Origin of the sequence: Lentzea rhizosphaerae (genome assembly GCF_042649515.1) — a bacterium.
GTDB lineage: Bacteria > Actinomycetota > Actinomycetes > Mycobacteriales > Pseudonocardiaceae > Lentzea > Lentzea aerocolonigenes.
Map to the genome: position 1 here is coordinate 627,678 of NZ_JBHRZI010000011.1, position 115,343 is coordinate 743,020.

Here is a 115,343-nt window from a genome sequence, read left to right on the forward strand (position 1 = left end):
CAACAGAGGACGGTCAGTCGGCTGATCCCGTGATCTCCACGAGCACGCCGTCCGCGACCATCTCCTCGATCGCCTTCGGCAGCAGGTAGGCCGTTCCGCCACCCGGCTGCTCGAACCACGGCACGGCCACGCCGGTCAGCACCTCGAGCGGGCGGCGCAACCGGTACACGCGGTACGGGCGGTTGATCCACGACGGCACCAGGCTGCGTTCCGGGAACGGCGTGCCCGCCACGTAGACGAGGTTGCCGGTCTGGTCGCCGTAGCGGTCGACCTCGGTGCCCGCCGGCAGCTCGAACATCTGCTTGTGGCGGAACAACGTCAGCGGCGGCTCGCCCGCGAGCGGCGAGATCGGGAACTTCCGCTTCGACGGCTCCTCCTGCGCCACGGCGGCGGCGACCGGCGCGGCCACAGGTGCCGGTGCCGGGGTGGGCGCCGGAGGCGGCGGCGGCGGCGCCTGCTGGGCCTGCGGGGCGGGCATCGGCGGGCGCTGCGGCGGGGCCGGGCGGCGCGGCTCCTCGCGGAAGCCGTTGCTCATCGGGCGCTGCGGCGGGGGTGGCGGCGGCTGCGGGGCCCGCGGGATGGTGCGGAAGTTGCCCATCACGAGCCTGCCGACCAGGTACGCCGACGCGTCCTCGACCTTCTCGAACCGCACCGGGTTCTTCGGGCCGTGGTCGTACCAGCACACCTCCCAGCTGTCGCCGTCGAGGTGCAGCGTCCAGGTGCGGTCGGCGGGCTCGCCGATCCGGTACACGCCGTGCGGCACGTTGAGGTCGTCCAGCGCACGGCGGGTGCCCGCCAGCTCGCGGTCCTCCTCCTGCGTGACCTGGCGCGGTTCGGGCTCCGGTTCCGGTTCCGGCTCGGGTTCCGGCTCGTTGAACAGCGCCGCGTCGAACTGGGTCGTCTCCTCGACCGGGGCCGGAGCGGGCACGGGAACCGGGAGCGGCACCGGCGCGGGCTCGGCGACCGGTTCGGGCGCGTGGAACGGTTCGGGCGCGTGGGCCGGCTGCGCCTCGAACGAGGTCGTCGACTCGATCTCGTCCTCTGCCAGGTCCGGCTCGTCCTCCGCGACCCCGACGACCGGGTGTTCCTCGGTGACCTCGGCCGGGCTCTCGAGGGGCTCGTCGAGGACCGGGCTCCACGCCATCGTGTCCTGCATGACGTCGCGCGGACGTTCCTCGGACTGGCCGACCAGGCTGTCCGTGCGCTCCTCCTCGCGGTGGTGCGTGAGGAGCTCGGGCTCGTCGGGCCCTGCGGTGGGGATCTCGGGTTCCTCGGCAACGTCCACGTCGTCGTGTTCGTCCTGGACGGCCGTTTCGTTCGCCTGCTCCGCGACGGGCTCCGGCTCCTCCACCTCGCTCGGGTGCGGGGCGAAGAGGTCCATACCTGCGCCGTAGGTGTCGCGCAGGCGCCTTTCGTCGACGTGGTCGGGCACGCCGTCGGAGTCGAAGACCACCCGATAGGGCGGTCCGTCACCGGTCATCGGCGGCACCGCCACCGCGACCGTGGCGCCGAGGTCCTGCGGCACCTGCTCGGGTTCCGGCTCGATCTGCGGCTGCTCGGTGGTGACCTCGGCGGCCTGCGGTTCGGGCGCGAGCGGCTCGAACTCGTACTCCTCCGGCTGCTCCTCCTCGAACGAGGGCGCCGCGACGAACTGCGTCTCCTCCGCGGCCGTCTGCGACTTGGGCTGCGGTTCCGGCTCGGGTTCGGGCTCCGGCGGCAACGGCACCACGGTTCCGGGAGGTGCGGCGGGAGCACCGAGGTTCGCCGCGGCGGCGAGCCTCGACTCCTCGGAGACCTCCGGCAGGCTGAACCCGGCGGCCCTGGCGCGCTCGACCAGCTCCGGCTCGGGCGGCACGCCGTACTTGCGCAGGTAGTAGGAGACACCTGCGGGCCAGATCCACACGCCGTCGGTCTGGAAGCCGGACGGCACGACCGGCGGGGAGTCCGGGTGCAGCAGGTCCGCGTCGAAGCCGCGACCGGCCACGGCGACCGGCGCGTTCGACAGGTACGTCAGCAGCGGCGCGACCTCGGGCTCCGGCACGGGCGGCCGGTTGACCGACGGACGACCGTTCGGTCCGGCACCGTCGAACACGCGCACCGTGCGGAACACCGGCGTCGGCGGGTTCAGCCTGCGGCGCAGCCAGTCCGGGACGTTCTCGTCGGCACGCGGGAAGAACCGCATCTCGTCGAAGTACGCCTGCTGCGGAGGCGGCGTCTGCCAGCTCGGCTCAGCGCGGTCGAAGTCGAGGTTGTAGCTGGAGGGGTGATCGAGCTGGTAGCGGGCGTTCGTCCAGCTGCCCCTGCCCTCGCGGTGCATGCCGGCGCGCAGCCGCGCGAACAGCGAGGCGACCTCCTGCGGCGGTTGCCACGAGCGCGAGGTGCCGTCCTGCAACCGCAGTTCGGACTCCAGCTCGAAGTACCGGCCGGTGGCGCGGTACTGCGCGATCACACTGCGCCAGTCCTCCGGCGCGGCCCGCATGAGAGTCAGGCCGATCTGCTTAACCAGAGCGTCCTGCTCTGTAGGGTTCAACGGCTTCGGCTCGGACACGCCAACATCTTCCCCTGCAAATCGCCGGATCGCACACGTCCCCCGCCGCTGCGCCGAACGGTGGAGGCCCGACCATAACGCGGTCGACGTGCAAGGTTAAAGCCGATCAAGAACACCCCGTCTCGGCTGGAGGAGCCTCTTGTCACGGTCCGCGCAGGTGACCGGCGGTCTGTTGGCGGCTCTCGGAGGCCTGGCCATCGCGGTCCAGGCGAGGGTCAACGGCTCCCTCGCGCAGTCGCTCGGCAACGGTCTGCTGGCGGCGTTGATCTCCTTCGCGGGCGGGTGGTTCGTGCTGCTCGTGGCCGTCCTGTCGCGACAGTCCGGACGGGACGGGCTGCTGCGGTTGCGGAACGCGCTGCGGCACCGTCGGATCCGGTGGTGGGAGTGCGTCGGTGGGATCAGCGGCGCGGTGCTGGTGGGCTCGCAGGGACTCGCGGTCGCGACGATCGGTGTGGCGGTGTTCACGGTCGCCGTCGTGATCGGACAGGTCGTCAGCAGCATGGTCGTCGACCAGCTGGGGGTCGGCCCCGGGGAGGCGAAACCGTTCACAACCACTCGTGTCGCTGGAGCGGTCGTCGGTGTTATCGCCGTCATGGTCGCCGTGTCGGACCGGTTCACCTCGCCCGGCACGGTGTGGCTCGCGGTGCTGCCGTTGGCCGCGGGCCTGCTGATGGGCTGGCAGCAGGCGGTGAACGGCCTCGTCCGCGAGGCCGCGGCCCACTCGATGACGACGATCCTGGTCAACTTCACCGTCGGCACCACCGCGTTGACGCTGGTCAACCTGGCCGCGCGGGGCGGGGTGCCCGGCGGTTTCCCGTCGCAGTGGTGGCTCTACCTCGGTGGATTGCTCGGCATCGTCGGGGTGGGCGGCGCGATCGTCTCGGTGCGGTTCATCGGCGTGCTGATGGTCGGGTTGTGCGCCGTGTGCGGGCAGCTCGTCGGGGCAGTGCTGCTGGACGGGGTGAGCGGGCGCCTCGCGTTGCCGACGGTGATCGGCGTGGTGCTGACGCTGGTGTCGGTGGGCGTCGCGGCGCTGCCCAGTGGGAAGATGAGGACGTGACTGCGACGCTGCTCAACGGCAACGAAACCCGGAACGCGCTGTTCGAGGACCTCAAGGCGCGGGTCGCCGCGCTGCCGGGCCCCGTGGGTCTGGCCACCGTGCTGGTCGGCGACGACCCCGGCTCGCACTCGTACGTGAAGGGCAAGCACAAGGCGTGCGAGAAGGTCGGCATCGCGTCGATCCGGCGCGACCTGCCGGAGTCGACCACGCAGGAGGAGCTGGAGGCCGTCATCGACGAGCTGAACGCGAACCCCGAGGTCACCGCCTACATCGTGCAGCTGCCCCTGCCCAAGCACCTGGACGCGAACGCGATCCTCGAGCGGATCGACCCGCGCAAGGACGGCGACGGCCTGCACCCGGTCAACCTGGGCAAGCTGGTGCTCGGCGTGGACGCCCCGCTGCCCGCGACGCCGCGCGGCATCGTCGAACTGCTGCGCCGCTACGACGTGCCGCTCGCGGGCGCGAACGTCACCGTGGTCGGCCGCGGCGTCACCGTGGGCCGCCCGATCGGCCTGCTGCTCACCCGTCGCAGCGAGAACGCCACCGTGACGCTGTGCCACACCGGCACCAAGGACCTCGCCGCCGAGGTGCGCCGCGCGGACATCGTGATCGCGGGCGCCGGCAGCGCGGGCCTGATCACCAAGGACATGGTCAAGCCGGGCGCGGCCGTGATCGACGTCGGCATCACCCGCACCGAGGCCGGCCTGGTCGGCGACGTGGCCCCGGACGTCCGCGAGGTCGCCGGCTGGCTCGCCCCGATCCCCGGCGGCGCGGGCCCGATGACCGTCGCGATGCTGCTGACCAACACCGTCGAAGCCGCCGAGCGCGCCCATGCAGCGGTCTGACGCGCAGGCGCTCATGGGCGAGCAGCGCTGGCGGTCCGGCCCCGGCAAGCACCTGCCGTTCGCGCTGGTGCTCGGCGTCAGCGCGCTCGGGTTGGTGCGGATCTTCCAGTACCACTGGCGGCAGGGCGCGGTCCTGCTGGGCGTGTCGTTGCTGGTCGCCGCCGTGCTGCGCATCCTGGTGACCGACGAGCAGGCCGGTCTGATCAAGATCCGCGGCCGCGGCATGGACGCGTTCCTGTACTCCACGCTGGGCGTCGTGGTGATCGCCGTCTCGCTGACGATCACCGGCGGCCCCCTCAGCCGATAGCCCTGGTGACGAGGACCTCGATGAACTCGTCGAGGTCCGTCATCGCCGCCACGTCCGGCAGCGTCAGCCGTTCGTAGATGAACCCCGTCATCCCGAAGTACAGGAGGATGACGGCCATCCGGTCGCCGGGCAGCTCCGACTCCGCGTTGAACGCGATGTTGAAGTCGAGGTTCGCCGCGAACGTCTTCGTGAGCGCGGTCCGCAGCTCCGGCCGCCGCGTGGCTTCGAGCCGCAGCTCCATCATCGCGAGGTAGCTGGCCTTGTCCGCGTCAGCCCGCTTGACGATGTCGTGCATGAACTTCACGGTCAGCGACCTGTCACGCGGCAGGGCCAGCGACTCGGCGATCGACTCCTCGGACGGCGTGAGCCGCTGGGTCACCCGGATCGCCACCTCCGACATCAGGTCTTCGCGACTCGCGAAGTAGTTCGACGCCGTCCCCGCCGGCACCCCCGCCTTCGCGTCGATCGCACGGTAGGTCAACCCCCGCGCGCCTTCCTCTGCCAGGACGTCGATCGCCGCGTCCAGCAGGGCGTTTCGCCTCGCCTCGTTCCGAACCACGCTGCCTCCTTGACAACCACTACACTCATAGTACTACAGTTGTCGTGGTTGAACTACTGAGGGGACGTTCAAGATGCGAAAGCTCGTTTACTACGTGGCAGTGACGCTCGACGGCTTCATCGCGGCAGAGGACGGCTCGTTCGACGGGTTCATCTTCGAAGGCGACCACATGACCGGCATCAACGCCGAGTACCCGGACACGCTGCCCACCCAGTTCCGCGAGGCGCTCGGCCTCCAGGACGCGCCGAACCGCAACTTCGACACGGTGCTGATGGGCCGCCACACCTACCAGGTGCCGGGCGGACTGCCGTCGCCCTACGCCCACCTGCGCCAGTTCGTCGTCTCGACCAAGGTGACCGACACCCCGGACGACGTCGAGGTGATCCGCTCCGACGTGGCCGGACGCGTCGCCGCACTGAAGGAAGAAGACGGCCTGGACATCTGGCTGTGCGGCGGCGGCAAGCTGGCCGCCGAGCTCCTGCCGCTGATCGACAAGATGCTGATCAAGATCCACCCGGTGGTCTTCGGCCGCGGCATCCCGTTGTTCGACGGAAAGGCCGACATCACCAAGTTCCAGCGCACCAACGCGCAGCTGTTCGAGAGCGGAGTTTCGTTCATGACTTACGAACGCCCTTGAGAAAATGATTGACGGGCGCCGCACGCGCCCGCAATACTTGTGCCACACACCAAGCCGAAGGGGAAAGTCATGACGAGCCACGAGATGCGGGACCTGCGCCTCAGCAGCGCCACCGCGTGCGTGCGCCCGTGTGGCCACCCCGACCTGCGCCGACCGTTTTCGCAGGTGAGCTCCTTGTAGTGGCTTTCGCAGGCCACTACGAGGAGCCGCCCGTCGCCGAAAGCGACCAGGGCGGCTCCTTTTATTTGCCGTGCAATTGATTTCGCCCTTGTAGCTCAACGGAAAGAGTGCGGCGCTACGAACGCCGAGATTCAGGTTCGACTCCTGGCAGGGGTACTTCCGGGTGCGAGGGAGACGGCAACCCGCCTCATTTGGGATGAGGAAACACCGCGTTCGACTCGCGGGCATCCGACGGAAAGGCGCCTTTTCGGCGCACCAGGCTCTTCAGCTCAACAGGCAGAGCACCGGGGTGAAGACCCGGAGGACGGGGTTCGACTCCCCGGGGAGCCACGCAGGACGAGGAGGGCTGGCCGAGTGGCAAGGCACCGGATTGCTGATCCGTGGTCCGGGCATCACGCCCGGCGCGCGTTCGACCCGCGCGCCCTCCGTCCCTGCGCCTGGAGGATTGGCCGAGCCCGGTAAGGCATCCGTCTTGAAAACGGTGGTCGGCGCGCGAGCGTCGCGCAGGTTCGAATCCTGCATCCTCCGCCGCACTCCCGTGGTCCAACGGAAACGACACCGGCGTCCGAAGCCGGGGACGCAGGTTCGACTCCTGCCGGGGGTACGTGTCCTCTGAGGTGCTGCCGGCAGCACGCCCGACTGTTACGCGGGAGGACCAGGTTCGAGTCCTGGCAGGGGAACTGAACGTCGTCAGGAATTCCTCCACGGACTCCTGCGACTCCGCAGACTCGCGTTGCTCCACCAGGACTTCATTGCCATTTCCTTGCCAACTACCGGGCGAACACCACCACAGCTTGCCCGCGGAGCAAGACTGTGGTCATGCCAAGTCATTGGAACACACAGGTCACGCGACACACCGCGATCAGCCTGGTACCGAGCCGGCCGAGCTCAGCGGTTCGCCCGATCGAATATTCCATTCGACAACGCCAGTGAGCTGTTGCGGAATTGTTCGTCCGACGTCGCGATCCTCTTCCCGTCGAGCGTTGTGTGTCATATGACGCGGTGAGGAAACTGGTGATCTGGTAGTCGACGCACCGACAGGTCGTGTCGTGGGAGAGGACTGGCTCGTGTCACTGGCGCCGTCAACGCACCGAACCATCGTGACCGTCGACATCGCGGACTTCACCAATGACAGCAGGCAAGCCATCCACATGACCGATGTGCGCGACGGCCTCTACGACGTGCTGAAACGAGCCCTCGCCGGTGTGGGGATCGACTACGAAGAGTGCGAGACCGAAGACCGCGGCGACGGTGCGCTGATCCTCATCCCGGCCACGTTCCCCAAGAGCGAGCTCGCCGACAAACTGCCCGATCGACTGGTCACCGAGATCCGTCGCTTCAACTCGACCAGGGTCCCCGAAGCCAGGATGAAGCTGCGGGTGGCGGTGCACTCCGGTGACATCCGCAAGGACACCCACGGCTGGATCGGCCTTCCCGTCAACCTCGCATTCCGGATCTTGGACGCCCACGACGCCAAACTGGCGTTGCGTCACTCCGACGGCCTGCTGGCCATGATCGCCTCAGACCACTTCTACACCGAAGTGATCATGCAAGATCCCGGCACGGCACCGGAGTCCTACCGCCAGATCGAAGTGTTGATCAAGAGTTTCAAGGGCCACGCCTGGTTGCGGTTGCACGGCGAGAACTCCGACATGAGCCATCATCCGCCGATCGCCGAGCACGACGAGCCCGTGGTGCTGCCGCTCAACCCGGACGAAGAGCTCAAGGACCTGCACAGCTGGTTGATCGAGATCGAGACACCGCACCTGCCGATGCTCATGAGCCGTGCCACCAGATCGGCCGTGCCGACGCAACGGTTCGGCTCCGCGTGGGAGGCCTACCGGCACTTGGAAGATTTCAACGCCGGACCCGACGGCGTTCCACCGGCGATCCTGTTCGTGGAACTCGTGGCCAGGGAGGTCGGAGGCGAGATCGGCGCCCGGCTGACCGAGTGGGTCGAGCAGAACGTGCGCAAGTTGCGCCGCACCAGCGCCCTCGAAGAGCAGCGCGAAACCCGTTTGTCGGTCCAGACGGAACCGCACCTGCACCTGATGTTCGCGATCAAGCTCGACTCGATCGATTCAGGAAAGTGCATCCTCTCGTTCTGGCGCCAGGACGATCCTCTCGACTGGCCGCCACAGAGCGGTGGAGTTCACGAGTTGAGCATCAACGACCTGGAATATCGGATCGACGAGATGATCATTCAGGCGGAGGGAGCGTGGTGCGATCAGGCCGTACCCGTGACCCTGGAATTCCTGATGGCACGCCCACTGCTTCAATTGCCGATCTACAGCTGGCGGAAAGAGCACAGTTCCGGTGATCCACGGCCACTCGTGCTCGACTACACCGTAGTCATAAGATCACTCGAAAGAATGCAGACGAAGCACTGGCATCGCCCCTGGCGCGTCCGTTGGGACTCTATGCTGGAGAACCCGGCCGTGGAGCGAATTCACTCTGTCGGAGCATCACGGTCGGGGGACAATCCGATCGACGTCGTGCTGAGTGATTCCAGATGGATTGGCCTGATAATGGACGAACCACCATCCGCTCGCCCTGAGTCGCGCGCCGCACCGGACCCCCTGACGGCGGCCCTGAGAGCCGGCCTGCCGGTGATCCTGTGGCATCCGAGCGCCACCTCCGAGAACTTGCGACCACTCGTCGACCGCCTGGGCGGCGGACCCGGCGGCGTCCTCGATCTGCCGGAACAGCGCAGGGCAGCCCATCTGTCCGCAGGCGCCGACGACCTCGTGCGGGACCTGGTGGTGCTCTGGGACGACCCGCACCGGACCTTCGTTTTCGATCAACCGTCGTCAAACCCGGCCGGACGTTGAAAGGGACAGGACGGATGAGCGCGAACGAGTCGAGAGTGGACGCCCACCAGCCCGGCGAGGCGCCCGACTGGTGGATCTACCGCGGAACCGGCCGTCCCATGTACGACATAGACCTGACCCAGATCCTTCCGCCCCCTCCGCCCTGGCGGGACTACGGAGGGCCGCTGCCCCAGTCGGACGGGCATCCGCCGGAGGACGACGGCGAGGCGGACCGCAGGCTGGGTTCGGAGTTCCACCTGACCGAGCAGCACGTCGACCCGCACGAGCTCGACATGGTGAACGCGAGCCTGTACCTCCGCCGGCCGCTGCTGCTGACCGGGAAGCCGGGCGTCGGCAAGTCCGCTCTCGCGTACCGCATCGCTCGAGAACTGAGGCTCGGCCGAGTGCTCAAATGGTCGATTTCCACACATACGACTCTGACGTCTGGCTTGTACCGCTACGACGCCATCGGCCGGTTGCAGGCGGCCGCGACAGGTCAGCAGCGATCCGGCCCGGTGGAGGACTCCCCGATCGGAGATTTCATTCGACTGGGCCCACTGGGAACGGCTTTCCTTCCACGAAAACTGCCGCGCGTTCTCCTGATCGACGAACTGGACAAGAGCGAGTCGGACCTCCCCAACAATCTTCTGAGCATCTTCGAGGACGGGGAGTTCGTCATCGACGAGCTGGCTCGCATCCGCCATTCCACGCGCGAGATGACGGTGCACACCGCGGATCCGAACGAGACCGCGACCGTGACGGACGGCCGGGTCAGGTGCCACGCTTTCCCGATCGTCATCATGACGAGCAACGGCGAACGCGAATTCCCGCCCGCGTTTCTTCGTCGCGCTCTGCAGCTTGAAATCAAAGATCCCAACGTCGAACAACTGGCCGCGATGGTGGCCAATCACCTTTTGGATCCAGACGGCCTGCATCGCGATGCCCTCGTGCGAGAGTTCATGGAGAAAAGTCGCGCAGAAGGCGGCATTCCCGCGGATCGGCTGCTCGATGCCGTCTATCTGGCGACCTCGGGCGCCTACAAGCCGGACGGCGTCGCCTGGCCGCGTCTGATCGACTCGCTGTGGCATCGACTGACGACGGGTAGATGATCATGGGTAGGCCCAGCGGCGCTCCTGATCCGCCCGGAAGTCGGCGAAGGACCCACACCGCCGAGACGGCGCAGCCCGACAACGCCGAACTCGTGATCGACGACCTCGACTGGGCCGAGCTGGGAGACATCGTCTGGCTGGCCTCCGCCGTCCGGTCCGCCGGCCCGGAACGTACAGCGCCAGAGGAAGCCGGGCCCGAGCACGCCGAGTCCGCAGACGTTCGGCAACCGCCCGCTGACGTCGTCGAGCCCGACCTGGGACCGGATGCACCCGATCGGGAAGCTCCCCCGGTCGAGACACCGGAGCCGGCAGTCTCGACACCGCCCGACGAACCAGCACGTGCGGATTTCACGACGGTGCCGGAGTTCCTTTCCCCGTCCGGCAACGGGGATCACACCGACAGCGCCCCGTTGATCGACTCGCTCGAGTGCTTCCGGGCTTTGCGGCCGCTCAAACGCGAGGTGCGCTCGTGGCGCGACGACGCGATGGTCCTGGACGAGCAGACGACGGCGGACCAGGTGGCACAGACGGGTCGATGGTGGCCGGTGACTCGGCCTCGAACGGAACGATGGCTCGACCTGACGCTCGTGGTCGACCAAAGCCCGCTGATGACGCTGTGGCAGTCGCAGATCGCCGCGTTCACCGAGATGCTGAGCCGGCTCGGGGCGTTCCGCACGATCCAGATCCGCCTCCTCGAAGTCGTCGTGACCCCCGACGGTTCGGCGGTCCCGAGGCTGCGGGGCGGCACAGCCGAGACACCGGCACGGGATCCCGCCGAAATCGTGGACTCCTCCGGCAGGCGGGTCGTCCTGCTGCTGACCGACGGTGTGGGCGACACCTGGAGGCCGGACGTCCTGCTGCCGATGCTGGCGAAATGGGGTCGCACGATGCCGGTGAGCGTCGTGCATCTGCTGCCGCAATGGCTGTGGGAACGAGGCCGGGTGCGAACCCACCGGGTCGAGCTCAACGCGCACGGGCCGATGAAGCCCAACAGCCGCTGGACCTTCGACCTGCCAGACGCCTGGCTCGAGCCGGACCCCACCTCGCTGACCCGCCCCGGCACCGTGCCGATCCCGGTGATCGAGATGCGGCCTCGGTGGCTGCGCTGGTGGAGCAGCCTGATCACGGGCCAGAGCCGCGGTCCGGTCTCCGGCACGGTGCTGCTGGCCGCTCCTGACGCACCGGCCTCCGAGACGGTGCCCCTGCCGGCGCAGGACCACGTCCGCCAATTCCGGAGCCAGGCCTCGCCGCCCGCGCTGCGGCTGGCCACCCTGCTCGCGGCCGTTCCCGCCCACTTGGACGTTGCCCAATTAATTCGGCAACGATTCGTACCGGAAGCAAAAAACCACCACCTGGCAGAGCTCTTCAGCGGGCTGTTGTACGCTGCCGGTCCGGAGAACCACGAGTCCATTCGGGACAACAGAGCCTTTGCCTTCCCAGAGACAGCTCGTGAACTGCTACTCAGTGGCGCGCGGAGGTCTGAGACCGCCGGCGTTGTTCAGGCTGCAGCCGCCGAGTTCTCGGACCGTCTCCCTGTCCTGGCACGCCTACGGGATGCCATCGCAGACCCTCATAACACACCGGACCCCGAACCGACCAGCACGAACTCAGCAGATGTGGAGCTTGAGCGCGCGGTCATGAAGGCACTCTCCGGCCCATACTTGTCCCGTGCGGACCGACTGAATAAGGTCGGTCCGCACGGGCGTTCAGGTTTGGCGGCGTCTGAATCAGTCAAGGGGTCCCTGACCAGGACAGCAAGCGAGGAGATACCCGAAGTGGCCGAGCAGACCCGCGATTCCGCGGCGACTTCAGCAATGGATGTCCACCCGACTCGGCCAAGCGATGCTACCCTTTCCGACTTGTCCGGTGACTCTCTTTCCTATCACACCTCGCCCGTTCCCCGCACGTTCCACAAACGACAGAAGGATGAACCTCCACCCGTTTGGGGGAATGTGCCGCCGCGAAATCCCAACTTCACCGGAAGGAGGGAACTTCTCGAGCAACTGGGTAAACGCCTGACCGCAGGCGGCACCACCGCGGTACTGCCCTCTGCGCTGCACGGCATGGGCGGTATCGGCAAAACCCAGATGGCGACCGAATACATCTACCGCCATTCCCAGGACTATGACCTCATCTGGTGGGTCGAAGCCGCCCGTGTGACCCAGATCCGCGCCAGTCTGACGGATTTGGCCAGGCAATTGGGCCTGCCAGGAGCGTCCGAGTCGAACACGGCAGTGCCCGCTGTCCGCGAGGCGCTACGTCTCGGCAGGCCGTTTCGGCGGTGGCTGCTCGTCTTCGACGCGGCGGAGAGCCCCGAGGAAGTGCTGCCGTTCATCCCCACGAACGGTCCCGGCGAAGTGCTCATCACTTCACGCAACCCGGACTGGGCCGGCGTGGCCAGGCCTCTCGAGCTGGCGGTGTTCGAGCGCGACGAGAGCATCGAGCTGCTGGGCAAGCGCGGCCCGGACATCGACGTCGACGACGCGAACCGACTGGCTGAGAAGCTCGGTGACCTTCCACTGGCGGTCGAGCAGGCAGCCGCCTGGCGAGCGATGACCGGCATGCCGGTGGCCGAGTACCTGCGCCTGTTCGACGAGTCCGTGGCCGAAATCCTCGACACGTCCGCACCACCGGCCTACGAGGTCTCCGTCGCCGCAGCGTGGAACGTCTCGTTCGACGAGCTGAAGACCCGCAACCCAGCGGCCCACCAGATCCTGCACATCTGCGCCTTCTTCTCGCCAGAACCCATCTCCCGTGACCTGTTCACCGGTGTCAGCCGCGGCGTCTCGATCTCCCCGGAACTCGACGCCGCACTACGCGACCCGATCAAGCTCGCAAAGGCCATCCGCGACATCAACCGCTACGGCCTGGCGAAGATCGACCACGGCAACAACACCATCCAGCTCCACCGACTGGTCCAGTTGGTGCTGCGCAACCGCGTGATGGCTCCGCAGGTGCAAGCTCAGATGAAGCACGGCGCGCACCAACTGCTCTCCGGCCGCGACCCGAACGATCCCGAGTCGGCCCGCCACTGGCCCCGCTACCGCGAACTGCTCCCCCACGCCTACGCAGCCGACATCGTCGACTGCGAAGACGGCTGGGTCCGGCAGCTCGCGATCAACCTCATGCGTTACCTCTTCGCCTGGGGCGACCACGAGGAAGCCGCCAGGTTCGCCGAATACGCGCTGGAGAAGTTCGAGCGGCAACTGGGGCCGACCGACCCGCAAACCCTCGACGTCGCCCAACGGTTCGGCCTGTACCTGTGGGGCCTGGGCCGGTACGAGGAAGCCTCCAGGATCAACCAGCTCACCCTGCAGCGCCGCATCCAGGTGTCCGGAGAGGACAGCGAGGAAACGCTAGCCCTCCAGACCAACATCGTCATCGACCTGCGCGCCAAAGGTGACTTCGCCCAAGCGTCCAAGCTGAGCGAAGAGATCTACCACAAGTCCAAGCGGCTGTTCGGCGAAGACGACCCGGAAGCCCTCAACGCCGCCTACCAGCACGCACTGAGCCTCCGACTCTCCGGGGAGTACAAGGCGGCGGCTGAGCTCGACGAGAGCACCTTGCAGCGACGGACCGAGGTCCTCGGGCCTGACCATCCCAAGACGCTCTATTCCAACGCCGCTCTGATCATCGACCGACGTGAAGCCGGTGAGTACATCCGTGCACGCATCGAACAGGAGAAGCTCAGCGCTCTGTATCAAGCGCGATTCGGCGAGGACAACAACGACACGGTGGCTCAGGCGTTCTACCTGTCGGTCGCGAGGCGCAAAGACGGCGAGCACGGGACCGCGCTGGAACTGTCAACGGCCGCCCTCAGCCGGTTCACCGTTGCTTACGGCGCGGACCACCCCACCACGATGGCGTGCGCACTCGCGCACTCGATCGACCTTCGCCACTCGGGCGACCTGACTGTGGCGAAGACCCTCGGTGAGGAAACGTTCGAACGGTATCGCCGCAGCCTCGGGGAGCAGCATCCGCACACGATCGCCGCGACGGTCGACCTGGCGGTCACGTTGCGATTGCGTGGCGAGGCGGCCGAAGCGCGGGTGTTGGACGAACGAGCGCTGGAGCACTACCGGGCGGGCATCGGCCCGAACCATCCCTACGCGGTCATCGCAACCATCAACCTGGCCAGCGACCTCGCGACCACCGGCGAAACCGCGACAGCGGTGGCTCTCGGGCAGGACGCGGTCGAACGCGCCGAGCGGGTGCTGGGCATCAACCACCCGACGACACTGGCCGCCGCCATCAACCTCGGCCTCGACCTCCGCACGGTGGGACGTGCGGACGAGGCCGAGGCTTACCGCGGTCCGATCCTGGACAGGTACCGCAAGGTCTTGGGCGAGGCACACCCCGGAACCATCGCCGCCATCAAGGGCGCGAGGGCCGACTGCGACATCGACCCCATGCTCATGTAGGAGCCATCGGCCCGAAGACCAGCTGGCCGATCCACGAAGCGAGGCTCTCCGGAGTCGGTACTTGATGCGCGGTGTGCCGGAGCACCCGGTGCACCGCGCGCACGAGTTCTGGGCAGTGCAGCAGGGAGCGCGAAGCCGGGTGCGATCCGGTCGCCGCCAGTGCGAGGCCGAGTCCGACCAGGGATGCCGGTCGATCCGGATCCGCCCGCAGCTCCACGCGGTAGCCCCTCACGGCGTCGACGAACCTTCCGCTGGCGTAAGCGAAGTCCGCCTCGGTCGCATCGGGAACGGTCTGCCACTCCTCGCTCAGGTCAGCGCCCGTAAGGCTCAGCCTGACCAAGACGGCCCGGCTGCGCGGCCACGTCCCGTCCGGAACCGGTGTTGGCGGCAGATCGGTCTGCACGGCCGTGACCGGCGGGCGGGAGCGACCGTTTCGCCATGCCTCCGCGAGATCTCGCACGACTCCGGGATCAGGCCTCAGGTGCCGTATCCGCCAGCCGGCCCGGTGGTCAGCGATCGCCGCGGCGACCAGTGCCGCAACGTCGTCGGGCACCGGATCGTGCTGCCACACCTCGAGAACGTCAGCGGTGCCGGTCAGAAACCGGCGCCCTGCCTCGGTCAGCGTCTCGTCGTCGCGCAGTGCCACCAGGGTGTGCCACGTCTGAGCACGCCAGTAGGCGAACTCGAACATCGCCCGCCGGGCGAGTGCACCGGTTCGTGTCGCGGCGAGGGATCGCCAGAACGCCGTCACGCCGAAGAACGCGTAAACGCCTTGGAGGGCACCGCTGAGGGGCCGCGGGTCGTCCCGCCATGCGACGTAGACGCGTTCTCGCGGATCGGTGTCGTACAAAGGAACCAGGTGCAGGATTCCGCCGAGCACGATGTGCTGGAACTCGTGGACGAGCGTGGCCGCCAGCTCCGCACCGTCCGGCGGGCGCCCGACAACAGCACTGCCGAAAGCCTCGCCCGTCGACGCGCTCAGGCTCCGGAACGGCACACGAGGCTTGGGCACCAACGAGTTCAGCCCGACAGCGAGGGTGCGAGCGAGGTCGGGCACGGCTTTCGTGAGCAACTGCCACGCCTCGTCGAGCAGCCGCCGCCAGGCGTCGACTTCTTCGTCCTCCAACCGCTGGGGTGGCACCGGTTCGTAGAGTCCGCGGTACGGATCGAGGTCGTCGAGCCGCACCGAGAACCGATTCCGTCCCGCGACCGCGCCGCACTCCCGGACGCCCCACCAGCCGGGGCCGTCGAGCTGGGAAGAGTCCGGCAGGTGGACAACCGCAGCCTCGGTCGTCACCGTGCAAGTCCTGCCATCACTGCGCACCTCGGCCACTGAGAACGGCGCAAAGAAAGGCAGTCTGGCGACTCCGAGTGACGGCAGGACCGCGTGGCCGTCCCACATCGGCACGACGATGTCGAAGCTCAGGCCGGCCCTGATCGCAGCGGCCGCCGCGATGGCGTGCAGGTGACCTAGGTGGACCCAGAGCGGACACACGCCGTCGATGCCATCGCGCAGCAAACGGGTCGTGTAGCCCGCCCAACTCCCGGTGTAGGGATGGGAGAGCAACCGTTCGAACGTCTTCGGCGACGTGTGCTCGACCCTGGCGAACAGCTCCGAGACCGCGTCCAGTTTCGGCATCGGCCCGAGCAGTTCTGGCGACTTCTCCGCAGCCTCCATCAACCCGTACAGCAACAGCTTCCGGCGGCTGCGCTCAGCTCGGCACAACCGCCGCACCATCGACGTGTCGCCCTCCAGGCGCGCCAGAGCGTCGAACTCGCTCCAGGGCATCCGGTGGAACGTGGTACCGGGTGTCATGCCATCAGTCGATCCGCTCGCCACCACCGCTGTTGGTCGATCTGCGGATGACCCGCACGAGGCTGGCACGTTCAACCACGTGTCGCACCGAGTCGCGGAGGGTTTCGCCGTCGAGCTCGTGCAACTTGGTAAATGGAACTGTGTCCACGTCGATCAGTTTGGATTCGATGCCAGGTTGACTACCGTACGAACTCATCCGTCGATCCCCTCACGCCGTGACCCGGTCAGAGCAGGCAACTCCATGATGACCCAAGTACGGACTGCTCCGGTAGACCGATGTCCAGACCGCACATTGGTCCGAAACGAGCAAGGCATTAGCGACGCGGCCTCAACAAACCGCCCGTCGGACACTGATTCTGGCAGCTTAACCTTCTGATGCGCCGGAAAGGCGCACGGGATCTCGCCTCCACCTGCGGTCTACCCGAAGCCGATCTGGACGACTTGGAATATCCAGTCGATGACGTGATCACCGCAGCCGAGGCTGCGGTGCGACCTTGCCGCCTCTGTCACCCTGCGCTTCGTGATGCCGCGACAGCTGCTTCAATCACCGATCTACACCTGGTGGAAAGAACACTGTTCCGGAGATCCTCACCCGCTTGCACTCGACTACGCCGTGATCATGAGATCACTCGAACGAATGCAGGCAAAGCACTGGCAGCACCCCTGGCGCACGCGGTGGGACTCTATGCTGGAGAACCCGACCGTTGAGCAAATTCACTCTGTCGGAGCATCACGGCCAGGGGACAATCCGATCAACGCCGTGCTGAGTGATTCCAGATGGATTGGGTTGTGGCAGGGGACCCCCGCCCGACCAGGGCCGCGCCGCACCCGAGGCGCTGAACGCGACACCGGGGACGGCCCGTCGGCGATCTGGTGGTATGCACCGGCACGGTTCGAGCGAGGAGTGAAACGAATGAGCTTCTGAGCATTTGGGCGACAGCGAACGACCGCCGACGAAGTGGCTGCATCTACCACATCCAGCTACTTGACACTGCACCACCGACCCAAACGAGTCGGCGACACGGACATCACCCCATTGATTCGGAAACGATTCGTTCCGGAAACGGGAAACGAGCACCTCGGGGAATTGCTCCCCCAGGGGGTTGTTGTACGCTGCCCGGCGGAAGCGCAAGTCCGTCGGCTCTAGACACAAGTGCCTTTACCTTTCGGAGGCAGCTCGTGACCACTACTCTTCGACGTGCGTTAGCCTGAGATCAGCGGCATTGCCCCGCCTGCGGCCACCGAGTTCTCCAGTCGAGTTCCCTTCCTCGGACGCCTCCGAGTACCTGTAGGCACACCGCACAACGCAGACCGACCATAGTGAATCCAGCTGATGGCGAGCTGGAGCACACAGTCATGAGAGCTTTGTTCGGTCAATATCTTCCCGCAACCAACAACTGTTGAATGCTTCGATGCACGAGCCACCCCACACTGCCCACTGAATCAATCCAGAACAGCGCTACCAAGACTGCGAGTGAGGACATGCACGAATCGGCCAATCACGCCCACGAGTCTGCGACCACCTCCTCTTCGGAGGCCTACTCGACTCGGCCCAGTGATACGGACGTTCCGGATTCGTCCAATGCCTCTTCGGTCCACGTCACTCCGCCCAAACACCAGGGAGTACACATGCGGCGCCAGGACGATCCACCCGCCGTTTGGGGAAGTGTGCCGCCGCGAAATCCCAACTTCACCGGAAGGAGGGAACTTCTCAAGCAACTGGGCGAGCACCTGACCGCAGGCGGCACAACAGCGGTGCTACCCGCAGCCCTGCACGGCATGGGCGGCGTCGGCAAGACCCAGATGGCGACCGAGTACGTCTACCGTCATTCCCAGGACTACGACCTGATCTGGTGGATCGAAGCCGCCCGCCCGACGCAGATCCGGGCCAGCCTCACCGAACTGGCCACACGGCTGGGCCTGCAGGGTGCGTCGGAGTCGAACACCGCGGTTCCTGCGGTCCGTGAGGCGCTGCGCCTCGGCAGGCCGTTCCGACACTGGCTACTCATCTTCGACGCGGCGGAGAGCCCCGAGGAAGTGCTGCCGTTCATCCCCACCAGCGGCCCCGGCGAAGTGCTCATCACCTCGTGCAACCTGGGCTGGGCCGGCGCGGCGACACCAGTCGAACTCGGGGTGTTCGAGCGCGACGAAAGCATCGAACTGCTCGGCAAATTCGGCCCGGACATCGACGTCGACGACGCGAACCAGCTGGCTGAGAAGCTCGGTGACCTTCCGCTGGCGGTCGAGCAGGCGGCCGCCTGGCGAGCGATGACCGGCATGCCGGTGGCCGAGTACCTGCGCCTGTTCGACGAGTCCGTGGCGGAGATCCTCCTCGACACGTCCGCACCACCGGCCTACGAGGTCTCCGTCGCCGCGGCGTGGAACGTCGCCTTCGACGAGCTGAAGACCCGCAACCCAGCAGCCCACCAGATCCTGCACGTCTGCGCCTTCTTCTCGCCAGAACCGATCCCCCGCGACCTGTTCACCGGCGTCAACCGCAACGTCTCGATCTCCCCAGAACTGGACACCGCACTACGCGATCCGATCAAACTGGCAAAAGCAGTCCGCGACATCAACCGCTACGGCCTGGCGAAGATCGACCACGCCAACAACACGATCCAGCTCCACCGACTGGTCCAGTTGGTGCTGCGCAACCGCATGATGGCGCCCCGACTGGAGGCCCAGATGCGCCACGCCGCACACCAGCTGCTCACGAGCCCCGACCCGAACGATCCCGAGTCGGCCCGCCACTGGCCCCGCTACCGCGAACTGCTCCCCCACGCCTACGCAGCCGACATCGTCGACTGCGAAGACGGCTGGGTCCGGCAGCTCGCGATCAACCTCATGCGTTACCTCTTCGCCTGGGGCGACCACGAGGAAGCCGCCAGGTTCGCCGAATACGCGCTGGAGAAGTTCGAGCGGCAACTGGGGCCGACCGACCCGCAAACCCTCGACGTCGCCCAACGGCTCGGCCTGTACCTGTGGGGCCTGGGCCGGTACGAGGAAGCCTCCAGGATCAACCAGCTCACCCTGCAGCGCCGCATCCAGGTGTCCGGAGAGGACAGCGAGGAAACACTCGCCCTCCAGACCAACATCGTCATCGACCTGCGCGCCAAAGGCGACTTCGCCCAAGCGTCCAAGCTGAGCGAAGAGATCTACCACAAGTCCAAGCGACTCTTCGGCGAAGACGACCTGGAAACTCTCAACGCCGCCTACCAGCACGCACTGAGCCTCCGACTGTCCGGGGAGTACCAGGCAGCAGCCAACCTCGACGAGAGCACCTTGCAGCGACGGATCGAGGTACTGGGCCCCGACCATCCCAGGACTCTCAGCACCAACGCCGCCCTCGTCGTCGACCGCAGGGAGGCCGGCGAGTACATGCGAGCCCGGATCGACCAAGAGCAGGTTACCGAGATCTACCGGATGCGGTTCGGCGAAGACCAGGTCGACACCGTGGTCATGGAGTTCCTGCTATCTGTCGCGAGGCGCAAGGACGGCGATCACGCGTCCGCACTGGAACTGTCGACCGCAGCCCATGCACGACTCGCATCGGCGTACGGCGCCGACCACCCCACCACCACGGCCTGCGCACTGGCGCACTCAATCGACCTGCGCCACTCGGGCGACCTGACTGTGGCGAAGACCCTCGGTGAGCAAACGTTCGAACGGTATCGCCGCAGCCTCGGAGAGCAGCACCCGCACACGATCGCCGCGACGGTCGACCTCGCGATCACGTTGCGGTTGCGCGGTCAGGCAACCGATGCACGCGTGCTGGACGAACAAGCACTGGAGCAACTCCGCACCAACATCGGCCGCAACCATCCCTATGCGGTCACCGCGACCATCAATCTGGCCAGCGACCTGGCGGCCATTGGTGACACCGAGATGGCGGTGGCACTGGGTCAGGACGCGGTCGAACGCGCCGAGCGAGTGCTGGGCCCGAACCACCCGACCACGCTGGCAGCCGCGATCAACCTAGGCCTCGACCTGCGCGCGGCAGGACGGACCGAGGAAGCCAAGCCCTACAGCGGCCCGATCCTGGACAGGTACCGGAAGGTCCTCGGCCAGGCGCACCCCGGAACCATCGCCGCCATCAAGGGCGTGCGCGCGGACTGCGACATCGACCCGATACTCATGTAGAAGCCATCGGCCTGGAGCGACCTGGCCGATCCACGACGCCAAGCTCTCCGGCGTCGGCACCTGCGGCGCGGTGTACCGGGGCACCCGGTACACCGCGCACACCAGTTCCGCGTGGTGGTCCCGCGCTCGTCAACTCAATCTGCGTTCGGATTGAGCGAAGTCGGCTCGAGCCGGCGCCCGCACCAACGGACTTGCCACTTTCCACCACTATCCGGGACACACATTGCAGCCGAACGAAAAACGTGAGGGTCGCGGCTGATCACCAAGTCGCCTGAGCGCCACAGGGCGTTCAGGAAACCCCTTCAATAAATGATTCCCAAGCCTCCTTGGAAATCCTCAGAACAGGCTGACCGTCACGTCGGTCCTTGCTGTCGCGCACCAGAACGTCGCAAGTGTCGAGGTTGACCTCGACACAGCTCCCCGAAGCGTTGGAGTAGCTGCTCGTGAGCCATCCACGCCGCGCACGGGGCGACGCCGAGTCCTTCTGGCCGATCAATCCAGCTCCTTGATGCGCTGATGCAGCAGTTCCAACGACTGCTGTGCGCTCAAGGTGTTTTTGAGCGCGTCCTGGTAGGTGAGCATGATGTCACGTACCTGACCGCTCTCGGTGATGACACCCCTGGTGGTGACGGTTTCTTGCCAGCCGACGGTGGGCAACCTGGGGTTGGGGAATTCGATCAGATGCACAGTCGCAGCTCCGAACAACCCGCAAGCCGTGGCCGTGAAGGGAATTACCCGGACCTCAAGCCTGTCCTCACGCTCTTCGATGTTTCGAGCCAGGTGCATCAGTTGATCACGAAGTACTGCAGGCCCGCCAATTTGCTGCCGGAGAGCAGCCTCGCTGATTATGGCGATCATCTTCAGCGGGTTTTCGTCAACAAATCTCTCCTGCCGCCGAAGGCGCACTTGAATGCGCTGATCGACTTCCACCTTTCGAATGGTGGCGTCAGGAGTCATGATGGCCCTGGCGTAGTCCTCCGTCTGCAGCATGCCCGGGATGAGGAGGCTCTCGTAGCACCGAACGGTCTCCGCGCCGGCTTCCAGGCCGATCAGTCGCTGGAGATCGCTGTCCAGCAGCGTTCCGTACCGCGTCCACCAGCCGCGCTCCTTGGCGGCCATGCGGAGTTCGAGCAGCTCCTGCCGTTCCTCCTCGTCGAACTCGAGCAGCTCCATGAGCTTGATGAGGCTCTCTTCGGAAAGGACCTTGCGCTCGTTCTCGACGGCGGACCAGTAGTTGCGCGAGAAGCCCAACGCCTGGGTGATGGTCTTGACCTCCACACCCAGCTGGTCGCGCTGCTGCCGCAGCCGGAGCGCGAGCTCCCACGCTGCGACGACGGGTGATGCCAACACAGCCTCCCCCTTCGGCGGCGTCTGATCGGACAAACTCACAGGTATATCACGCGGTTGACCGAACCTGCTTTGAACTGGATGCATTTCAGGTTACAGTAACCAGACCATCACAAGGTTCCGTAGCGCCAGGGTGACGCCTCCCTTCCATGCCTGCTCGAGTCGAACCGTGCGCAACGGGGTTTGCCTGTCGACGGAACGACGCTGCCGCAGCACGCCCGAGGCCGCAGGGGGAGGAACGATGACGAGCAGTCCCACACCCGAGCCGTTCGGGCCGAACGCGCGCAACGAACTGCTGGTCGACGTCGGCGACGAACCCCTCACGCTCACCACGGCGCATTGCACGGTCGTGGCAGCGGACATCGAGGGATTCGGGCAGCACAACCGCAACAACATCAACCAAGTACGGATCCGGCACGGCATGTACAAGGCGATGCGAACCGCCTTTGACGCCGCCGGCATCCCCTGGGCATCGTGCCGTCACGAGGACAGAGGAGACGGCGTGCTCGTGCTCGTCCCTGCCGATGTGCGCAAGACGTTGCTCGCCGACCACCTCCCGAACGCGCTCGTCGAGGCGTTGACGCGGCACAACCGAATACACCCGCCGCGTGAACGGATACGGCTGCGGCTCGCCCTGAACGCGGGTGAGATCAACTACGACCAGTACGGCGTGACCGGATCCGCGATCAACCACACGTTCCGGCTCCTCGACGCCGATGTCACCAGGAGCGCGCTGAAGAACTCGTCGGCAGTCCTGGCGGTCATCGGCTCGGCGTGGTTCTTCGACGAGGTCATCCGGCACAGCGAGCTCAGCCACGCCAAGGCGTACAGGCCGATGGAGGTGTCGAACAAGGAGACCACTGCTCAGGCCTGGGTCCGGCTGCTCCGGCCACCCGTCATGCGCCGTCTGCACGCCCCACCGAAGCTGTGAGGTCAGCGGAAGTCGCGCGACTTGGACGGAATCCGCAGATCGAGGTGCTGCAACCGGTCCGCCATCACGCTCACGACACCCTCGGCCGACTCCACCACGCCCCGCACCAGCATCGCCCCGCTGCTGCGCGCCACCCTCCGGTACCGCGCCCACAACCCCGGCGAGCACACGACGTTCACCATCCCGGTCTCGTCCTCGATGTTGAGGAACGTGACCCCGCCCGCCGTCGCCGGGCGCTGCCGGTGTGTCACGGCGCCGCCGATCAGCACGCGCGTTCCCGGTTCGACTGAGGCCAGGGCGGTCACCGGCAGCGCTCCCATCGAGTCCAAAGTGGACCGCACGAACTGGGTCGGGAAGCTGTCCGGGGACAGGCCCGTGGCCCAGACGTCTGCCACCGCCAGTTCCACGTCGTCCATGCCGGGTAACGTTGGCGCGTCGACGCCGACTGTGGTGCCCGGTAGGCGGTCGGGGCGGATGGCGGCGATCGCGCCGGCTGCCCACAACGCCTCGCGGCGCTCCAGGCCGAAGCACGAGAACGCGCCTGCGGTGGCCAGTGCCTCCACCTGGGCGGTGGTGAGTTGGACGCGGGTGCCGAAGTCCTCCATGTCGCGGAACGGTTGTGCGGCAACGATTCGTTCGGCGTCTGCTTCGCCGATGCCGCGTACGGCGGACAGGCCGATGCGGACGGCGTTCTGAGCGCCCAACGGTTCCAGGCCCGCCCAGGGAAGTGACTTGTTCACGCACGGGCCGTGGACCGTCACGCCGTGGCGGCGGGCGTCGATCACCAGCGACTGCGGGGAGTAGAAGCCCATCGGCTGGGCTCGGAGCAGGGCCGCGCAGAAGGCTGCCGGGTGGTAGAGCTTGAACCACGCGCTCACGAACACCAGGTGCGCGAACGACAGGGCGTGCGACTCCGGGAAGCCGAAGTTGGCGAACGCCAGCAGTTTCGCGTAGATGCGACCGGCGAGCTCCTCGTCGATGCCGTTCACGGCACAGCCCTCGTAGAAGCGGTCGCGCAGCCGTTCCATGCGGGTGGTGGAGCGTTTGGCGCCCATCGCGCGGCGCAGTTCGTCGGCCTCGGCGGCGGTGAAGCCGGCCACGTCCACCGCGATCTGCATGAGCTGTTCCTGGAACAACGGCACGCCGTAGGTCTTCTTCAAGGCGTTCTCCAGCAACGGGTGGTCGTAGTCCCACTTCTCGACCTTGTTGCGGCGCCTGATGTACGGGTGCACCGAGCCGCCCTGGATCGGGCCGGGCCTGATCAGGGCCACCTCCACGACGAGGTCGTAGAACTCGCGCGGTTTCAGGCGCGGCAGCGTCGCCATCTGCGCGCGGCTCTCCACCTGGAAGACGCCGACCGAGTCGGCTTTCTGCAGCATCTCGTAGACACGTTGATCCTTGAGATCGATACGACCCATGTCGACGTCAACGCCTTCGTGGTCGCGCACGAGGTCGATGGTGTAGTGCAGCGCGGAGAGCATGCCGAGGCCGAGCAGGTCGAACTTCACCAGGCCGATGGACGCGCAGTCGTCCTTGTCCCACTGCAGGACCGTGCGCTTGTCCATGCGCGCCTTCTCCACCGGGCACACCTCGCTGACGGGGCGGTGGCAGATCACCATGCCGCCGGAGTGGATGCCGAGGTGGCGCGGGAAGTTCTCCAGCTGGGCGGAGAGCTCCAGCACGTCGCGAGGGATGTCGCAGTCGTCGATGGTGACGCTGAGCGGGCCCCACCTGTCTATCTGCTTGCTCCACGCGTCCTGCTGGCCCGGCGAGTGGCCGAGCGCGCGGGCCATGTCGCGCACCGCGGAACGGGCGCGGTAGGTGATGACGTTCGCGACCTGGGCGGCGTGCCGGCGACCGTACTTCCGGTAAACGTGCTGGATGACCTCCTCGCGCCGGTCGGACTCGATGTCGACGTCGATGTCGGGAGGGCCGTCGCGGGCGGGGGCGAGGAAGCGTTCGAAGAGCAGGTCGAAGCGGACGGCGTCGACGTTGGTGATGCCGAGCGCGAAGCACACCGCGGAGTTGGCGGCGCTGCCCCTGCCCTGGCAGAGGATGTCGTTCTCCTTGCAGAAGTTCACGATGTCGTGCACGACGAGGAAGTAGCCGGGGAAGCCGAGCTGTTCGATGATCTTCAGCTCGTGCTCGATCTGCCGGAACGCCTTCTCGTCGCCGTCTGGGTACCGCCGGTGCGCGCCCTCGTAGGTGAGCTTGCGCAGCCAGGTGTTCTCGGTGTGGCCGGGCGGCACGTCGAACGGCGGCAGCTTCGGCGCGACCAGCCTCAGGTCGAACGCCAGCTGCATGCCGAGCAACGCGGCGTTGTGCACGGCGCCGGGAAAGCGGCGGAACCGGTGGAACATCTCCTCGCCGCTGCGCAGGAACGCGGCGGGTGACGGCGGCAGCCATCCGGCCATGTCGTCGAGGCTGCTCCGCGCGCGCACGGCAGCCATCGCAGCGGCGAGCCTGCCACGGCTCGGCGTCGCGTAGTGCACGGCGTTCGTTGCCACGACGGGAAGTTTGAGCTTCTGCGCCATCGCGTTGAGGATGTCGTTGCGCCTGCTGTCCTCGGGCAGCCCGTGATCGGTCAGCTCGACGTGGACGCGTCCCTTGCCGAACAGCTCGGTGAGTCTGACGATCTCCTGGAACGCCGCCTCCGGCCCTTCCCTGACGAGTGCCCTGCGGACGGTTCCCTTGCGGCAGCCCGTCAACACCACGACCTCGCCCTTGGTGTCGGCCACGATCTGCTCGACGTCGTAGACCGGTTTGCCCTTCTCCGCGTTGTCGTCGAGGTGTCCGGTGGTCAGCGTGCGGCACAGGGCGTGGTAGCCCTCCTGTTGGCGCGCAAGGAGAAGCAGGTGATCACCCTCGGGATCCGGTTCACCGTTGGCCGGTTTGCCGAGCCCGATGCTGAGCTCGGCGCCGAACACCGTGTGCATCCCGAGCTCCTTGGCGGCCTCGGCGAACCGCACCACGCCGTACATGCCGTCGTGGTCGGTGATCGCGATGGCGTCGAGCTTGAGCCGTTGCGCCTCCTCGACGAGCTCCTCGGGGTGGCTCGCACCGTCGAGCCAGCTGAAGTTGGAGTGGCAGTGCAGTTCCGCGTACGGCACGCGTCTGCGGGTGGTCGCGGCCTCGTCCACGCGCAGCTCGAAACCCGGCGGCGCGGTGTACCTGTCGCGGTGCCGTGACCACGCGGGACTGTCGCCGCCGTCGGGTTTCTGCTCGGCGGGCTTGCCGGAGAGGGCCCGTTCCAGCTCCCTCCAGCGGACCGGCGGGTTATTCCAGCCCATCCGGTGCCTTGCGCGGCAACGGGATCAGGGTCTCCAGCAGATCCCAGTACTCGTCCTGCATCAGTCGTACACCCCTTCCAGAAACCACCTCTGGTCCCTGCGGATCAGCAGGAACGCCTGGTCGTTCGTCTGCACCTGGATGCGCGCGGCCCGGTGCGGGTCCGGCGCCCACCACCGCTCGTCGACCGGCCACGGCCCGGCCCACGCGGTCACCTCCTGCGTTCTTCCTCTCACGGCAAGCTTCTTGGGCTGTGCGGTGAGCTCGAGACGCCCGGTCACGCCGACCTCGTTGCCGTCGGCGTCCCTCAGGTCGGCAGGGTCGTCGGCGAGCGTCGCGGGCGCTCTGGGGAGCCGGCCTGGCCACGGGTGGTCCGGGTTGTGCGTCGGTGTCCGCTCGTCGCCCCACGGCACGAGCCTGACCTGTTCCTTCGGTCCCCTGCCGCCGTCGAGCACCGGTGTGAGCACGCCATCGGGGCCGAGCAGACCCTGGACGTGCAGCAGGGCCCGCACCGCGCGTTCGTCGTCGTGGCCCCACAAGCCGAGCTGCAACGCGGTGCCGTTGACGACCTCGACCGGTTCGAGGGTGAGCGTCCTGATGCCGGAGGTGAGGCGTTCGCGGGTGAGCCAGCCGTCGAGCTGCCAGCGCACGCGGTCCGCGATTCCCCGTGGTGTCAACGGTTCCGCGGCCCGCCAGACCCGGTGCAGCTCCTCGTCGTTCTCGGTGCGGGCGTGGATGCCGAGCCGCGTGCACGCGAGGCTTCTGGCGGCGAGGTTCTCGTGCAGCCGTTCCGAGAGGATCTTCGCGGCGAACGCGGCCGCGTCGATGCGCTCGACCGGGTCGTCGAAGGTCTCCGTGACGGCCAGTTCGGGGGCGGGCCTGCGCTTGTCGAGCGGACGTTCGGCAAGCCCGCGCGCCAGGCGGTGCTGACGCGTCGCCGGTCCACCGAACCTCGACGCCACCGCGTTCTCAGGCACGTCCGCGAACGCGCCGAGCGTCTTCAGGCCGAGCCTGCGCAGCAGATCGACCAGCTCCGGCGCGTCGAGCTCGTGCACACCCAACGGCCTGAGGAACTCCGCGGTCCGGTCCGGTGGCACGATCACGTTGCGGTGCGCGGCTTTCGTGGCGGCGAAGAGGCTGTCGGCCAGACCCACCTGCGCCTCGACGTTCGTGCGCGCGGCGATGTGGTCGACGATGCGTTCCGCGGCCCGTTCGGCGGAGGAGAAGTAGTTGACCGGCCCCCGCGCGGGCACGGCGACCAGACCGGGCTCGACGACCTCGATGCCGGGCGCGAGCTCCTCCACGGCCTCCGCGACGGGCTCGAAGAACCTGGCATCGCGCTGCGGGTCGTGCTCGAAGACGACGAGCTCTGGGCACGTCGACTCGGCCATGCGTTTGCGCATGGCCCGGCGGACGCCCTCGGCGCGCGCGACGGCCGAGGTGGCCACGATCTCGTTGCCGTCGACGACCGCCACCGGCACGTGCTGACCGGTGCCGGACGCGGTGCAGGCGGCGACGACGGGCCAGTCCGGACACCAGACCGCGAGCAGGCGTGCGTCCTTCACGCGGGCTGCTCCTGGGTTGTAGCCCGCCTGGCGGCCAGCTCGTCGACCCGGTCCGGACCGGCATCAGCCGGCTCGTCGGACCTGGCAGGTTCGCCGGCCACCAGCGGGAGCTCGATCTCTTCTTCCCCGAACGTCAGCAGCACGTGCTGCGGCCTGCCCGCAGAACCGCGGCCACCGCTGCGCACGCTGATCTGCTGGTGCCGCAACGTTTCCGCGCCGTCGTCGAGGGAGTTCCAGCGCACGGACTCCGCGGTCAGCTCCACGTCGGCGGAAGGCCAGGAGCCGAAGGCGATGAGCACGGCGCGGCGTTGGCGGGCACGGGCCGTGAGGCGTCGTGCGAGCGAAGGAGGCAGCGGGCACGCGACAGCCACCAGGTCGATGCCGTCCAGCAGGGCCGCGATCACCGGACCGGGATCGGAGCCGGGGCGAGGAACGAGTGCCAGCCGCTGCACCGAGACCCCGAGCTCGGCTGCGGCCAGCACCCCCACCTGCGGCAGGCCGACCACGGCGGCCCAACAGCCGTCCGCGGTCGCGCCCGCGAGCAGGGCCAGCAGCAGCGATGTCGATCCGCCCACCGACACCGTGCTGCCCGCCCGCAAGCCGCCCCACGGCAGCAGGCCTGCCAGTTCCCCGCGAACCGGCAGCACCCGCCCCGTGGTGTGGTCGGTGGTGGTGCTGGTCAGCTCGCTGGCCGGGTTCACCCCGAGCGCGGCCAACGACGCCGTTGCCGACCTGGACACTCCACCCACCTCCCGTGCGGACCGTGCGCACCCCTGTGCACGGTCGCCGCGGGAAGTTCGGCGACTTGCTTATTCGAACTCTTGTTCGAACGAACGGGATGATCGTAGCGCGCGAGCGCACCCCTGTGTCAATCCCAGAGCGTCACCCTTTTGGTGGACATGCCGACGCAGGCGCCCGAGGTCCTCTACGGTGACCGAGTCACCGGGAAGTCGAGGGGAATCGCCAGGTGAACTGGGGTGTGAAGGCCGGGATCATCGCCGGTGTCCTGATCGTCGGCAGCCTCGCCACAGGCGCCTTCTACTACTACGACGTGCGCAAGGACCAGGGTGAGCCGTTGCGGTCACCCGATCTGCCCAAGGCCTGCCAGGCCGTCTCCCCGCAGACCATCGAACAGGACCCCGGTGACCAGGGCGGGAAGTGACTGTTCGGCATTCGCGCGCAGGCGATGACCTACCTCCCCGGCGGTTACGGGAAGCGGGTCGACGGCATCGGGGACGAGGCCGAGGTCGTCGTGTCACCGAACGGTCCCGAGCGCCTCATCGTCGAGTACCTGGTCCGCAAGGGCGACACCGTCGTGAACGACCTACTGAGGAAACTGTGAACCAACCACCACCACAGGGCTGGCACCAACAGATGCCACCGCAACAGGGCTGGCCACAACCACAGCCGGGATGGGGCCCTCCACAGCCGCCGAAGAAGAACAAGGCTCCACTGATCGTCGGGATCATCGCCGGCGTCGTGGTGCTCGTCACCGCGGGCGTCGCAGGGTTCCTCTACCTCGGCGCAAACTCCGACAGCGGCAGCCCCAAGCGCGGCGGCACGATGCCGGAGGCGTGCGCCAACGTGCCTGCGGCCGCGCTGGCCAAGGCCCGCACCACGAACGGCAATCCCGCCATGTCGAAACAGCGGAAGGTCCCGGACGGCACGCAGACGTCGTGCGCGTGGGACCAGACCAACGGCGAGGACGGCTCGGGGCTGCGCAACACCGACGCGTACGTCGTCGTGGGCGACGCCGCCGCAGAGTACGAGCGGCGCGTGTCGCAGTCGAAGCAGAACAACCAGGGCACGATCAACGAACGGCGGCTCGACGGGCTCGGCGACGAGGCAACGGTCGTGCTGGTGGACGGCAAGTCCGCGTTCCTGCAGCTCGACGTCATCGTGCGCAAGGGCGACACCGTCGTCGAGGTCGAGTACACCGGCTGGGACTCCGGCGTCTTCGGGAACAAGCGGCCGGACGTCACGGAGTTCGAGGCCGCCGCGCGGGGCGTCGCGGAAGCACTGCTCGCCGACGCGTGACTTTCAAGCGATGAAGGGAACCTTCATCAACCTCACGTTGATGAAGGTTCCCTTCATCGTGATCAGTGGGCGAAGTGGCGGGTGCCGGTGAGGTAGAGGGTGACGCCGTGCTCCTCGGCCTTCGCGATCACCTCGGGGTCGCGCACCGAGCCGCCGGGCTGCACGACCGCGCGCACACCGGCCTCCAGCAGCACTTCGAGGCCGTCCGGGAACGGGAAGAAGGCGTCCGAGGCGGCAACCGCGCCCTTGGCCCGCTCACCGGCGCGCTTCACCGCGAGATGCGACGAGTCGACCCGGTTGACCTGGCCCATGCCCACGCCGACGGTCGCGCCGTCGTCCGCCAGCAGGATCGCGTTCGACTTCACGGCACGGATGGCGCGCCACGCGAACTCCAGATCCGCCAACGTCTTCTCGTCCGCGGGCTTGCCGCACGCGAGCGTCCAGTTCGCGGGCGAGTCACCGGAGGCGTCGATGGCGTCGCGCTGCTGCAGCAGCAGGCCGCCGGACACCGGACGCATCTCCGCGCCACCGCGGGAAGGAGCCTCGGCCACGAGGATGCGCACGTTCTTCTTGCGCTGCAACACCTCCACCGCACCGTCCGCATAGGACGGAGCGATGATCACCTCGGTGAAGATCTCCGAGACGAACTCGGCCATCTCCACGGTGACCTCGCGGTTGGCCGCGATGATGCCGCCGAACGCGCTGACCGGGTCGCACTCGTGCGCCTTGCGGTGCGCGTCCGCGATGCTCACGTCGGACACCGCGATGCCGCACGGGTTCGCGTGCTTGATGATCGCGACGCACGGACGCTCGTGGTCCCACGCGGCACGCCACGCGGCGTCACCGTCGAGGTAGTTGTTGTACGACATCTCCTTGCCGTGCAACTGCTTCGCCGACGCGAGGCCCACACGGCCGTCGCCCTGCGTGTAGATCGCGGCGTGCTGGTGCGGGTTCTCGCCGTAGCGCAGCACGTTCGAGCGGTTCCACGTCGCGCCGACCCAGCCGGGGAAGCCGCTGCCCTCGTCGTCCGGCGCCAGCACGTTGCCGATCCAGGACGCGACGGCCACGTCGTAGGTCGCGGTGTGGCGGAAGGCCGCAGCCGCGAGCTGCTGGCGGTCGGCCAGGGTGAAGCCGCCCTCACGGACGTTCTCCAGCACCCACCCGTAGCGGGACGGGTCGACGACGACCGCGACGTTCGCGTGGTTCTTCGCCGACGCGCGGACCATCGCGGGGCCACCGATGTCGATCTGCTCGACGCAGTCGTCGGGGGAAGCACCCGACGCGACGGTCTGCGTGAACGGGTACAGGTTCACGACCAGCAGGTCGAACGGCGCGATGTCCATGTCGCGCAACTGCTGGACGTGCGAGTCCTTGCGCAGGTCCGCGAGCAGACCGGCGTGCACGCGCGGGTGCAGCGTCTTGACGCGACCGTCGAGGCACTCGGGGAACCCGGTGACCTGCTCGACCGGCGTCACGGGGACGCCCGCGTCGGCGAGCACCTTGGCGGTGCCGCCGGTCGACACGATCTCGACTCCGGCCGCGTGCAGGCCGGTGGCCAGTTCCAGCAGGCCGGCCTTGTCGGAGACCCCGATCAGGGCCCGGCGAACCGGTCGCCTCTCGGCAGGAGTGCTCACGGAATGCTCACCTTTCGTCCGTTCACGGTGCAGCCCTCACGGGCCAGTCGGCCGACCGTCTCGACGAGCAGCCGGCGTTCGACGACCTTGATGCGTTCGTGCAGGGTCTCCTCGGTGTCGTCGGGTTCGACGACGACGGCCTCCTGCGCGAGGATCGGCCCGGTGTCTACGCCCGCGTCGACCAGGTGCACGGTCGATCCGGTGACGCGCACGCCGTAGTCCAGGGCGTCGCGCACGCCGTGCGCGCCGGGGAAGGCCGGCAGCAGCGCGGGGTGGGTGTTGATCATCCGGCCGCCGAAGCGGGCGAGGAACCGCGGGCCGATGATCTTCATGAACCCGGCGGACACCACCAGGTCCGGTTCGTGCGACGCGACGGCCTCGGTCAGGGCGGCGTCCCAGGCCGCGCGGTCGGCGTGGTCGCGCAGCTTCACGGCGAAGTGCGGCACGCCCGCGCGTTCGGCGCGCTTGAGGCCCTCGATGTTCTCGCGGTCGGCGCCGACCGCGACCACCTCGATCGGGAGGTCGGTGGCGTCCAGCAACGCCTGCATGAGGGTTCCGGAACCGGAGACGAGTACGACGACGCGCGCCGGTGCGGGAAGGCGGAGTTCGGTGCTCAGCGTCTACTCCTGGCGTGGGGTTGCAGCAGCTCAGGGGCAGCCTATGACGTCACCGTTCCGGCTTGCCGTCCAGGTCCTCCTCGGGCTCCATGCCGAGCATCTCGTCGAACTCCGCCTCGAGGTCCTCCTCTTCTTCGAGGTCCTCTTCAACGGGCGGTTCGGCGTCGTCTTCCTCTTCGTCCGCAACGTCTTCTTCGTCGTCGTACTCGTCGTCTTCGTAGTAGTCGTCGTCTTCGAGGTCCTCCTCGACCTCGAACTCGTCCTCGTCCACCACTTCGAGCTGCTCGAACTGCTCGGTCAGCTCGTCGTCCTCGAAGACGACGTCCTCGTCGACCGCTTCCTCTTCGTGACCCGGTTCGACGAACTCGGCGTCGTCAGCTGCCGCCGGCTTCACCCTCGCCCCGGCCAGCCAGGCGACGAGCACGCCCGGCACCAGCACCCACAACGCCACGAGCAGCGCGAGCAGGCCCGCCGGCACCGTCACGGGATCGAACGCACCGGATGCCAGCCGTCCACCGGCCGTGGCGGCGAGCACGAGGCTGCCCACGGCGGCGGTGATCGCGGCCACCAGCACCGCGCGGAACCGCGAGGCCGGCCGGTCGGAGACGTTGCGGCAGGCCCAGCCGACGAACACGCCGATCGCCGCCGCACCCACCAGCACCACGGGACTCCACACCGCCGCGGTCTCCGGCATCGCCGCCAGCAGCGGCACCGGAGGCACCGGGCCACCGACGAACCGCATCGGCGAGACCTCGACCCCGCCCAGTGAGAACCCGGCGCCGACGACGTAGGAGAACCCGGCGATGATCGCGTTCGGGAGATAGCCGACGCACAGCAGGAACACCCCGAGCCCGACCCCGAGCGACGGCCCCGCCTCCGCGAAGAGCCCGCTCGTCGTGGGCCACGAGGCCGCAAGCCCTGCCGCCACCGCCAGCGCACCCACACTGACCAGCGCGAACAACGCCATGAACCCGGCGCGCAGACCGTGCAGCGCCACCGGGTCGAGCTTGTCGAACACCATCTCGACCAGGCCGCAGCGGCGGGCGACGCCGATCGTGGCGGCGAGACCGGACACGGCAGCACAGCCGAAGAACGCGACGGCGGGCGTGGCGCGCACGACGCCCTCACCCATCAGCAGCGCGATCGAACCGCCGACGACCGCGTGGGCGCCGGAGATGCTCAGCACCACACCACGTGCCTGAAGCGGTTCGTAGAGCCCGAGACGGTCGGCCGTGCCCGCGGCGGTGCGGCCGACGAGCAGCATCAGCAACGCGGTCGGCAGCAGCGGCAACACCCCGAGCTGACCGGCGTCGAAGCGCAGCGGCACGTGGTGCGCGGCCAGCCAGGCGGGCGCGGCGGCGCTGAGCACGCCGGCCGTGGAGAACTCGGCGTACGTGGCCGTCGCGGAGACCAGGGCGAGGAGCGCGGCCACCGCCGCGTAGCCGACGACCACCGACCCGACCGCAGCTGCGACCAGCACGCGCATGCGTTCGGACCGCGAGAACTCCGGCGGACGCACGGTGGTGACCTCGCGGGTCACGTCGCGTTGCAGCACGGGCACTTCTCCACTGTGTCAGGCCGGCTGGGCCGTTCGATGCAGGCACGCCGCACATGCGAAAAGGCGTCTGCAAGTACTACCAACCGCGAGTTGGTAGTACTTGCAGACGCCCCAAGAAACTCTTACTGCTGCGGTCCGCCGAAGCCACCGGGCGGCGTGCCCGGCGAGCCGAACTGGCCCGGCTGCGGCATGAAGCTGGTCTGCTGCGGCGGCTGACCCGGCTGCGCGGGCTGCTGCGGCTGCTGACCGAACTGCTGCTGCTGGCCGAACTGCGGCTGCTGCGGGGCCTGCTGCTGGTGCTGGTGCTGCTGCTGGCCCTGCTGCGGGAACGCGCCGGACTGCGGGTTCCAGCCACCCGGCTGACCCTGACCGGGCTGACCGGCGTACGGGTTCGCGGGCTTCGGCTCGAACTTCACGATGCCCTCGGCGAGCAGGAAGGCGAGCACGATCGCCGCCGTCTCCAGCAGCGCGACGATGAGCAGCACGATGTCGAGGCCCTGCACGGACGGCGACTTGATGATGCCCTGCAGCTGCAGCATCGTCTGCACGGCCGCCAGGATCGCGCCGACCGGCACGAAGCCCTTGGGGATGCTCGGCAGCACCGAGAGCCCCGCCAGCATGCCCGCGGCGAGCAGGTACGTGACGTTGCCGCTGACGTCGTCCGCGAACGCGACGAGGTACGCGACGAGCCCGAGGCCCGCCGCGACCAGCGGGAGGATCAGGCCGAGGTTGATGTTGTTGGCGCCGGGGGCGCCAGGGGCCTGATGAGGTGCCTGGTGCTGTGCCGGACCCGGCGGCTGCTGTTGGGGTGCGCCGTAAGGCACGGACATGTTGAGGTCTCCTCCTCCAGCCGAGTGAATCTCAAACGCTAGCCGACTCGCACGCTGAGACGATGACCGGATCAAACCGGTTCCGCCATCCGAGCGACTTCGAACCTACTCCGCCCTTTAACGCACGCGGGGACCTTTCGTACTCTCGAAAGGTACGAAAGGTCCCCGCGTGCGCTTCAGCTCTCAGAGAGCCTGCATGATCTCGCGCATCAGAGCGGCGGTCTCGGACGGCGTCTTGCCGACCTTGACGCCGGCGGCCTCGAGGGCCTCCTTCTTCGCCTGAGCGGTGCCCGCCGAGCCGGAGACGATGGCGCCGGCGTGGCCCATGGTCTTGCCCTCGGGGGCGGTGAAGCCCGCGACGTAGCCGACGACCGGCTTGGTCACGTTCTCCTTGATGTAAGCCGCGGCGCGCTCCTCGGCGTCGCCGCCGATCTCACCGATCATCACGATCGCGACGGTCTCGTCGTCGGCCTGGAAGGCTTCGAGGGCGTCGATGTGCGTGGTGCCGATGATCGGGTCGCCACCGATGCCGATCGCGGTGGAGAAACCGAAGTCCCGCAGCTCGTGCATCATCTGGTAGGTCAGGGTGCCGGACTTCGACACCAGACCGATCTTGCCGCTGCCCGCGATGTTCGCGGGGATGATGCCGGCGTTCGACTTGCCGGGGCTGATGATGCCGGGGCAGTTCGGGCCGATGATGCGGGTCTTGTTGCCGGTCGCGACGGCGTGCGCCCAGAAGTAGGCGGTGTCGTGCACCGGGATGCCCTCGGTGATGACGACGGCCAGCTCGATCTCGGCGTCGATCGCCTCGAGCACGGCGGCCTTGGAGAAGGCCGGCGGCACGAAGATCACGGTCACGTTCGCGCCGGTGGCCTCCATGGCCTCCTTGACGGTGCCGAAGACCGGGAGCACGGTGCCGTCGAAGTCGACCTTCTCGCCGGCCTTGCGCGGGTTCACGCCACCGACGATGTTCGTGCCGGACGCGAGCATGCGCTTGGTGTGCTTGGTGCCCTCGGCACCGGTCATGCCCTGGACGATGACCTTGCTGTTCTCGTTGAGGAAGATAGCCATCGTTCTCAGACCCCCGCAGCCGCGAGCTCGGCGGCCTTCGCGGCCGCGTTGTCCATCGTGTCGACAACGGTCACCAGCGGGTGGTTGGCCTCCGCGAGGATCGCGCGGCCCTCCTCCACGTTGTTGCCGTCGAGGCGGACGACGAGCGGCTTGGTGGCCCCGTCGCCGAGGATCTCCAGCGCCTTCACGATGCCGTTGGCCACGGCGTCGCACGCGGTGATGCCACCGAAGACGTTGACGAACACCGAACGCACGGCCTCGTCGCCGAGGATGACGTCCAGGCCGTTCGCCATGACCTCGGCGGACGCGCCGCCGCCGATGTCGAGGAAGTTCGCGGGCTTCACGCCGTACTGCTCACCGGCGTACGCCACGACGTCCAGAGTGGACATCACGAGACCGGCGCCGTTGCCGATGATGCCGACCTCGCCGTCGAGCTTGACGTAGTTGAGGCCCTTCTCCTTGGCCTTCGCCTCGAGAGGGTTCTCCGCCGCCTTGTCGACCAGCTCGGCGTGCGCCGGGTGGCGGAAGTCGGCGTTCTCGTCGAGCGTGACCTTGCCGTCGAGCGCGACGATCTTGTCCTGCGGGTCGCGGACCAGCGGGTTGACCTCGACGAGCGTGGCGTCCTCCGCGACGAAGGTCTCCCACAGCTTGACGATGACGTCGATGACCTGGTCCTTGACCTCGGCCGGGAAGTTCGCCGCGTCGGCGATCTCCTTGGCCTTGGCCGCGTCGACACCCTTGATGGCGTCGATGTGGATCTTCGCGAGGGCCTCGGGCTTGGTGGCCGCGACCTCCTCGATGTCCATGCCGCCCTCAACGCTCGCCATGGCGAGGAAGGTGCGGTTGGCACGGTCGAGGAGGAAGGAGAAGTAGTACTCCTCCGCGATGTCGGAGGCAGGCGTCACCAGCACGCGGTGAACGATGTGCCCCTTGATGTCCAGGCCGAGGATGGCGGTCGCCTTCTCCTCGGTCTCCTCGGCGGTGGAAGCGAGCTTCACACCACCGGCCTTGCCGCGGCCGCCGGTCTTGACCTGGGCCTTGACGACGACGGGCTGGCCGAACTTCGCGGCGATGGCCTTGGCGTCGGCGGGGTTGGTGGCCACATCGCCCGGCAGTACCGGGACGCCGTGGGCGGCGAAGAGGTCCTTCGCCTGGTACTCGTACAGGTCCACTCGGGTCTCCTGCGACGTCGGTGTCGGAACACCGCGCCTGGGTGGTCCTCAAGGGGCCAAGCGAACCCACTTGACGCGGCTGGGCCCAGACACTATCGAGCTGCGGCTACCGCTCGCACGCCACACCTGGTGAGGTCGGTCTCAACGGCGGTGAGGTCGATCACGCGTGCGCGCGCGTATAGAGGACAAGGCGTGCGCAGGACCACTTTCACCGCGTTGCGCGGGCTCCCATCAAGCCGGCGGCCACCAGCAGCGCCGCGCACGACGCGAGCGCGAGCCACGTGCCGGGGCCCGTCACCGCGCCCACGACCTTGTCTCCGGTGAGAGGCAACTCCAGTGCCCGGATGCCGACCAGCAGCACAGCACCCGCGAGCACCGCGGCACCGCGGGCGGGCCTCGACCGGAACGCGACCACCAGCCCGACGACCAGCCACACGAGAGAAGAGATGAGAGCCGCCGAGATGACCGGGTCGTTGCCGGGGACCAGCGTCGGGGCCGTGTAGTTGTTGCCGCGCACGGTCGGCAACGCGAACGCGCCCACCGCGAACAGCCCGGCCAGCAGCACCGCGCCGAGCTCGGCCATCGGCAGCTGCTCGCGCCTGGCGGGCAGAACGGCGTTCTCCCGCTCGACGGCACCGGCGAGACCCGCGCAGATGAGGGCGAGGATCCCGAACGGCGCGACGAGGATCATCAGCCAGAAGCCCGCGCCCGGCTGCGCGATTCCGGCCTGGCTCGCGGACACCACCGGCTGGGTCGCGCCCGCGGCGGCGAACTGCATCGCGAGGTAGCCGAACATCAGCGCGGGGCGCACCACGTCGGCGATCGACGGCACGAACAGGGCCAGTCCCAGCAGCAGGAACGCGATGGCGCCCGGCCACAGGAGGTTCGCGGACGCCAGCTCCGGCGCCGGGCCTCCGGTGGCGAGGACGAGCTGCGGTGCGAGCGCGCCGCCGATCATGGCGAGGGCGGCGAGCACCGCGAAGACACCCGCCGTGACGTGCATGCGCCGGACCGACGGCAGCGTGAGGTCCCGCGTCTCGTCGCGCTTGCCGCGCACCAGCCGCCAGAGCCGGGCCAGCAGAGGCACCGCGGGCAGCAGCAACGCGGCCGACAGCGTGATCAGCGGCCCCACGGCCAGACCGAGACCGGGCGCCGTGGCCCCGGCCACCAGCGGCGGCAGCGACACGGCCACCAGAGCGAGCGTCACGCCGTACACCCCGCCCTCGCGGGTGTCCGGGTCGGGCGAGCTGGCCGCGAGCGCCGTGGCCAGCGGTGCGGCGAGGGCGATCAGCAGACCGCCCGTCAGCCCGATCACCGGCAGGTCCCACGGGCCGCGGTCGAGCTGGAACGGGTCGGCCGAGGTGAACGGCTTGCCGAGGAGCCCGACCGTCGCCCAGAAAGCGATGATCACGTGCACCGCCACGAGCCCGGGCGGCTCCGACTCGTCCGCGGGCATCCCGGCCCTGCCTGCCGCCAGCACGCCGCCCGCGATCACCAGCACGTGCCCGGCGATCAGCAGCCACAGCCCCGCGGACGGGGTGACCGCGATCAGCGTGGCGGGCCGGAAGAGCTCCGGTCGCGCCACCGCCATCGCGTCGGCCGCGATCTGCAGGTCGCTCACCAGGCGGCCGACGGCGAAGACTCCCACCGCGGCGATCAGCCCCGCCGCCACGAACGGCCTGCCGCGGAACAGCAGGGCACCCGCGACGACCGGCGGCAACAGCGCCAGCAGGGCGAGCAGCGGCCACGACGTGTAGGCGGGTTGCGCGCCGTCGACCACGCCGAGCAGCGGGCCCGCCGCGGTGAGGAGGGAGCCTGCCGCGAGCAGGGCCCACGAGGTGCGCAGCCTGGCGGCGGCCGGGGTCTGGTTCTCGAGCTCGGTTCGAGTCATCGCGGGCGAACCTAGCAAGTCAGGCGTTGGGTTCCGTGTTACTGGCTGCAACCAAGTGAGACGAAATTCGTTCGCATGTGGAAAACATCCGCCGGGTACTCCTAGCCGGTGAGTTCATCACCTACCGTCGCTCATATGAGCGACAACGGCCGGTCGTGGATCACGCGTCTGACTGACGCCGTGCTCGACCGTGCCGGCTGGGGAGTTCACACGGCGCGCGATGTCGCCGAAGAGGTGAAGGTCGCGTTGCGCGCCATGGCCACGCCCGGCGGGATGCGTGGAGTCGCGATGGAAGCGGCCTGGCTGACGGCCCACGCGGTGCTCTACCCGTGGGGTGCGATCACCGAGCAGCTCCGCACGGACGGCCACTTCCGGCACTACCGCACCGACGGCCTGCCACCGCGCCAGCGCGGGCTGGTGGTTTCGGCGATGGACGCGGCGGGCACCCCGATCGTGTTGGTGCACGGCATCGGGGACAACCGCTCCGCCTTCGCGGTGCTGTCGGGGGCACTGCGAAGGCGGGGCTTCGGGGTGGTGCACGCCATCAACTACAGCGTGCTGACGGCGTTGACCGGGGACGTCCGCCGCTCGGCCGCGTTGCTGGGTGCGCACATCGAGCGGATCTGCGAGCAGACCGGCGCGGACCAGGTGCACGTCGTCGGCCACTCGCTCGGCGGCCTCATCGCCAGGTATTACGTGCAGCGGCTGCACGGCGACGCGCGCGTCCGCACTCTCGTGACCCTGGGGACCCCGCACAGCGGCACGCTCGCCGCCTACGTCCTGCCGACTCCGCTCACCAAGCAGCTGCGACCGGGCTCCGATCTGCTCGAGGAGCTCGCCGAACCGTGCCGGCCGTGCCGCACCCGGTTCGTCGTGGTCTGGTCGGAGATGGATCAGATCATCGTCCCTCAGCGCAACGCCCGGCTGGAGCACTCTTCATTGCTCGTCGAGGAGCACCAGATACGTGATTCAGGTCACCTTTCTTTGCCGGTTGACACGAGGACCCTTCACGTAGTTGTGACAGCCATCACCCGATCGGACGACTCAACCGGTCACCCCATCGCCGCTGGCGGCGAGGCGTGTCGCCCGCCTGGCGTGACCGACGGTCACAGTTGACAGTTGAAACCTCCTGGTTGCCGCCTGTTCGGAGGACATAACGAACTGGGGTTTGCCCTCTGAGGCTCCCCGCCGTTACTGTCCCCCGGTCCGTTGTCACGGTCTGATCACAGAAGGACACCGAGTCAGAACCCCGAAATCTGGCTCACCGGGAATCCCCCGCCCGGCAGTCCACCGATCAGGCTCCCCGAAGGCGGAAGGGCAAGCTTTGAGTCACCACCGCTCCCCCGGCGGCCATGAACGCAGTGCTGCGCTTGACGAGGCGGTCGACCGCGCCTCCACGCGCACCGTCAGCTCCCACCGGCTCCCCCCGCCACCGTCGGCGCTCCGTGGACGCATCGTCGTCGCCGCCGTCGCAGTAGGCGCTTTCGCCGCCGCAGGCGCAGGCCAGACCCTGCAGGCCGCCGCGGACGACAGCAACGACGTCCAGCTCGCGAACCACACCGACGGTTCCGCCGCGTTCACCGGCCAGGGAGGCGACACCGCCCCCGCCCCGCAGATCCTCGCCGTCTCGAAGACGACCTCCGAAGGCTCCGCCGAGGCCGCGAAGCTCCTGCGCAGCCAGCAGCTCACCACCCAGCGCGAGGCCCAAGAGGCCGAGAAGAAGCGCCCGAAGTTCGTCCGCCCCGCCGCCGGCGAGTTCACCTCCGGCTACGGCGGCCGCTGGGGCACCATGCACCTCGGCATCGACATCGCCGGCCCCATCGGCACCCCGATCCTCTCCGCCGCCGACGGCGTCGTGATCGAGGCCGGCCCCGCGTCCGGGTTCGGACTCTGGGTCCGGGTGCAGCACGAGGACGGCACGATCACCGTCTACGGGCACGTCGACTCGTTCAACGTCCGCGAGGGCCAGGCGGTCAAGGCCGGCCAGCAGATCGCCCGGATGGGCAACCGCGGGTTCTCGACCGGTCCCCACCTGCACTTCGAGGTGTGGAACCCCGGCGGCCAGAAGGTCAACCCGCTCACGTGGCTCAACGCTCGTGGTGTGACGGTCTGATTTTGGGTTGGCCTGATCTGGGGTTTGTTCGCCCTGGTTTGGGTTCTGGGTCGTGAGTGCGGCCTCCGGTTCTGGGTTGCGGGTTCCTGGTCAGGCGTTGCTCTGGTTCGGAGTTGCCGGGTCCCGGTTGGGCGTTGCTCCGGTTCGGGGTTGTCGGGTTTCGGCTTTGCAGGACCGGTTCGGGACGGTTCCGGGTGAGTCTTTGGTTCGACGGTTTCTGAACTACGGCTCAGTAGCTTTCTCGCGGGTTGATGTTGGTGGACCACCTCCGGGTGTGGGTGTGGGCGGTTCAGGGGCCTCAGAGGCCTCTTGGGGCTCAGGAGCCTCTTCTGTTGGCCGGGCTTGAGGACGGCTCTAGCGATCCGGGTCTTCGCGGTCGCCTTCTTGGAGTCGGACCTCGCGCGGTGGTCTTCTCACGGATGGCCTCTTCCACCGGCGGCGTTCCCGCGGCGGCGTTCCCACGATGGGCTTCCCACGATGGCCTTCTCGCGGTCGCCCAGTTCGCAGTCGCCCAGTTCGCGATGTCCCGCTAGCGGTCAGGTGCTCTGGCGTCGCTGTGGGGATGGCGGATGAAGTAGGTCGTCGCTACCCGCCAGACCGAGCACATGTGCCTGCGCCATCTCGGGCCGCACGCCTTGCAGGCTCCGGAGTCGGTTTGCCTGTGGTCCTGGAGCAGGGTGCGCCAGGCTGCCACCAGGCGGTGGGTTTCCGGGGATTCCAGCTGGGCGAGGGATGCGAACACGCGTTCGTGCAGGACGGCTGCCAGTACGTGGTCCATTTGAGCCTCTTCCGCTGGGGTGGTGGTCACCATGCGGTCGATGATGCTCTGGGGGTCTGACAATTTTTGACGGGTGGGGGCTGACCTGCGGGGGTCGGCTCGGCTGATCGCCCGTTTGGGTCGGTTGACCTGCGGTGGGGTGCTGGGTCGATGGTGGATCGGCGGCGGATCCGTGGGGGACCGGTGGCGGATCGGTGGTGGCGAGACAGTGCGGCCGGACCGCTCTCCCGTTCGGTCCGGCCGCACCTCGCCGCGAAGTTAGGCCCCCGCCGTCCCTTCGCTCCCCTATCTGTCTGCAGGCTGCTCCCCTTGCCTTGGACCGCCCCGAACGTTCCTCGGCTGTGCTGCTTGCGACACCCACATAGACGTACGAGGTGGCTGCTCGTTGCGCCGGATTTTGGAGAAATTGTGGAGTTTCTGTGTGGTTTGGGTTTTGACTGGTCAGGGTGGGTGCGCGCCGGTTGGGTGGGGCGTCCCCCTGGTGCGTTGGCGGGTGCCGGTTTCGTGTCCGTAGGTGGGCACGTTGAGTCCGTACCCAGCTGCTGGTTTCTGGGAGCTCTGCCCCAGACCCCGCCAATCTGATCAAAGACCAGTCCAGCGCCGTCGGCAGGCTGATGGCACGCCTGTTGCGTTGGGCGGCTTGCTGTTGCGTAGGTGGATTGCGTAGGCGTGCGTTGTTTGCCAAAGACTGCTCGGCCGTCGCGTTGCCTGGCCTTCGGCCTTGGCGGTGGTGGCTTGCCTCGGCTTCGCGCTGGGGTGTGTGGCGTGCGGGTTAGAGCTTGGTCATGGGGACGCTGCCTATCAGCATCAGGCGGACTGTGCCTGAGCCGCCGAAGTCGATCGTGGCTGTCGCCCTCAGGCCCGCGCCGTCCACTGCCACCACTCGGCCCAGGCCGTACTTGTCGTGGGTTACTCGGTCGCCCACTTCCAGTTTCATGGCCGGGGCGTCCTTCCAGCCCGTCTTGGACGGGGCTGGGCGGGTCAGGCCTCGGGAGGCTATGCCGCCTGAGGCTGAGCGGCCCCACGTCGTGGCGGCGGCTGGGGCTGAGCGGGAAGGTTCTACTCGGCGCCAGTCGAGCAGGTCTTGGGGGATTTCGCCCAGGAAGCGGGAGGCCGGGTTTGCTGAGGGCTGGCCCCAGGCTGAGCGGACCAGGGCCCTGGAGAGGTAGAGGCGGCGTTGGGCCCTTGTGATGCCCACGTAGGCCAGGCGGCGTTCTTCTGCCAGCTCGGCCGGGTCGCCCAGGGCTCGCATGTGGGGGAAGACGCCGTCTTCCCAGCCCGTGCTGAAGACGACCGGGTATTCGAGGCCCTTGGCCGTGTGGATGGTCATGAGGGTGACCACGCCGTCGGATTCGGCGTCCGGGATCGAGTCGGCGTCTGCCACGAGGGAGACTCGTTCCAGGAAGGCCGGGAGGGACGGGACCGGCTCCGCGCCTTCCGGGAGTTCCAGTTCGGTGAACTCGCGGGCCACGGTGACCAGCTCGTTGAGGTTTTCGATCCTCGTGTGGTCCTGGGGGTCCTCGCTGGCTTCCAGTTCGGAGCGGTAGCCGGTCTTTTCCAGGACCGCTTCGAGGATGTCGGCCACGTCGTCCTCGCGGGCGACCATCTCGCCGAGCTCGTCCATCATTTCCACGAAGCCCGCGATGGCGTTGCGGGAACGCGGGTTCAGCATCGGGACTCGGTCCAGGTCGCGCAGGGCCGCGGCGAAGCTGATGCGTTCGCGCTCCGCGTAGGCCGAGACGCAGGCTTCCGCTCGCTCGCCGATGCCGCGTTTGGGGACGTTGAGGATTCGGCGCAGGGAGACCGTGTCGTCCGGGTTGGCCAGGGTCCTCAGGTACGCGAGGGCGTCGCGGACCTCTCGGCGCTCGTAGAAGCGGACGCCGCCGACGACCCGATAAGGGAGGCCGAGGCGGATGAAGATCTCCTCGAAGACGCGCGACTGGTTGTTCGTGCGGTAGAAGACGGCGATCTCGGAGTTGTTGACCTCGCCGCCGTCGACCAGGCGGTCGATCTCGTTGGCCACGAAGGCGGCCTCGTCGTGTTCGTTGTCGGCGACGTAGCCGACGATCTTCTCGCCCTCGCCGAGGTCGGACCACAGGGTCTTGTCGCGGCGGTTGGGGTTGCGGGAGATCACCGCGTTGGCCGCGGTCAGGATGTTCTGGGTGGAGCGGTAGTTCTGCTCCAGCAGGATCGTGGTGGCGTCCGGGTAGTCGCGCTCGAACTCCACGATGTTGCGGATCGTGGCGCCGCGGAAGGCGTAGATGGACTGGTCCGCGTCGCCGACTACGCAGAGCTCTGCCGGTGGGATCTCGCCGCCCGCCTTGCCGACCAGCTCGCGCACCAGCGTGTACTGCGCGTGGTTCGTGTCCTGGTACTCGTCCACCAGGACGTGGCGGAAGCGGCGGCGGTAGTGCTCGGCCACGTCCGGGAACGTCTGGAGGAGCTCGACGGTCCTCATGATGAGGTCGTCGAAGTCGAGCGAGTTCGACTCGCCCAGGCGCCGTTGGTAGACCGTGTAGACCTCGGCCACGCGGCGTTCCAGGTCGTTCGTGGCCTGGGCCGTGGCGGTCTCGGGGTCGATCAGCTCGTTCTTGAGGTTCGAGATGTGCACGGCCAGGGTGCGGGCCGGGTACTTCTTCGGGTCCAGGTCGAGGTCGCGGGCCACGAGCGTGATGAGCCGGCGCGTGTCGTCGCTGTCGTAGATCGAGAAGTTCGACGACATGCCCAGGGTCTTCGCCTCGCGGCGCATGACTCGGACGCACATCGAGTGGAACGTCGACACCCACATCGAGCGGGCGCGGGCGCCCACCATGTCGGCGACGCGCTCCTTCATCTCCGCGGCGGCCTTGTTCGTGAACGTGATGGCCATGATCTCGCCGGGGTGCACGTCACGTTCCGCGAGCAGGTACGCGATCCGCCTGGTGAGGACACGCGTCTTGCCGGAGCCGGCGCCCGCCACCACGAGCAGGGGTGAGCCGGCGTGCTCAACGGCACGGCGCTGCGCGGGGTTCAGATCGTCGAGCAGATGACCCGCGCGGGAAACGGGGGGACTTGAGGGCAAGTCGAACAAGGCGCTCATCGTCCATCCACGGTACCGGGCGGCACCGACGAATCCGGTACCGCCCGACCACGTGTTCGATCAGGTGCTCAGATCGATGCGGTACGGAACGCCCGCGTGTGCGCTGTCACCCGACGTCTCGGCGTAGACGTCGAGGGTGTCGGTGTGGTGCTCACGGCCCACGGTCTTGATGCGGAGCTTCGGGAACGCCTCACCGGGGACGGCGAGGAAGCCGTCGGTCGTGCAGTGCATGCCCTCTGCACCGGGCTGCCCGGCGACGTCCCAGCACCTCCAGTAGTCACCCTCGTACCCGGTGACCTCGAGCTTGTCCGGCGGGAACGAGATGCGGACGTACAGGTCGCCGACGTCCTTGCCGGATCTGTTGGCGACAGCGATGTCCACCGCTCCCGGCCAACCGCCACGCATGTACCAGTAGCCGGTCGGCAGGACCTTCCACCCCTCGGCCGGCGTCATCTCGACGCTCGCCCATCCACCGTCCGCGTGGGCGGCGGGAACGCTGGATGCCGACAGCAGCAGGGCGGCAGCCAGGCCCAGTACGTGCTTCACGATGACCCCAAACGGTCGCTCTATGAGACGGGTGCACTCTAGGTGGGGTTCCTGTGGCACACTAGATCTATGCGCGCGACCTTCTTCGAGTTTTTCTACGGGACCCGGACTCCGGCTCCCGTGGTCGTCTAGCGCTGAAAAGCCACCACGAAGCCCCGGAGTCCTCGGACACCGGGGCTTCGTTGCTTCCGGGCCAGGACTCGAAGAGTCGAGAGGTCACCACCATGGACACCACCACCGAGCCGGACATCAACGAGCTGCGCCAGGAGATCGACCACCTGGACGCGGAGATACTGCGCCTCGTGCAACGCCGCGTCGAGGTATCCAAGATCATCGGCGCGGCCCGCATGGCGGCCGGCGGCACGAAGATCGTGCACAACCGCGAGATCGACGTCCTCAACCGCTACAAGCCGCTCGGCCCCGAGGGCAAGGACCTCGCACTGATCCTGCTGAAGATGGGCCGCGGCCCGCTCGGCAGGTAGGACAAGCGCCGGCCCGGCGTCACAGCACGCCGGGCCAAAAAGGCCTCAGGGCCTTGAGAACGCGAGCGAAGTCCGCGTCCACGAGCTGCGAGTCGTCCGGCACGTAGGCCAGCGGATCTTCGAGCAACGGCTCCGGCAGGTCCAGGAGGCCCTCCACCAGCGCGTGCAGGCACAGCGCCGCGTATCCGCGCAGGTAGCCGCCCTCCTGGGTGAGCACCGCACGCGTGCCGAACGACGCCACCCGGCGTCCGATCTCGCGGTAGCCGTCGGCCGTGAGGTTGTGGCGGCCGTTGGGATCGAACGCCGATCCGTCGAACCCGGACGCGCACACCAGCAGGTCCGGTTCGAACTCGCGCAGCAGCGGGAACGCGATCTCGTCAAGCGCGCGCATGTACGCCGTGTCACCCGCACCCAAAGACAGTTCGATGTTCACGTTCCGCCCGTTGGCGCCCACCTCGGAGGGCGCACCCGTCTGCGGATGGTTCGTGCCCCACGAGCCGTGCCGCATGTGCACAGAGATGGTCAGCACGTCCGGCCGGTCGTAGAACACCTCCTGCGTGCCGTTGCCGTGGTGCACGTCCCAGTCGAGCACCGCGACCCGCAATCCCTGCCGCCGCGCGGTCTCCGCCACCAGCGCCGCGTTGTTCACGAAGCAGTAGCCGTCCGCCATGTCCGGCTGCGCGTGGTGCCCCGGTGGCCGCACGAGCGCGTACGCGAGCTGCGCTCCCGACTCCAACGCCGCCAGCGACGTCCCCGCCGCCGCGCACACCGCACGCCACGTCTCCGGGCCCACGACCGTGTTCACTTCCAGCGCCACACGCGTCGACACGCGCAACGAGTCCAAGTACCCGGCCGTGTGCACGCGCAGAAGCTCGTCAACGGACGCATGCCGTCCCTCGTGCCACTTGAGGTGCGACGCCACCGGCCCGTGCATCAGCGCGTGCCGGAACGTGCGCAGCCGCGCGGCGTTCTCCGGGTGCGGTTCAGCGACGTCGAGCCACGGCCAGGAGCCCGGCAGCTCCCACAATCCCTCGCCGGCGTCGTGCTCGAGGCAGTCGTCGTGCCAGAACATGTCCACCCGAACCGGATATCAGGGCGATCACGGATGGTCCACCGAAAAAATCTGGGGGCACACTGGAGACATGGGCCTCATCGCCGCACTGATCGCCATCGCCGGCCTGCTCGCCGCCTTGGCGCACGACGCATACCTGGGCTTGCTCGGCTCGGCCGCGAACAAGAAGGGCCTCGCCGGAGCACCTGTCTCGCAGTTCGTCCGCAGCCGCTGGAAGACCGCCATCATCACGACCGCCGGCGCGGTGATCGGCCTGCTGATCACCAACGGCGACTCGCTGGGCGCCGACGTGATCGGCGCGCTGATCGCGGGTGGCAGCGGCCTCGCGGCCATCAACGGCGTGCAGAAGACGCACAAGCAGTTGAACAGCGGTCAAGCGCAACTCCCGCCGCGCTAGAAACTCCACACGATCGAGTGTCACTCGTCCTGAACACCCCCTTTGGTTGCTTCGGCACCTCCGGACGGCCCTACCCTGATTGCGTCGCAGAGGGGTGTCGGGATGGACGAACAACCGGGCAAACATCGTGTCGACGACGGTGGCGCCCCGCCGCAGGAGGCGCAGGCGCGACCCGTCGTCGGTGGTGACCGCATCCCGCTGCCCCGGCGCCGCCAGATCGATCCGCTGCAGGACACCGACGGCCTGCGGAAGTTCAACATCGGTCTGGTGCCCGCCTCGGTCACGCCGCCGCGCACCTGGAAGCGCGCGGCCTGGTTCGCGGTCATCTCGTCCGTGCTCGTGCTGGTCGGGCTGAGCGTCGCCGCGGCCAAGCTGGTCGGCGGCGGCGGCGAGGTCGAGACCGTCGGCCTGCCCGGCTACCCGTCGGACGTGCCGTTCATCTCCGGGCTGCCCACCAGCCCGCCGACCCCGTCGAGCCCGTCGGTCACCGGCACGCGCCCGTCGGCCGCCAACACCGGCAGGGGCGCGGCCGTGCCCGGCACCGGCACCGGCGCCAGTGCACCGGGCAGCAGCGTCGCGGGATCCGCGCCGGGAACCGCACCGTCCGGGACCGCACCGCCCGTGATCACGACGGTGCCCGTCAGCCAGGCGCCGGTCGTCGACGGAGGCAAGATCGCCCAGCGGACCGCGAGCTTCTACCAGGAGATGGCGACGAACGCGGACACCGCGCTCGCCATGACCACGGACACCGTGCGCTCGAACGCCGGCGCACTGCTCGAAGGGCGCCTGGCCGACATCTCGCTGATCGAGGTGAAGGAGATCGCGGTCGACCCGAGCAAGGGCCTCACCGTCAGCCTGCTGCAGGTGACGAAGAAGGACGGCTCGGTCAGCACGGAGAAGCGCGAGCTCAGCTTCACGGTCGGCGATCTGCCGTTGATCAACGGTGAACGGTTGAAGCTCGGCGGCTGAAGTGGCTAAAGGTCACGGCCCGAGTTACCGACCGTAAGAAGTAGCACCTTCGAGCGAATCCCGAGCACCGCTGGACGCCACGAACGGCTGAAGTCCGTTCAGATGCTGGCGTCTGAGCGCGATGCCACGGTACGTCTTCTGGTGACCACGGAGAGTACGGAGGACGAGTCCAGTGCAGCGTCCCGCGACGACCGGACGGCGGCACAGCCGCGCCGGATCGATCAGCGTGGCTGAGCTGATCAAGCAGCAGCCGATGCGCATCCCGTCGAGCGAGGAAGCCGCGACCGACGCACTCGTCACATCGCTGCTCGGTCCCACCGAGAACATGACCGCGACGACCGCGGTGATCCCGGCCGTGCCCGGTCGCCGCCGCCGCTCGAAGAAGAACCGCCTCGCCAAGGCCGCCGGCCTGCTGACCGGCGCGATCGTGCTGGTCTCGTCCGTCACGGGTGCGGCCGTCCTCGCCGGCAAGCGCCCGGCGAACACCGGCATCCCCGTCTCCGAACGCCCCGTCGCACTGTCCGGCGCGAGCGCACTGCGTCCCGATGTCCTGTCCGCCCAGCTGCCGAACGAGCGCCCGCCACTGCAGACCGCCGCCGACACCCCGATGCCGCAGCCGTCCGCGCTGCTGCTGGAGACAGTGGAACCGACCACCCCTGAGGTCTCGGTCGGCCCTCAGCCGCAGGTGGACGTGGTGAAGCGGTTCTACGAGCTGCTCACGACCAAGCCGAACGCGGCGGCCAAGCTGCTGTCACCGGACCTCGTCGGCAAGAACCCCAAGGAGTTCGTCGAGGCCTGGGGAATGATCAAGACGGTGAACGTCGACCAGACGTCCGTCAGGCCGGACGGATCGGTGCTCGCGGTGGTGTCGATGCAGGAGCTCGACGGGAGCTGGCTGCGCATCGAACAGCTCTTCTGGCTCACCGACACCACCCAGCCGCGGATCATCGGCACCGAGGTCCTTTCGGCGCAACGGAGTTAGGCCGCACCCAACTGGGATCGCCGTTCGCAGTCGAACGGTGACCGCTCGTCGCGGAAACCCAGTTCCGGACGTGAAAATTCCCCCGAAGGGGTTACATCTCGGGTCACGATTCGGTATCCATGTTCCCGCCAGTGCGCAAACGCGAACTTGGAAGGGTGAACGAGCGGTGTCGATTGAGGACCATCGTCGGCGGCTGAACGGTTCGGCGGAGTCGACCGGCCAGCTGTCCGTCGCCGAGCTGATCGCCCGCCGCGAGGCGGAAACCGTGGAGATCCCGGTGATCACCGACGACATCACCCCCGAGGCGTTCGAGCCGACGGTCAAGTTCAAGCCGGTCAAGGCCTCCGGCAGCAAGCTCCGCAAGCAGCCCATGAAGGAGCTGCACATCACCGAGCTGCTGCGTCGTGAGGGCAAGGCCGACGACACGCAGCGCGGCGGGTTCACCGTCGGCAAGCTCGCCGTCGCGGCGAGCGGCGGTGTGGTCCTCTGCGGGTCGATGGCGTTCGCCGCCTCCTCGTGGCTGTCCTCGCCGGACGAGCGGCCGCTCGCCGAGGTGCGGTTCGACGAGCGTGCGCAGGCCCGCGGCGCGAGCGCCGGCACCGAGGGCGTCGTGAAGCTCCCGTCGAACAAGACGCAGCAGTCCGACTCCACCGAGACGCCGGCCGACCCGACGACGGAGCAGACCCAGACGCGCGTCGCCCCGTACGTCCAGACCCAGCAGCCGCAGCGCCCGACGCAGCAGACCCAGCAGCCGACGCAGCAGCCCACCTCCGAGACGACTCCGCCCGCGAGCACGCCGCCGACGTCCACGGAGACCAGCCAGCCGAGCACGCCGCCGTCGAGCGAGACGCCTCCTCCGCCGCCGAGCTCGTCGACCACCACCCCGCCGACCAAGACCAACGGCAACAGCAACGCCAACCCGCCCAGCTCGACCCCGCTGCCCGCGCCGTCCAACCCGGTCGACGTCAGCGTGGACCTCGGCATCCTCGACCCCGTCCTGAACACCGTGGGCGACACCGTCGGCGGCTTCGACTTCTTCGCCCCGGTGAACTGACGAACGACGGGTAGCTCAGCGGCGGCCTGCGACAGGTACCCTGTGCGGGCGATTCCGGACGACCGCTGACTACCGCACGAGGAGCACGAGCGTGGGACCTGCTGCCGCAGCCGCAGTCACGCTGTGGACCGCCGGGGTGGTCTTGTGACGACGTCCGACACTTCGGACGGCCGTCTGATCGCCGACCGCTACCGCTTCCTCGACCGCATCGGCTCCGGCGCGATGGGCATCGTCTGGCGCGCCCACGACGAACGCCTCGGCCGCGAGGTCGCCATCAAGCAGCTGCTGCTGGCGCCCGGCCTGGACGAGGCTGAGCAGGACGAGGCCATCCAGCGCGCCATGCGCGAGGGCCGGATCGCCGCCAAGCTGCACCACCCGAACGCCATCGCCGTGTACGACGTCGTCGAGGAAGACGGCGTCCCGTGCCTGGTCATGGAGTACCTGCCGTCCTACAGCCTCGCGGACGCGCTGGCCGAGGGCGGGCCGATGGACCCGATCGAGGTCGCCCACATCGGTGCCCAGTGCGCGGCGGCTCTGGCAGCGGCGCACGCGGCGGGCATCGTCCACCGCGACATCAAGCCGGGCAACGTGCTGATCGCCGAGAACGGCGTCGTCAAGATCACCGACTTCGGCATCTCCCGCGCCTCCGACGACATCACGGTCACCAAGACCGGCCTGATCGCAGGCACGCCCGCGTACCTCGCGCCGGAGATCGCGCGGGGCCAGGACCCGACGCCGGCCTCCGACGTCTACTCGCTCGGCTCGACGCTGTTCGCCGCCATGGAGGGCGAGCCGCCCTATGGAGTGAGCGAGAACACTCTCGGTGTTCTGCACGCCGTCGCGGCCGGGCGGATCAACCCGCCGACCGTCGACCACCCGCTCGCCGACACGCTGCTGTACCTGCTGAACTTCGAGCCGGTCGACCGGCCGACCATGCCGCAGGCCCGCGAGCTGCTGGCCGCAGTCGCCAACGGCCGGTCGCCGTCGTTCAGCGGTCTGCCGGTGCCCGCGGGACCCGACCCGACGGCGATCGTGGAACCCGACCGGACCCGCGTGGTCCGTCCGGTCGCCAGGGCCACCGCGCCTGCCCGCACCGCGCCGCCGATGGCGCCCGCCGGCAGGCAGCAGGACAACCGGCCGCTGGTGATCGCCGCGATCGTGCTGGCGTTGTTGCTGGTCATCGGTGGTCTGATGGTCGTGATGGGTGTGTTCGACAAAGAGCAGAAGAACCCGTCCGCGCCTCCGACCTCGAGCTCGCAGACGGTGCAGCCGACCTCGTCGACAACCGAGGTGACGACCACCACGCCCGAGGCAACGACAACACGCGAAACGACGTCTAGCACTACGACGACTACAACTACGACCACCACGACGACGACTACGACTACGACGACCACCACGACGACGAAACCTTCGTCCTCGGCGGCGGCCACGACGACCACGACAACCACAGCTGCCCCACAGGGCTAAGCGTCGTTCTGTCGTAGATATCTCGTAAGGTGGGTACCCGCACCGATGGGTGATCTGAACCCGGACGTGTGACGAGCCGTTGAACAGAGAGCAAGTGACCGCACAGCGGGGAGCAACTGTGACCGACGATGGCCGATTGGTCGCTGGTCGCTACCGATTGAGCCAGCGGATCGGTAGTGGCGCCATGGGCGTCGTCTGGACCGCACACGACGAACGTCTGCACCGCACCGTCGCGGTCAAACAACTGCTCTTGCAGCCAGGACTCGCCGAAGCCGACACGGACGAGGCGAAGAGACGTGCCATGCGCGAGGGCCGCATCGCCGCGCGCCTGCAGCACCCGCACGCGGTCGCCGTCTACGACGTGGCCGAGGACGACGGCCAGCCGTGGCTCGTGATGGAGTACCTGCCGTCCAAGAGCCTCTCGGCGGTCCTGTCCGAACGCGGCACGCTTCCGCCGCGCGACGTGGCGTCGATCGGCATGCAGGTCGCCTCCGCGCTGGCCGCCGCGCACAACGCGGGCATCGTGCACCGCGACATCAAGCCCGGCAACGTGCTGCTCGGCGACGACGGCACCGTCAAGATCACCGACTTCGGCATCTCCCGCGCGACCGGTGACGTCACGGTCACCGCGACGGGCATGCTCGCCGGCACCCCGGCCTACCTCGCACCCGAGGTCGCCAAGGGTTACGACCCCGGCTCGCCGTCCGACGTGTTCTCCCTGGGCTCCACGCTGTACGCGGCGATCGAGGGCGAGCCCCCGTTCGGCCTGAGCGAGAACACGATCGCGCTGCTGCACAAGGTCGCGTCCGGCAAGGTCAACCCGCCGCGCAACGCCGGCCCGCTGACCGCGCTGCTGATGCGACTGCTGCGCGCCGAGCCGGAAGACCGCCCCACCATGGCCGAGGCCCGCGACGCGCTCGCCGCCGTCGCGAACGGCCAGGCCGCCGCCGCTTTCACCCCCGCCGTGGTCGCTCCGACGCACCCGCCGTCGTGGCGCGGCGCCCCGGTGCAGCAGCAGCCGCAGCAGCAGGCCGCCACGCGCGCCCTGACGCCCCAGACGCCGCCGCCTCCCGCCGCGACGCGAGTGGACCTGCACACGCCGCCGCGCGCCGTGCCCACGCAGCAGCAGCCGCCGTCGAACCACCGTCCGGCAGCCGCGCCCCAGTACTCGCAGCGCCCGAAGCCGTCACCTCTGTCGTCGGTCGGCAAGAGCAAGAAGTCGACGGTCTACACCGCGCTCGCCATCGTGGCGGCGGCGGTCATCGGAATCATGTTCGCGAGCATGATCTCGAACAACAAGGACAACGGCGGCCGGGACAACAGCGCCGGCGGCAGCACGTCGACCCAGCAGACGTCGGACAGCACGAAGCCGTCGACGCCGCAGAAGTCCTCGGGCAAGGCCGGTCAGTGGACGCAGGCTCCGCAGCCGTCCGACCAGGAGGGCATGCTGCGCGACTACTTCGCCACGGCTCCCAAGTCACCGGCGGACGCGTGGCAGATGACCAACGCGGCGTTCCAGGGCAAGCAGCCGGGTGGCTACTCCGGCTACGAGCAGTTCTGGAAGAGCATCGACAAGGCCGAACTGGTCAGCGCAGAGTACGACGGCAACTTCTTCTGGAAGACCGAAGTCAAGTACACGAAGAAGGACGGCACGACGTCGATCGAGCCGAAGGGCTTTGTCATCCTGTGGCAGAGTCCGAACATGCTCATCCAGACGGAGTCGTCCCTCGGCGCCGCACGTCAGGGCTGATCAGGAGGCCCGTGCGGCCTTCTCCAGAGCTTCGGCCAACGCCACCACGGCGGGATTCCACGCGGCGTCCTCGCGGTAGACGACGTGAATGTGCCGCACCGGTTCGGGATTGCGCACCTTGCGCAGAACGACGCCCGGATGCGCATATCCCAGGCCGAGCCGCGGAATGATCGTGACGCCGAGCCCGGCGGCCACGAATCCCTGCGCCGTCGCGTAGTCGTCGCTTTCCACGGCGACCTGAGGAGAGAACCCTGCGCCCGCGCACGCGTTCGTCACGAGGTTCTTGCACGGTCCGGAAGCGCCGTAGTCGGAGAAGATCCACGGCTCGTCGGCGAGCTCGGCGAGGTCCAGCACGCGCTTGCGGGCCAGCGCGTGACCCCGTGGGAGCACCGCGTAGAACGGGTCCGCCAGCAGGTGCCGCGCGACCATGCCCTCCGGGGCCGGGTCGGTGGGTTCCAGGACGGTGATCGCCACGTCCGCGCGGCCCGCGGCGAGCTCCTCGAACGGGTCGGTGGGCTCGGTCAGCTTCAGGTCGAGCTCGACACCGGAGCGTTCGGCGCGGAAGGTGGCGACCGCGGGCGGCACCAGGGCGGCGCCGGCCGTGGCGAAGTAGCGGACGCGCAGGGTGCCGGCACAACCGTTGCGCAACGCCGTCAGGGCGCTCTCGGCCTCGGCGAGCTGCTCGGCGAGGCGGGAGGCGTGCTCGGTGAGCAGCCGGCCGGCCGCGGTGGGCCGGACACCCCTGCCCACGCGTTCCAGCAGCGGCAGGCCCGCCTGCTTCTCCAGGCCGGCCACCTGCTGTGACACGGCCGACGGGGTGTAGCCGAGGTTCGTCGCGGCCGCGGTGATGGAACCGGTGCTCACGACCGCCCTGAGCACCTGCATGCGTCGCACGTCCAGCATCCCTCAACCTTACAGCTTCGCTTAAAGGTTATGCACAACAATTAAATTGTGTTTACGGGTCTGCGAGCGCATCGTTGACGTGTGAACCAACGCGGAACGTTGATCAGGATGGGTGTGCTCGCCCTGCTGTGGGGATCCAGCTTTCTGTGGATGAAGCTCGCGCTCGGGAGCCTCGCTCCCCTGCAGATCTCGCTCGTGCGGACGTTCTTCGGGGCGCTCGTGCTGGTCGTCGTGCTCGCCACGGCGAGGATGACGCTGCCCCGTGACCGCAAGATCTGGGGACACATGCTCTTCGTGGCCACCTTCGGCAGCGCCGTCCCGTTCACTCTCTTCGCCTTCGGCGGCCAGACCGTCGACTCCGGCGTGTCCGGCGTGCTCAACTCCACGACGCCGCTGTTCGCGCTGGCCATCGGCCTGGTGCTCGGCACGGAGAAGGTCAGCAACCTGGTCCGCATGCTCGGCCTCGGCCTCGGCTTCGCGGGCGTCCTGCTGATCTTCGCGCCGTGGCAGTCGGCCAACAGCATCGCGAGCTGGGGCGCGGTGCTCTGCCTCGTCGGTGCCGCGAGCTACGCCATCGGCTACACCTACGCCGGCCGCCACCTCGTCAACACCGGCGCGACCTCGACGCAGCTCGCCGCCATGCAGCTGACCACCGCGATGGGCCTGCTGCTCCTCGCCACGCCGTTCGGCGGCCTGCAGCCCCTGCACCTGCACTGGATCGGCATCGCGGCCGTGATCATCCTGGGCGTCTTCGGCACCGGCGTCGCGTTCATCCTCAACTACCGCGTCATCGCGGACGAGGGCGCCACCACGGCGACTACTGTCGGTTACCTGCTGCCGGTGGTTTCGGTACTCTTTGGAGCGATCTTCCTCGGAGAGCAGCTCAACGTGAGGGTCGTCGCGGGCATGCTCGTGGTGCTCCTGGGGGTCGCGCTGACCAGGAGGCAGCCCGTCCAGCCAGGTCAGGACGTCTCACCAAACGAGACGCGCGACCTGGTCAAACGCTGAACGGTGAGACGCAGGTCTCCCCCAGAAGGATGGTTCCGAGACGAATCGCGTCCTTATCCCGCCGGTTGGCCGTCTCCTCTTTGTGAGCGGACATGGAGACCAGCCTGGGAAGGACATCGACATGAACAACGAGAACCTGAAGGTCACCACGCGGACGACTTTTCAGCTCCTCGCCCCCGGCGCGGCACCCGCGCCGGTCGAGGCCGAGCTCGTCTACGACCCGGAAGACCCGTACGCGGTCGCCATCGTGTTCCACACGGGCTCCGGCCGCGTCGAGTGGATGTTCGCCCGCGACCTGCTGGCCGACGGTCTGCTGACCCCGTCCGGTGAGGGCGACATCCTGGTCCGCCCCGCGTCAGACGACCCGGAGCGCGTCCTGGTCGAGCTGAACGCGCCGACCGGGTTCGCCATCCTCAGCGCGGTCGCCGAGGACGTGGCGGCGTTCCTGGACAGCTCCTACGACGTCGTCCAGCCGGGCGAGGAGGACCTGTGGATCGACTTCGACCGCGAGCTGCAGAAGCTCGTGTCGACGATCGACTAGTGCGGGCCCGGAGTGGGGTTCGCGGCGGGTTCGGGCAGGAACCGCGCGGAGTGCGCTCCGGGGAGTGGTCTGACGGGCGCGGGGCGAGGTGCCGGCACGCGAAGTCGTGGCCGGGCAGCTCGTCGCCGGAAGACCAACCGAACGCCTCACGTCCACGCCACCTGCGACAGGATTCGAGCAAGAGGGTCTGACGGGCGCGCGGGCGTTGTGGGCGGCTCCGACGAAGCCGCCGACTACTCGGTCGCTTTGGGGTGCGCGCCGGCGTAGTCGACCCACACCGTGCGCCTTTCGACGTCGAGCAGGTACCAGACGCGGTCTCCACCGGTGACTTCGATCTGCCAGCGCGGCATGACCCGCCCACCGCGAGCACCGGTCGCCAAATGACGCCTGAGCGGATGGTGACGCGTCGTGGCCTCGCCTGATGCCGGACCAGGACGATGGCGCATAGTCTCCCAGGCGCCACGCAGGTTGTTCGCCGCCCGGTTCCCCAGCTCCTGCCACCCGCAAACGACGTCGGTGGTGTTGTAGCGGATGTGCCACTCCTCGCCGGTGGTCGGCGGCGCGACCGGGTCGTTCTTCTTCGGGCTCACGCGGTGGCGTCTCCCGGCTCAGGAACCTCCTCGTCGTCGTCCTCGCCGTCATCGCGGGTGAAGGTCTCGACGAGTCGCGGATCAGCCCACACCTCCGCTGTGTGCTTCCACTCCGTGATGAGCTGGACGACCGGTGCCGGAGTACCGAGGGAGTTCGAGGCTTCGAGGATCTCCACGAGCTCGACGATGAAGTGCTCCCTCTCCTCTGGCGGCAGGAACCGCACCCACGGGAACACGGTCGGCGTCAGCTCGGCAATCATTCCGCGCGCCTCCTCGCTGTGTCGGATCAGCGCGACGAAGAGCGACGTGGTGAACGAGACGACCTCGCGCACCTCCTCCGCCCTGCTGGCCGTCGTGAGCACCAGGTCTTCCTCGTCACCACGGCGGTGCACGAGCAGCGTCTGGTTCGGCGCCGCCTGCAGCTTGCGCACCGAATCCGCCGGCTTGTTCGACAGCTCACTGAAGTTGATCTCAGCTGCTAGGGGCATAGTTGTAAAGTACTTTAAAACTCGGGGTGGCTCCAGCGGCTTCACCCGATGGTGGCGTCCTGGGATCTGCGCGTGCTCGCGTCGGTGATTGATTAGTCTCGTGGTGTGACGACCATCGGGGACCGCTACACGCTGCTGGAGCGAATCGGCAGCGGAGCGATGGGGGTGGTCTGGCGCGCGCGGGACGAGGTGCTGGCGCGCGAGGTCGCGGTCAAGCAGCTCATCACCGGCGACCACCAGCGGGCGATGCGGGAGGCGCGGAACGCCGCGCGGCTGCACCACCCGCACGCCGTCGCGGTGTTCGACGTCGTGAGCAACGACGACCATGAGCCGTGGATCGTCATGGAGTACCTGCCGTCGCACAGCCTCTCTGCGCTCATCGCCGAGAGGGGGCCGATGAAGCCGGCCCAGGCGGCGAGCATCGGTGCCAAGGTCGCCTCGGCGCTGGCGGCGGCGCACAGTGCGGGACTGGTCCACCGCGACATCAAGCCCGGCAACGTCCTGATCGGGCACGACGGCACGGTGAAGATCACCGACTTCGGCATCTCCAAGGCCAGCGGTGACGGCACGATGACCGACACCGGCATGATCTCGGGCACCCCGGCCTACCTCGCACCCGAGGTGGCGCGCGGCGAGCAGCCCGACGCGGCGTCGGACGTGTTCTCGCTCGGTGCCACGATCTACTCGGCGATCGAGGGCGAGTCGGTCTTCGGGCCCAGCGACAACAGCTTCGGCCTCATCTACCGGGCCGCCAGCGGGCAGCTCCGCGATCCCAAGAACGCGGGCGAGCTCACCCCGTTGCTCACGCGCCTGCTCTCCGTCGACCCTAAGGACCGGCCGACCGCGCAGGAGGCCGCGGACCTGCTGGCCGCCGAGCCGCAGCCGTCCCAGCCGTTGCAGATCCCCGAACCGCGCAGGCTCAAGCCGCCGAACCGCCGGATCCTGGTGATCCTCTCGGTCGTCGCGGTACTCGCGATCGGTGGTGGCGCGGCCGCTGCGTACTGGGGCGGCACCGACAGCCGGGACGCCCCGACCAGCCAGAGCCTCTTCCCCGCCGAGAAGAAGTCCCGTTCCTTCTCGGCCGACGAAGCCGTCGCCTTCGTCAAGAGGCACTACGACCTGCTGCCGGGCAATCCCGCGGCGGCCTGGCAGAACTTCGACGCGCCGTTCCGGGAGCCTCAGGCCGACTTCCTGAAGCGCTGGAGCGGCTACACCTCGGTCCAGTGCGCGGTGCTGACCGCCGAGGTCCACTCCGAGGGGCCGCGGTGGGTCGTCCCGGTACAACTCGCCCTGGTCACGGACCTCGGCAAGCAGCGGAACATCAAGGTCAACGTCGCGGTCAACGCTGTCAACGACGAGATGAAGATCGACGGCCTCAAAGAAGTTGGATGAGCAGCCAGAAGCTGCCGCCGCCCACGACCACGCCCATCGCCGAACCCGCCAGCACCTGCGCCGTCGTGTGGTCGCCGAGCTCGACCCGCGACCACGCCACCAGCGCGGCGGGCACCGCGAGCAGCAGCCACCACGGTCCGTAGACGACCGTCAGCGTCACGACCGCGGCCCACGCCACCCCGGCGTGCAGCGAGATCTTCCACTTCAGCCCGAACGTGATCGCCATGCTGACGATCAGCGATGCGAACATGCTGCCGGCCAGCGCGAGCATGTTCACAGGCGCGGAGCCCAGGATCATGATCACCGTGCCGGCCGCAAGCGACGCACCGGCCGTGACCAGCGGCACGAGCCGGCCTTCACGGTTCGTGACGTGGTGGCCGTCCCACTTGCCCTTGCGCGCGCCGCGCACGATGACGGCCATCGGGATGACGGACGCCGTCAAGGCGACCACGAACCCCCACAGCAGCGTCTTCCACACGTTCTCCGTTGCTGCGGCGACAGCGAACGGCAGCAGAATCACCCAGACCCACGGCGCCAGCACCTCGGTGGCACCGCGGGCGACCTTTTTGATCAAAGCCCCTCAGACCAGTCTGCGATCCGTGGCCCAGCGGGAGAGCTCGTACCGGTTGGAGAGCTGGGTCTTCCGCAGGACGCTCGACACGTGCGTCTCCACCGTCTTGACGCTGATGAACAGCTCGGACGCGATCTCCTTGTAAGCGTAACCACGGGCGAGCAGCCGCAGGACATCGCGTTCGCGCGGGGTCAGCAGGTCGAGCTCCGGGTCGCTGATCGGCGCGGCACCCGGCCGGTCGGCGAACGCGTCCAGCACGAACCCGGCGAGGCGCGGCGAGAAGACCGCGTCGCCCTCGCTGACCCGCACGACGGCCTTGACCAGCTCCTGGCTGGAGATCGTCTTCGTGACGTAGCCGCGGGCACCGGCGCGGATGACGTTGATGACGTCCTCCGCCGCGTCCGAGACGGACAGCGCGAGGAACGTGACCTCGGGGATCTTGGTGCGGATCTGCCGCAGCACCTCGGCGCCGCCGCCGTCGGGCATGTGCACGTCCAGCAGCACCACGTCCGGCTTGTGGTGCGCGATCCCCGCCACCGCTTCGCCGACGCTGCCGGCCTCGCCGACCACCTCCACCTCGTCGGTGATCGTGTCGAGCTCGGCCCGCACCCCCGCGCGGAACAACGCGTGGTCGTCCACCAGGAACACCCTCACGCTCACGTCCTGGCCTCCGTCTTCCTCGGCATCTCGAGCTGCACCTCGGTCCCCTCTCCCGGAGCCGTGCGCAGTCGCACCTCCCCGCCGTGCCTGGTCATTCTCCCCCGGATGCTCCCCGCGAGGCCATGCCGGTCGTCCGGCACGAGATCGGGGTCGAAGCCCTTGCCGCGGTCGCGCACGAACACAGTGACCTTCTCCGGTTCGACCTCGGCGTAGACGCTGACCTCGGCCACCCCCGCGTGCTTGGCCGCGTTGACCACCGCTTCCTTCGACGCCTGGACCAGCGCGAACATCCCGTCCTCCAGCTCGCAGTCGCCGACCACGACCTGGGAGACGGCGATGGCGAAGTCGTCCTCGACCTCCGCGCACACCTGGGCGATCGCCACGCTGATCGAGTGCGGCTGCTCGCCCACCTCGCGGCCGTAGAGCCAGCTGCGCAGCTCGCGCTCCTGGCTGCGGGCGAGGCGCTTGACCTCCCGCGACGACTCGGACTGCTTCTGGATGAGCGCGAGGGTCTGCAGCACGGAGTCGTGCAGGTGAGCGGCGATCTCGGCGCGTTCCTCCGTCCGGATGCGGGCCCGGCGTTCCGCGTCCAGGTCGCGCACCAGCCGCATCCACAAGGGCACGGTCAGCACCGCCACGCCGGCCAGCGTCGCGACCACGGACAGCACGACGGTCGACAGGTTCTGGACGGAGTCGTTGACGACCAGGAACGCGGCGACCCCCGCCACGACCAGAGCGCCTCCCGCCACCGTCCGCACGATCCCCGTCTTCCCCTGCGCGAACGCCCCGTCCTTCCAGCGGCGCCGCTGTGCCTCGTCAGCCTCGCGCCACACGACAGCGGCGCCCACGAGTGCGATGGCGATCGGACCGGTGATCCAGCCGCTCCACGCCCCGTTGAGCAGCCCGGTGAACACGGCGACGCCGATGCCGAGAGCGGCGAGGCCCACGGCCTGCTGCCACTCCTTGCGGTCCTCGTCGGTCTCGGGTTCCACCACCGTCGACTGCGGGACGAACATCCAGAGCAGTCCGTAGGCGATGATCCCGATCCCGCTGAACGCGGCGGCCACGGCGAAGACCGCGCGCACCCAGAAGACGGGTGCGCCCAGGTGGTCCGCCAGTCCGCTCGCGACGCCCGCGACCACCCGGCCGGTGCGTCGACGGCGCATCGGCTCAATCCGTGCACTCACCATCCGATCGTCACACGTCCCTGCGAGTTGTTCATCAGGGATGACCCCGGTTCCGCGAATCAGGGCTGGTCCCTGATGTGGTTCCAGGCGTGACAGCGCAACCTTGTCGTCGTGAGCGGGACTGAGAAGGCGTTGCAGGGCGTGGCGGACACGCTCAGAGAGTTCTGGGCCCACCGTCCGGTGCGGCCCCGCGCAGGCCGCAAGCTCGGAGGCGTTGCCACCGGGATCGCGCTGCGCTACCAGATCGACCCGGTGATCGTGCGGATCGCGTTCGTCGCGCTCGCGCTGTCCGGCGGGGTCGGCCTGCCGATGTACCTGCTGGGCTGGCTGGTGCTGCCGGAGGAGGGCGACGAGGTCTCGCCGCTGGAGTCGCTGACCAACAAGGGCCACAGCTCGATGTCCCAGGCCCAGACGGTGCTTCTGGGCATCCTGTTGTTCCCCGCGTTCGCGTTCACGGTCGGGAGCGGCGGGTTCCAGGTCTTCGTGACGCTGGCGGCGTCGGTCGCGTGCATCTACCTGCTGCAGAAGAACCGCGGGCACCTGGCGCCGGCCACGCTCGCCGAGCCGCCGCCCGTGACGCCGGTGCCGGGGGCGCCGGCCTGGGACCCGCTGGGGGCCGCACCGTTCGCGTGGGACCTGCCTGAACCGGCTCCGCGGCCGCAGCCTCCCGCACCCCGTCCGCGCAAGCCGCGCATCGGTCTGGCCACGCTGGGCGTGGCGACGCTGGTGGTCGCCGGGTCCGCGATCGCGGGGATCTGGTCGCCGTGGTTCACCGCGCCGCACGTCATCGGCCTGGTGATCGCGGTGCTGGCGGCCGGGTTGCTGATCGGGTCGTTCACCGGCGGTGGCCGGGGCCTGATCTGGCTGCTGGTCCCGCTGTCAGTGGTCGGGTTCGGCATGACCACGATCAGCTTCGACGGTCCCACCGACTTCGGTGACCTCAAGGCGACGCCGAAGACGCTCGCGGAGGTCAAGGACAAGTACGAGATCAGCGTCGGCAGCCTGATGCTGGACCTGCGGGAACTGCCCGACTCCGGTTCGGTGAAGACAACGGTGGAGTCGGACCTCGGCGAAATGGTCGTGCACGTGCCGAAGAACGCCGACGTGACGTTCCGGTGCGAGGCCTCGTCCATCGGCGAGCTCAACTGCCTCGACCGGAGGGCCGACGGCAGCACCGTGCAGGTCGACGGCACCGATCTCGGTGCTGATGGCGAGGGCGGGCTGAAGATCGACCTGGACGTTCTGACGAACGTCGGAGAGGTGAGGGTGCTCCGTGACTGAGCCGGTGATGCGCAGGCGGATCGACCCGCTGGGCCTGGTCTTCGGGATCGGGGGCGGGCTGATGGCGGCCTACGTGCTGAGCAACGGGACGTTCTGGTTCGACTTCCGGTGGGCGCTCGGCGGCACAGCCATCGTCGTCGGCGTAGTCCTCCTGACCAACTCGCTACGCCGCAAGTCCCGCTAGTAGAAAACGATGAACGGCGCTTTTGTCCACCTGAAGTGGACAAAAGCGCCGTTCATCATTTGATCATTCCCACTCGATGGTGCCTGGGGGCTTGGAGGTCACGTCCAGCACCACGCGGTTGACCTCGGCCACCTCGTTGGTGATGCGGGTGGAGATGCGCTCCAGCACCTCGTACGGCAGGCGGGTCCAGTCCGCGGTCATCGCGTCCTCGGACGACACCGGGCGCAGCACGATGGGGTGGCCGTAGGTCCGGCCGTCGCCCTGCACGCCGACGCTGCGGACGTCCGCGAGCAGCACGACCGGGCACTGCCAGATCTGCCGGTCCAGCCCGGCCGCCGTCAGCTCCTCGCGGGCGATGGCGTCGGCCTGGCGCAACGTGTCCAGGCGGTCCTGGGTGACCTCGCCGATGATCCGGATGCCGAGGCCGGGGCCGGGGAACGGCTGGCGCTGCACGATCGTCTCGGGCAGGCCCAGCTCGGTGCCGACGCGGCGCACCTCGTCCTTGAACAGCGCCCGCAGGGGCTCGACCAGCTCGAACTGCAGGTCGTCCGGCAGGCCGCCGACGTTGTGGTGCGACTTGATGTTCGCGGTGCCCGCGCCGCCGCCGGACTCGACCACGTCCGGGTAGAGCGTGCCCTGCACCAGGAAGCGGTAGTCGCCCTCGGCCTTGAGGTCGCGCTCGGCCTGCTCGAACACGCGGATGAACTCGCGGCCGATGATCTTGCGCTTCTCCTCCGGGTCCGTGACGCCGGCCAGGGCGTTCAGGAACCGCTCGCGGGCGTCGACGGTGATGAGGTTGACGCCGGTCGCGGCCACGAAGTCGCGCTCGACCTGGGTGCGCTCACCGGCGCGCAGCAGGCCGTGGTCGACGAAGACGCAGGTGAGGCGGTCGCCGATGGCGCGCTGGACGAGCGCGGCGGCCACGGCGGAGTCGACACCGCCGGACAGCGCGCAGATCGCCTTGCCCTCACCGATCTGCTCGCGGATCCGCGCCACCTGCTCGTCCACGATGGACGACGTGGTCCACTGCGGACGGATGCCGGCGATCTCGTGCAGGAACCGGCGCAGCACCTCCTGGCCGTGCGGCGAGTGGTGCACCTCCGGGTGGTACTGCACACCGGCGAAGCGGCGCTCGGTGTCCTCGAACGCGGCGACCGGGGCGCCCTCGCTGGTCGCGGTGACCGTGAAGCCCTCCGGCGCCTTGGTGACGGCGTCGCCGTGGCTCATCCACACGGGGTGGCTGCCGGGCAGCTCCTCGTGCAGCGAGCCGCCCGCTCCCGTGACGCCGAGCTCGGTGCGGCCGTACTCGCGGGTGCCGGTCTGTTCAACTGCGCCACCGAGTGCGCGCGCCATGGCCTGGAAGCCGTAGCAGATGCCGAAGACCGGGACGCCGGTCTCGAACAGCTTCGGGTCGACCTGCGGCGCGCCTTCCTCGTAGACGCTCGACGGGCCACCGGACAGAACGATGGCCAGCGGGTTCTTGTCGAGGATCTCGCTCACCGTCGCGGTGTGCGGGACCACCTCGGAGTAGACCTGGGCCTCGCGCACGCGGCGGGCGATCAGCTGCGCGTACTGGGCGCCGAAGTCGACGACGAGAACAGGGCGGTTGCTGGTGTCGGACACGCCGCCAAGGATGTCATGCGTGGACGGGGAGCTGCTGACCGGTGGCGGGCTGAACCAGGTGTTCAGGGTGGGTGAGGCGGTCCGCAGGCCGGCCGGTCCGTGGGCCCCTCGGGTGCACGAGTTGTTGCGGCACTTGGCACCGCTGGGGATCGCGCCCGTTCCGCTCGGGCTCGACGACGACCACGAGCTGCTCAGCTACCTGCCCGGTGACGTTGGCCACGTGTTTCCGTCCGACGACGCGTCGTTGATCGAGTCGGCCCGGATGCTGCGCCGGCTGCACGACGCCACGCTCGATCTCGTGGACGTGCGCGACGGGTGGCAGCACCCCGCCAGGGAACCGGTCGAGGTGGTGCTGCACGGCGACTTCGCGCCGTACAACACGACCTATCGAGACGGCCTGCCCATCGGGATCTTCGACTTCGACTCCGCCCATCCGGGACCGCGCTGGTGGGACGTCAGCTGGGCCATCATCCAGTTCGTGTTCGGGCTGCCCCACGAGCGCAAACGGCGTGCGCTGCTGTTCTGCGAGGCCTACGGGTGCGACTACGACGACGAACACGTCCTCACCCGGCTGGACGATGCGATTCGCACGATTCGCGAGCATCCGGCGTTCGTGCGCCAACGCGCGGAACGGCACGATCTCCATTACCGCGGACTCATCGAGTACGTGCAGGCCAACAGGGCTTAACGTGATCCCATGGACGCGTTCACGCCGCAACCCAGGCCGTGCTGGATCGCCGGCCGCCCCGAGCAGGGCGAGCAGGCGTTAGAGGTCTCCCACCCGTTCGACGGCACCGAGGTCGCCTCGGTCGCCGTACCGGGCAGAGACCAGATCGAACGTGCGGTGGCGGCGGCTCACGCGGTGGCGAAGGAGTTCCGGCGAACACCGGCGCACGTGCGGGCCGAGGCGCTGCTGAAGGTGTCGAGGACGCTGGCCGAACGCGCGGAGGAGATCGCCGAGACGATCACCGCGGAGAACGGCAAGCCGCTCAAGTGGGCAGAGATCGAGGTCTCGCGGGCGGTCAACACGTTCCGGTTCGCCGCGGAGGAGGCCCGCAGGTTCACCGGTGGGCTGCAGCGTCTCGACACCGACGCGAACGGCGTCGGGCGGATGGCGATCGTCCGGCACGTGCCGCGCGGGCCGGTGCTCGCCGTGGCGCCGTTCAACTTCCCCCTCAACCTGGTGGCGCACAAGGTCGCGCCGGCGCTCGCGGTGGGTGCGCCGGTGATCGTGAAGCCGGCTTCGGCAACACCTCTGAGTGCGTTGCTGCTCGGCGAGATCCTGGCCGAGACCGACCTGCCGGAGGGCGCGTTCTCGATCCTTCCCGTGCGGGGCAAGGACATGGACGCTCTCGTGAAGGACGAACGGCTGCCGGTCATCTCGTTCACCGGCTCGACGAAGGTCGGCTGGTCGCTGATGGAGGCCGCGCCGCGCAAGCACGTCGTGATGGAGCTCGGTTCCAACGCGGCCGCGATCATCTGTCCCGACTGGACGGACCTGGACCACGCGGCGCAGCGCATCGCGACGTTCGGCAACTACCAGGCCGGGCAGTCGTGCATCGCCGTGCAGCGGGTGATCGTCGACCGCTCGAAGGCGGAGGAGTTCGTGCCGAAGCTGGTGGAGGCGGTCGGCGCGTTGAAGACCGGCGACCCGCACGACCCCGAGGTCGAGGTCGGTCCGCTGGTCGACGAGGACAACGCCCGGCGCGTCGAGGAGTGGGTCCACATGGCCACCGACGCGGGCGCGAAGGTGCTGCTCGGCGGCAAGCGGACGGGCACGACGGTCGAGCCGACCGTGCTGACCGACGTGCCGAGGACCGCGAAGGTGTGGACCGAGGAGATCTTCGGGCCGGTGCTCGTGGTGTCGGTGGCCGACGGTGTCGAGGACGCGTTCGCGCAGGCCAACGACACCAAGTACGGGCTGCAGGCCGGGGTCTTCACCCGTGACGTGCAGGTGGCGTTCGAGGCGGCCGCCGAGCTCGAGGTCGGCGGCGTGATCATCGGGGACGTGCCGTCCTACCGCGCCGACCAGATGCCGTACGGCGGAGTGAAGGGATCGGGCACCGGACGTGAGGGCGTCCGGTCCGCGATGGAGGACTTCACCGAGGAACGCATCACGGTCCTCACCGGCATTCAGCTGTAGCCCAACGCCCGGCGCCGCACGTCGTCGTTGTCCTCGCCGGCGACGTGGCCGTCGGGCCTGATCACGCGCCCGTCCGCGACCGTGAAACCCGGTCCGGCGGCGCGTGACCCGGCGATCAGCTCGCCGCCTTCGGTCGTCAGCGGCGAGTCGGTGTAGGCGAACGGCGTGAAGAGCTTGCCCGAGTCGATGCCTTCACCTGTTTCGAGCGCGCGTTGCCTGCGTTCGCGTTCTTCAGGCGTGCCCGGGACGAGGAACCGCATGGTGTCGCCGGTGATGCGGAGGTTCTCGTCGGCGGCGGCACCGCGTTCGACGTCGTAGGACGCCAGCAGGCCCGGTCCTGCCTCGCCTCGCCGGTCGAAGGCGATCTTCCACGCCGCGTTGTCGGCGTCGCAGATCCCGGAGTTCAGGCCGCGGGCGCCGAACGGGCTCATCACGTGGGCGGCGTCGCCCGCGAGCAGGATCCGGCCTGCTCGCAGGGTTCTCGCGCGGCGCTGGTGGAAGCGGTAGGTGGACTGCCAGACGACCTCGTACGGCTTGTCGCCGACGATCGCGCGGATGTGGTCGTCGGTGAGCTGGACGTCCTCGGCCACCTGCCAGTCGATGCGCCAGACGCCCTTCGGCTGCGGGTGCAGCAGGACCTGGCGGCCGGGGTTCCAGGGCGGGTCGAAGTAGAAGCGGCGTTCGGGCGTCTCGAAGTCCAGGTCGACGCGGACGTCGGCGATGATGAACCTGTCCTCGAACGAGAAGCCGTCGAACGGGATTTCCAGCAGCTGCCTGACCGTGGAGTGCACGCCGTCCGCCGCGATGCAGTGCGTGGCCCTGATTCCGTCCTGAGTGGACACTCCCTCGTCGTCCTGGGTGAGGCCGGTGAGGGTGTGCCCGTGGCGGAGCTCGATGAGCGGTTCGGCGCGGACGCGTTCTTCGAGGAGCTGCTCGACGACGGTCTGCGGGGTGTTCACGAACGGCGGGAAACCCTTGACCTCCGGGAAGGTCAGGGTCAGCACCTCGCGGTCGCGGTGGTAGGTGCGGCCGGTGTACCAGGTGACACCGGCGTCGGCGACGGCCTGGCCGACACCGATGCGTTCCAGGATCTCCAGCACGTCGCGGTGCACGCAGATCGAGCGGCTGCCCTGCTCGTTGCGGTGCTCGGCCTTCTCCAGGACCACGCTCGGGACTCCGGCGCGGGCCAGGAACAGGGCCGCGGTGAGCCCGACGGGTCCGGCGCCGACGACGAGGACCGTCATTGCAGGGCGTCCCAGACGACGCGGTCGCGTTCGGCGGTCCAGATCTCCGGCCAGTCCTTGCCGTCGCACTCGTCCCAGTAGCGCTTCACGTCGAACGGCAGGCAGTGCTCGAAAATCGGCCAGCGCCCGTAGCGGCCCACGAGCGTCCGGTGCGCCAGCTCGAACGCCTGCTTGAGCGTGCCGCCCTCCGCGTGAACCCCGCCGACCGTGCGGCGCAGCTCGTTGAGGAAGTGCCTGCTCTGGTTGATGGCCGCCTCGACCTCGATGCGGTCGCGCGCGACCTTGCCCCGCCCGCCGACCAGCACCTCGGCACCGAGGTCCTCGATCTCGTCCAAAGTGGACGTCGCCCACTCGTCGTGGAACGCGTCACCGGTGTAGAGCGCGGCCTGCGACTCGACCAGGTCGCCCGCGAACAGGATGCGTTGCTGCGGCAGCCACGCCACGATGTCGCCCGCGGTGTGCCCGCGGCCGAGGTGCTGGAGCACGAGGTCGCCGCGCTCGCCGCCTAGCGGGATCGACATCCGGTCGGAGAACGTGAGTGTGGGCCAGGTCAGGCCCGGGATCTCCTCGGGCTTCTCGAACAGCCGCGGCATGCGGCCGAACTCGCTCTCCCAGTCCTGCTGCCCGCGTTCGGCGATCAGCACCCGCGTCATCTCGTGCGCGACGATCTCCTGGGCGTCGAACGCGCTGGCGCCGAGCGTGCGGACGGCGTGGTAGTGGCTGAGCACGAGGTAGCGGATCGGCTTCTTCGTGTGCTCGCGGAGCTGCGCGAGCCACCGGCGCGCGGCCGCGGGTGTGGCGCGCGCTTCGAAGCAGATCAGGAAGTCCTCGGCCTCGATCGCCCCGACGTTGGGGTCGCCTTCGGCGGTCAGGGTGTAGACGCCCTCGGCGAGCTCGACGAAGACCTCGTCCTTGGGGGCGAGGTCCGCGCTGGAGGCAAACGGCTTCTTGGCCATGCCTCCACCGTGTCAGGACGCCTTCACGATCGGCAACCGCAATGCGGCTGGAGCTTGATGGGGAACCGCCGGGTTCTTCGGCTTGGCCGGGTTGATCCGCTTGTAGGGCTGGCCCTGGGCGGGCCGCTGGTCCTGCTCGCCCTTGTTCGGCCACAGCGAGAACGCCCGCTCGGCCTGCGCGGTGATCGTGAGGCTCGGGTTGACGCCGAGGTTCGCACTGATCGCCGCACCGTCCACAACGGACAGTCCGGGGTAGTTGAAGACGCGGTGGTAGGGGTCGATCACGCCGCTGTCCTGGCTGTCGGAGATCGCACAACCGCCGATGAAGTGCGCGGTCAGCGGAATGTTGAACAGCTCACCCCAAGTCCCGCCGGCCATGCCGTCGATGTGCTTGGCCGCCAGCAGGTTCGCCTGGTGCCCCGCGGGGATGAACGCCGGGTTGGGCTCGCCGTGCCCCTGCTTGCTGGTGAGCTTGCCGCGCTTGAGGAACGTGGTGATGGAGTTGTCCAGGCTCTGCATGACCAGCAGGATCACGGTCCGCTCGCTCCACCGGTGCACGCTGAGCAGCCTTGCCAGTCGCATCGGGTGCCTGATCGCCTGCTTGATGAACTGCAGCCACCGCGGGGTGCTCGCCGCGCCGTCCGTGGCGAGGGTCTGCAGCATGCCCATGGCGTTGCTGCCCTTGCCGTACCGGACGGGTTCGATGTGCGTGATCTCGTCGGGGTGGATGGAGCTCGTGATCGCAACACCCTTGGTGAAGTCGTTCTCGGGGTCGACCGTGTACCGCGCCGCGCCGATGATCGACTCGGAGTTGGTGCGGGTGAGCTCACCGAGCTTGTCCGAGATCTTCGGCAACGTGCTCGCCTTGGCCTTGTGGAGGAGTTGCTGCGTGCCCCACGTGCCGGCGGCGACGACGACCTGGTCGGCGGTGAAGGACTTCGTGGCTTTTCCGCCGGTCATCTTGGTGTCGACGGTCCACTTGCCGTCGCGCTCGTGGAGCTTGGTGACCGTGGTCAGCGGGAACACCTGCGCGCCCAGCTTCTCCGCGAGGTAGAGGTAGTTCTTGACCAGCGTGTTCTTGGCGCCGACCCGGCACCCCGACATGCAGCTGCCGCACTCGGTGCAGCCCGTCCGCTGCGGCCCGGCGCCACCGAAGTAGGGATCGTCCGCGGTCTTCCCGGGCTCGCCGAAGAACACCCCGACGGGCGTCGGATGGTAGCTGTCCTCGACCCCCATGTCCTTCGCGACCTTCTGCATGACGACGTCGCTCGGCGTCGTCGTGGGGTTCGTGACCACCCCGAGCATCCGGCTCGCCTGGTCGTAGAACGGCTCCAGCTCCTCCTGCCAGTCGGTGATGTGCGCCCACTGCCGGTCCTCGTAGAAGGGCTTGAGCGGCCGGTACAACGTGTTGGCGTAGACGAGACTGCCACCGCCGACCCCCGCGCCGGCGAGCACCATGACGTTGCGAAGGGTGTGGATGCGCTGGATGCCGAAGCACTTGAGCTGCGGCGCCCACAGGTACTTGCGCAGGTCCCAGCTGGTCTTGGCGAACTCGTCGTCGGCGAACCGCCTGCCGGCCTCGAGCACCGCGACGCGGTAGCCCTTCTCGGTCAGGCGGAGCGCGGCGACGCTGCCGCCGAACCCGGAGCCGACGATGACGACGTCGAAGTTACCGGCGAGTTCACCCATGAACCGGAGAGTAGGCGTTACTTCCGGTAACGCCTAGTCCCCGATCGGTTCAGAGGCGGAAGGAGAACTGACGAAGGCGGTCCACAGGTCGACCGCCTGCTCGAGGTTGAGCGCGGCGACCCGCTCCCGCGGGATCCTGGCGGTGTGCACGAGGCGCTGTGCCAGCCAGTCCGGGACCGGCTCCCGAACCGGAGCCTCCTCGACGACGCCACCCGCGAGGCGGCCGAGCCTGTCGATCACGTCGGCCAGTCTCGCGAGCGTGGAGTCCCCTTCAGCCATCGAGGCGACCCTCGCGGACGCCTCGGCGTAGACCTCGGCATCCGACCGCACGCCCACGCACCAGATTTCGCAGACCTCGACCGCACCATCAGCGGTGATCCGATAGACGATCCGCCAGTGGTTGCGGCCCACGACGAGCTTCCGAAAGCCGGTCAGCTCGCCGCCGAGAGGATGCCCTGCCTCCGGGTTGCCGAGAAGGATCTGGATCTTCTTGAGCACCTTGGGCACCACGTCGGGCCCGAGGCGACGCAGGTCGTCGATGGCCGCGTCGGTGAACAGGACTTCAGCCATCGAGTGAGTCGTCGTCCTCCACCGCTGCCAGCGACTCACGCGTGTGCCCGAAGGCTGTCAGCACGTCGTCGAAGGACGTGCGGCGGCCCGAGTCCACCGCGGAACGAGCCAGCACGAGCGCGAGATCCCTCAGATCTGCCGCCGCTTCGTCGATCTCACGCAGGTGGCTCATCGAGACGACGGCGGCGGCCCTGTGGCCGTGTCGCGTGACGACCACCGGGCCGCTTTGCTCGGCGTCCGCGACCAGACCGGCGACGCCGCGCTTCGCAGCCTCGGTGACAGTCAACTCACGAGCCTCGTGAAGAGCGGTCATGCACAGAACTATACAGAAAATGTGTACAGGCGAGAAAGAGCGCCGGTGGGCGCCCTTTCAAGTCAGAGGACCAGGCCCTCGATGACCCACACCATGAAGGCCACGACCAGCGCTGTGATCACCACGCCACCGCCGATGAGCAAGGCGAGCACCTTCCACCCGATGCCGTTCTCGTCCGCGGGCTCTTCGGGCAGGTCGTCGATCTCCGGTTCCTCGACCGCGTCCACGTCGCTGTCACCGAACAAGGCATTCAATTCCACGGTGACAAGGACGCGCGGGGTGGTGGTCAGGTTGCAAGATCAGCTCTGCGACCACGCGGCGACCGGAAGACTGAGGTAGACGCCCACCTGAGCCAGTCCTGTCGCCTCCTCGATGGCCTCGCACAGGCCGTCGGCGCGGTCCTGGCGGTTCGCGGCACGGCTTTCGAACCACTTGGATCGCACCTCGACCACCACGTCCATCTCGCTGACGTCGAACTCTCCGCGCGACCGGAAGTACAGCTCCACGTCACCGGGCTGAAGATCGCCGTCGTAGGGCTCCTCCTCGCACTCCACCGCCACCGAGACGGCGTGCGGGAGCATTTCGGCGAGCTTCCTCAGCACTTTGCGGGGCATGTCGGGCGCGTAGGTGATCTCGACGAGCGGCACGGTTCCAGCAAAGCAGAAGGGCGCGTCCCCGCAGGAACGCGCCCTTCGAAGCTCACATCAGCCGCGGATCGTCAGGCCGACCTTCTGGAACTCCTTGAGGTCCGAGTAGCCGGTCTTGGCCATGGCCCTCTTCAGCGCGCCGAACAGGTTCGTCACGCCGCGCGGGTCCGCCGACGGGCCGAACAGCAGCTGGCGCAGGTCGAGCTCCTGGTCCACGGCCTCGGCGACGAGGCTGCGCGGGACCGACGGGTGCGCGGACGACGCCGTCCAGTACAGGCCCTGGCCCGGTGCCTCGGTCGCGGCGGCGAGGGGTTCGCCGAGCATCACGGCGTCGGCACCGCAGGCGATGGCCTTCGCCACATCGCCCGAGGTCGTGATGCCGCCGTCGGCGATGACGTGCACGTAGCGGCCGCCGGTCTCGTCGAGGTAGTCGCGGCGGGCGGCCGCGGCGTCGGCGATCGCGGTGGCCATCGGCACGCCGATGCCCAGGACCGAGTCGGTGGTCGTGACGCCCGGCGTGTAGCCGTAACCGACGATCACGCCCGCCGCGCCGGTGCGCATCAGGTGCATCGCGGTGCGGTAGTCGCCGACACCGCCGGCGATCACCGGGATGTCGAGGTCCGCGATGAACGACTTCAGGTTCAGCGGCTCACCACCACGCGTGACGTGCTCGGCCGAGATGATCGTGCCCTGCACGACCAGGATCTCGACGCCCGCGGCCAGCAGGTCCGGCGTGAGCTCCGCAGCGCGCTGCGGGCTGACGCGAACCGCGACGGTGACGCCCGACTCGCGGATCTGCTTGACCGCCTCGGCGATCAGGTCCATCCGCAACGGCGCGGCGTGCAGCTCCTGCAGCACCTTCACGGCCGCGGCCGGGTCGTCGCTGTCCTCGGTCGCCTGGACCAGGCGAAACAGCGCCTCGTCCACGTCGCCGTGACGGGCCCAGAGACCCTCGGCGTTGAGCACGCCGAGACCGCCCAGCTCGCCGACCGCGACCGCCGTGCCCGGCGACACGATCGCGTCGGTCGGGTGGGTGATCAGCGGGATGTCGAAGCGGTAGGCATCGATCTGCCACGTCGTGGAGACGTCCTTCGACGACCTCGTGCGACGGGACGGGATGATCTCGATGTCGTCCAGCTCGTAGGCCCGCCTCGCGGTCCGGCCCATGCCGATCTCGACCAGATCGCGCACCTGTAGTTCCTCTCCCAAGCGGTAGCGGGCCTTCGAACAGCCCGGAGAACCCTAACGGGTGGTGTAGTTCGGCGCTTCGACGGTCATCGTGATGTCGTGCGGGTGGCTTTCCTTCAGACCCGCCGCCGTGATCCGCACGAGCTGCGCGTCCTGCAGTTCGGTGATCGTCCGAGAACCCGTGTAGCCCATCGCCGCCCGCAGGCCGCCGTTGAGCTGGTGCACGACCTGCGACAGCGGGCCGCGGAACGGCGTGCGGCCCTCGATGCCCTCGGGGACGAGCTTGTCCTCGTTGAGCACGTCGTCCTGGAAGTAGCGGTCCTTCGAGTACGACTTGGCGTCGCCGCGGGACTGCATCGCGGCCAGCGAGCCCATGCCGCGGTAGGTCTTGAACTGCTTGCCGTTGACCAGGATCAGGTCGCCGGGCGCCTCCTGGGTGCCCGCGAGCAGCGAACCCAGCATCACGGCGGACGCACCGGCCGCGATGGCCTTCGCGATGTCGCCGGAGTACTGGATGCCGCCGTCACCGATCACCGGCACACCGGCCGGGCGGCAGGCCAGCGAGGCCTCGTAGATCGCGGAGATCTGCGGCACACCGACACCGGCGACGACGCGCGTGGTGCAGATCGAGCCGGGACCGACACCGACCTTCACGCCGTCCGCGCCCGCGTCCACCAGCGCCTGGGCACCGGCACGCGTCGCGATGTTGCCGCCGACAACGTCGACCGAGTCACCGAGCTCCTTCTTGATGCGGGCGACCATCTCGAGCACGCCGCGCGAGTGGCCGTGCGCGGTGTCGACCATCAGCACGTCCACGCCGGCGTCGGCGAGCGTCATCGCGCGCACGAACGAGTCCTCGCCCACACCCACGGCGGCGGCGCAGAGCAGGCGGCCGTCCGGGTCCTTGGTGGCGTTCGGGTACTGCTCGGTCTTCACGAAGTCCTTGACCGTGATCAGGCCCTGGAGCTTGCCGTCACCGTCGACGATCGGCAGCTTCTCGACCTTGTGCCGGCGCAGCAGCCCCAGCGCGGCGTCGGCCGACACGCCGACCTGCGCGGTGACCAGCGGGCCCTTGGTCATGACCTCGCTGACGCGCTTGGTGTGGTCGAGCTCGAACCGCATGTCGCGGTTCGTGATGATGCCCACCAGCTTGTTGCTGGCGTCGGTCACCGGCACACCGGAGATGCGGTAGCGGGCGCACAGCGCGTCGACCTCGGCCAGCGTGGCGTCCGGAGAGCAGGTGACCGGGTCGGTGACCATGCCGGCCTCCGACCGCTTCACCGTCTCGGCCTGGCGCGCCTGGTCCTCGACGGACAGGTTGCGGTGCAGCACGCCGATACCGCCCTGACGCGCCATCGAGATCGCCATCCGACCCTCGGTGACCGTGTCCATGGCGGCGCTGGCCAGCGGAATCTTGAGGGTGATGTTGCGCGAGATCCTGGTGCTCGTGTCGACGGCGCTCGGGACGACGTCCGACTCGGCAGGCAGCAGGAGCACGTCGTCGAAGGTCAGCCCCAGCATGGCGAACTTGCTCGGGACTCCATCAGCGTTGAGCTCGCTGGTCATAGCGGGTGACATGCCTTCCGTCGTGCGGTCTGCCCCACAACCCGCGGGTCAGGTTTCCGCAGGCGGAGGCGGTGCTGCCCATGGTATCTGGACGGCCGTGGGGGTACGGCGGGTACCGTGCGGGGTCGTGCCGCAAGACGCGTTGCCACCAGACCCCTTCGCGGGTGACCCCGAGGACCCCGCGCGAGCCCTGGGCGAGCCCGACCACGACCATCCGCCGATGGACGACGACGAACGAGCAGAGCTGGTCAGCGACCTGAGCGACCTCGCCGTCTACCAGGCCCTGCTCGAACACCGCGGGGTGCGCGGCATCGTCGTGGACTGCGGCGAGTGCCAGGAACCGCACTACCACGACTGGGCCCTGTTACGAGCCTCACTCGAACAGCTGCTCGCCGACGGCAGGATGCGGCCGCACGAGCCCGCGTTCGACCCGGACCCCGGCTCCTACGTCAGCTGGGAGTACTGCCGGGGGTACGCGGACGGCGTGACGGCCACCGAGTCGGCCCGCTGACGCCTCTGAGGGCAGGGCCCCGGCAAAGTCCTCGCTTCGCCCGATCTGCCCGATGAGAGCGCACCCACACACCACGCGCTGTGGATGAAGGGAACCTTCATCCACTTGGGGTGTACGAAGGTTCCCTTCATCCACCACGCGGGCCCAGCCCCTGGCATGAACGGCGCACCTGTCGACCCCATGTGCACAAAAGCGCCGTTCATGGACGACGGCCGAGGAGCCTGCCGGGGCCCTGCCTCCGAGGGGATGAGCAGGCCGGCTCGCGGCGCACCGGGGACGGTGCCCAGCCGGTCACATTCCACCCGACGTGTGAACACCCGAGCGTGTGAACGGCCCCTGACCTCGAAAGATCAGGGGCCGTTCACACTGCGTCTCAGTTGGTGCCGGTCTCTCCGACGGTCTGACCCGTACCGGTCGACCCCGGGTTCTGCGATCCGGGCTCCGGGTTGGGCGGCGGCGGAGGCGGCAGCTCACCGTTCGACGTCGGCGGCGGAGGGGTCTCCGAGGACGTCGACGGGGACGGCTGCGTCGTGGTCGGCTCGGTCGACGGAGTCGAGGACGGCGTCGACGGCTGCGTCGTGGGCTTCGGCGGCTTCGGAGTCTTCGTCGTCGAGGGCGGCGAGGTCGTCGAGGTGTTGGTGTCGAGCTCCTTCTCGAGCTCCTTGTGCTTCTCCTCGAGCTGCGCCTTGCCGTCGGCCGTCGAGACGGAGTCCAGGTGGGCCCCGACCTTGTCGAGCTTCTCGCGAGCCTCGTTGACCTTGCCCTCGCGCAGCGCCAGGCGGGCCGAGTCGAGGTCGCTGCGCACGATGGCCGCGGCTTCGATCGACTTGGCGTGCTCGGCGTAGAGAACTCGGGTGAGCCCCCAGAGCGTGTCGCCGGGCTGGGCGTCGCGGGCCACCAGGCTCACGCCGGTGAAGGCGATGGCCAGGACCGCGGCGGCGCTCGCCAGCGGGATCAGGTAGCGGTGCCTGCTCACCGGCTGCGGGCGGGCAGCCTGGATCGTGGCGATGGCGGTCTCGGTGTCGACGAGCTCGCCGAACGGCGCCGTCTCCACCTCGTTGCGCCACGCCAGCAGCAACGCGTTCAGCTCGTCGTCGACCAAGGAGCCGGCCGCACCCGGTGTCGCGGACCCCAGCGCGTCCAGCAGCCTGTCATCGGCCTGTACAGCCGAAAGATCGTCTGCGACGGGTTCGTGCGGGGTTCTACCGTCCTGTCCGCGCACTTCCTCGTCGTCCTTTCCGTGCTCGTCGGCCACTCAGACCACCTCCTCCGCTGCCAGCGACTTGCGGAGCCGAGCAAGCGCACGGTGTTGCGCCACCCGGACCGCACCCGGCGTCGAACCGACCGCCTCGGCAGTTTCCTCGGCGGAAAGCCCGACCACCACCCTCAACAGCAGGATCTCCCGCTGCTTCTCCGGCAGGACGCGCAGCAGGACTGCCATCCGGTCGGAGAGTTCGCCCTGCATCGCCCGCTGTTCCGGACCAGCTTCGGTCTCCGGCGCGTCGGGAACTTCGGGAACGGGCTCGGAGCGGTTCCTGGCGGCAGACCGATGTGCATCGGCAACCTTGTGCGCCGCGATCCCGTACACGAACGCGAGGAAGGGCCGACCCTGATCGCGGTAGCTGGGCAATGCCGTGAGCACCGCGAGACACACCTCCTGGGCCACATCGTCCGCCGAAGCGAAGCTTCGCTCCTGCCTTCCAACTCTGGCGCGGCAGTACCGCACCACAAGAGGACGAATGGAGGCCAGCAGGCGTTCGATCGCCTGGCGGTCGCCGTCGACGGCCGCGCCCACTTCGGCGTCCAGTCCGTCCCCCAAGTTGGTCATCGCAGACAACAGCCCTGGTGTTACTTGTTGGCGTACCGACATGAAACAGCACGAGTCACTCACAGCGACCCGATGCATCCGCCTCACCGTACCGGTCTTGGCGCCCTCTGTTCATCAGTGGGGTATGGACACCCCGCGTGACCAGCAGACACGCCCTGACGACATCAGCCCGGCGACATTGTCACCGGGCTGGGCTAAATGCGCGACCCGAAGATTCCACCTCAGGCGCAGGTGAGACGCCTCACGTCACCGGCCCCGCTCCCCCACATGCGGCATATGAGGACGCGGGGCCGGTGCGGCGAGTGCGACTACTGGACGAGGCCTCGCCGGAAGCCGTGCGCGACCGCCTGAGCGCGGTCACGGACACCGAGCTTGCGGAAGAGACGACGGGCGTGCGTCTTCACCGTGTCCTCCGACAGGTAGAGCTCGCGGCCGATCTGACCGTTGCTCTTGCCCTGGCTCATGCCGCGCAGCACCTGGAGCTCGCGCTCCGTCAGCTGCACGCCGGGGTCCGAGGGCTGACGCGGCGCGGGCACGGAGGTGCTGGCGAGCGTGTGCGCGAGGGCTGCCACAAGCTCGGGACGCGACGCGTCCCACCTCAGGTAACCGCGGGCACCACCTGCGATGGCGGCGGCGATGCTGCCGGCGTCGTCAGGTGCTCCGAAGACGATGACGTTTGCCTGCGGATTCGCGGAGACGAGCCGACGGGTTGCTTCCACCCCGGTCGGGACGGCGCGCTGGGTTCCCACCAGGACGACGTCGACCGGCTGCCTTGAAAAGCGAGCCAACAACTCGTCACCGTGCGCTACGCAGTCGATGCGGCTAACCCCGGGGACAGCCGACATCACGCGGGTGAGACCCTCCCGCACACTGCGCCGGTCGTCGCAAATAAGGACCGTGGTCACGGGGACTCCTTTCCTGCAGCCGAGTGACGTTCCATCTCCCCTATCGGACGCTCGACGCCCAACCTTGACACGATCCGGTGCTTAATCCGTCAAGAAGTTCTTCTGAGGGTCTGCGTTCGGGGGTTCCCCGGAACGGAGCAGCCCACTCGGCACCCACGGGGAATCAAGAGCGACCTGACGGCTGACGGGACCAGCTCTCCGTAACACGCAGCTCAGAGCCTCCGTCGCCCGGTCGATGGCGACTGCGCCCACCGTGGGGGCATGGCCCACCAGGACAAGAGCGCTCGGCCAGATCAACGGATGAAGCCTCTTCGTGACGCTGTGATTTAGCTCACACTCGACTAGTTCAACACCTCTTGTCAGGCCGTCGGGTGTCCCCCACACGACCAACGAGGTGCCCAGGACCAGTGCCGACTTGAGCTCGTGCCGCAGCGCCTTCCTGCTGGTCGCCACGCCGTACGCCTCCTCGGCGGGGGCGACCGCGGCGTGGGCCCGGCCGGACACGAGCTCAACCTCGGCGGATACCCATCCCCGCCGGACCTCAGCCCTCCACGAACCACCCGTCTCAACACGTGCGAGCAGCCGGCGGGCCTCCTCCGGCCGTCCCGCCCCCAGCGAGTCGGCCGCGAGACCGAGCAGGGCGTCCGCACGGGCACCGTCCGCGTCGATCCCGTCGGAGTCGCCGCCGCCGGTTCCCCCGGCACGGGTGAGGGCGGCACCGTCGAGGCCGCGGGCGAGGTGATGCGCTCCGAGCTGGCGGTGGTGAGAGGCGCGGGTGGACAACGCGAGCGACGCGATCACCGGGTCCGGGTCGTGCCGGAGCGCGTCGAGGACCGTGGCCGCGGCGGCGTAGTGGCCCTGACCGCCCAGGACGACCGCGGCGAGCCAGCGCACCCGTGAGCTGGGCGACGACAGCGCCGGCCAGACGTCGAGATCGGGTGAGTCACCGAAGGCGGCCCGGCGCAGCTCCTCTTCCACCGGGGAAGTCTGTCAGGTGACCGCGGCCTCCACTGCCGCCGCGGCGTCGGCGAGGTCGTCCACGCGTTCGGCCGGCGCCGTCACCACACCCCGCTGCCACCCCGGCCCGCCGACGAACAACCGCACCTGCTGCCGGGTGCGCGGCACCGCGGCGATCACTCCCGGATCGGCGTACCGGGGCAGCTGCGCCCACAGCACCACCGCGGAAGGAGCGGTCCGGCGCACGGCGGCGGCCAGCGCGTCCACCGGCAACGCCGCCCCGAGCTGCCGGACGACCACGCCGCGCTGCGCGAGCTCGGCGGCCAGCGGATAGAGAGGAAGGTTGTGTCTCTCCTCCGGCATGCACGCCAGCAACACGGGCCGATGGTTGCGCCCGAGAGTGACGAGCGGTGTCGCGCGCACGAACGACGCGAGCACGCACTCGTTGAGGAGGTGCTCCACCTCGACCCCGGCACCGGAGAGCTGCCACCGCGCGGCGACGGCCGTCAGCACGGGGCGCACGACCTCGTTCCAGGTCGTGATCACCCCTTCCGAGGCGAGTGCGTCGGCGAGCATGCCCTGCACGGCGATGGAGTCCATCGCGAGCGCCGCGCGCCCGAGTCCGCGCGCCAATCGAGACGCTCCGGGCATTTTCAGCCCGCGGCCACCACCCGATGGTGCGACGGGAACCTCGCCGTGCGTCATCGAAGATTTCGAGTCGAGCGCGAAACGGGCCGCCTCGGCCGATGAGGCGCCACGAAGAAGAGCGCGTTGCATCAATTCCAAACGAGCCACGTCGCGCGGCCCGTATTTCCGGTGCCGCCCGGTCGTGTGACCGCTCGGGCCGAGCCCGTAGCGGCGGTCCCAGGTGCGAAGGGTGGCGGGAGCCACGCCGAGTCGCCTGGCCACCGCGGCCACTGAGAGAAGGGGCTCACTCGTGTGACCACCGGCAGACCAGTGCTCCGGCTGTGTCATCACGGGAGCCATGTTCCGTTCACCTCATCCGGGCGGCAACTCCGGGCGGTGAGTGATCGAACACGCGTGCCGTCACCCATCAGTTGATTTGGGTCTTCAGCCTCTTGAACAAGTTTTGACGCGGTTCTACGGTGGATCATCGTTAAGCCGAATGGAGCAGTCGTCACGGAGGCGGTCTCGATGGCGGACACCCGAAGGCTCCCCGGTCCCAACGCAGATCTCTGGGACTGGCAGATGCGCGGTTCGTGCCGGGGCATGGACAGCGCGTTCTTCTTCCACCCCGACGGTGAACGGGGTCCGGCGAGAGCACGACGGGAAGCCAGGGCCAAGGCCGTTTGCCTCGCCTGCCCGGTGCTCGAGATGTGCCGCAAACACGCACTGGCGGTGCAGGAACCCTACGGAATTTGGGGCGGGCTCTCGGAATCGGAGCGCGACCACATCATCAAGGCCCGCAAGCGCCAATTGGTGATCGTTTAAAAGGAAACGGGCGGCACCGCGGAGGGTGTCGCCCGTTTCGTTCGAGCTCAAAACTCGCGAGTTCGCGTCGGTCGTCCGGTCACCCGCTCACGTCGAAATCGGCGAAGCCCATTTCGGCGTGAGCGAGTCGGCCGGACGACCGACTTCAAGGCGAACTCGCCGCCGTCTGCGAAGCAGCGGCCAAAAACTCAGTGGCCGTGCCCGTGGCCGTGGCCGTGGCCACCGGCAGCGGCGGGCTCGTCCGCCTTCTTCTCGACGACGGCGCTCTCGGTCGTGAGCACCATGCGCGCGATCGAGGCGGCGTTCGCCACCGCGGAGCGGGTGACCTTGACCGGGTCGATGATGCCCTGCTCCAGCAGGTCGCCGTACTCGAGCTTGGCGGCGTTGATGCCGAAGCCCCAGTCGCCCTCGCGGACCTTGTTCACCACGACGGCGCCCTCGAGGCCCGAGTTCGCGGCGATCCAGAACAGCGGCGCGGACAGGGCCTTCGCGACGAGCGCGACACCCGTGGCCTCGTCACCGGTCAGGCCCAGGCCGCCGTCCAGCACCTTGGAGGCGTGGACCAGCGCGGAACCACCGCCGGGCACGATGCCCTCCTCGACCGCGGCCTTGGTAGCGGCGACCGCGTCCTCGATGCGGTGCTTGCGCTCCTTGAGCTCGGTCTCGGTGGCGGCGCCGACCTTGATCACGGCGATGCCGCCGGAGAGCTTCGCGAGGCGCTCCTGGAGCTTCTCGCGGTCCCAGTCGGAGTCCGTGGCCTCGATCTCGCGGCGCAGCTGCTCCGCGCGGCCGGCGATGTCGGCCTTGGTGCCGCCGCCGTCCACGATCGTGGTGTCGTCCTTGGTCACGACGACGCGGCGGGCGGAACCCAGCTGGTCGAGCGTGGTCTCGGACAGCTTCAGGCCGATCTCCGAGGAGATCACCTCGCCGCCGGTGACGACCGCGAGGTCGTCCAGGAACGCCTTGCGGCGGTCGCCGAAGAACGGCGCCTTCACGGCGACGACCTTGAGGGTCTTGCGCACCGCGTTGACCACCAGCGTGGACAGGGCCTCGCCCTCGACGTCCTCAGCGATGATCAGCAGCGGCTTGCCGGACTCCGCGACCTTCTCGAGGATCGGGAGGACGTCGGCCAGGGCCGAGATCTTCTCGCGGTGCAGCAGGATGCGGACGTCTTCGTAGACGGCCTCCTGCGCCTCGAGGTCGGTCGAGAAGTGCGTCGACACGTAACCCTTGTCGAACTGCACACCCTCGGTGATCACGAGCTCGGTCGCGAGCGTGGACGACTCCTCGACGGTGATGACACCGTCCTCGCCGACGCGCTCGATGGCCTCACCGAGCAGCTGGCCGATCGACTCGTCCCGCGAGGAGACGGTGCCGACCTGGGCGATGTTGTCGCGGCCCTTGACCGGGGTGGCCTTGCCCTTGAGCGCGTCCACGACGGCGTCGGAGGCGGCCTGGATGCCACGGCCGAGCGCGGTCGGGTTCGCACCCGCGGCGATGTTGCGCAGGCCTTCCTTGACCAGCGCCTGCGCCAGCACGGTGGCGGTGGTGGTGCCGTCACCCGCGACGTCGTTGGTCTTGGTGGCGACCGACTTGGCGAGCTGCGCGCCGAGGTTCTCGAACGCGTCGTCCAGCTCGATCTCACGGGCGATCGTCACACCGTCGTTGGTGACCGTGGGGCCACCGAACTTCTTGTCGAGCACGACGTGGCGCCCGCGCGGGCCAAGGGTGACCTTGACCGTGTCCGCGAGCTTGTTGACGCCGCGCTCGAGCGCCCGACGAGCGTCCTCGTCGAAGCTGATCTGCTTGGGCATTACCTGAAGCCTCTCTGGGTAGCGAAACGCCCCGGATGCCCCGGATGGGGCGCCGGGGCGTCAGGCATGACAGCCGAGCGTCTTAGTTGACGACGGCCAGCACGTCGCGGGCGGAGAGGATGAGGTACTCCTCGCCGTTGTACTTGACCTCGGTGCCGCCGTACTTCGAGTAGATGACGACGTCGCCGACGGCAACGTCGACCGGAATGCGGTTGCCCTTGTCGTCGATGCGGCCGGGGCCGACCGCGAGGACCTTGCCCTCCTGGGGCTTCTCCTTCGCGGTGTCCGGGATCACGAGGCCGGAGGCGGTGGTCGTCTCGGCCTCGGAGGCCTGAACGACGATCTTGTCCTCGAGCGGCTTGATGTTCACGCTCACCGGGATGACCTCCACGGGTCGTTGGCAGGTTTCGTTGTTACGGCTCCTGCCACCCCGCCGTCGCGGGGGTCGGGGCGGTGCTGGTGCCGTGCAATTGGCACTCTACCCACGAGAGTGCCAACCCTTCAACGAGGGCCCCGAACCGGTCACCCGTCGGGAGCCGTATTCAGGGCATGCCCACCTTGACGCGCCGGACTCTGCTGCTCGCAGGCGTGGCGGGAGTCACAGCGTTCTCGGCCACCGCGTCCGCCAGACCCGCCGACCCTTTCACACTCGGTGTGGCCTCGGGCGACCCGACACCCGACGGGGTGGTGTTGTGGACCCGGCTGGCCGTGGAACCGTTCGCGGAGGACGGCCTGGGAGGCATGCCGGCACGTCCGATCGAGGTGGAGTGGCAGGTCGCGGACGACGAGCGGTTCACCCGGATCGTCCAGCAGGGCTCGACCGTCGCCCGACCGGAGGAGGCGCACAGCCTGCACCTGGAGCTCTCCGGGCTGGAACCGGGCCGCGAGTACTTCTACCGCTTCAAGGCGCTCAACCACCTCTCACGGACGGGACGCACGCGCACGGCTCCTCCTCCGAACACGTTGCAGGCACCGCTGACGATGGCCTTCGCGTCGTGCGCGCAGTACGAGCACGGGTACTTCACGGCGTACCGCAGGCTGGCGGAGGACGACCCGGACCTCGTGCTGCACCTCGGCGACTACACGTACGAGTACGAGGCCGGCATCCACAAGTCGCCGAGCGGCATCGCCCGCCACGTCGACGGCCCGACGACCGTGACGCTCGCGGACTACCGGCGGCGGTACGCCCAGTACAAGGCCGATCCCGACCTGCAGGAGGCGCACGCCGTCGCACCCTGGTCGGTGGTCTGGGACGACCACGAGATCGCCAACAACTGGGCCGGTCTCCAGCCGGACACGCCACAGGCGAACTTCGCCCACCGCAGGGCCGCGGCGTTCCAGGCGTATTACGAGAACATGCCGATCCGCAGGTCACCGAGGCTGTACCGGCGGATCCGGTGGGGGTCGCTCGCCACGTTCCACATGCTCGACACCCGGCAGTACCGGACCGACCAGGCCTGCGGGGACGGGCTCCAGCTGTGCCCGGAACGGCTCGCTCCCGAACGCACGATGCTCGGCGACGACCAGGAAGGCTGGCTGTTCAACGGGTTCCGCGGCTCGCAGGCGCGCTGGGACGTGCTCGGCCAGCAGGTGTTCTTCTCCCAGTACGACTACATCCCCGGTGACGTGGACAAGTTCCTGCTGGACGCGTGGGACGGCTACACCGCCGACCGGGACCGGGTGGTGGCGCGCTTCGCCGACGTGCGGAACCCGGTCGTGCTGACCGGTGACGTGCACGCGGCGTGGGGTGCCGAGGTCAAGGAGCGCTGGGACGACCCGTCGTCGAAAACGCTCGCGACCGAACTGGTGACCACGTCGATCACCGCCGGTGGCGACGGGTCGGAGGAGTACGAGGACACGGCCGCGTGGCTGCGCGAGAACCCGCACGTGAAGTACTTCAACAACCGGCGCGGGTACACGCTGACCAGGTTCACGCCCGATGAGCTGCGCACGGAGTTCCGGGGGCTCGACTACGTGACGCGGCCCGGCTCGCCCGTCCACACCAAGGCGACGTTCGCGATCGAGGACCGCGTCCCCGGCCTCAACCGCGTCAGCTGAGCGCACGCGGGGCCCCTTCGTGCACCAGGAGAGTACGAAAGCTCCCCGCGTGCACTTCCCCAATTCCGCATTACGGAAGCAACGCAGCAACCGCGCAGCGCCGCCGTAGTGCACGCGGGGAGCTTTCGTTCGCACTGAGTGCACGAAAGGGCCCCGCGTGCCGTCCGGATCAGCGGGTCAGAGGATTTGGACGGTGTTGACCGGGAGGCCTGGGGTGGTGGAGAGGTCCATCGGGGACGGCTTGGCGCCCGCGTGAACCAGGTGGGCGCCCAGTGCGGCGATCATGGCGCCGTTGTCGGTGCACAGCCGGGGGCGCGGCACGCGCAGCTCGATGCCTGCCTCGGCGCACCGCTCGGCCGCGAGACCGCTCAGGCGCGAGTTCGCCGCGACGCCGCCGGAGATCACCAGCGTGTCGACGTTCAGGTCCTTCGCGGCGCGGATCGCCTTGGCGGTCAGCACGTCCGCGACGGCCTCCTGGAACGACGCGGCGACGTCGGCGAGCGGAATCTCCTCGCCGGCGCGTTCGGCGCGCTCGACCCAGCGGGCCACCGAGGTCTTCAGGCCGGAGAACGAGAAGTCGTACTTCGCGTCGCGCGGGCCCGTCAGGCCGCGCGGGAACGCGATCGCGCACCCGTTGCCCTGCTTGGCGAGTTTGTCGATGGGCGGGCCGCCGGGGTACGGCAGGTCGAGCAGCCGCGCGACCTTGTCGTAGGCCTCACCGGCCGCGTCGTCCACGGTGGACCCGATCTCGGTGATCGAGTTCGCCAGGCCGCCCTCGACGAGCAGCAGCTGCGAGTGGCCGCCGGAGACCAGCAGCGCGAGGCAGCGCTGCGGCAACGGGCCGTGCTGCAACGTGTCCGCGGCGACGTGGCCAGCCAGGTGGTTCACGCCGTAGAGCGGCTTGTTCAGCGCGGCCGCGTACGCCTTCGCGGCAGCCACGCCGACCAGCAGCGCACCGGCGAGACCCGGTCCGGCCGTGACGGCGATGGAGTGGATCTGGGAGAGCTCGACGCCGGACGCGTCGAGTGCGCGGCGCATGGTCGGGACCATGGCCTCGAGGTGGGCGCGCGAGGCGACCTCGGGCACGACGCCGCCGAAGCGGGCGTGCTCCTCGACGCTCGAGGCGACCTCGTCGGCGAGCAGTTCGAGCGAGCCGTCCGGACCGAGGCGGACGATGCCGACGCCCGTCTCGTCGCACGAGCTCTCGATGCCGAGAATCAAGCGATCAGACACTTTGTGCGGGCCTTCCCATCGTGTACGCGTCGGCACCCGACGGCTGGTAGTAGCGGCGGCGCAGGCCGAGGTGCTCGAAGCCGTGCGCCAGGTACATCGCGATCGCGGGCTCGTTGTCCGTGCGGACTTCCAGGTACACCGGCACGCCGATCTCGTCGACGCGGGCCAGCAGGTTCCGCAGCAGCATCTTGCCGACGCCCCTGCCCTGCCAGTGCCGGATCACGGCGATCGTGTGGATGCTCGCCTCGTGCGGGCTCGCGGCGAGACCGGCGTAACCGATCAGCTCGTCGTCCGCGTACGCGCCCATGTAGTAGTTGCCGTTGCTGAGCTCGCTGTGGAACGCGTTCTCGCTCCACGGGTCCTCGCCGGGGAACAACGCCAGCTCGATCTCGTGGCACTTGGGCACGTCGGCGTGCTGCAGAGGCGCGAGCGTGACGGTGCCGGTGGTCATGCCCTGGTCACCCGCTTGCGCCCGGTGGGCTCCACGGCGTCCGGGCGGCGCAGGTAGAGCGGGGTGAGCGCGGCCGGGCGGGCCTTGGCGAGCACCTCGGCGGCCGCGGCGGCGACCAGGCCCTCCGGGCTCGGGTGCTTCGCTTGGAGGAGCTCCAAGCCGAGGACGTCCTGGTAGATCTCGGCGCCCTCACCCGTGGCCTGCTGCACGCCCAGGGCCGGCAGCTTCTCCGCGAGGTCCTGCGGGCGTTCGACGTGCGGACCGTCCGTGCGGCGACAGGCGGCGTCGTAGGCGGCCCAGTAGACCTCCTTGCGCCGGGCGTCGGTCGCGACGAGCAGCGGGTGGCCGCTGGCGGCGTCCTTGGCGATCGCGTCCGTGGTGGCGACCGGGTAGACCGGGCGGTTGAGCGCCTGGCCGAGCGCGGCGGCCGTGGCAAGACCGACCCGCAGACCGGTGAACGGCCCGGGACCGGCGCCGACGACGATCGCGTCGAGGTCGGCGAAGGTCTTGCCCGCCTCTTCGAGCGAGTCGCTGATGTGCGGGGTGAGCAGCTCGCCGTGCGCCTTGGCGTTGAGCGTCACCCGCTTCGCGAGCAGGCGCGGCGGAGAGTCTGGCGCGAGTTCGACCACACCGGCGGTGACTGCGGGGGTGGCCGTGTCGACGGCGAGCACTAGCACGATTGTCCAGAGTAGTACGTGTGCCGAACCACACTTCCCACGCGTCCTCCAGGGGCTCGTAAGACGCGGTGTCCATGTTCGCTGAACCGAGTTGCGCAGCCACACCCGCGTCGCTGTCTGGGCGACCTCGACGCTCGAAACGTGCGTCTCCGTCGTGGCGGGGCTGCCGGTGGACGGCATCGACGTGCGGGTGGTCGACGAGCAGGGCACGACGTCGGACCTGAACCGGCCGGACGCGATCCCGACGGCTACCTCCGCATCGTCGGGAGGCGCGCCACCGACCTCATCAAGAGCGGCGGCTACAAGATCGGCGCGGGCGAGATCGAGAACGCCCTGCTGGAGCACCCGTCGGTGGCGGAGGTGGCGGTGACCGGCGAACCAGACGACGATCTCGGCGAACGGATCGCGGCCTGGGTGGTTCCAGCGGGCGAAGCGCCGGAACCAGCCGTGCTGAGCGACCACGTGGCGCGGCTGTTGTCACCGCACAAGAGGCCACGGGTGGCGCGTTTTCTGGAAGCCTTGCCGCGCAACGAGATGGGCAAGGTCCTCAAACGAGAACTGTCCTGAGAGGACTGTCGTGAGGGATGGCCGATGGGCTCGTCCGGCCATCCCTCACGACGTCCGTCGATCAGCCAGCCGAGTTGCCGTTGCAGGCGACGTAGGACGGCGCGTGGTCGACCGTGAAGATCTCCAGCGGGCCGTTCCACTGCCACGGCAGCAGGCAGGCGTTGTTGGCGATGCTGATGTCCGAGCCACCGCCGGCGTGGTTGTCGTTGCACGCGGCGTAGCCGGGCGCGTGACCCTCGTGCAGCAGCGAGAACGGGCCGTTCCACTGCCACGGAGCGGCACACACGTTGTCAGCGATGCTGATGCCGTGGCCGGAGCGGTCGTGCCCCTCGCCAGCGGAGGCGGGGGCCGCGGCGACCAGCATGGCGCCACCGATGACAGCAGTCGCGATAAGCGTCTTCTTGATCATGCGAGTGTCATCGGCCGGTCACGCTCTGTCCTTAATGGACATCACCCTATCCGCTGGAGATAGTCACACTGGCAGGGTACGAGCGGTCCAGTCGCCGTGCGGGATCAGCTGAGCTGTGCGAACGTCGTCGATTCCGCGCTCGAGGCGAATGAGCAGATGATCTTCGTTCAGGCGTTCCGCGACACCCTCGCCCCACTCGACGGCCACCACGGCGTCGACGAGGTCCGTGTCCAGATCAAGATCGTCTAGCTCGTCCAGGTGACCCCCGAGCCGGTACGCGTCGACGTGCACCAGCCGCACGCCCCTGCCGCCCTCGGCGGGCTCGTGGACGCGCGCGACGACGAACGTCGGCGACGACACCCTGCCCTGCACGCCGAGGCCGCGCGCCAGTCCGCGCACCAGCGCCGTCTTCCCGGCGCCCAACGGACCCGCGAGCAGCAGCAGGTCGCCTGCCCGCACGACTTCACCCAGCTTGCGACCGAACTCCTCGGTGTCCTCCACCAGGGGCAGTTCGACGGTCTTCACGCTCGCCGCCACCACTTCTTCCGACTCTCTCCGCGATCGGCCGCGCAGCGTTCGACGAGCGCGACCAGGTGGTCGTTGACGAGGTCAGCCTGCTCCATCATCACCATGTGCCCGGCACCGGGGGCCCGGACGAGGGTGGCGTGGGGCATCTCCTCTGCCATCCGCTCGGCGTGCGAGAACGGCGTGAGCTTGTCCGCGTCGCCGCTCAGGATCAGCACCTCGCAGTGCCTGAGGCCCGCCAGCGCCTTGTAGCGGTCGTGCGTGCCGAGGGTCTCCAGGAACTCGGTGAGCACCTTCACCGTGGTCCCGTTGATCATCTTCTCCATCAGGTCCACAAGGGACGGTGCCACCTTGCGGTCGCCGAACGCCAGCGCGCGGATACCGCTCCAGGTCAGGCTTTTCGCGCTCTTGCGCACCCACTCGACGAGGCCGGGCTGCACACCCGCGAGCCGTCCGACGCCGAGCGTCACGGGGTTGTACCGCGACAGCACGGACTTCGGCAGCCCCGCACCGCCCACGGCACCGGCGGCCGTGCCGACGAGCGCGACGCCGCGCACCCGTTCCGCGAAGAGCTCGGGCCGTTGCTCGGCCAGCGCCATGATCGTCATGCCGCCCATGGAGTGGCCGACGAGCACCAGCGGTCCGTCCGGCACGACCGAGCGGATCACCGCGTCGAGGTCGTGCGCGAGCTGCTCGATCGTGCTGGCCTCGACGGAGGACCGGCCGGACCGCCCGTGGCTGCGCTGGTCGTAGAGCACCTGGTGGACGCGGGGGTCGAGCAGCTCGGCGAGGTCGCGGCGCTGGAAGTGCCAACAGCGTCGGTCGAGCGCGAACCCGTGCACCAGCACCACGGTGATGTCGGCCTCGTCACCGTCGGCGGGATCGATCTCCTCGACGGAGATCGGCACGCCGTCGTCCGCCGCCACCGTCGACTCGCGATCGGGCCTGAGCTGTCCCAACGACTCTTCGGCGAGGCTGTTGGACGCGGTCTTGCGCTCGTGCGACACCTTCGCCGTCTGCGCCACGGCCGCACCGGCGACGGCGGCACCCAGCGCGCCACCGACCCACCCGACGACCTTCCACACCGGCTTCACGTGTAGATCCTCCGCACCCGCGGCCGGTACATCCCGCAGACGATCTCGTAGTCGATCGTCCCGGTCAGCTCCGCCCACTCCGTCGCCGTGGGCTCCCCGCGGCTCCCGTCGCCGAACAGCAGGACCTCCGCCCCCTCGGCGATCTCGTCGTCCCCGCAGTCCACAACGATCTGGTCCATGCAGACACGCCCCACCACCGGGCGGCGCTTGTCGCTGAGGAGCACCTCCATCCGGCCGGAGAGCGCCCTCGGAACGCCGTCCGCATACCCGGCCGGCACCAGTGCCAGCGTCGTGTCCTTCTGCGCGGTCCATGTCATCCCGTAGGAGACCGACTCGCCGGCGGGGATACGTTTGGTGAGCGCCACGTGCGACCGGTAGCTCATGACGGGCCTGAGGTCGTGGTCCGTCGGCACCGGGTTCAGCCCGTACATCGCGATGCCGGGCCGCACGATGTCGAAGTGCAGGTCCGGCCGCGTCAGCAGGGCAGCGGAGTTCGCGATGTGCCGCTTCGGGTCGAGGCCGTGGGACTTCGCCACCTCGTAGGCGTCGTCGAACCGCTTGGCCTGCAAGTCAACCGACGGGTGCCCGATCTCGTCCGCGCACGCGAGGTGCGACCAGACGGCGACGACCTCGTGCTTCTTGGCCTGCTCCACCAGCTCGGGCCAGTCCTGCGGCTGACACCCGTTGCGACTGAGGCCGGTGTCGATCTTCAGGTGGATCCGCGGCCGGGCGTCGGCTTCCTCCGCGGCCTGCTCGACGCGACGCAGGTCGGTCAGAGACGACACGGACAGGTCCACGTCGGCCGCGATGCCGGCGGCGAGGTCCTCGTCCGGGGCGTCGAGCCAGGCGAGGATCGGCGCCTGGATGCCCGCGGCCCTGAGCGCGAGGGCTTCCTGCGTCGAACAGGAACCGAGCCAGCTCGCGCCGGCCTCCAGCGCCGCGCGGGCGACCTCGACCGCGCCGTGGCCGTAGCCGTCCGCCTTGACGACGGCCATGGTCTCCGCGCGGGGAGCGAGGCCGGCGAGCAGCGCGACGTTGTGCCGCAGCGCACCGAGGTCGACTACTACTTCTGAACGGGCCATAACCTGTTCATCGTGCCATGAGACCGCAGCTCACAAGTGTGAGCGAGCGCTCACGCAGGGGTCCCCTCCAGGGGGTCCCCTGATTTCATTCTCCCAGGCGGCACCGACAAGATCGGGATCGGCGACGAACGGGCAGCTCAGCAGCCTCGAACAAGCCGAATCGCCGCCGGAATCGCTTCCATCAGCCCTGATGCCGGCACCGGCGCCCCGTCCGCACCCAGCTCAGCAGCCAGAACATGCAGGTAAGCCGCATACCCCGCGGCCAGGAACGGGTCCAAGCCGGAAGCCAGCAGCGCACCGATGATCCCGGACAGCACGTCCCCGGATCCCGCCGTCGCAGGCCAAGACGACGTAGCCGAGTTCACCAGCGCCCGCCCGTCCGGCGCCGCCACCACGGTCCGATGCCCCTTCAGCAGCACCACGGCGTTGAACCGCTGGGCAGCCTTCCGCGCCGCCGCCACGCGATCAGAGCCCACCGGACCGGCGAGGCGTTCGAACTCGCGGTCGTGCGGGGTCAGCACCAGAGGCGCGTCCGGGTCGCGGGCGTCCCACAGTTCGGGGTGCTGGGAGAGCAACGTGATGGCGTCGGCGTCGGCGATCACCGGCACCCCGGCGTCCAGCACGAACCGCACGACCTCCGCCGAGGACGAGCCGGTTCCCGTGCCGGGGCCGACGACCCAGGCCTGGACGCGGCCGGCGTCGGTGATCGAGCCGGTGCAGATCGTCTCCGGCCAGCGGGCGCGGATGGCGTCGGCGGCGGGGCCGGCGTAGCGGACCATGCCCGACGTGGCGAGCACTGCGGCGCCGGTCGACAGCACTGCGGCGCCCGGATAGGTCGAGCTGCCGGCCGCCACGCCCGTGACGCCCTGCGTGTACTTGTCGTCGGACGGGCCCGGCACCGGCCAGGCGATGTCCGCTCGCTCCAGCAGCACGAAGTCCGGGTCCGACGGCCGCAGACCGATGTCGACCAGGTGCACCTCGCCGCAGTCCGCCAGCGCGTGCACCGGCTTCAGGCAGCCGAACGTGACGGTGGTGTGCGCGCGAACGTGAGGTCCGGAGATCTCGCCGGTGTCGGGGTCGATGCCGGACGGCAGGTCGACCGCGAGGATCGGGGCGCGCACCGAATCAACGAGCGCGGCGGCGTCCTGACGCAGTGGACCGCGCGCCGACAGTCCCACGATGCCGTCGATGACCAGGTCCGGCGACCCGGCTGAGGAGACGATCCGGCCACCGGCGCGGCGGAAGGCGGCCAGGCCCTCGACGTGCGCCTTGGCCGGGTTGAGCAGCACGGCCGACACCGCTACTCCGCGGCGGCGCAGGAAGTAGCCGGCCCACAGGGCGTCGCCGCCGTTGTTGCCCGCACCGACGAGCAACGTGACGCGGCGACGTCCGGCCAGCAAACGCAGGGCGTGGGTGGCCACACCGAACGCGGCTTTCCGCATCAACGAGCCCGGCGGGACCACCGCCATGAGCTCCTCTTCAGCGGACTTGACGCGTTCGGTGTGCCAGACGCCTCTCACTCACTCGACGGTAACGGACTTCGCGAGGTTGCGAGGCTTGTCCACGTCGTAGCCGCGGGCCGTCGCGATCTCCGCCGCGAGCACCTGCAGCGGGATCGTCGAGATGAGCGGCTGCAGCAGCGTCGGAACGGCCGGGATCTCGATCAGGTGGTCGGCGAACGGGCGCACGGTCTCGTCGCCCTCCTCCGCGATCACGATCGTGCGGGCGCCGCGGGCCTGGATCTCGCTGATGTTGGACACCAGCTTCGAGTGCAGGACGGCGCGGCCCTTCGGCGACGGCATGACCACGACGACCGGGAGGTTCTCCTCGATCAGCGCGATCGGGCCGTGCTTCAGCTCGCCCGCCGCGAAGCCCTCGGCGTGCATGTAGGCGAGCTCCTTGAGCTTCAGAGCGCCTTCGAGAGCCACCGGGTAGCCGACGTGGCGGCCGAGGAACAGCACCGCCTTCGAGTCCGCGAGCTCACGGCCCAGAGCCTTGACCTGGTCGATGGTGCCGAGCACGCGCTGCACGGCCTCGGGCATGGCCTCGAGCTCGTGGAACTCGCGGGCGACCTCGTCCGGGTACTTGGTGCCGCGGGCCTGCGCCAGGGCCAGGCCGACGAGGTAGTTCGCCGCGATCTGGGCGAGGAACGCCTTCGTCGACGCGACACCGATCTCCGGACCGGCGTGCGTGTAGAGGACGGCGTCGGACTCGCGCGGGATCTGCGCGCCGTTGGTGTTGCAGACGGCCAGGACGCGGGCCTTCTGCGCACGCGCGTGACGCACGGCCTCCAGCGTGTCCGCGGTCTCGCCGGACTGCGACACGGCGACGACGAGCGTGTCGCGGTCGAGCACCGGGTCGCGGTAGCGGAACTCGGAGGCGAGCTCGACCTCGACGGGCAGGCGGGTCCAGTGCTCGATCGCGTACTTCGCGACGAGACCGGAGTGGTAGGCGGAACCACAGGCGATGACGAAGACCTTGTCGACGTCGCGCAGGTCCTGGTCGGAGAGGCGCTGCTCGTCGAGGACGATCCGGCCGTTCGCGAAGTGGCCGCGCAGCGTGTTCGCCAGCGCCTCCGGCTGCTCCTCGATCTCCTTGAGCATGAAGTACTCGTGGCCGCCCTTCTCGGCGGCGCTGAGGTCCCAGTTGACCGTGAACGGCTTGGCCTCGGCGGGCTCGCCCTCGAAGTCGGTGACCTGGTAGCCGTCGCGGGACAGCACGACCATCTGGTCCTGGCCCAGCTCGACGGCTTCCTTGGTGTGCGCGATGAACGCGGCCACGTCGCTCGCGACGAAGTACTCGTTGTCGCCGACACCGACGACCAGCGGCGAGTTCCGGCGCGCGGCGACGACGGTGTCGGGCTCGTCGGCGTGCGTGAAGACGAGCGTGAACGCGCCCTCCAGGCGGTTCACGACCTTGCGCACGCTGGCGACGAAGTCGCCCTTGGTGTCGCCCTCGTTGTAGGCGAATGCCACGAGGTGCGCGACCGTCTCGGTGTCGGTGTCGGACGTCATCTCGACGCCGAGGCCTTCGAGCTCGGCGCGCAGCGCGAGGAAGTTCTCGATGATGCCGTTGTGCACCACGGCGACGCGGTTGGTCGCGTCGCGGTGCGGGTGCGAGTTGCGGTCGATCGGCGCACCGTGCGTCGCCCACCGCGTGTGACCCATGCCGACGGTGCCCGCGAAGTTGTCGCGGCCCACCTCGTCGAGCCTCGTCTCCAGGTTCTGCAGCCGGCCTGCCTTGCGTTCGACGGCGAGATCATCGCCTGCGACTACCGCGACGCCTGCCGAGTCGTAACCCCGGTACTCGAGTCGCCTCAGCCCGTCCAGCACGACGTCGAGCGCCGACTGGTGACCCACGTATCCCACGATTCCGCACACGGAAAACAGACTAGCTAGACCACGCCGCTAACCCTAATGAGTGAGGACGCCACATTCGTGCTGGTCAGGACGCCAGGTGGTGTAGACCAATCTCGGGTGTGGTGCGGACGGCAGGATCGACTACGGTTCACCACATGGCTCGCCGCGTGATCACGCTGACCGCGAAACAGGCCCTTGAGCAGCTGAGCAGGCCCGGCCCGCACCCCGTGCTGCGCGGTGACCTCGCGCTCGTGGGCCTGCCGGGGGTGATCTTCACGCCGCGGTCCGGCCTGGGCCTGCCCGCCGTCGCGTTCGGACACGGCTGGATGCAGCCCGTACGCCGCTACCACGGGCTTTTGCGGCACCTGGCGTCGTGGGGCGTGGTCGCCGCCGCGCCGGCCGTGGAGCGCGGACCGCTGTTGTCGTCGCGAGTCCTGGCGGCGAACCTCCTGACCACTTTGGACATCTGCACCGGCGTGCGCCTGGGCTCGGGAGAGATCAGCGTCGACCCCGCCCGCCTCGCGCTGGCCGGGCACTCGATGGGCGGCGGCGCGGCGGTGCTGGCGGCGTCGGACACCGACCGCGTCCGCGCCGTTGTGACTTTGGCCGCAACGGAGACGCGCCCGTCCGCTCTGGACGCCGCACGGACCGTGCGCGCGCCGGGCCTGCACCTCGCGGCGGGCGAGGACCGCATCGCACCCCCGGTCGGGCACGCCGAGGCGATCGCCCAGGCCTGGGGCGGTCCGGTGCAGCTGCGGTTGCTGCCCAAGGCCTCGCACCTGGGCTTCACCGAGGGCAGGCACTGGAGCGAGCTCCTGCTGGACGGGAAGTCCGCACGGGGCTCGCACAAGCTCGGCCGCGCGTTCGTGACCGCGTTCCTGCTGCGGGTGCTGACCGGGGAGCGGACGTACGACGAGCTGCTCGACAGCGACCTGAAGAACGCGAGTCTCGTCTTTCAGCGGGAAGCGCTGCGCACCCGCTAGGTTGCTGGGCGTGATGCCGAACCAGGGTTGGCAGCAGAACCAACCACCACAGCAGCAGTGGGGTCCTCCGCCTCCCCCGCAGCCCAGAGGCGGCAGCTTCGTGATGGCGATCATCGTCGCCGCCTGCGCGGTCGGGCTCGCCGTGTTCTGGGTGATCCTCGGCGTGAAGGGCCTCATCGGCGAGCGCTTCCACGAGGTGGACCCGGAAGGCATCGCGCGGCGGCTGCAGCTGACCGGTGGCAACGGCGCTCTGCTGGGTCCGCTGAGCATCGTGAACCCCGTGCTGGACCTGCTCACGACGGTGCTGCTGCTGTGCGGCGCGTTGCTGATCGTGCTGCGGAAGGTCCCGGGCGCGTTCCTCGTCGCCGGGGCCGTCGTCGTGGGGATCCTCGCCGCGGCCGGCCGCTACGTCTACTACTCCGTGGTGCTCGGCTGGAGCGCGCCGAGCGAGCCGTACATCGCGGCCGTGCTCACGTTGATCGTCGGAGTGCTCGCGATCCTGCCGCCGGTGACCAACGCGCTGAAGCCCGCTGCCCAGCCGCAGTTCGGTCATCCCCAGGGCGGCCAGTTCCCGCAGCAGCAGCAGTTCCCTCAGCAGCAGTTCCCGCCGCAGGGACCGCCACCCGGCTACGGCCCGCCTCAGGGCCCGCCGCCGCCGGGATACGGCCCACCGCGCTGAACTGACGAGAACGCCCCCGAGGTCGCCTGACCTCGGGGGCGTTCGACGTTTCAGGACAACCAGCTCTGGTTGCTCAGGTCGTCGTCATCGTCGACGACCGGGCGCTGCGGCCGGCGTGGCGGCAGCGGCTGGCGGACCGGCGGCGGAGGCGGCTGCTGGACGACCGGCGGCTGCTGCACGGGCGGCTGCGGTGCCTCGTTGGAGCCGCTCGCGAAGCCTTCGGACTGCTTGCGCAGGTCGATCGCCCGCCACTCCTTCGCGATCTGCTCGACCTCCTCGTCGAGCTCGGACTTCGCGATGGCGGTGTCGTCGTCGAGACCGAAGGAGAGCTCCTTGTTGCGTTCCTTCTGCGGACCGGCGTCGCGCTGAGCCTTGGCCATCTCGCGCAGGCGCGCAGCGAGTTGCTGCTTGTGGTTCGCGAACTTCTCGTGCGACTCCTGCGTCTGCTTGGTCGACTCGTCGAACTTGTGCCTGGCCTCGGCCATGCGCGAGGAGTGCTCGGACTCGATGCCCGCGAGCTTCGCCTTGAACCCGGCGAGATCCAGATCGCTCACCAGCCACCACCCCGGTTGCCGTCGTCACCGCTGAGCACGCCCTGGGCGCCGCTCAGCGGGTTGTTGTTGTCCTCGTCGAACAGCGAACCCGTGGTGCGCCACTGGCTCGCGCCGCGCTCGGTGTCGCCGCCCTGCTGACCGCCGGCGCCGGCACCCGCACTCGGCATGCCGCCGCCCATCATCCCGCCACCCATCATGCCGCCTGTCGCGGCACCGGACGTGGGCTGGCCGTGGGCGTCCTGCAAGGACGGCAGGTTCGCGGAACCCGCCTGCCCCGCCTCGGAGGCGTTGGTGTCGAAACCGGCACTGTTGCCGTTGGGGTCGCTCTGGGACGGCGTGCTCCAGGCGCTGTCCGCCGGTGCCGAGCCGCCGAGCACCGACTCGCTGCCGGACCCACCGCCGCCGCCGGTGAACGAGACACCGGACGTCGACGTGGTGTCCGAGGCCGCGGCGTGGGCGAACTGCACGCCCTCGCCGGAGATCCTGGGCTCGCCGACGCCCGGCATGAAGCCGTTGTCCTGGATGTAGCTCCGGCCCACCGACTCCTGGAAGCGCTCGGCCACGTTCGGGCTCTCCTGCCCCGGCGGGCTCCACACCTGCTCGGCCTGGGCGGGCGTGGTCTGGAAGTCGGCGTGGGCGGGCATCGCCTGGAACTCGCCCTGGGCGGGCGCGGGCATCGTCTGGAACTGCCCGTCGGGGGCCTGCGGGAACGCCTGGTCGGGCAGCGTCAACGGATCGTCGAGCCGCAGGTCGCCGGTCATGCCGCCACCGCCACCGCGGCCCGTGTCACCGGCGGGATCGGTGCCCGCGGCGGGGTTGTCGTCCTCACCGAAGCTCACGCCGATCTGGTCGGGCGTGCCGTCGCCGTTGTCCGCGGTCAGGTTGATCTCGCCGGTCTCGGCGTTGACCTCAGCGGTGAAGTTGACGCCGTCCTGCTCGATGTGGATCTTGCCGTCCGCGCCGACCTCGACCGGGATCGGGTTCGACTCGGAGCCTGGCGCGCCCATGCCGGCGCCACCGGGGGTGCCGCCGCCGGGCGCGGGCGTGTTGCCAGCGGTCGCACCGGGTGCGCCGGGCGCCTGCGAGCCCGGCGCGGGAGTGCCGGTGAGCTGGTTGGCCATGGCCGTGATGGCCTGCGTGCCGTTCTGGCCCATCAGCGCCTTGGCGGCCTCGGGGTTCTTGCTGAAGTCGAGGTCGTAGGTCTTCGGCTCGCCCTTCGGCGTGTCGATCGTCATCTTCACGTGCCCGTTGGAGTCGGGCTCGGTGACCTTGATCGTGTTGTCGCCGGCCTTGACCGTGACGGACTCGAGCTTCTCCTCCGGCTTCGGCTGGTCCGGCTTGCCGTCGCCGTCCTTGTCGTCGGGCTTGCCGTCACCGTCGAGGTCGTCGACCTTGCCGTCGCCGTCGGTGTCACCGGGGATGTCGGGCTTGCCGTCACCGTTCTTGTCGAGCGGGTTCTCCGGCTTGGGAACCTCCGGCATGCCGCCACCACCGGGGCCGCCGCCGCCAGGGCCGCCACCACCGGGACCACCGCCAGGACCACCGCCGCCGGGCTTCTTGCCGCCACCGCCGGTGTCGTCACCCGGCTTGTCGGCGGGCTTCTCCTCCTTGGCGGGTTCGAACGGCTTGGTGTTGATCTTGTCGATCTCGGCGGTGAGCAGGTTCCACGCGTCGTCGACGGCCTTCTTGGTGTCCTTGCAGAGCTTCTCGAAGTTCGTGAACTTCGTGTTGACGTCGGTGTGGAAGGTGGCCTTCAGCCACTGGCGGGCACCCTTGGTGACCTCGCCCTTCCACTTGTCTCCGTCGCACGCCTCGTCGTTGATGTCGACGCCGACGTGACCTGCGACGCGCCGCAGCAGTCCCTCGTCCTGGCTGTCCGCGGCCTGGATGATCTCGCTGATCTGCGGCGGGGTCTTGCCGGCGATGTCGAACGGGCTGCCGACGCCGTTCAGCACGGCGTCCGCCTTGTCGTTCACCAGCTGCGAGACCGTGTGGCAGGCCGCACGCGTGGCGTCGGCGATGTGGTTGACGCTGTCCGCGACCGCCGCGGCCTTCTTCGAGAAGTCGGCGACGAAGGTGCGCGAGTTGTCCGCCGCCTTGCCGTCCCAGGTGGACCAGAGCTTGCCCATCGACTTCTCGGAGTCGGCCTGCTGGGTGCGCAGGTCCTTCGAGATCTGCCGCATCTCGATGATGTCTTGGTCGATCTTGTGGAAGTCGATGTCGCGCTGCTCTTCGTAGAGCGTCTTCGCGTTGTTGAAGTCGGTGTTGAAGTTGCCGTCGACGAGGTAGGCGGCCTTCGCCTGCTGATAGACCGGGAGGAAGTTCTCGAAGTACTTGAGGCCGGGCATGCCCGCGTCCAGCAGCTGGTTCGAGTTGGCGACACCCGCGCCACCGTCGGCGGCACGCTGCTCGGACTGGTTCAGCGTGTCCTGGCCGGACTTCTTGGCGTTGTTGTGGTCGTCGATCTTCTTCTGACCGGCGTCGCCCGACTTCTTCGCGACGTCGTAGGCGTTGTTCAGCCGGTCTTCCGAGCTGTCCGCCCACGGCATGTCGTTCTTGAACGACTGCCAGGCGCCGTCGCCCCACGAGATGTCGTAGTCGTCGAGGTACCGCTCGAGCTCGTCGTTGTGCGTGCCGCCGAGGACGTTGCCCTCGGCGTCTTTGGCGTAGTACGCCTCGAGCAGGGCCTTCTTCTGGTCGATCGGGACTTCGGGGTTGTCGCAGAGCTTCTTGACTTCTTCCCAGCTGGGCATCCGCGACTACCTTCCCTGCTTGTTGACCTTGGCGGCGTTGGCCTCTTCGGTCCACGCGTAGCCGTTGGCCGACTCGCGCAGCTTGTCCGAGAGACCCTTCATCGCCGCGGAGTACGCGGCGATCGCCTCGCCCAGCTTCGGCAGGCCGGCGACGTACTTGCCCCCGGCGGTCTGGTGCGCACGTCCGAAGTCCTTCGGGCCCACGTTGGTCGCGGTGATCTTCGCCTTGTAGTTCTCGATCTCGGTCGCGATTCCTTGAATGGTCGTCGCGGACGACATCATTTCGCCGGCGTTGGCCTGAAAGCCAGACATGTGCTCCTGCCTCCCCTAGTCCCCGATCTGACGCAGTTCGGCTCAGCGGGGTTCCGCCATACAGTGCCAGCTCACATCACACGGTGACCTGAGCTCCGTGATGTCGGTTGCCTTAGTAAACAACCATCCGGCGAGGTCCGCCGGTGATCACCACTGGTTGGGTGGAGGGGACTGCTGGCCAGGCGGTTGCTGGGGCCACTGCTGGCCTTGCTGAGGCCACTGTTGCCCCTGTGGGGGACCCTGCTGTGGCCATTGCTGACCGGGCGGCGGGCCTTGCGGCGGCCACTGCTGACCGGGCGGCGGGCCCTGCGGCGGGTACGGCCCCTGGGGGTGCGGCGGATAGCCCTGCTGGGGCGGGTACTGCGGCTTCTTGCGCTTGGAGAGCACGACCGCGAGCACGACGCCGCCGGCTCCCAGGACGAACAGGATGATCAGCAGCTCGGTCGGTCCGATGTTCACGTCCGGTCACCAGCCGTTCTGCGCGGGAGGCTGCTGCCCCTGCGGCTGGTGGGGCTGGTGACCGGGCATCGGCGGCTGACCGGGTGGGAACTGCTGTTGCTGCTGCGGGTACGGGTACCCCTGTTGCGGGGGATGCGGCGGCTTGCGCCTGGTGGTCATCGCGACCGCGACGACCACCACCACGATCACCACGACGAGCAAGAAGAACAGCACCAACCAGATGGCCACGAGAAGTCCTCCGAGATCCTCAGTGGACCGAGGAAACCACACCCGCCAGGCGTTGCGCTGCCGACTCCGCCTGTTCGTGACTGGTGGCCTCGACCATCACCCGCACGAGCTGCTCGGTGCCGGACGGGCGCAGCAGCACGCGGCCGGTGTCGCCCAGCTCGGCCTCGACGGCGGCGACGGCCTCGCTGACCGACGACGCCTTGGCGACCGCGGCCTTGTCGGAGACCTTCACGTTGATCAGGACCTGCGGCAGGCGGCGCATCACCCCGGCGAGGTCGGCCAGCGACTTGCCGGTCTCGGCCATGCGGGCCATCAGGCGCAGCGCGGTGAGCAGGCCGTCGCCGGTGGTGGCGTGCGCGGGCAGCACGACGTGGCCCGACTGCTCGCCCCCGAGCGAGTAACCGCCGGCCTTGAGGTCCTGCAGCACGTACCGGTCGCCGACGGCGGTGGTGCGCAGGTTGATCTTGGCTTCCTTCATGGCGATGTGCAGGCCGAGGTTGCTCATCACGGTCGCGACGAGCGTGTCCTCGTACAGCTCGCCCGCGTCGCGCATCGCGAGCGCGAGGACCGCGAGGATCTGGTCGCCGTCGACGGGGTTGCCGTCGGCGTCCACGGCCAGGCAGCGGTCGGCGTCACCGTCGTGCGCGATGCCGAGGTCGGCACCGTGCTCGCGGACCGCGGCGGCCACGACGTCGATGTGGGTGGAACCACACCCGTCGTTGATGTTGAGGCCGTCCGGGTTCGCGTTGATCGCGATGACCTCGGCGCCGGCGCGGCGGTACGCGTCCGGTGCGGCCACCGACGCGGCACCGTTCGCGCAGTCCACCACGACCTTGACGCCGTCGAGGCGGTGCGGCGTGACCTTGAGCAGGTGCTCGACGTACTGGGTCTCGGCGTCGGGGACGTCGCGCACCCGGCCGATGGCGGCACCGGTGGGGCGGTCGAAACCGGTGCCCATGTGCTGCTCGATCTCGTCCTCGACCTCGTCGGGCAGCTTGTGGCCACCGGCGGCGAAGAGCTTGATCCCGTTGTCCGGCATCGCGTTGTGCGATGCGGAGATCATCACACCGATGTCGGCGCCGAGGGCGGCGACCAGGTACGCGACGGCGGGCGTGGGCAACGCGCCGACGCGCAGCACGTCCGCACCGGCCGAGGTGAGGCCGGCGGTGACGGCGGCGTCGAGCATCTCGCTGCTCGCCCTCGGGTCGCGGCCGACGACGGCGACCGGGCGGTGAGAGCGGTCGTGCTCGGCGAGCACACGTGCCGCTGCTGCGGCGACGGACATCGCGAGCTCAGGGGTGAGATCGGCGTTGGCGAGACCACGCACTCCGTCGGTGCCGAACAGGCGGGCCATGAATCCTCCGATGTGGACACTGCAGGCGGCGGGGACAGACCCGGAAAGCCTGGAAACACTGCGGGAGCAGCAGTTCGGAGTGAACTGCTGCTCCCGCAGGTACAGCTGTGAAGCTAGATCAGCGCTTGGAGTACTGAGGCGCCTTGCGGGCCTTCTTCAGGCCGTACTTCTTGCGCTCCTTGACCCTCGGGTCACGGGTGAGGAAGCCGGCCTTCTTCAGCGCCGGGCGGTCCTCGGAGTCGACGGCGATCAGCGCACGCGCGATGGCGAGACGCAGTGCACCGGCCTGGCCGGTGATGCCGCCGCCACGCAGGTTGGCGATCACGTCGAAGGTCTCGGGCTTCTCCGTGGTGACGAGCGGCTCCTTGATGAGCTGCTGGTGCACCTTGTTCGGGAAGTAGGCCTCGAGGGTCTTGCCGTTCAGCGTGAACTTGCCGGTGCCGGGCACCAGGCGGACGCGGACGACGGCCTCCTTGCGGCGGCCGACGGTCTGCGCGAGGTGCGCGGCGCCGTTCAGCGAGGGCGCGACCACCGGCGCGGAGGTCTCCACGACCTCGGCCTCGTCGGCCTCGGCCTCAGGAGCCTCGACGACCTCGGCCTCGACCTCGACGGCCTCGACGGCCTCGGTCTCGTTCTCAGGGGTGGTCACAGGAACTTCCTCGGTGTACTCGTCGCTCACTGGGCGATCTTCTTGATCTCGAAGGCCTGCGGCTGCTGGGCCGCGTGCGGGTGGTTCGGTCCGCTGTAGACCTTGAGCTTGTTCGCGATCTGACGGCCCAGGCGGTTCTTGGGCAGCATGCCCTTGATCGCCTTCTCCACCAGGCGGTCCGGACGGGTGTCCAGGACCTCGCCGAAGGACTGCTTGCGCAGACCACCGGGGAAGCCGGAGTGGCGGTACTGGAACTCCTGGTCCCGCTTGGAGCCGGTCAGGGCGACCTTGTCAGCGTTGATGATGACCACGAAGTCACCGGTGTCAACGTGAGGGGCGTAGGTCGGCTTGTGCTTGCCGCGCAGCAGCGTCGCGGCCTGGGTGGCGAGCCGGCCGAGCACCACGTCCTGGGCGTCGATCACGTGCCAGGTGCGGGTCACCTCACCGGGCTTCGGGCTGTACGTGCGCACGGATCTACCTCGTCGTCACTTGCGTCTGGGGTCACTGCGGCGGTTGCCCCAGACCGATCTTGGACTGGCCAAGCGGTGGTTCCGAGACAGGCGCGGCACACACGGGCGCCAGCTACCGCACAACAACGTAAGAAGATACCGGATGGGTGGCGCGGGGACCAAAACGGGTCCTCTCCGGGGCTGCCACCTCCGGACATACGCGAGCCCCGGACCACGTGGTTCCGGGGCTCGCGAGGGTCTTGCTCGTACCGCGGAGTCTTACCAGCGGCTGGTGTTCTGCTGCTCGGCCTGACGGTACGCCTCGGCGGCCTGCTGCACCGCGACACCGATGGAGGCGAGAACGCGGTTCAGGTCCTCGGAGGCGGTGTCCCAGTTGGCCTGGGCCTGCTGGTAGGTCTCACCGGCGGAGCCCTCCCAGCCCGCGAGGGTGGAGGTCACCTTCTGCTTCAGCTGGTCGTTCAGGTCGTCGATCGCCTTGGACGAGGACGTGATCGTGGCCGCCGCAGCCTCGATCTCACCGAAAGTCGCCTTGATCATTGCTTAATCTCCCCTTGAAAAGTCGAAAGTGGCGCGAATTGACTGTCGGTTGCGATCAGAGACGGTTCGCGATCGAGGAGACGGAAGACTCCTGCTCTTCCTCGTTGCGGGCGTAGACGTCCGCCGTGCTCGCGATCTGCTCCTGGATGGCCTGCAGGGCGCGGTCGAGCTTGATCACGTCCTCGTCCATGCGCTGCATCAGGGACTGGAACGCGGTGGCGGCGTTACCGGACCAGCCGGAGGCCACACCCGACGCCGCGTCGCGGACGGTCCGAGCCTGTCCCTGAATCTGCTCGCTGATCGTGCCGATGTGCTTCGCCAGCGCGTCGAGGTCTGCGGTGGTTACGTTAAAGCCACTCATGGAGATGCCCCCTGCTCTAGAGCTTCAGGTCGTACTTCTTGGTTCGTACGCCTCTTCCGACGAGGACCATGCCACGTCGGTTCCACCCTGTCGCGACTTCTTTCGAAGTAGTTGCGCTAGTAAACGGCTCCGGGTGAAACCAGGCGTCAGTAGAGGATTCGCGACTGCGAAAAGTCCTCGTCATCGTCACTCACACGGGGAAGCTGACCACTCGGACCGGCGACGGCAGCGGAACCCAGCGTGGCCACCGGCTTCGTCTCAACTGGTGCGGGAGCGGTCAGCTCCGCGGCATCGGGCACCTGTTCGACGGGCAACCCGCGGTGGTGCCGGAACCCGGTGGCCGCCTCCCGGACGTCGCCCGACGTGGGCCTGGCACCGGGTTCGACCTTGCGTTCACGTGCCTGAGCAGCCAGACCACGGGTGCGTTCCCGCAGCTCGGCGTTGCGTTCCCCGATCTCACCGGAAGCACGGCGGGCACGCGTGACGGCAGCTCCCACCTCGGCGCGGAACCGGGCGAGAACCTCGGTGGCGGACATCGACGACTCCCCTGACGTTGCCTAAGACTTGATCACCAACGACCGGACGACCTGCTCGCAGGCCGCCCGAACCTGGTCCTGAGTGGCCGCGGTCGCCTGGCAGCCCACGCTCACCTGCACCTCGCCGGCGAACTGGATGTACCAGTCGACACCGGTCGCGCCGACCACTTCGCGATAGTGAACAACAGACTTCCCCGCAAATGTCGCGTTGTCGGTGAAGTCGGCGACTTTGTCACCGTTGCCCTTGCGCTCCTGGTACTTGTCCCGGAGCTCCGCAAGAGCGCGAACGCGATCCTGACCGCTGTCGTAAAGAAGGGTTTGCTCCTGCACAGCAATACGCGCGTCCGGCGATTTGCCATCGGAATTCTTTCGCTCGACCGGTTGCAAAAGCACCTGGCGATCCTGAGCGGCGCCGCCCGTCTGCTCCCACCCGTCCGGCCGCGTGAACATGTAGTCGTACACCGCGATCTGATTGGCCGGCGGATTCTGTTGCTGCTCCGTTTTCGCGGGGTTCAACCAGCGGTAGGCCCCGAAACCGGCCGCGGCGAGCGCCACGACGACGCCGATCGTGATGAACAGCGGCGCCCTGCTCTTCTTCTCCGGCTGCGGAGCTGCCAGCGGGAACGAGGACGGGAACTGTCCGGCGGGCGGCGGGGTGATCCGGCGGGTGATCTTGCGAGTGGTGTCCTCCGTCACCCGGAGGTTGTGGGTGACGTCACCCGGAGCGCCCTTGGGCGGCCCGTGCTGCTGGGCCACGCCGCCGGTCCGTTCCGGGTCCAGGCTGACCGCCCGCAGCGCGCCGCGGGCCACCACCGTCTCCGGCTGGTCGATGCTCGTGGGCACCACGCGGGTGTGTTCGTGCACCAGTCGCGCGACGAGCGGGATCCTGCTCGACCCGCCGACCAGGAACACCCCGGCCAGCTGCTGGGGCGCGAGACCGGCGTCGCGGACGGTCGCACCCACCAGCGCGGCGGCCCTGCTGAGCGGCGAGTTGATCAGTTGCTCGAGGTCCGAGCGCGTCACGTGCGCGTCGGGGAACGGCGGCGGCATCGGCACGTCGGTGTAGGCGTGCCGGGACAACGTCTCCTTGGCACCCCGCACGTCCTGCCGCAGCACCCGCCGCTTGCGCCGGTCGGCCATCTCACGGCCTTCGACGAGCTGCCGCCACGCCTCGGGGTCCTTGGCCGCCACCAGGCTGCCGACGTGCTCCAGCAACGCCTGGTCGACGTCCGCGCCGCCGAAGCTCGGGTCGCCCTTGGCCGACAGCACCCGGAAGCTCTTGCCTGTGCGCGCCACCACACTCGCGTCGACCGTTCCGCCGCCGAGGTCGAGCACGGCGAGCGCGGCACCGTCCGGAATGGAATGACTGGCGGAGTGGAAAACGGCGGCCGCGACGGGCTCCGGCACCAGCACGAGCTGACGACCGAGGCCACGCGCCGCCTGGAGCAGCACGCGGGTCCGCACGGTGCCCCAGTCCGCTGGATGAGTGAGGACGAGGAGGTCGACCGGCGCACCACCACCAACGCGCCGTGCTTCTCCCACGGCCCGTGTGAGCACCGCGCGCACGACATCCACAACGGGCAGCACAGTGCTTCCCAGCAGCAGCTCGCCCTCATCGACGCGACGCTTCGGGTGCGGCTCGTAGCGCGCGGGGTCGACGGCGGCCTGACGCTCCGCCTCCTGACCGACGAACAACGTCCCGTCGGCGGCGGCGAACACGGCGGACGGCACCAGCGGCTGGCCGTCGAACACGACGACCTGCGGCTCCCGGCCGTGGGCCGAGACGGCGACGCAGGTGCTGGACGTGCCGAAGTCGACCGCGACGTGCAGGCTCATGCACCTTCCCCTCTTCCGCGCACATGCTTACCCGATGAGGCACGCCTGGACGACAGGGATGGCAAAGGTCGTTCACTCGAGCGCCCGGCGATCACGCCCTCCGCCGGGCCTCGGTCAACGCGGCCCGCAGACGTTCCTCGGCCGCGGCGTCGCCCGCGTCCGCGTAGTTCTCCAGCGCACCGGCCGCCAGGTCGATCACCGTCTCGACCAGGCCGAGGGCGAGGTTCGCCTCCGCCACGGCAGCGAGCGCACGCACGGTCCCACGCCGTTCGCCCAGTCCCTCGAAGACGTTCAGCGCCTTCTCGGCCCTCGCCAGCGCCGCACCCGCGTCACCCAGCGCGAGGTCGACCTGCGACACCAGGACCGCGCAGTAGGCGGCACCGCGGTCCTCGCCGGCGACGGTCATCAGGTCGAGCGCCTCACGGCTCGCCGCGCTCGCGCGGTCGAGATCACCGTGGTCCAGTGCGCTCGACGCGATGCGGTGGAGCATCAGGCCGAGCTCGTTGCGCTCACCGATCTCGCGGCCGAGCGCCAGGGCCTCGTCCATGACGCGCATCGAGTCGGCGTGCCGGCCCTCGGTCGCGAGCATCGTGCCGAGCTCGCGCAGGGAGCTCAGGTAGGTGAGCTGCTCACCGCTCTGCCTGGCGGCCGCCACCGCGCGTTCGGCGAGCGCGAGCTGCGGCTGTCCGGTGTGGAGCATCTTGTAGTAGGCCAGGGCACCCAGGCTGACCGCGAGCTCGGCGTGGGCGTCCAGGGCCTCGAACGCCTGCACGCAGCGCGCGTAGTCGGCGAGCACCTGGTCGTTGACGCCTCTGGTGACGGCCTGGCCGGTCAGCCGGAGGTGCGAGCGCCAGGCGACCAGCCCTCGCCCTGGGCGAGCGCCGCGTCCCTGATGAGCCCGTAGAGCTGCAGGATCCGTTCGTGGGAGTGGTAGATGTCGAGGTAGACGAACGCGCGGTGGGCCAGGTTGTCGGCCTCGTCGACCCACCGGTGGTCGAGGCACTGGGTGATCGCCCGGTCGATGTTGACCATCTCCGCGAGCAGCCACTTCTCCCGGGAGGCGGTGAGGTGTTCGATCTCGGCGCGGTCCAGCGCGGCGGACGGCCGGATGGGACGCCGAGGGGTGTCGTCCGCTCCGAACCAGTCCTGCGCCGCCTCCTCCGCGAGGGTCAGCAGCACCTCGACGTACTCGCACAGGGCAGCGGTCACCACCTCGGGGTCTTCCTGGCGAACCAGTTCCGCGGCGTACACGGCGAGCAGGTCGTGCATGCGGTAGCGCGGCTCGCCTGTCACGTCGAGGCCGACCTCGTCGAGGAGGTTCGCCTCCACCAGCCGTTCGACGAGCCGTTCGCCGTCGCCACCCGCGAGCACGCCGACCGTCCAGGACGCGACGTCGGTCGCGCCGAGCAGGCCGAGCCGTCGGAACGCGGTCGCCGCGTCGGCGGGCAGGGCCTCGTAGCTCGGCCCGAACGTCGCCCTGACCTCCAGGTCTCCCGTGGCGAGCTCGTCGAGCCGGCGCCGTTCGTCGGACAGACGCCTGGCCAGTGACCCCAACGGCAGGGACTCTCGAGCGGCGAGCCGGGCACCGACGACCCGCAGCGCGAGCGGCAGCCCGCCGCACGCGTCGACGATGGCGGTGACGGCCGCCCGGTCCGTCGCGACCCGCGTCTCACCGATGGCACCCGCCAGCAACGACACCCCGTCAGCGCTGCTCAACGGCGGCAACCGCAGGCCGTGGGCGCCGTCGATCTGGACCAGTCGCTGCCGGCTGCTGATCAGCACCGCGCAGCCCGCCGTGCCCGGCAACAGCGGTCTGACCTGCTCCGGTCCCGCGGCGTCGTCCAGCACGACCAGCATCGCGCGGTCCGCCAGCTGGGCGCGGAAGGCCGCGGTGCGGGCCTCCAGGCCGTCGGGCATGCCGGTGACCGACACGTCCAGCGCGACCAGCAGCTCGCCGAGCACCTCCGCGGGATCGCGCGGCGTGGCGCCGGCGCCGTTGAGCCGGACGAAGAGCTGGCCGTCGGGGAAGCGGTCGCGCAGCCGGTGCGCGGCCCTGATCGTGAACGCGCTCTTGCCCGCACCGGGAGCGCCGCTCAGGACGACGACCGGCACGCCACCGCCCGGCGCGAGCTTCGCCTCCACCTCTCGCAGCAGCTGTTCACGACCGACGAACGTCGCCGTGTCGGGCGGCAGCTGGCAGATCACCTTGCGCGGCGGGGCCTCGGTGTCACCGTTGAGCAGTGCGAGGTGCAGCTGGCGCAGCTCCGGCGAAGGGTCGACGCCCAGCTCGTCGGCCAGCAACGCGGTGATCTCGCGGTAGCTCTCGAGCGCCTCCGCCTGCCGGCCGGCGCGGGACAACGCCGACATCCGCTGCGCCCAGAACCGCTCGCGCAACGGGTGCTGCCCGGTGAGCGCGGTCAGTTCGGCGACGAGCTCACCGGCGTGCCCGCGGTCGAGGTCGGCGTCGATCCGGCGCTCCAGCGCGGCGAGGCGTTCGTCTTCGAGGGGCGGGACGTCGTCGCGGTGCAGCGAGTCCGACACGACGTCCGCCAGCGCCGGGCCGCGCCACAGCCGGGTGGCGGCGGCGAAGTCCCCTGCCCGCACCAGTTCGCGAAACTGCAGCAGGTCCAGCTCGTCCGGCCGCACCTCGGCCAGGTAGCCACCGGGCGCCGTGCGCACGCGGTTCGCCGCGCCGAGAGCCTGACGCAGCCGCAGCACGGTCATCTGCAACGTCTTGTGCGCGCGGTCGACGGTCGTTCGTTCGCCTTCCCACAACCGCTCCACCAACTCGTCGACCGACACGAACCGGTTGGGACGCAACAACAAGGTGGCCAGCAGCACACGGCCGCGTCCTGCTGGGACGGTCACCGGCGCGCCGTCGAGCAGCACTTCGAGAGGACCGAGCACCCGGAACTCGACGCGCATGACCCCCCTTCCACCGACGATCACGTACACGAGTCTGCCGAAGACCTGGCAAGTTCAGCACGCCGAAAACGCTTCCCGGGTTGCCTAGACTTCCCACGTGCAGGGAGTCGAGTACCGGGTGCTGGGACCGTTGGAGGTGCTCCTCAACGGCGAGCCGGTTGTCGTCCCGGCGGGCAAGAGCCGAGTGCTGCTCGCGACTCTGCTCTTGCGCCCCAACCGGTTCGTGTCGGTCGACGAGCTCGTGGACCGCCTCTGGGACGGGTCACCGCCCTCGATCGACCGCGCGCACAAGACGCTGCAGATGACCGTGGCGCGGCTGCGGCAGGCGCTCGGTGCGGCGAACTGCGTGACCACCACCACCAACGGCTATTCGGCCGAAGTGGACGATCTCGACCTCCTCCGGTTCCGGGCGCTGGCCGGCAGCGACCCGCACGCGGCGCTGTGGCTGTGGCGCGGTCCGGTGCTCGCGAACGTCTCGTCGGAACCTCTTCACCGGGAGGACGTGGCACCGCTCGTCGCGGAACGGCTCACCGCCGTGGAAAGGCGCGTCGAGCTGGACCTCGACAGAGGGCTCTCCGCCGAACTGGTGCCGGAGCTGCGCGCTTTGACCGCCGAACACCCCCTGCGCGAACGGTTCTGGGTGCAGCTGATGGTCGCGCTCTACCGGTCGGACCAGCAGGCGGCGGCGCTGGACGCGTTCCGCCGGGTCAGCACGCTGCTCGCGGAGGAGCTCGGCATCGACCCCGGCCCCGGCCTGCGGGAGGTGCACCAGTCGATCCTGCGTGCCGAGCCCGACCTGAGCGTCCGGAGGGAGACGGCGGTCCCGCGGCAGCTGCCACCGGATCTCGCGCGGTTCACCGGACGTGCGGACGACCTCGCTCAGCTCGACCACCTGCTCCCCGCGGGGACCGCAGGCCAGGCGGTGGTGATCACCGCGATCGCGGGCTCGGCAGGCGTCGGCAAGACCGCCCTCGCCGTGCGCTGGGCGCATCGCGTGCGCGGCAGGTTCCCGGACGGACAGCTCGCGGTGAACCTCCGCGGGTACGACCGCGACGAGCCGCTGGACCCGCACGACGCGCTCGGGCAGCTGCTGCGCGGACTCGGCCTCTCCTCCGGTGAGATCCCGGGCGACACCGAGCAGCGCATCGGTCTGTACCGGTCGCTGCTCGCCGACCGGCGAGTGCTCGTGCTGCTCGACAACGCGCGGACGGCGGACCAGGTCAGGCCGCTGCTGCCGGCGGGTGGCCGGTCGGTCGTGGTGATCACCAGCCGGTCCGACCTGCGCGGCCTGGTCGCGCTCAACGACGCCAAGGTCCTGCGACTGGGCACGCTGCCCTTGCCGGACGCCGTGCAGCTGCTGGAAAAGGTGATCGGTGCCGATCGCACGAGCGCGGAGCCGGTCGCCACGGCGGAACTGGCGCGCCTGTGCGCGTGCCTGCCGCTGGCGCTGCGCATCGCCGCGTCGATGCTGGCGGGTGAACCGCATCGCCGGGTGCAGGACCTCGTGGACCAGCTGAAGAGCGGGAACCGGCTGGCGGAGCTGGAGGTCGGTGACGACCGGCGTGCCGCTGTCCGCTCGGCCTTCGACCTCTCCTACCAGCAGCTGAGCTCCGACGAGCGCAGGATGTTCCGCGTGCTCGGGCTGGCGCCGAGGGCCGACTTCACACCGCGGTCCGCAGGCGCACTGCTGGGCGTGCCGAGCAGTCGTGCGCTGACGCTCCTGCGGGCGCTGGCACGTGCACACCTCGTCGAGGAGTACGCGCCGATGCGCTTCTCGTTGCACGACCTGCTTCAGCTCCACGGCCGCGAATGCGCGAGGAACGAAGAGTCCGAAGAGGACAGCCGTGCGGCGGTCGTGCGGTTCCTCGACCACCACCTCCACTCCGTCGACCGTGCCGACCGCGCGATCCGGTCGAGCAGGACCGAACTGCCCCTGACCGAGCACGAACCGGTGGTCGAGGTGATCGAGTTCGCCGACCGGGACGAAGCGCTGTCGTGGTGCAGGCGTGAACACGACGTGCTCGTGGAGATCTGTGAGTTCGCACTCGCCGAGGGGTACCTGGAACACGCGTGGCAGCTGCCCACTGGCATGTGGGGCTACCTGCACGTCCACGGCTCGACCGAGGACTTCATCCACTTGAACACCATCGCGCTGGAAGCCGCGCGGTTGCTGGGCAACCGTTACGCCGAAGCTGTCGCGTTGAGCACGTTGGGCAGCACTTACAAGAACACCTATCGGCACGAGGAGTCGTTGCGGCTGCTCCACGAAGCACTCCGCATCCGCCAGGAGATCGGACACGTGCACGGCATCGCCTCCACGGCCGGTGAGCTGGCGAGCAACTACCTGTGGCTGGGGCAGCACGACGAGTCGTTGCGCTACGCCCGCATCTCCGTCGAGCACCGGCGCATGATCGGCGACGAGTCCGGCTGGGCGATGTCGATGAACAGCCTCGCCTGGGTGCTCTGTCTCAACGGGAACTTCGCCGAAGCGGTGGAGATCGCCGGCGTCGCGCTGGAAGTGCACACGCGGCTGGGCAGGAGCACCGTGGTCATGCTCGACACGCTGGCCCAGGCGCACGCGGGACTCCACGAGCTCGACGAGGCCGTGCGCATCTACCGGGACATGATCGCTTCCGAGTCGCTCGCCAGCGAGGGCATGCGGGAAAGGATCGAGATCCTGGCCAACGCGGCGGAGATCTTCAGCCGGGCGGGTGATCGCACAGCGGCGCTGTCGTGCGCCCGCGAGGCGTTGACGCTCGCCGAGCGCAGTGGACAGGCACGGGTGGAGAAGGTCCGGCGGATCCTGCAGGAACTCGAAGCAAGCTAGGAGAGTTCTGCGATCCGCGCGCGCAGCCTCGCCGCCGCGGCCTCGTTGCCCAGCTCCTCCCTGATGAGCAACGCCTCCTTCAACGCGGCCACGGCGTCCTCCGGCCGTCCCGCCCGCTCGTGCGCGGTGGCGAGGTTCTCCAGCGTCACGGCCATCACGTCGTACGACAGCTGGCTGCCCGGCAGGGCGAGCACCCGCTGGAACGTCGCCACGGCCTCGGCGAGGTGGCCGCGTTCCAGGTGCAGCAGGCCTCGGGTGTCCAAAGTGGAGGCCACGAGCTCGGTCATGCCCGCCTCGACGACGGCGGCGTGGGCCTCGTCGTTCACGGCCAGTGCGGTCTCGAAGTCCTTCAGCGCCACCAGGGTCATCGCGTAGTTGTTCAGCGCGGTGGCCAGGCCGGTGGGCGAGCCCTGTTCGCGGCGCTTCGCCACGGCGCGTTCGTGCAGGGCCTTCGCCGACTCCAGGTCGCCGCTCAACGCGTGGTTGATCGCCCACTGGTCGAGGGTGACCGCTATGCCGTGCAGGTGGTCGATCTCCTCGCGCACCCGCAACGCCTCCGCGTAGGCCTCGGAGGCCTCGCTGTGGGCGCCCAGCGAGGAGTACGCGTTGCCGAGCGAGTGCAGGGTGACGCCCTCGGCGTACCTGTCGCCGCTCGCGCGGGCCGCGGCGAGGGCGACGTGGTACAGCTCGATGCGTTCGGACGGGCGCTGGCGCAGGTGGAGGTAGCCGAACATGACCGTCGCGAGCTGCCAGGCGTGCTGGTGCAGGCCGTGGTCGCTCGCGAGGCGGACGGCGGCGAGCAGGTTCTCGTGCTCGGTCTCGCACCACGCCGCCGCGATCGCCCGGTCCTCGAACAGCACCGGCTGCACCTCGGCGGAGAGCGGGCACAGCTCGATCTCCGCGCGGCCGCGGCGCAACAGCCTGTCGGCGCTGTCCACCGAGTGCAGGTAGAACTCGAGCAACCGTCGCACGGCCGCGGGATCGTGCTCCTCCAACGAACACGAGTACGCGCGCAGCAGGTCGTGGAACGCGTACCTGCCGGGTGTGTGTTCGGTGGTGAGGTGCATGCGCGTCAACGCCTGCAGCGAGCGGCGAACGTCGGCTCGGCGGCGGCCGTCGAGGGCGGTGGCGGCGTCCAGCGAGATGTCGGGGCCTGTGGTGAGGCCGGACAACCGGAACAGACGCGCGGTGTCGTCGTCGAGCACGCGGTAGGACGTGGCGAAGACCGCCTCGACGTGGGTCATCGGGCCGCCGGCGGTGGTGAGCTCGTCGACGAGCGCGCGCAGGGTGAGGCCGGGGTCGCCGGCCGCCCGGGAGGCGGCGACGGCGAGCGCGAGCGGCAGGCCACCGCAGAACGCGACCAGGTCGTTCACCGCGTCCGGTTCGGCGGTCACGCGGTCCGCGCCGAGGCGAGCGGTGAGCAGCGCGACGGCGTCCTCGTCGTCCAGCACGTCGAGCGTCACCGGGACGGCGCCCTCGCGGACGACCAGTCCGGTGAACCGGTTGCGGCTGGTGATCACGGCCAGGCAGCCGCGGCCGGCGGGCAGCAGCGGGCGAACCTGTTCGACGTCGCGGGCGTTGTCGAGCAGCACCAGCACGCGCCGGTCTGCCACCACGCTGCGGTAGAGCGCCGCACGTTCCGGCAGGTCCACGGGCACCCTGCCGCCGGACACCCCGAACGCGCCGAGGAAACCGGCCAGCACCTCGGCCGGGTCGGCCGGTTCCGCGGACGGGTCGAACCCGCGCAGGTCGGCGTACAGCTGCCCGTCCGGGAAGCGCTCGGCGACCTCGTGCGTCCACCGCACGGCCAGCGCGGTCTTGCCGATGCCCGCCGTGCCGTCGATCGCGGTGATCACCACGGCCGCACCACCCCTGGCGGCCGCGGTCAGCCTCGCCAGTTCGGCGTCCCGCCCGGCGAAGTGCGTGGCGGGCACGGGCAGCTGGCGCGGCACGTCCGCCCGCGAGACCGGGTCGAGCAGCCGTTCGTGCAGCTCGCGCAACGGCTGTCCGGGCTCGACCCCCAGCTCGTCGGCGAGGTGGTCGCGGATGTGCTCGTAGGCCGCGAGCGCCTCCTGCGTCCGGCCAGCCCGGTGCAGCGCCTGCACGAGCTGCGCCCAGAACCCCTCGCGCAGCGGGTGTTCCCTGGTCAGCTCGCGCAGCTCGTCCACCAGCTCGGCACCGCGTCCACGCGCCAGGTCCGCGTCGATGCGCCTGCCGTGCACGACCAGCCGTTCCTCGACGAGCGGCGGCACGTCCTCGCGGTGCAGGTGCGGCGAGTCGACGTTCGACGCCACCGGACCGCGCCAGTGGGCCAGCGCCCCAGCGAACTCGCCCTCGGCGGCGAGGTTGCGGAACAGCGCCAGGTCCAGCCGGTCCGGGTGAACCTCCGCCAGGTAGCCGCCGGTGGTCGTGCGCACGCAGTTGGCGTCCCCCAGCGCGAGCCGCAGCCGCCGGACGACCATCTGGAGCGTCTTGTGCGCACGGTCGACAGTGGGAGGTTCCCCGTCCCACAGCCGCTCGACCAGCTCGTCGACGGACACGAACTGGTTGGGCCGCAACAACAACGTCGCCAGCAGCACCCGTCCGCGACCGGCGGGCACCGGAACGGGCACACCGTCGCGGAGAACCTCCAGCGGACCGAGGACGCGGTACTCGACGTTCATGGCCCCTTCCGTTGTGTGAGCGAAGTGTGAGCGGGCGTTGGGAAGGTGGTCACCAGCCGAGGAAGACAGCGACGAGGTTTCACCTGGGGGGTCGCTGTAGTCCGGCGCCGTCGCGGTCCAGACCTCTTCCACCGCGGCGGCGCCCCGGCTCCTGTCCCAGCTCTGCCAGACGTCTGGCCAACTCCTCAGCTCGCTCATCACCGAGATCACGCCACAGGTCGATCGCGCGTTGCCACGCTACGACAACTTCTTCGTGGCGGCCGAGCCCGGCCAACGCGCTCACCAAGTCGTGCTGAACCCTGGGCTTCGGCGGCGACATCACCGAACTGCTGGGCCCCAGCACGCGGTAGTCGGCTCGCACACGTCCCCCCAGGTCACAGCCAGTTCAGACGCTGCGTGATCGGTGTGTGAGCAAAGTGTGAGCGGGCTGGTGCAGAGTTCTTCTCAGCGGTGCTGGTGGCGAAGCTCCTGGGGGGCCACCAGCACCGTTCTTCAGTTGCCGGGCAGGGCGGCGAGCTTGGCCCGCACCTTGTCGGCGTCCGGATGCTGGTGGAGCTCGAAGAACTCCAGCGCCTTGGTCCACCAGCGCCGCGCTTCGGTGAGATCTCCAAGGCTGCGGTGCGCGTCGCCGAGCACGTCCTGCGCGGCGGCCCGATCCTCCCCGCCTCCCATCTGCTCGAACCAGCCGAGCGCATTGTGCAGAGTCTCAACCACGCCGGTCGTCTTGCCCAGCGCGAGCAGTGCCTTGGACCGAGTCACCGCTGTCACTCCCAGAGATATCGGGCTCACCTCAAGCGCCCGGTTGATCGCTTCCCACTCGGCGAGGTGGTCAAGCGCCTCGGCGGGCTCACCGGCTTCCAGCAGTGCGTTCGCGACCTGATGCAACGCCAGAGCGATCCGGTCGGGATCAGCGGCGGGGTCGCTGCGCTGGAGCTCCAACGCGTTCCGCGCGACTTCCAACGCCTCACGCGGCCGTTCCAGCAACCCGAGCACCCAAGCGACGCCGCTCTGCGCGCGGACCTGCTCCGCGATGACGCCCAGCTCTTCGAAAGCCCGCCTGCTGCTCTCGAACAGCTCCATGCTCCGCTCGTACTGAGCGAGCCTCGCGTACCCGAGGGCCTGCAGGAACAGGAGCTTCGCAGCCACACGCCGCTCACCTGCACGGGCGGCCGCGTGCGAACCACGTCCCAGCTGCGCGATCCAGTCGCGCCAGATGGCGAACCGATCTATGTAGGGCGCGCCGAACCAGGGCAACTGCCAGGTGTAGCCGTCCAGGCCGCGCTGATCAGCCAGTGCGACCAGAGCGCGGAGCACAGCGCGTTCCGCGTCGAACCAGGCGACGGAGGCCGCCTGGTCCGGGAACGTCTCCGAACTCACCCGCGGATCGGGAAAGCCGTCGAAGCGCCGTTCGCCCCAGTTGTACTCGCGGTCGATCCAGGCGAGCGTGTGAACGTAGTGGTCGAACATCCGCACCTCGGCTTCGGCACGCGACTCGGCCGTCTCGTCCGCCGCCGCGCGATCGGCCGCGTACACCCGCAACAGGTCGTGGCACGTGAACCTGCCAGGCACGTGCTCGACCAGCAGGTTGGCCCGGACCAGCTCCCGCACGTCCTCTTCCGCCGGTGCACCCACGAGGCTCGTCAACGCCGGCACGCCGACGTCCGGTCCTGGATGGACGCCGATCAGCCTGAACGTCCGCGCGGCCGCCGGACTGAGCTGCTGGTACGACCACTGGAAGACCGTCCGGACACTGGTCGCGGCGTCACCGGTGTCCAGCGAGTCGAGGCGCGTGCGTTCGTCCGCCAGCTCCGCGACCAGCGCCGACAACGGGAGGTCAGGCGTCTCGGCAGCACGCGCCGCCACGATCGCGAGCGCCAGCGGCAATCCACCGCACCAGGCGACGAGCTCGTCGGCGGCGGCGTCGACCCGTGCCTCACCGAGCCTGCTGACCAGCAGCGCACGAGCCTCGTCGCGGTGGAGCACGTCGAGTACGAGCTGTCGCGCGCCCAGACCCTCCAGACGGTCACGGCTGGTGATCAGGACCATCGACGGTGAGGCGCCCGGCAGCAGCGGACGGACGTGGTCGGCGTCGCGGGCGTTGTCCAGCACCACCAGCATCCGGCGGTCCGCCACGAGCTCGCGGTACATCGCGCCCTGCTCCTCGACGTCGGCAGGGATGCGCTCCGCGGTCACGCCGAGCGCTTCGAGGAACCGGCTGAGCACCTCGCCCGGTGTCATCGGCTCGCGATGCCGGTCGAAGCCGCGCAGGTTCACGTGCAGTTGCCCGCCGGGGAAGCGGCCGGCCACGCCGTGCGCCCAGTGCACGGCCAACATGGTCTTGCCGACTCCTGCCGTGCCCGTGATCGTGGCGACCACCGGCCCACGACCGCTCACCAGACCGGTCAGCTCACGCAGCTGGGCCGAACGTCCGACGAAGCGCGGCATGGCCGTCGGCAGCAGCTGGGGCACCGGTCCGCGCGCCCTCG

102 protein-coding genes, 6 tRNA genes and 1 pseudogene (1 of these 109 only partly in view) are annotated in these 115,343 nt (G+C 69.0%); 42 read left to right on the plus strand and 67 right to left on the minus strand.

All coding sequences use genetic code 11. The features are described from left to right. Positions 1-13: 13 nt before the first annotated feature. A complete protein-coding gene (locus ACFOWZ_RS10470; protein WP_382371534.1) occupies positions 14-2,548 on the minus strand; it encodes a TNT domain-containing protein in 2,535 nt (844 codons plus the stop codon). 157 nt (positions 2,549-2,705) lie between these two features. Between ACFOWZ_RS10470 and ACFOWZ_RS10475 the strand changes: the two genes are divergently transcribed. From ACFOWZ_RS10475 to ACFOWZ_RS10485, 3 genes are read left to right on the plus strand one after another with little or no spacing between them, the layout of a single operon-like run. Continuing rightward, positions 2,706-3,608: a DMT family transporter gene (locus ACFOWZ_RS10475; RefSeq protein ID WP_382371536.1), complete on the plus strand. Its 903-nt coding sequence runs from the start codon at positions 2,706-2,708 to the stop codon at positions 3,606-3,608. Continuing rightward, complete coding sequence (locus tag ACFOWZ_RS10480; RefSeq protein ID WP_382371538.1) at positions 3,605-4,453, plus strand: bifunctional methylenetetrahydrofolate dehydrogenase/methenyltetrahydrofolate cyclohydrolase; 849 nt, start codon at positions 3,605-3,607, stop codon at positions 4,451-4,453. Before ACFOWZ_RS10475 ends, ACFOWZ_RS10480 begins: the two co-directional genes overlap by 4 nt. Then, positions 4,440-4,760: a DUF3017 domain-containing protein gene (locus ACFOWZ_RS10485; protein WP_382371540.1), complete on the plus strand. Its 321-nt coding sequence runs from the start codon at positions 4,440-4,442 to the stop codon at positions 4,758-4,760. Before ACFOWZ_RS10480 ends, ACFOWZ_RS10485 begins: the two co-directional genes overlap by 14 nt. On the opposite strand, the gene ACFOWZ_RS10490 is transcribed toward ACFOWZ_RS10485, so the two are convergent. Then, entirely contained in the window at positions 4,750-5,319 is a 570-nt protein-coding gene (locus ACFOWZ_RS10490; protein ID WP_382371542.1) for a TetR/AcrR family transcriptional regulator, read from the minus strand. The two genes, ACFOWZ_RS10485 and ACFOWZ_RS10490, sit on opposite strands and share 11 nt — an antisense overlap. Before the next feature lie 73 nt (positions 5,320-5,392). On the opposite strand from ACFOWZ_RS10490, the gene ACFOWZ_RS10495 reads away from it, so the two are divergent. From ACFOWZ_RS10495 to fxsT (ACFOWZ_RS10540), 10 genes are all read left to right on the plus strand, one after another. Continuing rightward, entirely contained in the window at positions 5,393-5,956 is a 564-nt protein-coding gene (locus tag ACFOWZ_RS10495) for a dihydrofolate reductase family protein (RefSeq protein WP_382371544.1), read from the plus strand. 264 nt (positions 5,957-6,220) lie between these two features. Further along, positions 6,221-6,292, plus strand: a tRNA-Arg gene (locus tag ACFOWZ_RS10500). Positions 6,293-6,394: 102 nt separating this feature from the next. After that, positions 6,395-6,466: transfer RNA gene (locus tag ACFOWZ_RS10505), tRNA-Phe, on the plus strand. A gap of 10 nt (positions 6,467-6,476) precedes the next feature. Then, positions 6,477-6,564, plus strand: a tRNA-Ser gene (locus tag ACFOWZ_RS10510). A gap of 11 nt (positions 6,565-6,575) precedes the next feature. Then, positions 6,576-6,664, plus strand: a tRNA-Ser gene (locus tag ACFOWZ_RS10515). 4 nt (positions 6,665-6,668) lie between these two features. After that, positions 6,669-6,740 (plus strand) — tRNA-Arg (locus ACFOWZ_RS10520). A 4-nt stretch (positions 6,741-6,744) separates the two neighbouring features. Further along, positions 6,745-6,816, plus strand: a tRNA-Asn gene (locus ACFOWZ_RS10525). A 420-nt stretch (positions 6,817-7,236) separates the two neighbouring features. Next, positions 7,237-8,967 (plus strand): VMAP-C domain-containing protein, encoded by a 1,731-nt coding sequence (locus tag ACFOWZ_RS10530; RefSeq protein WP_382371546.1) that lies wholly within the window; start codon positions 7,237-7,239, stop codon positions 8,965-8,967. A gap of 14 nt (positions 8,968-8,981) precedes the next feature. Then, positions 8,982-10,055 (plus strand): AAA family ATPase, encoded by a 1,074-nt coding sequence (locus tag ACFOWZ_RS10535; protein WP_382371548.1) that lies wholly within the window; start codon positions 8,982-8,984, stop codon positions 10,053-10,055. Positions 10,056-10,147: 92 nt separating this feature from the next. Beyond that, the gene (gene fxsT, locus ACFOWZ_RS10540) at positions 10,148-14,476 is read left to right on the plus strand and encodes an FxSxx-COOH system tetratricopeptide repeat protein (protein WP_382371550.1); all 4,329 of its coding nucleotides are present in this window, start codon (positions 10,148-10,150) and stop codon (positions 14,474-14,476) included. Here fxsT (ACFOWZ_RS10540) and ACFOWZ_RS10545 read toward each other — a convergent pair. Next, a complete protein-coding gene (locus ACFOWZ_RS10545) occupies positions 14,469-16,292 on the minus strand; it encodes an HEXXH motif domain-containing protein (protein WP_382371552.1) in 1,824 nt (607 codons plus the stop codon). The two genes, fxsT (ACFOWZ_RS10540) and ACFOWZ_RS10545, sit on opposite strands and share 8 nt — an antisense overlap. A 4-nt stretch (positions 16,293-16,296) precedes the next feature. Beyond that, positions 16,297-16,488, minus strand: a complete 192-nt coding sequence (locus ACFOWZ_RS10550; RefSeq protein ID WP_382371554.1) for a hypothetical protein — start codon at positions 16,486-16,488, stop codon at positions 16,297-16,299. Between the two features lie 285 nt (positions 16,489-16,773). Between ACFOWZ_RS10550 and ACFOWZ_RS10555 the strand changes: the two genes are divergently transcribed. Then, positions 16,774-17,217, plus strand: a complete 444-nt coding sequence (locus ACFOWZ_RS10555; protein ID WP_382372640.1) for a VMAP-C domain-containing protein — start codon at positions 16,774-16,776, stop codon at positions 17,215-17,217. Between the two features lie 704 nt (positions 17,218-17,921). Continuing rightward, positions 17,922-20,432: an FxSxx-COOH system tetratricopeptide repeat protein gene (gene fxsT / locus ACFOWZ_RS10560; protein WP_382371556.1), complete on the plus strand. Its 2,511-nt coding sequence runs from the start codon at positions 17,922-17,924 to the stop codon at positions 20,430-20,432. Between the two features lie 289 nt (positions 20,433-20,721). On the opposite strand, the gene ACFOWZ_RS10565 is transcribed toward fxsT (ACFOWZ_RS10560), so the two are convergent. Next, complete coding sequence (locus ACFOWZ_RS10565) at positions 20,722-20,928, minus strand: DUF397 domain-containing protein (protein ID WP_382371558.1); 207 nt, start codon at positions 20,926-20,928, stop codon at positions 20,722-20,724. Continuing rightward, a complete protein-coding gene (locus tag ACFOWZ_RS10570) occupies positions 20,925-21,815 on the minus strand; it encodes a Scr1 family TA system antitoxin-like transcriptional regulator (RefSeq protein WP_382371560.1) in 891 nt (296 codons plus the stop codon). Before ACFOWZ_RS10570 ends, ACFOWZ_RS10565 begins: the two co-directional genes overlap by 4 nt. 205 nt (positions 21,816-22,020) lie before the next feature. Between ACFOWZ_RS10570 and ACFOWZ_RS10575 the strand changes: the two genes are divergently transcribed. Next, the gene (locus ACFOWZ_RS10575; protein ID WP_382371562.1) at positions 22,021-22,710 is read left to right on the plus strand and encodes a hypothetical protein; all 690 of its coding nucleotides are present in this window, start codon (positions 22,021-22,023) and stop codon (positions 22,708-22,710) included. A gap of 2 nt (positions 22,711-22,712) precedes the next feature. Here ACFOWZ_RS10575 and ACFOWZ_RS10580 read toward each other — a convergent pair whose 3' ends face one another. The 3 genes from ACFOWZ_RS10580 to ACFOWZ_RS10590 are packed head-to-tail and all read right to left on the minus strand — an operon-like array spanning position 22,713 to position 28,303. Further along, positions 22,713-26,000, minus strand: coding sequence for an error-prone DNA polymerase (locus tag ACFOWZ_RS10580; RefSeq protein WP_382371564.1), 3,288 nt, complete (start codon positions 25,998-26,000; stop codon positions 22,713-22,715). A gap of 60 nt (positions 26,001-26,060) precedes the next feature. Beyond that, positions 26,061-27,563: a DNA polymerase Y family protein gene (locus ACFOWZ_RS10585; RefSeq protein WP_382371566.1), complete on the minus strand. Its 1,503-nt coding sequence runs from the start codon at positions 27,561-27,563 to the stop codon at positions 26,061-26,063. Further along, positions 27,560-28,303: a hypothetical protein gene (locus tag ACFOWZ_RS10590; RefSeq protein WP_382371568.1), complete on the minus strand. Its 744-nt coding sequence runs from the start codon at positions 28,301-28,303 to the stop codon at positions 27,560-27,562. Before ACFOWZ_RS10590 ends, ACFOWZ_RS10585 begins: the two co-directional genes overlap by 4 nt. Before the next feature lie 227 nt (positions 28,304-28,530). Here ACFOWZ_RS10590 and ACFOWZ_RS10595 point away from each other — a divergent pair, with 227 nt between their 5' ends. Genes ACFOWZ_RS10595 through ACFOWZ_RS10605 form a run of 3 tightly spaced genes read left to right on the plus strand, consistent with a single transcriptional unit; the run spans position 28,531 to position 29,600 of the window. Further along, the gene (locus tag ACFOWZ_RS10595; protein WP_382371570.1) at positions 28,531-28,725 is read left to right on the plus strand and encodes a hypothetical protein; all 195 of its coding nucleotides are present in this window, start codon (positions 28,531-28,533) and stop codon (positions 28,723-28,725) included. A gap of 24 nt (positions 28,726-28,749) precedes the next feature. Then, positions 28,750-28,905, plus strand: a complete 156-nt coding sequence (locus ACFOWZ_RS10600; protein ID WP_382371572.1) for a hypothetical protein — start codon at positions 28,750-28,752, stop codon at positions 28,903-28,905. A 32-nt stretch (positions 28,906-28,937) separates the two neighbouring features. Then, positions 28,938-29,600, plus strand: coding sequence for a hypothetical protein (locus ACFOWZ_RS10605; RefSeq protein WP_382371574.1), 663 nt, complete (start codon positions 28,938-28,940; stop codon positions 29,598-29,600). A 62-nt stretch (positions 29,601-29,662) separates the two neighbouring features. Here the strand turns inward: ACFOWZ_RS10605 and purH are convergent, their stop codons facing one another. The 7 genes from purH to ACFOWZ_RS10640 form a co-directional block, all read right to left on the minus strand. Then, positions 29,663-31,234: a bifunctional phosphoribosylaminoimidazolecarboxamide formyltransferase/IMP cyclohydrolase gene (gene purH / locus ACFOWZ_RS10610; protein ID WP_382371576.1), complete on the minus strand. Its 1,572-nt coding sequence runs from the start codon at positions 31,232-31,234 to the stop codon at positions 29,663-29,665. After that, on the minus strand, positions 31,231-31,851 hold the full coding sequence (gene purN / locus ACFOWZ_RS10615) for a phosphoribosylglycinamide formyltransferase (protein WP_382372642.1): 621 nt from the start codon (positions 31,849-31,851) through the stop codon (positions 31,231-31,233). Before purN ends, purH begins: the two co-directional genes overlap by 4 nt. 49 nt (positions 31,852-31,900) lie before the next feature. Further along, the gene (locus ACFOWZ_RS10620; protein ID WP_382371578.1) at positions 31,901-33,412 is read right to left on the minus strand and encodes a cell division protein PerM; all 1,512 of its coding nucleotides are present in this window, start codon (positions 33,410-33,412) and stop codon (positions 31,901-31,903) included. Between the two features lie 119 nt (positions 33,413-33,531). Then, positions 33,532-34,239, minus strand: a complete 708-nt coding sequence (locus ACFOWZ_RS10625) for a DUF5336 domain-containing protein (protein WP_382371580.1) — start codon at positions 34,237-34,239, stop codon at positions 33,532-33,534. Positions 34,240-34,422: 183 nt separating this feature from the next. Beyond that, positions 34,423-35,310: a succinate--CoA ligase subunit alpha gene (sucD, locus tag ACFOWZ_RS10630; protein WP_086663860.1), complete on the minus strand. Its 888-nt coding sequence runs from the start codon at positions 35,308-35,310 to the stop codon at positions 34,423-34,425. Between the two features lie 5 nt (positions 35,311-35,315). Further along, positions 35,316-36,482, minus strand: coding sequence for an ADP-forming succinate--CoA ligase subunit beta (gene sucC, locus ACFOWZ_RS10635; RefSeq protein ID WP_382371582.1), 1,167 nt, complete (start codon positions 36,480-36,482; stop codon positions 35,316-35,318). Positions 36,483-36,690: 208 nt separating this feature from the next. Then, positions 36,691-38,373, minus strand: coding sequence for a hypothetical protein (locus tag ACFOWZ_RS10640; RefSeq protein WP_382371584.1), 1,683 nt, complete (start codon positions 38,371-38,373; stop codon positions 36,691-36,693). Between the two features lie 135 nt (positions 38,374-38,508). Here ACFOWZ_RS10640 and ACFOWZ_RS10645 point away from each other — a divergent pair, with 135 nt between their 5' ends. Then, a complete protein-coding gene (locus ACFOWZ_RS10645; RefSeq protein WP_382371586.1) occupies positions 38,509-39,489 on the plus strand; it encodes an esterase/lipase family protein in 981 nt (326 codons plus the stop codon). Positions 39,490-39,697: 208 nt separating this feature from the next. Continuing rightward, positions 39,698-40,486 (plus strand): M23 family metallopeptidase, encoded by a 789-nt coding sequence (locus ACFOWZ_RS10650; protein ID WP_382371588.1) that lies wholly within the window; start codon positions 39,698-39,700, stop codon positions 40,484-40,486. Between the two features lie 1,550 nt (positions 40,487-42,036). On the opposite strand, the gene pcrA is transcribed toward ACFOWZ_RS10650, so the two are convergent. After that, positions 42,037-44,343, minus strand: a complete 2,307-nt coding sequence (pcrA, locus tag ACFOWZ_RS10655) for a DNA helicase PcrA (RefSeq protein WP_030471956.1) — start codon at positions 44,341-44,343, stop codon at positions 42,037-42,039. 60 nt (positions 44,344-44,403) lie between these two features. Beyond that, positions 44,404-44,889, minus strand: a complete 486-nt coding sequence (locus tag ACFOWZ_RS10660) for a hypothetical protein (protein ID WP_382371590.1) — start codon at positions 44,887-44,889, stop codon at positions 44,404-44,406. Between the two features lie 182 nt (positions 44,890-45,071). Here ACFOWZ_RS10660 and ACFOWZ_RS10665 point away from each other — a divergent pair, with 182 nt between their 5' ends. Then, complete coding sequence (locus ACFOWZ_RS10665) at positions 45,072-45,371, plus strand: chorismate mutase (RefSeq protein ID WP_269083678.1); 300 nt, start codon at positions 45,072-45,074, stop codon at positions 45,369-45,371. A gap of 19 nt (positions 45,372-45,390) precedes the next feature. Here ACFOWZ_RS10665 and ACFOWZ_RS10670 read toward each other — a convergent pair whose 3' ends face one another. Beyond that, positions 45,391-46,443 carry a histone deacetylase gene (locus tag ACFOWZ_RS10670; protein ID WP_382372644.1) on the minus strand — a complete coding sequence of 351 codons (1,053 nt, stop codon included), beginning with the start codon at positions 46,441-46,443 and terminating at the stop codon, positions 45,391-45,393. A 70-nt stretch (positions 46,444-46,513) separates the two neighbouring features. Between ACFOWZ_RS10670 and ACFOWZ_RS10675 the strand changes: the two genes are divergently transcribed. The 6 genes from ACFOWZ_RS10675 to ACFOWZ_RS10700 all read left to right on the plus strand — a co-directional run bounded on the left by ACFOWZ_RS10675 (position 46,514) and on the right by ACFOWZ_RS10700 (position 53,065). Beyond that, positions 46,514-46,840, plus strand: a complete 327-nt coding sequence (locus ACFOWZ_RS10675) for a hypothetical protein (RefSeq protein WP_382371592.1) — start codon at positions 46,514-46,516, stop codon at positions 46,838-46,840. Positions 46,841-46,942: 102 nt separating this feature from the next. Then, positions 46,943-47,809, plus strand: a complete 867-nt coding sequence (locus ACFOWZ_RS10680) for a hypothetical protein (protein ID WP_382371594.1) — start codon at positions 46,943-46,945, stop codon at positions 47,807-47,809. 172 nt (positions 47,810-47,981) lie between these two features. Continuing rightward, entirely contained in the window at positions 47,982-48,791 is an 810-nt protein-coding gene (locus tag ACFOWZ_RS10685; RefSeq protein WP_382371596.1) for a hypothetical protein, read from the plus strand. A gap of 166 nt (positions 48,792-48,957) precedes the next feature. Continuing rightward, on the plus strand, positions 48,958-49,845 hold the full coding sequence (locus tag ACFOWZ_RS10690) for a hypothetical protein (protein WP_382371598.1): 888 nt from the start codon (positions 48,958-48,960) through the stop codon (positions 49,843-49,845). 144 nt (positions 49,846-49,989) lie between these two features. Then, a complete protein-coding gene (locus ACFOWZ_RS10695; protein ID WP_382371600.1) occupies positions 49,990-51,315 on the plus strand; it encodes a serine/threonine-protein kinase in 1,326 nt (441 codons plus the stop codon). A gap of 118 nt (positions 51,316-51,433) precedes the next feature. Continuing rightward, the gene (locus ACFOWZ_RS10700; protein ID WP_382371602.1) at positions 51,434-53,065 is read left to right on the plus strand and encodes a serine/threonine-protein kinase; all 1,632 of its coding nucleotides are present in this window, start codon (positions 51,434-51,436) and stop codon (positions 53,063-53,065) included. On the opposite strand, the gene ACFOWZ_RS10705 is transcribed toward ACFOWZ_RS10700, so the two are convergent. Next, complete coding sequence (locus ACFOWZ_RS10705; RefSeq protein ID WP_382371604.1) at positions 53,066-53,968, minus strand: LysR family transcriptional regulator; 903 nt, start codon at positions 53,966-53,968, stop codon at positions 53,066-53,068. An 81-nt stretch (positions 53,969-54,049) separates the two neighbouring features. Here ACFOWZ_RS10705 and ACFOWZ_RS10710 point away from each other — a divergent pair, with 81 nt between their 5' ends. Both ACFOWZ_RS10710 and ACFOWZ_RS10715 read left to right on the plus strand, forming a co-directional pair. Continuing rightward, the gene (locus ACFOWZ_RS10710) at positions 54,050-54,976 is read left to right on the plus strand and encodes a DMT family transporter (RefSeq protein WP_382371606.1); all 927 of its coding nucleotides are present in this window, start codon (positions 54,050-54,052) and stop codon (positions 54,974-54,976) included. A gap of 121 nt (positions 54,977-55,097) precedes the next feature. Next, entirely contained in the window at positions 55,098-55,517 is a 420-nt protein-coding gene (locus tag ACFOWZ_RS10715; protein ID WP_030471968.1) for an SsgA family sporulation/cell division regulator, read from the plus strand. Between the two features lie 233 nt (positions 55,518-55,750). On the opposite strand, the gene ACFOWZ_RS10720 is transcribed toward ACFOWZ_RS10715, so the two are convergent. Both ACFOWZ_RS10720 and ACFOWZ_RS10725 read right to left on the minus strand, forming a co-directional pair. Beyond that, positions 55,751-56,107 carry a hypothetical protein gene (locus tag ACFOWZ_RS10720; protein ID WP_382371608.1) on the minus strand — a complete coding sequence of 119 codons (357 nt, stop codon included), beginning with the start codon at positions 56,105-56,107 and terminating at the stop codon, positions 55,751-55,753. After that, the gene (locus tag ACFOWZ_RS10725) at positions 56,104-56,595 is read right to left on the minus strand and encodes a hypothetical protein (protein ID WP_382371610.1); all 492 of its coding nucleotides are present in this window, start codon (positions 56,593-56,595) and stop codon (positions 56,104-56,106) included. The genes ACFOWZ_RS10720 and ACFOWZ_RS10725 overlap by 4 nt, the downstream gene beginning before the upstream one ends. A 105-nt stretch (positions 56,596-56,700) precedes the next feature. Here ACFOWZ_RS10725 and ACFOWZ_RS10730 point away from each other — a divergent pair, with 105 nt between their 5' ends. Continuing rightward, the gene (locus ACFOWZ_RS10730) at positions 56,701-57,987 is read left to right on the plus strand and encodes a serine/threonine-protein kinase (protein WP_382371612.1); all 1,287 of its coding nucleotides are present in this window, start codon (positions 56,701-56,703) and stop codon (positions 57,985-57,987) included. On the opposite strand, the gene ACFOWZ_RS10735 is transcribed toward ACFOWZ_RS10730, so the two are convergent. The 3 genes from ACFOWZ_RS10735 to ACFOWZ_RS10745 are packed head-to-tail and all read right to left on the minus strand — an operon-like array spanning position 57,971 to position 60,384. Next, positions 57,971-58,561 carry a hypothetical protein gene (locus tag ACFOWZ_RS10735; RefSeq protein WP_382371614.1) on the minus strand — a complete coding sequence of 197 codons (591 nt, stop codon included), beginning with the start codon at positions 58,559-58,561 and terminating at the stop codon, positions 57,971-57,973. The two genes, ACFOWZ_RS10730 and ACFOWZ_RS10735, sit on opposite strands and share 17 nt — an antisense overlap. A gap of 6 nt (positions 58,562-58,567) precedes the next feature. Beyond that, positions 58,568-59,218 carry a response regulator gene (locus ACFOWZ_RS10740; RefSeq protein WP_112262282.1) on the minus strand — a complete coding sequence of 217 codons (651 nt, stop codon included), beginning with the start codon at positions 59,216-59,218 and terminating at the stop codon, positions 58,568-58,570. Next, positions 59,215-60,384 carry an ATP-binding protein gene (locus ACFOWZ_RS10745; RefSeq protein ID WP_382371616.1) on the minus strand — a complete coding sequence of 390 codons (1,170 nt, stop codon included), beginning with the start codon at positions 60,382-60,384 and terminating at the stop codon, positions 59,215-59,217. The genes ACFOWZ_RS10740 and ACFOWZ_RS10745 overlap by 4 nt, the downstream gene beginning before the upstream one ends. Before the next feature lie 132 nt (positions 60,385-60,516). Here ACFOWZ_RS10745 and ACFOWZ_RS10750 point away from each other — a divergent pair, with 132 nt between their 5' ends. Both ACFOWZ_RS10750 and ACFOWZ_RS10755 read left to right on the plus strand, forming a co-directional pair. After that, positions 60,517-61,686: a PspC domain-containing protein gene (locus tag ACFOWZ_RS10750; RefSeq protein WP_382371618.1), complete on the plus strand. Its 1,170-nt coding sequence runs from the start codon at positions 60,517-60,519 to the stop codon at positions 61,684-61,686. Beyond that, on the plus strand, positions 61,679-61,870 hold the full coding sequence (locus tag ACFOWZ_RS10755) for a hypothetical protein (RefSeq protein ID WP_382371620.1): 192 nt from the start codon (positions 61,679-61,681) through the stop codon (positions 61,868-61,870). The genes ACFOWZ_RS10750 and ACFOWZ_RS10755 overlap by 8 nt, the downstream gene beginning before the upstream one ends. A 63-nt stretch (positions 61,871-61,933) precedes the next feature. On the opposite strand, the gene guaA is transcribed toward ACFOWZ_RS10755, so the two are convergent. Then, the gene (guaA, locus tag ACFOWZ_RS10760; RefSeq protein WP_382371622.1) at positions 61,934-63,493 is read right to left on the minus strand and encodes a glutamine-hydrolyzing GMP synthase; all 1,560 of its coding nucleotides are present in this window, start codon (positions 63,491-63,493) and stop codon (positions 61,934-61,936) included. Positions 63,494-63,512: 19 nt separating this feature from the next. On the opposite strand from guaA, the gene ACFOWZ_RS10765 reads away from it, so the two are divergent. Further along, positions 63,513-64,181 carry an aminoglycoside phosphotransferase family protein gene (locus ACFOWZ_RS10765; RefSeq protein WP_382371624.1) on the plus strand — a complete coding sequence of 223 codons (669 nt, stop codon included), beginning with the start codon at positions 63,513-63,515 and terminating at the stop codon, positions 64,179-64,181. A gap of 9 nt (positions 64,182-64,190) precedes the next feature. Next, positions 64,191-65,636 (plus strand): aldehyde dehydrogenase family protein, encoded by a 1,446-nt coding sequence (locus tag ACFOWZ_RS10770; protein WP_382371626.1) that lies wholly within the window; start codon positions 64,191-64,193, stop codon positions 65,634-65,636. Here ACFOWZ_RS10770 and ACFOWZ_RS10775 read toward each other — a convergent pair. The 9 genes from ACFOWZ_RS10775 to guaB all read right to left on the minus strand — a co-directional run bounded on the left by ACFOWZ_RS10775 (position 65,627) and on the right by guaB (position 73,809). Then, a complete protein-coding gene (locus ACFOWZ_RS10775) occupies positions 65,627-66,880 on the minus strand; it encodes an FAD-dependent monooxygenase (RefSeq protein WP_382371628.1) in 1,254 nt (417 codons plus the stop codon). The genes ACFOWZ_RS10770 and ACFOWZ_RS10775 overlap by 10 nt on opposite strands. Further along, positions 66,877-67,836, minus strand: coding sequence for an MBL fold metallo-hydrolase (locus ACFOWZ_RS10780; RefSeq protein ID WP_382371630.1), 960 nt, complete (start codon positions 67,834-67,836; stop codon positions 66,877-66,879). The genes ACFOWZ_RS10775 and ACFOWZ_RS10780 overlap by 4 nt, the downstream gene beginning before the upstream one ends. 12 nt (positions 67,837-67,848) lie before the next feature. Then, positions 67,849-69,525, minus strand: coding sequence for an FAD-dependent oxidoreductase (locus ACFOWZ_RS10785; protein ID WP_382371632.1), 1,677 nt, complete (start codon positions 69,523-69,525; stop codon positions 67,849-67,851). Between the two features lie 33 nt (positions 69,526-69,558). Beyond that, the gene (locus tag ACFOWZ_RS10790) at positions 69,559-70,095 is read right to left on the minus strand and encodes a type II toxin-antitoxin system RelE family toxin (protein WP_382371634.1); all 537 of its coding nucleotides are present in this window, start codon (positions 70,093-70,095) and stop codon (positions 69,559-69,561) included. Further along, entirely contained in the window at positions 70,088-70,408 is a 321-nt protein-coding gene (locus ACFOWZ_RS10795; RefSeq protein ID WP_382371636.1) for a type II toxin-antitoxin system prevent-host-death family antitoxin, read from the minus strand. Before ACFOWZ_RS10795 ends, ACFOWZ_RS10790 begins: the two co-directional genes overlap by 8 nt. A gap of 62 nt (positions 70,409-70,470) precedes the next feature. Then, on the minus strand, positions 70,471-70,668 hold the full coding sequence (locus ACFOWZ_RS10800; RefSeq protein ID WP_382371638.1) for a hypothetical protein: 198 nt from the start codon (positions 70,666-70,668) through the stop codon (positions 70,471-70,473). A gap of 39 nt (positions 70,669-70,707) precedes the next feature. After that, positions 70,708-71,055, minus strand: a complete 348-nt coding sequence (locus tag ACFOWZ_RS10805) for a hypothetical protein (protein ID WP_382371640.1) — start codon at positions 71,053-71,055, stop codon at positions 70,708-70,710. A gap of 57 nt (positions 71,056-71,112) precedes the next feature. After that, complete coding sequence (locus ACFOWZ_RS10810; protein WP_382371642.1) at positions 71,113-72,246, minus strand: GuaB3 family IMP dehydrogenase-related protein; 1,134 nt, start codon at positions 72,244-72,246, stop codon at positions 71,113-71,115. A gap of 51 nt (positions 72,247-72,297) precedes the next feature. After that, positions 72,298-73,809 (minus strand): IMP dehydrogenase, encoded by a 1,512-nt coding sequence (gene guaB / locus ACFOWZ_RS10815; protein ID WP_382371644.1) that lies wholly within the window; start codon positions 73,807-73,809, stop codon positions 72,298-72,300. A gap of 127 nt (positions 73,810-73,936) precedes the next feature. Between guaB and ACFOWZ_RS10820 the strand changes: the two genes are divergently transcribed. Next, entirely contained in the window at positions 73,937-74,320 is a 384-nt protein-coding gene (locus ACFOWZ_RS10820; RefSeq protein ID WP_030471985.1) for a DUF5319 domain-containing protein, read from the plus strand. 373 nt (positions 74,321-74,693) lie between these two features. On the opposite strand, the gene ACFOWZ_RS10825 is transcribed toward ACFOWZ_RS10820, so the two are convergent. From ACFOWZ_RS10825 to ACFOWZ_RS10845, 5 genes are all read right to left on the minus strand, one after another. Continuing rightward, complete coding sequence (locus ACFOWZ_RS10825; protein ID WP_382371647.1) at positions 74,694-75,575, minus strand: anti-sigma-D factor RsdA; 882 nt, start codon at positions 75,573-75,575, stop codon at positions 74,694-74,696. Continuing rightward, entirely contained in the window at positions 75,576-76,148 is a 573-nt protein-coding gene (locus ACFOWZ_RS10830; protein WP_030471987.1) for a sigma-70 family RNA polymerase sigma factor, read from the minus strand. A gap of 308 nt (positions 76,149-76,456) precedes the next feature. Then, on the minus strand, positions 76,457-77,053 hold the full coding sequence (locus tag ACFOWZ_RS10835) for a response regulator transcription factor (protein ID WP_030471988.1): 597 nt from the start codon (positions 77,051-77,053) through the stop codon (positions 76,457-76,459). An 81-nt stretch (positions 77,054-77,134) separates the two neighbouring features. Next, entirely contained in the window at positions 77,135-78,031 is an 897-nt protein-coding gene (locus ACFOWZ_RS10840; RefSeq protein ID WP_382371649.1) for a hypothetical protein, read from the minus strand. Between the two features lie 12 nt (positions 78,032-78,043). Continuing rightward, positions 78,044-78,985, minus strand: coding sequence for a MerR family transcriptional regulator (locus ACFOWZ_RS10845; RefSeq protein WP_382372646.1), 942 nt, complete (start codon positions 78,983-78,985; stop codon positions 78,044-78,046). 180 nt (positions 78,986-79,165) lie between these two features. Between ACFOWZ_RS10845 and ACFOWZ_RS10850 the strand changes: the two genes are divergently transcribed. Then, entirely contained in the window at positions 79,166-79,462 is a 297-nt protein-coding gene (locus ACFOWZ_RS10850) for a WhiB family transcriptional regulator (RefSeq protein WP_382371651.1), read from the plus strand. Between the two features lie 188 nt (positions 79,463-79,650). On the opposite strand, the gene groL is transcribed toward ACFOWZ_RS10850, so the two are convergent. Then, positions 79,651-81,276, minus strand: a complete 1,626-nt coding sequence (gene groL, locus ACFOWZ_RS10855; RefSeq protein ID WP_382371653.1) for a chaperonin GroEL — start codon at positions 81,274-81,276, stop codon at positions 79,651-79,653. Positions 81,277-81,358: 82 nt separating this feature from the next. Next, positions 81,359-81,652, minus strand: a complete 294-nt coding sequence (gene groES / locus ACFOWZ_RS10860; protein WP_030471993.1) for a co-chaperone GroES — start codon at positions 81,650-81,652, stop codon at positions 81,359-81,361. A gap of 173 nt (positions 81,653-81,825) precedes the next feature. On the opposite strand from groES, the gene ACFOWZ_RS10865 reads away from it, so the two are divergent. Continuing rightward, positions 81,826-83,334, plus strand: coding sequence for an alkaline phosphatase D family protein (locus tag ACFOWZ_RS10865; RefSeq protein ID WP_382371655.1), 1,509 nt, complete (start codon positions 81,826-81,828; stop codon positions 83,332-83,334). A 177-nt stretch (positions 83,335-83,511) separates the two neighbouring features. Here ACFOWZ_RS10865 and tsaD read toward each other — a convergent pair whose 3' ends face one another. Genes tsaD through tsaB form a run of 3 tightly spaced genes read right to left on the minus strand, consistent with a single transcriptional unit; the run spans position 83,512 to position 85,695 of the window. After that, positions 83,512-84,567, minus strand: coding sequence for a tRNA (adenosine(37)-N6)-threonylcarbamoyltransferase complex transferase subunit TsaD (gene tsaD / locus ACFOWZ_RS10870; RefSeq protein ID WP_382371657.1), 1,056 nt, complete (start codon positions 84,565-84,567; stop codon positions 83,512-83,514). Then, entirely contained in the window at positions 84,560-85,018 is a 459-nt protein-coding gene (gene rimI, locus ACFOWZ_RS10875) for a ribosomal protein S18-alanine N-acetyltransferase (protein WP_382371659.1), read from the minus strand. Before rimI ends, tsaD begins: the two co-directional genes overlap by 8 nt. Continuing rightward, the gene (gene tsaB / locus ACFOWZ_RS10880; RefSeq protein WP_382371661.1) at positions 85,015-85,695 is read right to left on the minus strand and encodes a tRNA (adenosine(37)-N6)-threonylcarbamoyltransferase complex dimerization subunit type 1 TsaB; all 681 of its coding nucleotides are present in this window, start codon (positions 85,693-85,695) and stop codon (positions 85,015-85,017) included. Before tsaB ends, rimI begins: the two co-directional genes overlap by 4 nt. Positions 85,696-85,923: 228 nt before the next feature. Between tsaB and ACFOWZ_RS10885 the strand changes: the two are divergent. Beyond that, positions 85,924-86,262, plus strand: a pseudogene (locus tag ACFOWZ_RS10885) (AMP-binding enzyme); the annotation flags it as partial. A 61-nt stretch (positions 86,263-86,323) separates the two neighbouring features. On the opposite strand, the gene ACFOWZ_RS10890 reads toward ACFOWZ_RS10885, so the two are convergent. The 6 genes from ACFOWZ_RS10890 to glmS all read right to left on the minus strand — a co-directional run bounded on the left by ACFOWZ_RS10890 (position 86,324) and on the right by glmS (position 92,752). Continuing rightward, positions 86,324-86,671 (minus strand): hypothetical protein, encoded by a 348-nt coding sequence (locus tag ACFOWZ_RS10890; protein WP_030471999.1) that lies wholly within the window; start codon positions 86,669-86,671, stop codon positions 86,324-86,326. Between the two features lie 63 nt (positions 86,672-86,734). Further along, positions 86,735-87,196 (minus strand): tRNA (adenosine(37)-N6)-threonylcarbamoyltransferase complex ATPase subunit type 1 TsaE, encoded by a 462-nt coding sequence (gene tsaE, locus ACFOWZ_RS10895; protein WP_382371663.1) that lies wholly within the window; start codon positions 87,194-87,196, stop codon positions 86,735-86,737. After that, the gene (locus ACFOWZ_RS10900; protein WP_382371665.1) at positions 87,193-88,290 is read right to left on the minus strand and encodes an alpha/beta fold hydrolase; all 1,098 of its coding nucleotides are present in this window, start codon (positions 88,288-88,290) and stop codon (positions 87,193-87,195) included. The genes tsaE and ACFOWZ_RS10900 overlap by 4 nt, the downstream gene beginning before the upstream one ends. After that, a complete protein-coding gene (gene alr / locus ACFOWZ_RS10905) occupies positions 88,287-89,372 on the minus strand; it encodes an alanine racemase (RefSeq protein ID WP_382371667.1) in 1,086 nt (361 codons plus the stop codon). The genes ACFOWZ_RS10900 and alr overlap by 4 nt, the downstream gene beginning before the upstream one ends. 137 nt (positions 89,373-89,509) lie before the next feature. Continuing rightward, a complete protein-coding gene (locus ACFOWZ_RS10910) occupies positions 89,510-90,892 on the minus strand; it encodes an NAD(P)H-hydrate dehydratase (RefSeq protein WP_382371669.1) in 1,383 nt (460 codons plus the stop codon). Beyond that, positions 90,893-92,752 (minus strand): glutamine--fructose-6-phosphate transaminase (isomerizing), encoded by a 1,860-nt coding sequence (glmS, locus tag ACFOWZ_RS10915; RefSeq protein ID WP_382371671.1) that lies wholly within the window; start codon positions 92,750-92,752, stop codon positions 90,893-90,895. Positions 92,753-92,901: 149 nt separating this feature from the next. Between glmS and ACFOWZ_RS10920 the strand changes: the two genes are divergently transcribed. Both ACFOWZ_RS10920 and ACFOWZ_RS10925 read left to right on the plus strand, forming a co-directional pair. Further along, positions 92,902-93,714, plus strand: coding sequence for a dienelactone hydrolase family protein (locus tag ACFOWZ_RS10920; RefSeq protein WP_449280281.1), 813 nt, complete (start codon positions 92,902-92,904; stop codon positions 93,712-93,714). A 10-nt stretch (positions 93,715-93,724) separates the two neighbouring features. Continuing rightward, entirely contained in the window at positions 93,725-94,393 is a 669-nt protein-coding gene (locus ACFOWZ_RS10925; protein WP_382371675.1) for a hypothetical protein, read from the plus strand. A 50-nt stretch (positions 94,394-94,443) separates the two neighbouring features. Here the strand turns inward: ACFOWZ_RS10925 and ACFOWZ_RS10930 are convergent, their stop codons facing one another. The 14 genes from ACFOWZ_RS10930 to ACFOWZ_RS10995 form a co-directional block, all read right to left on the minus strand. Continuing rightward, on the minus strand, positions 94,444-94,947 hold the full coding sequence (locus ACFOWZ_RS10930; protein ID WP_382371677.1) for a hypothetical protein: 504 nt from the start codon (positions 94,945-94,947) through the stop codon (positions 94,444-94,446). Further along, positions 94,944-97,700, minus strand: coding sequence for a WXG100 family type VII secretion target (locus ACFOWZ_RS10935; RefSeq protein WP_382371679.1), 2,757 nt, complete (start codon positions 97,698-97,700; stop codon positions 94,944-94,946). The genes ACFOWZ_RS10930 and ACFOWZ_RS10935 overlap by 4 nt, the downstream gene beginning before the upstream one ends. Positions 97,701-97,706: 6 nt before the next feature. Next, a complete protein-coding gene (locus ACFOWZ_RS10940) occupies positions 97,707-98,012 on the minus strand; it encodes a type VII secretion target (protein ID WP_382371681.1) in 306 nt (101 codons plus the stop codon). A gap of 147 nt (positions 98,013-98,159) precedes the next feature. Continuing rightward, on the minus strand, positions 98,160-98,471 hold the full coding sequence (locus ACFOWZ_RS10945; RefSeq protein WP_382371683.1) for a hypothetical protein: 312 nt from the start codon (positions 98,469-98,471) through the stop codon (positions 98,160-98,162). A 6-nt stretch (positions 98,472-98,477) separates the two neighbouring features. Beyond that, a complete protein-coding gene (locus tag ACFOWZ_RS10950; protein WP_382371685.1) occupies positions 98,478-98,699 on the minus strand; it encodes a hypothetical protein in 222 nt (73 codons plus the stop codon). Between the two features lie 19 nt (positions 98,700-98,718). Next, positions 98,719-100,053, minus strand: a complete 1,335-nt coding sequence (glmM, locus tag ACFOWZ_RS10955) for a phosphoglucosamine mutase (protein ID WP_382371687.1) — start codon at positions 100,051-100,053, stop codon at positions 98,719-98,721. A 118-nt stretch (positions 100,054-100,171) separates the two neighbouring features. Then, on the minus strand, positions 100,172-100,603 hold the full coding sequence (rpsI, locus tag ACFOWZ_RS10960) for a 30S ribosomal protein S9 (RefSeq protein ID WP_236704048.1): 432 nt from the start codon (positions 100,601-100,603) through the stop codon (positions 100,172-100,174). Positions 100,604-100,728: 125 nt separating this feature from the next. Continuing rightward, complete coding sequence (gene rplM, locus ACFOWZ_RS10965) at positions 100,729-101,172, minus strand: 50S ribosomal protein L13 (protein ID WP_030472013.1); 444 nt, start codon at positions 101,170-101,172, stop codon at positions 100,729-100,731. 258 nt (positions 101,173-101,430) lie between these two features. Next, on the minus strand, positions 101,431-101,709 hold the full coding sequence (locus tag ACFOWZ_RS10970) for a WXG100 family type VII secretion target (protein ID WP_382371689.1): 279 nt from the start codon (positions 101,707-101,709) through the stop codon (positions 101,431-101,433). Between the two features lie 55 nt (positions 101,710-101,764). Beyond that, positions 101,765-102,070, minus strand: a complete 306-nt coding sequence (locus ACFOWZ_RS10975; protein WP_382371691.1) for a WXG100 family type VII secretion target — start codon at positions 102,068-102,070, stop codon at positions 101,765-101,767. A gap of 146 nt (positions 102,071-102,216) precedes the next feature. After that, entirely contained in the window at positions 102,217-102,606 is a 390-nt protein-coding gene (locus ACFOWZ_RS10980) for a hypothetical protein (protein ID WP_382371693.1), read from the minus strand. Positions 102,607-102,627: 21 nt separating this feature from the next. Continuing rightward, the gene (locus ACFOWZ_RS10985) at positions 102,628-104,442 is read right to left on the minus strand and encodes a type VII secretion-associated protein (RefSeq protein ID WP_382371695.1); all 1,815 of its coding nucleotides are present in this window, start codon (positions 104,440-104,442) and stop codon (positions 102,628-102,630) included. Positions 104,443-104,533: 91 nt separating this feature from the next. Further along, entirely contained in the window at positions 104,534-105,238 is a 705-nt protein-coding gene (locus ACFOWZ_RS10990; RefSeq protein WP_382371697.1) for a hypothetical protein, read from the minus strand. Between the two features lie 35 nt (positions 105,239-105,273). Further along, positions 105,274-107,367, minus strand: coding sequence for an AfsR/SARP family transcriptional regulator (locus ACFOWZ_RS10995; RefSeq protein WP_382371699.1), 2,094 nt, complete (start codon positions 107,365-107,367; stop codon positions 105,274-105,276). A gap of 97 nt (positions 107,368-107,464) precedes the next feature. Between ACFOWZ_RS10995 and ACFOWZ_RS11000 the strand changes: the two genes are divergently transcribed. Beyond that, the gene (locus ACFOWZ_RS11000; RefSeq protein ID WP_382371701.1) at positions 107,465-110,194 is read left to right on the plus strand and encodes an AfsR/SARP family transcriptional regulator; all 2,730 of its coding nucleotides are present in this window, start codon (positions 107,465-107,467) and stop codon (positions 110,192-110,194) included. Here the strand turns inward: ACFOWZ_RS11000 and ACFOWZ_RS11005 are convergent. Together ACFOWZ_RS11005 and ACFOWZ_RS11010 are read right to left on the minus strand one after the other, a co-directional pair. After that, positions 110,191-112,857 (minus strand): AfsR/SARP family transcriptional regulator, encoded by a 2,667-nt coding sequence (locus ACFOWZ_RS11005; protein ID WP_382371703.1) that lies wholly within the window; start codon positions 112,855-112,857, stop codon positions 110,191-110,193. The two genes, ACFOWZ_RS11000 and ACFOWZ_RS11005, sit on opposite strands and share 4 nt — an antisense overlap. Before the next feature lie 492 nt (positions 112,858-113,349). Beyond that, positions 113,350-115,343: the 3' portion of an AfsR/SARP family transcriptional regulator gene (locus tag ACFOWZ_RS11010; protein ID WP_382371705.1), read on the minus strand. Its footprint extends 700 nt past the window's final position; only the last 1,994 of its 2,694 coding nucleotides appear in the window; its start codon lies beyond the right edge, outside the window; its stop codon occupies positions 113,350-113,352.

What these genes read in the sequence shown, in the direction of transcription:
- ACFOWZ_RS10675 (WP_382371592.1), top strand. Translation starts at nt 46,514, where the DNA reads ATGGGCCTCATCGCCGCACTGATCGCCATCGCCGGCCTGCTCGCCGCC.
- ACFOWZ_RS10605 (WP_382371574.1), top strand. Translation starts at nt 28,938, where the DNA reads ATGCCACCGCAACAGGGCTGGCCACAACCACAGCCGGGATGGGGCCCT.
- ACFOWZ_RS10680 (WP_382371594.1), top strand. Translation starts at nt 46,943, where the DNA reads ATGGACGAACAACCGGGCAAACATCGTGTCGACGACGGTGGCGCCCCG.
- glmM (WP_382371687.1), bottom strand. Translation starts at nt 100,053, where the DNA reads ATGGCCCGCCTGTTCGGCACCGACGGAGTGCGTGGTCTCGCCAACGCC.
- ACFOWZ_RS10575 (WP_382371562.1), top strand. Translation starts at nt 22,021, where the DNA reads ATGACGAGCAGTCCCACACCCGAGCCGTTCGGGCCGAACGCGCGCAAC.
- ACFOWZ_RS10625 (WP_382371580.1), bottom strand. Translation starts at nt 34,239, where the DNA reads ATGTCCGTGCCTTACGGCGCACCCCAACAGCAGCCGCCGGGTCCGGCA.
- ACFOWZ_RS10980 (WP_382371693.1), bottom strand. Translation starts at nt 102,606, where the DNA reads ATGTCCGCCACCGAGGTTCTCGCCCGGTTCCGCGCCGAGGTGGGAGCT.
- ACFOWZ_RS10600 (WP_382371572.1), top strand. Translation starts at nt 28,750, where the DNA reads ATGACCTACCTCCCCGGCGGTTACGGGAAGCGGGTCGACGGCATCGGG.
- ACFOWZ_RS11005 (WP_382371703.1), bottom strand. Translation starts at nt 112,857, where the DNA reads ATGAACGTCGAGTACCGCGTCCTCGGTCCGCTGGAGGTTCTCCGCGAC.
- ACFOWZ_RS10850 (WP_382371651.1), top strand. Translation starts at nt 79,166, where the DNA reads ATGGCGGACACCCGAAGGCTCCCCGGTCCCAACGCAGATCTCTGGGAC.
- sucD (WP_086663860.1), bottom strand. Translation starts at nt 35,310, where the DNA reads ATGGCTATCTTCCTCAACGAGAACAGCAAGGTCATCGTCCAGGGCATG.
- pcrA (WP_030471956.1), bottom strand. Translation starts at nt 44,343, where the DNA reads ATGAGCGCCTTGTTCGACTTGCCCTCAAGTCCCCCCGTTTCCCGCGCG.
- ACFOWZ_RS10580 (WP_382371564.1), bottom strand. Translation starts at nt 26,000, where the DNA reads ATGGGCTGGAATAACCCGCCGGTCCGCTGGAGGGAGCTGGAACGGGCC.
- ACFOWZ_RS10935 (WP_382371679.1), bottom strand. Translation starts at nt 97,700, where the DNA reads ATGCCCAGCTGGGAAGAAGTCAAGAAGCTCTGCGACAACCCCGAAGTC.
- ACFOWZ_RS10725 (WP_382371610.1), bottom strand. Translation starts at nt 56,595, where the DNA reads ATGCCCCTAGCAGCTGAGATCAACTTCAGTGAGCTGTCGAACAAGCCG.
- ACFOWZ_RS10485 (WP_382371540.1), top strand. Translation starts at nt 4,440, where the DNA reads ATGCAGCGGTCTGACGCGCAGGCGCTCATGGGCGAGCAGCGCTGGCGG.
- ACFOWZ_RS10940 (WP_382371681.1), bottom strand. Translation starts at nt 98,012, where the DNA reads ATGTCTGGCTTTCAGGCCAACGCCGGCGAAATGATGTCGTCCGCGACG.
- groL (WP_382371653.1), bottom strand. Translation starts at nt 81,276, where the DNA reads ATGCCCAAGCAGATCAGCTTCGACGAGGACGCTCGTCGGGCGCTCGAG.
- ACFOWZ_RS10865 (WP_382371655.1), top strand. Translation starts at nt 81,826, where the DNA reads ATGCCCACCTTGACGCGCCGGACTCTGCTGCTCGCAGGCGTGGCGGGA.
- ACFOWZ_RS10985 (WP_382371695.1), bottom strand. Translation starts at nt 104,442, where the DNA reads ATGAGCCTGCACGTCGCGGTCGACTTCGGCACGTCCAGCACCTGCGTC.
- ACFOWZ_RS10495 (WP_382371544.1), top strand. Translation starts at nt 5,393, where the DNA reads ATGCGAAAGCTCGTTTACTACGTGGCAGTGACGCTCGACGGCTTCATC.
- ACFOWZ_RS10645 (WP_382371586.1), top strand. Translation starts at nt 38,509, where the DNA reads ATGAGCGACAACGGCCGGTCGTGGATCACGCGTCTGACTGACGCCGTG.
- ACFOWZ_RS10790 (WP_382371634.1), bottom strand. Translation starts at nt 70,095, where the DNA reads ATGGCTGAAGTCCTGTTCACCGACGCGGCCATCGACGACCTGCGTCGC.
- ACFOWZ_RS10705 (WP_382371604.1), bottom strand. Translation starts at nt 53,968, where the DNA reads ATGCTGGACGTGCGACGCATGCAGGTGCTCAGGGCGGTCGTGAGCACC.
- alr (WP_382371667.1), bottom strand. Translation starts at nt 89,372, where the DNA reads ATGGCCCGTTCAGAAGTAGTAGTCGACCTCGGTGCGCTGCGGCACAAC.
- ACFOWZ_RS10770 (WP_382371626.1), top strand. Translation starts at nt 64,191, where the DNA reads ATGGACGCGTTCACGCCGCAACCCAGGCCGTGCTGGATCGCCGGCCGC.
- ACFOWZ_RS10745 (WP_382371616.1), bottom strand. Translation starts at nt 60,384, where the DNA reads ATGCGCCGTCGACGCACCGGCCGGGTGGTCGCGGGCGTCGCGAGCGGA.
- ACFOWZ_RS10670 (WP_382372644.1), bottom strand. Translation starts at nt 46,443, where the DNA reads ATGTTCTGGCACGACGACTGCCTCGAGCACGACGCCGGCGAGGGATTG.
- ACFOWZ_RS10970 (WP_382371689.1), bottom strand. Translation starts at nt 101,709, where the DNA reads ATGATCAAGGCGACTTTCGGTGAGATCGAGGCTGCGGCGGCCACGATC.
- ACFOWZ_RS10775 (WP_382371628.1), bottom strand. Translation starts at nt 66,880, where the DNA reads ATGACGGTCCTCGTCGTCGGCGCCGGACCCGTCGGGCTCACCGCGGCC.
- ACFOWZ_RS10785 (WP_382371632.1), bottom strand. Translation starts at nt 69,525, where the DNA reads ATGGGTGAACTCGCCGGTAACTTCGACGTCGTCATCGTCGGCTCCGGG.
- ACFOWZ_RS10640 (WP_382371584.1), bottom strand. Translation starts at nt 38,373, where the DNA reads ATGACTCGAACCGAGCTCGAGAACCAGACCCCGGCCGCCGCCAGGCTG.
- ACFOWZ_RS10890 (WP_030471999.1), bottom strand. Translation starts at nt 86,671, where the DNA reads ATGATCAAGAAGACGCTTATCGCGACTGCTGTCATCGGTGGCGCCATG.
- ACFOWZ_RS10550 (WP_382371554.1), bottom strand. Translation starts at nt 16,488, where the DNA reads ATGAGTTCGTACGGTAGTCAACCTGGCATCGAATCCAAACTGATCGAC.
- ACFOWZ_RS10780 (WP_382371630.1), bottom strand. Translation starts at nt 67,836, where the DNA reads ATGGCCAAGAAGCCGTTTGCCTCCAGCGCGGACCTCGCCCCCAAGGAC.
- ACFOWZ_RS10975 (WP_382371691.1), bottom strand. Translation starts at nt 102,070, where the DNA reads ATGAGTGGCTTTAACGTAACCACCGCAGACCTCGACGCGCTGGCGAAG.
- ACFOWZ_RS10715 (WP_030471968.1), top strand. Translation starts at nt 55,098, where the DNA reads ATGAACAACGAGAACCTGAAGGTCACCACGCGGACGACTTTTCAGCTC.
- ACFOWZ_RS10535 (WP_382371548.1), top strand. Translation starts at nt 8,982, where the DNA reads ATGAGCGCGAACGAGTCGAGAGTGGACGCCCACCAGCCCGGCGAGGCG.
- guaB (WP_382371644.1), bottom strand. Translation starts at nt 73,809, where the DNA reads ATGACCAGCGAGCTCAACGCTGATGGAGTCCCGAGCAAGTTCGCCATG.
- ACFOWZ_RS10830 (WP_030471987.1), bottom strand. Translation starts at nt 76,148, where the DNA reads ATGACCAACTTGGGGGACGGACTGGACGCCGAAGTGGGCGCGGCCGTC.
- fxsT (WP_382371556.1), top strand. Translation starts at nt 17,922, where the DNA reads ATGCGGCGCCAGGACGATCCACCCGCCGTTTGGGGAAGTGTGCCGCCG.
- ACFOWZ_RS10995 (WP_382371699.1), bottom strand. Translation starts at nt 107,367, where the DNA reads ATGCGCGTCGAGTTCCGGGTGCTCGGTCCTCTCGAAGTGCTGCTCGAC.
- ACFOWZ_RS10795 (WP_382371636.1), bottom strand. Translation starts at nt 70,408, where the DNA reads ATGACCGCTCTTCACGAGGCTCGTGAGTTGACTGTCACCGAGGCTGCG.
- ACFOWZ_RS10845 (WP_382372646.1), bottom strand. Translation starts at nt 78,985, where the DNA reads ATGACACAGCCGGAGCACTGGTCTGCCGGTGGTCACACGAGTGAGCCC.
- rimI (WP_382371659.1), bottom strand. Translation starts at nt 85,018, where the DNA reads ATGACCACCGGCACCGTCACGCTCGCGCCTCTGCAGCACGCCGACGTG.
- ACFOWZ_RS10545 (WP_382371552.1), bottom strand. Translation starts at nt 16,292, where the DNA reads ATGACACCCGGTACCACGTTCCACCGGATGCCCTGGAGCGAGTTCGAC.